This window comes from Microbulbifer sp. TB1203 (genome assembly GCF_030997045.1).
Classification (GTDB): domain Bacteria; phylum Pseudomonadota; class Gammaproteobacteria; order Pseudomonadales; family Cellvibrionaceae; genus Microbulbifer.
This window is the reverse complement of record NZ_CP116899.1, coordinates 4,265,089-4,380,431: the sequence shown is the minus strand read 5'-3', so window position 1 is coordinate 4,380,431 and position 115,343 is coordinate 4,265,089. Positions and strand designations below refer to the sequence as shown.

Sequence of the window (115,343 nt, the reverse complement as noted above, 5' to 3'; positions counted from 1 at the left end):
GAATTCATTGCCATCCACCGCCAGCGGCGAATGGCGTTGGCTTTCCGGGGTGTAGAAGCTCACACCGCCGGCCACCAGCGCGGCCAGGGACTCCATGTTCACCGTCACCCCGCTGATATCTCCCTCTATGGACAGCCCGGAACTGTTCCAGAAGCGGCTGCCGCGGTGTACCAGATGAGCGTATTCGCGGCGGATAAAAAGGTCGATCTCCACCCGGGTGTCATCCTTGCTCAGATGGTAATTCTCCACCTGACCCACCTGCAGCTGGCGGTAGTAGACCGGCGAACCCCGATTCAGGGACCCCAGTCGCGGCGCTTTGACCACCACGCGCAGGCCCTCGCCGCGCACGTGGGCGGGGGGTTCCGCCAAGGCCACGAATTCCCGTTGGCGCTCGCCGCTGCCCGGCTCCACGGCGATGTAGTTGCCGGACACCAGTGCTTCCAAACCGCTCACCCCGGTGATCGAGAATTCCGGCTTGACCAGCCAGAATCTGCTGCCTTCCACCAGCAGGTACTCAGCACTGCGATTGAAATCCACCTCGGCGAGCACCCCGTCGGCACCGCCCAGTTCCTCGGCGTTGGGCACCAGGCGGAAATCCCGCACCACGCCGATATCCACTCCGGAGTATTTCACCGGGGTTTTGCCCTTTACCAGGCCCTCGCCGGAGGGAAAGAGGATAGTGACGCGGATATCGCCCTGGGTGAATTCCCGGTACAACAGCCACACCGCGATCAGCGCCGCGGTCAGCGGCAGCAGCCATACCAGGGGCAGGCCGCGGCTGCGCCGGAGCACGCCCTCGCGGGCAAACTCTTCAGCCATTCCGCACCGCTCCCTCCACGGCGTCCTCCCGCTCCCGGCGCGCGTCGTAGGCGTCCCAGATCAGGCGCGGATCGAAGAAGCGGGCCGCCAGCATGGTCACCACCACCACGGTGGCAAAGGCGGTACTGCCGGGGCCGGCGGCCACTTCGGCGATGGCCCCCATGTCCACCAGCGCCACCAGGATGGAGATCATGAACAGGTCCAGCAGCGACCAGCGGCCGATCGCCGACACCACCCGGTACACCTGCATCGCCTGCAGAGGAATCAGCGGCAGGCGGAACTGTATCTGCACCAGCAGCAGCACCAGCCCCACCAGTTTCATCACCGGCACCGCGATACTGGCCACGAACACGATCAGGGCGATCCCCCAGAGGCCGGAGTCATACAACTGCATCACCCCGCTGATAATGGTGCTGGGCTCGCCGGCCCCCAGGTAGATGACGGTCATCACCGGCAGGATATTGGCCGGCACCAGCAGAAAGGCGCCAGTAATGACAAAGGCCCAGGTGAGGGTGAGACTACCCACCTGGCGGGTATGCACCCGCCCGCCGCACCGGGGGCAGCGGCAGGACTCCTCCCCCTCGGGCATGCGCACCAGCTGGTGGCAGCAGAGGCAACTGGTGAGCCCGGATTCCCGTGCTTTTGGCGGCCCGGTCACGACCCGCCTCCCGCGGCTTCGCCGGCCGGCGGTCGCTCCCGGCGCCGGGCCATGCGCGCCCAGACCGCGTATGGGTCGAAACTCAGGGTGGTCAGGTTGGAAACCAGCATCATGGCGGCAAAGCAATAGAGCCCTGGCTCCACCGCCATCTTGCCAAGGTCGCTCATTTTGACCAGCGCCACCAGTATACCCAGCATATATACGTCCAGCATGGCCCAGTCCCGCAGGTGGTGGTACCAGCGAACCGCGTTGGCCACCGGGCGGTCCAGCGCCTCCCAGCCGCAGCCCCAACTGATAAAGGCCAGCAGGGTGAATTTGCCCAGCGGCGCCAGCACGCTGCAGAAGAGTACCAGGGAGGAAAGCCAGATATAGCCGGCGCCAAACAGCGACTGCACCCCGTTGAACAGCGTGTTTTCAGCACCGAAGGTAAAAATGGAAAAGTGCAGCAGCGGCAGGGCGGCGGAGGGAATGAACAACAACAGGCCGGTGAGGCTCAGTGCCGCGGTATAACGAATGCTGTGCGCGCCGTTGCGATGCAGAGTGGCATTGCAACGGGGGCACACCAATTTCTGCCCCAGGGGGGCCACCGCGCGCTCCAGCAGCAGATCGCATTGATGACAGGCGCGCCGCCAGGGCTCGGGCTTTTTCTGTACTGCCTGCTCCATCGCGATTCTTGCCCTTTTCTGCAAGATGTTTGCCGCATCCAAAATAAATCCGGCTGCGTCTATTGCATCGATGAGTTTCGCCCGGATATCGGTAACACCGGTTTTTACCGCTTAATCACCGGTAGCCGCACATTCGCGTCGGTTTAACGAAGATATACCAAAATGCCGCTACCGTCGCCTCGACTGCCCCCCAGGCCGCGGGTACACTTTCGCGACTGCTTTCGCCAGGGGGGAGACTGGCAGCGCTTTGAGACCGCACCCACCACAGGAAGTTTAAACAGATGAAAAGAAGTGATGTCACTCCGGGCCATTCCCCGCGCCCGTTGAAAACTCATATCGCCGCCGCGCTGAAAACGCATTTCGCGGCCGCGCTGAAGGCTCCGCTCGCCGCCGCCGTGCTGGGCTTCGGCGCAATGCAGGCTCAGGCTGACACCCTGTGGGAGGTCTACCTGCAGGCCCTGGACAACGATCCGCAGCTGGCCGCCGACCGCGCCGCTTATCACGCCGGATTGGAGGCGAAAAATCTTGGCCGCTCGGCGCTGCTGCCACAGATCCAGGGCACCGCCGAGGCCAGTAAAGTCCGCTCCGATACCGACAGGGTCCAGAGCCAATTCAACGACGACGGCACTATCTTGGTGATTCCGACCACCACTAAGAGCGACACCGACGATCGGACTTACAGCGTCAGGCTGGACCAGGCGATATTCGATCTGCCGGCTTGGTTCGGCTACAAGCAGGGCAAGAAGATCAGCGAACAGGCCGCCGCCGAGTTCAGCGCCAACCAGCAGGAGATGATGCTGCGGGTGTCAGTCGCCTACTTCGACGTGCTGCGCGCCCACGACGTGCTGGAAGCCGCGATCGCCGAAGAGGAGGCCCTGGCCAAGCAGTTGGAACAAACCCAGCAGCGCTTCGAGGTAGGCCTCACCGCGATCACCGACGTCTACGATTCCCGGGCCGCCTACGAGAACGCGGTAGCACGGCGGCTCACCGCCCAGGACGACTTGCTCAGCAATTTCGACGCCCTATCGGTGCTCACCGGCGGCCACCACGATTCGGTGGCCCCCCTGGGCGGGGATTTCGCGGTGGTCGCACCGGACCCCATAGAGCGCAGCGCCTGGGTGGACTTCGCCCTGGCCAACAACTTCGACCTGAAAGCCTCCCGCCTGGCCGCGGATGCCGCCGGCTATAGCGCCCGCGCCGCCGCGGCCGAGCATCTGCCGACCCTGACCGGTTCTTTGAACTACCAGAAGTACCACAGCGACGGCGATCTGGAAATCGACTCGCAAACGATTCCAATCGATACCACTCAGGAAACCAAAATCGCAGCAATCACCTTGCAAGTACCCATCTACACCGGCGGCCGCCTCAGCGCCAGCCGCCGCGAGGCGCGCAACCTCGCCTTCCAGGCGGAGGACCTGAGCAATCTGGTGGAACGTGACACAGTGCAGAACACCCGCACCCTGCACCGGGCGGTGGTCACCGACGTGTCCCGGGTGGAGGCGCGCCAGCAGGCGGTGATCGCGGCCAGAAGCGCCTTGGAGGCCACCCAGGCGGGCTACGAAGTGGGCACCCGCAACATCGTGGACGTACTGCTGGCCCAGCGCACCCTCGCCCAGTCGCGCACCGACTACGCCAATGCCCTCTACGACTATATCCAGAACACCCTGGACCTGAAGCGGACGGCAGGACTGCTGGCACCGGACGACCTGCAGAGCCTGGAGAACGAGCTGAATCCCGCCAGTCCAATTTTACGTGTGGCGGAAACGGCGCCGACCGCACCGACCCTAGCCCCTCCAGCCCCACCGATCAGGAAAGATCCACCAGCCTCACCGACCAAGTGAGCGCCCCAATCGGGGCGCTGACAGGGCGAACCTGCGTTCGCCCTAGCCCTTCATTAAACTATCAATTTCCTCTACCAGCCGTTCCAGCGCACCGCTGTTCTCCGCCGCCACTTCCCGCCCGCGCTCGCCAGCGCTGCGGCGCCCGCAGTCATCCCGCAGCCAGTCCATCAACTGGTCGGCGAGCTGTTCCGCATCCTCCACCACGCGCATGCCCCCGGCGTCGATCAACAGCTGGGCGACGGTGGAGAAGTTGTGCAGGTGCGGGCCGCATACCACCGGCACGCCCCAGGCCGCGGGCTCGATCATATTGTGCCCGCCCACCGGCACCAGGCTGCCACCCACAAATGCCAGGTCACAGGCCCCATAGAAACGCAGCAATTCGCCCATGGTATCCCCCAACAGCACCTGGTGGGTTGGACCGGGCAGCCCGTCATCGCTGCGCCGCAGCAGGGTCAGGTTGCGGCTCCGGCACAGGCGCGCCACGCTGTCGAAGCGCTGGGGGTGCCGCGGCACCAGCACCAGCAACAAATCCGGGAAGTCCTCCAGCATCCGTTCGAAGGCGTCGAGCACTATCTCCTCTTCGCCGGCGTGGGTGCTGGCGGCCAACCATACCGGGCGGCCTCTGCGGCCGCGCCACTGGTGTGCCAGTACCTGGGCCTCGCTCTCCAAGCCAAGGCCAATCTGCAGGTCGAACTTGATATTGCCGCTGGCCACCACCCGCTCCGCCGGCAGACCCAGTTCGACGAAGCGTTGCGCATCGGCGGGGTACTGGGCCACCACGCGGTCCAGTTTTCGCAGCATGGGCCGCGCGAGGCGGCCGAAGCGGGCGTAGCCGGCAGCGGATTTTTCACTCAGGCGGGCGTTGGCCAGCAGCGTGGGAATTCCGCGCTGCGCACAGTGGGCGAGCAGGTTGGGCCAGAGTTCGGTTTCCATGATCACCAGCGTGTCGGGACGCAGGGCGCCGACAAACGGCGCTATGCACTCTGGCAGGTCGTAGGGCGCGTAGTAGTGCAGCAGGCGCCCGCCGATCATCGGTTGCAACACCGCGCGCGCGCGCTCGGAGCCGGTGGGAGTGCTGGTGGTAACCAGCCACTGCCAGTGCGGGTGACGCACCGCCAATTTTTCGATCATGGGCACCGCCGCCAGCGTCTCGCCCACAGAAACCGCGTGCACCCACACCAGGGGCGCACGGCTCGCGCGCTCCGGCACCCGGCCGAAACGCTCGCGCCAGCGCTTCCGGTACTCCGGCTGTGCGCGGCCGCGCCACCAGAGGCGCAGGAGAATAAGGGGAACTGCGGCCCGAAATAACCAAGTATAGAGTGTGCGCATCAAATCCTTCGCCAAAAACAGAAACTCGATCGGCGCTATTCTACCAAGTGCGTATAATGGCGCCGCAGAATAATCCCGAGGTTCTATGTCTTCCGCTACTCCCTCCACAAAAACGGTTTTTCTCGATATCGCCGTGATCGGCGGCGGTATCGCCGGCCTCTGGCTGATGCAGCGGCTGCGGTCCTCCGGCCTTTCCTGCGCCCTGTTCGAGCAGGAGGCCTTGGGCAGCGGGCAGACGGTGGCCTCCCAGGGCATGATTCACGGCGGAATCAAATACACCCTCGGCGGCACTCTCACCGGGGCTTCGGAGGCGATAAAGGATATGCCGCAGGTGTGGCGCGACTGCCTCGAGGGCAGCGGGCAAGTAGACCTCTCCGCGGCGAGAATTCTCTCCGATCACTTCTACCTGTTTTCCAGCGGTGGCAGCGCATCAAAAGTCGGCACTTTTTTCGCCAGCAAACTGGCCCGCGGCCGCGTGCACCCCGTGTCCGGGGATGAGCGCCCGGAAATTTTCCGCCACGCGGATTTTCGCGGCAGCGTCTACCAGTTGGTGGATCTGGTATTGGATGTGCCCAGCGTGCTCGAGGCACTGAGCGCACCGCTGCGCGACCAGCTGAAAAAGATCCGGCCCACCGCACGCTGGCAGCGCGATGCCGAGGGCAACGCTGTTTTGTGCGCCGACGCCGACGGCGAAACCCTGGAAGTGCACGCGCAGAAATTTATTCTCACTGCGGGCCTCGGCAACGAAAAGATCCTCGAGCAACTCGGCTGTCGCACACCGCAGACCCAGCGCCGCCCGCTGCAGCAGGTAATGGTCCGCCACCACCTGCCCCATCGCTTTTACGGCCACTGCCTGGGCGCGGAAAAAACTCCGCGGCTCACTATCTCCAGCCACCCGCTGGGCGACGGCACCTGGGTCTGGTACCTGGGCGGCTCGCTGGCCGAACGGGGGGCGTCTCTTTCGCCGGAAAAACTGATTACCGAAGCCCAACGGGAACTGCGCGAACTGATGCCCTGGGTCGACCTGGGCCATTGCCAGTGGGCCACCCTGCCGGTGGACCGCGCCGAACCCCGCCAGCGCAATTTCGCCCGCCCGGACAAGGCAGCTGCGCTGCGCACCGACAACTGCGCCAATGTGATCGCCGCCTGGCCCACCAAGCTGACCCTGGCCCCCAACCTGGCGGACGAGGTACTGGCGCTGCTACGCGAGGACGATATCCAACCGGCGGGCGGCGATATTGCCGCGCTGCAAGCGCTGCCCGCCCCGCGGGTGGCACCGACGCCCTGGGAGAAAGCCTTTGCCTGAAATCACTCCATCCCCGCTACCCCTGAAGCCCCTGGGCGACACCGGCATGCAGGTGAGCGCCCTGGGGCTGGGCACCGTCAAACTCGGCCGCGACAAAGGCGTGAAGTACCCCGGCAGCTTTACCATTCCCGACGACCGGCAGGCGGCGGACCTGATCGCGCGCGCGCGGGCCTGGGGCATCAACCTGATAGACACGGCGCCCGCCTACGGCAACAGTGAGGAGCGGCTGGGCAAGCTGCTGCGCGGCCAGCGCGACCAGTGGCTGATCTGCTCCAAGGTGGGAGAGGAATTTGTCGGTGGGCAATCGAGTTTTGATTTTTCCGCGCGCCACACCCGTATAAGCGTGGAGCGCAGCCTGCGCCGGCTACACACCGAGGTACTCGACATGGTGCTGGTGCATTCGAACGGCGACGACGAGCGCATAGTCCGCGAAGAAGAAGTGCTGGATACCCTACGGCAACTGAAGTGCGACGGACTGATCCGCGCCATCGGCATGTCCGGCAAAACCGTCGCCGGCGCCCTGCTGGCGGCACAGTACAGCGATGTGATGATGGTGACCTACAACCTGCGCGAGCGGGGGGAGGAGGCGGTGCTGGACTACTGTCGTAAAAACAACAAGGGCGTGCTGGTAAAGAAGGCCCTGGCCAGCGGCCATATCGCAGGAGAGGGAGGCGACCCGGTACAGGCGGGGATGGATTTTGTCTTCGCTCACCCCGCCGTGACCAGCGCGATTGTGGGCACCATCAACCCGGCGCACCTGGATCACAACTGCAGCTGTGTGCTGCGCGCGCTCTCGCGCTCGAATCCAACCCGGACGTAAATACTCTCAAATCAAGCTCTGATCAGAATAGCACTGAGATAAGCAGCTTCCCTTTGTAGGATGGGCAAAGGAGCGCAGCGACGTGCCCACCTTCCGGGCCTTGATGGGCACGCTGCGCTTTGCCCATCCTACAAAAAATTGCCCTGCCGGCCCTTAACCTCAGGTTTCCGCCGCGGTCCAGTCCTGCAGATAGCGGTATAGGCGCGCGCAGCTACCGAAGTCCGGATACTGGTGAAACAGCCCCTTGACCCATTGCTGCCGCGCCGGCACCGGCGCATCTTCCCGCAGTGCCTCTTCCAGCGCTCCCTGCAGCTGTTCCGTGGTTTCGGAAAAGTCCGACGGCAGTACCCGGTCGAAGGGCACGGCAAACCCGCGGCTTTCCATATAGCGCTGCAGGTCCCAGGCGTAGAAGACTATGGGCCGGTCCAGCAACAGGTAGTCCACCCAGATCGATGAGAAGTCGGAAATCAGCAGGTCCACTTCGCGCATCAGGCAGGACACGTCGTCGTACGCCGCCTGGGAGCAGTCGACGATGTGCTCCGAGCTATCGATCAGCTCCCGGTAGAGGTCCAGGTCCCGCGGGTGCGGGCGGATACCCAGCAGTGCGTTGTGTCGCTGCAGCAGCGGTTCCAGCCAGTGCAGGTCGTCCTTGCCCAGCCCCACACTGCTGCGATCGTAGTCGCGGAAAGTCGGTGCGTAGAGCAGGAAGCGGCGCCCGGCCTTGGCACTGCGCGCGCGCATTACCAACTGCTGGCTGGCGCCGGGCAATTCGGTGTAGGGCATACCGAGAAAATCGTTGCGCGGCAGTCCGAACACCTTGATTTTTTTTGCTTCACTGACGAAAGCCCCGGCGATAATCGAGCGCTCCAATACCGAAGCTACTGAAAACAACTTGATACGCCGGCTCTTGCGGAACTCGCGGTGGAACTGGTGATTGGTGAAGCGCTCGTCCAGATTGCCGATCGCCTTGATCGGAATACCGTGCCACAGGTTCACCAGCCGGCTGGAGCGCACCAGGGAAAATTTGCCCAGCGCCAGCCGCTGGCTGTGGCTGATAAAGCAGTAGCGGCAGCGCAGGCGCAGGTAGATCTCGCGGCGGGAGCCGCCGGGAATATATTGGGCCTCGCTGACATCCGCCGGGCGCCCCTCGCCGCGGTAGTCGATCAGGTAGGTCTGCACCTCGCCGCGGGCATTGCAGTAATTCCACAACGCACGGATATTGCCCTCAAAAGTCTGGTGACGATTGATATAGAAGAGCCATATATCCGGGCGCGAGCGCACCACCAGGGAACGGAAGTAATACTTCACCGCCAGCAGGCGTTGCATGACCGCCTTCACTCCTCCACCCCCCTGATGACTTCGATCAACTGGGTGGTGGAGATGGAGGGCGTGCGCGGCAGGTAGACTACGCGGCAGATATCGCTGCAGAAGTCGAAACGCCCCGCCCAGTCGTCACCCATCACCAGGATATCGGCTTCATAAGCGAGGATATATTCGCGTTTTCTTTCTAGGGATTCCTCCAGGAACACATCGTCCACGCAGCGCAACGCAGCGACGATGGCCATGCGCGACGCCTGGTCGTACACCGGGTAGCGCTGCTTCTTGGTGTAGTTCAACTGGTCTGAGGACACACCCACCACAAGGGAATCGCCCAGCGCCGCGGCCCGCTCGAGCAGGCGCAGGTGTCCCAGGTGAAACACGTCGTAGGTGCCAAAAGTTATTACCCGCATAGGCAGGCCGGTTCTCGCTCTGTAAAAGTGTTCGCTAATGCTCTATCAGTGGAATTTTTTATTTTTTAATTTTTTCCACTATCGCGGTGGTAGAACAGTTGTCGAGAAAATCCAGCGAACGCACTTCACCGCCGTAGCTTTCCACAATCTGCCAGCCCACCACCTGCTCCTTGCTGTAGTCACCACCCTTCACCAGTACATCCGGTTTAAGCAGTTCCAGCAAGCGCTCCGGCGTATCGTCGTCGAAACTGGCCACCCAGTCCACCGCTTCCAGCCCCGCGAGCACCGCCATTCGACGCTCCACCGGGTTGATCGGCCGGCCCTCACCCTTGAGCCGTGTCACCGAGGCGTCGCCGTTGACCGCCACGATCAGGCGATCCCCCAGGCGGCGCGCCTGTTCCAGGTAGCCCACGTGGCCCGCGTGCAATATATCGAAACAACCGTTTGTAAACACGATTTTTTCACCGCGGGCGCGGGCGTCGGCCAGGGCGTAGACCAACTGCTCTCCGGTCATTACACCGCGACCGCTGTGGCTTTCCGCCGCCAGGGCGCCGCGCAGCTCCGGTCCGGAAACCGTCGCCGTGCCCAGTTTGCCCACAGCGATACCCGCGGCGATATTGGCCATCTCTACGCTGCGTGGCAGGCTTTCGCCAGCGGCGATGCCCGCGGCCAGGGTGGCGATCACCGTGTCGCCGGCGCCGGTTACGTCATAGACCTCCCGCGCCCGGGCCGGCAGGTGCAGCTCCTGCAGACCGCGCTGCAGCAGGGTCATGCCGTGCTCGCCGCGGGTGATCAGCAGCGCCTGCAGGTCCAGTTCCTCCATCAGCTTTCCGCCCTTTTCCACCAGTTCTTTTTCGCTGGCGCAGGAACCCACCACCAATTCAAATTCGTGTAGATTGGGTGTAAGCAAGGTGGCGCCGCGGTAGCGGGAAAAGTCCGCTCCCTTGGGGTCCACCAGCACCGGCAACTGCCGCTCCCGCGCCAGGCGAATCAGTTCCTGGCACCGGGCCAGGGTGCCCTTGGCGTAATCAGACAATACCAGCGCGCCCACTCCCTCTGCGCGGCGCGCGAGCAGCGCCGGCAGCCCGGCGCAGTCGGATTCGGCAAAGGGCTGCTCGAAGTCCAGGCGCAGCAGCTGCTGGTGCCGGCTCATCACCCGCAATTTGGTAATGGTGGGAGAGATCTCAGAGGCAATGAAATCACAGTGCACGCCGGCGGCGCTCAGTGTTCGCTCCAGCGCTGCCGCGGCATCGTCCCGCCCCACCAGGCTGATCACGCAGGCGCCCGCGCCGAGGGAGGCCAGGTTGAGGGCCACGTTGCCAGCACCGCCGGGCCTGTCCTCGGTATCCCCCACCAGCACCACCGGCACCGGAGCTTCCGGGGAAATACGGCCTGTATCGCCGGTCCAGTAGCGGTCCAGCATCAGGTCGCCGATCACCAGAACCTGGGCGCGGTTGAAAACGGGCAGGGGTGCGGTCATAGATACCACCGGGCAAACAAAATATGTGGTCGGGGGAACCGGAAATCCGTCCCGAATATCAAAGCCGGGGAGTTTAACACAAGCAAAATGTGCCAGAGGTGATGCGCTTGGAAGTGCGAGAACCAACGAGTTCCTAGATAGCGCTGTCCCGTGCGGTTAGAATGCCGCACTATTGCCGCCCCGACTGGCGGGCAGCCGAGTACTGAGACACCCTATGCCTGTTACCGTCCTGCAACTCTGCCACTGCTATACCATGCCCTTTGTGGATATCAGTCAGCAGTACGCCGAACTGATGCAGCGGCAGGGCGCGCGGGTGGTCACCGTTTTCCTCACCCGCCCCCGGGACGAGGCACTGGCGCAGTCGCATAATTCCGACAAGACCGTTTTCCTGGAACTGCGCTCCCAGGATGTGCGCGGCCTCAAGCTGGGCCTGCTGCTGCGCCTGCGCCGCCTGTGCCGCGAGGAGGGCGTCAGCCTGGTGGTGGCACACCGCTGGAAACCCATCTATCTGGCCACCCTGCTGCAACTGACCATGCCGTCGCTCAGGGTGAGCGGGGTGGCCCACGCCCTGGGACAACTGCAGCGCCGCGGCCGCCGCCTGCTGTTTCAGCTGTTCGGGCGCCGGGTGCATCTGCTGGGAGTCTCCGACGCCACCCGCGACGACCTGCGCCGCTGCCTACCGGCTGCGGCGCACTCCCGCGTGCAGACGCTGTACAACTACGTCGATTTCGATACCCTGCGCGACCGGCAGTTGGACAAGGCCGCCGCGCGCAAGGCCCTGGGTCTGCCCGACGACGCCTGGGTGTTCGGCAATGTGGGCCGCCTGCACCCGCACAAGGACCAGGCCACTCTGCTGCGCGCTTTCGCACGGATCGCCGGGGAGCTGCCGTCTGCACGGCTGTGCATCCTCGGCCAGGGCGAACTGGAAACACATCTGAGACGACTCGCCGCGGAGCTCGGCGTGGCCACCCGGGTCGACTTTCTCGGTGTGGTACACAATGCCGCGCGCTACTTTCGCGCCTTCGATTGTTTCGTGCTCAGCTCCGAGCGCGAACCCTTCGGCATGGTGCTGCTGGAGGCGATGGCGGCGGAGGTACCGGTGATTGCCAGCGACGCCGGCGGCGCCCGCGAAGTGGTGAACTCCTGTGATTGGCGCCCACCCCCTGGGGATGTCGAAGCCTTCGCCGAACGTATGCGGGCGCTGGCGGCACTGGACGATTCCGGTCGCGACGTTGTCGCCGCCGGGCAGCTGGCCTATGCCCGCGGCCACTTCAGCCCCGCCGCCATCGAACAACAGCTCCGCCAACTGGAACTATACCAATGGCTACGGGAAGTCCCTCAGCTAGCAAATTCACAATCCCGATAAGAGCCCGCAGAGGCTCCACACAGAAGCCGATTTATGCAGTTTTCCTCTCCCTTCAAGCGCGACCGCGCCACCCATTTTCTCTTTTGTGGCTTTACACTTTTCCTCGCCGCTTTCCTGCTGCCCCTGAGTACCAAGGCGGTCAACAATATCTACTACGCGCTGGTGCTGCTACCGTTGCTGTTCGCACTGGACCGGGAGACACTGAGGGATTTCCACCGCAGCCCGCTGGTCAATCTCTGGTACGCGCTACTGGGCTACCAGTTGCTCAGCTACTCTTGGAGTATCGAGTACAGCGAAGAATTCGTCCCCAACCTGAAACGCTGGCTCTACCTATACGGACTTGGACTGGTAGTCTTCGTGCTGGTCCGCAACGACAAGCCGCTTTCCCGCTGGGTGATTCCCGCAGCGCCACTACTGATCGCATTGGCGGCGATAGGCAATATGCTCTGGTTCTACAGCACACATGACTTTCCCCAAGCGCGCCTGGTAGGTGCCAGCCGCATCTCCAACCCGATTTTCTTCGGCTCGATTGCCGCAGCCTTCTCCGCCGCCGCATTGGTGCAATGGCACGGCTGGAGTCGTCGCTACCGGTTGCTGTTGCTGCTGGCTGTAGCGGTCAACCTGGGCATTATCTACCTCAGCCAGTCGCGCACCGCACTGCTCGGAGTGGGAGTCTGTATCGGTAGCCTGCTGCTGGTATCGCCACGGCTGCGCTGGCTGGCGCTGGCCTGCGCCGCCGTGCTGGGCCTGGTGGCGCTGGTGGTGGACTGGCAGCCGCTGCTGGCCAGGGGCTTGTCCTACCGCCCGGATATCTGGCTGGCACAGTGGCAACGGGTAGTGGAGAGCTGCAGCGCGCTGTTTGGCTGCGGCCTGGGAATCAACCCGGATATAGCGCCGGAACCGGAACACAACTTCCACCCCCACTCCGTCTATATGGCCTGGGTGGTATACGGCGGCCTGCTGGGTCTGGCGGCCTATCTCGCGATACTAGGACTGATTTTGCGCGCCTCGCTGAAAGTGGAGCGGCTGCTGCCCTGGGTGGCGCTGCTACTGGTGGGACTGGGAGCCACTATGGTGGACGGCGACAAACTGCTGGAATCCCCCAAGGCACTGTGGCTGCTGGTGCACCTGCCGATAGCGGTGCTGTTGGCGGAGCACGCCCGGGCGCTGCGCAAAGACGCGCCCGCTACAGGCGGTGATCCGCTCCGTAGCGACGCCGGTGCCGCTCAGTGATCTTGCGGTAGTCCGCGGCGATCCAGTGCCGCACCCGCGCCGGGCCCCAGCCCCGATGCTCGCCGTAAACCGCCTGTACCCGATGGGCGAAGTCCGCGCTGCAGCCGGCCTCCGCGCAATCCACCAGGAAACGCGCCAGATCCCGGGCGCCGCTGCGACCCGGGCGCGCGCGGGATACCGAATCCAGGTCCACCAGCCAGGTCTCGTCTCCGCGCAGCAGTATATTGCCCCACTTGAGATCCCCGTGGACCAGGCCCGCCGCGTGCATCGCCGCCACCTGCGCCAGCAATCCTTCAATCGCCGATGCCAGCTTTTCCTCGGTACCCGCCGTGCCGGCGCAGGATAGCAGCGGCGCTGCGCCTTCCAGCCATTGCGCCACCTGTATCGAATGTCCACCGCCGCGGGCATAGCCCAGGCTCAGCGGTACGGATACGCCCAGCTGTTGCAAACGCAAAGTGGTGCGGTGCACAGCGGCGGCCCGTGCAGGCAGCAGCGGACGGTCCCGGTATTGCTTGACCAGCAGCAGTTGGCCGTCGACTTCCACACGGCGGGTAGCGCGACGCGCTTCCGACTTCAACAACTCGCAGGCCGACGGCCAGCGATCATGCAGCCAGTCCACCAACAGATTTTCATCCAGGTACCCGGCGCGCAGCACACCGCGACAACCGTCGCGGCGCCAATATCTGTATTGGGAAAGTTCAGTGGTCACATATTATCCCGGGAGATATTCCAATATCTCAGTGGACAGGGCGCTGTTGCCGATGATCTTGCCGGCGGGGCGCCCGGCCATGCGGGCCGCCAAGCGCCTGCCAACCAGCGCGCGCAGGCGCCGCTCGGCACGCGCAGAGAGGCCGGCGGCGGCGCAGTAGGCACGCCAGAAACGCAGGCGGTCGGTACGCTGTATCTGGGGCGCCTGCAGCATATTGATCTGCACCAGATTGCGCACCCGCTCGCGCTCGCGCAGGTAGGGCATGCGGCGGCTGCGCTCGTTGTCGATAAAGTGAAAATGCGGCTGCCGAGCGACACTGTCCACCAGCACGTTAAACGGGCGCAGGTCGCCGTGGGCAAAACCCAGTCTGTGCAGCCGCCCCACTTGCGACCCCAGGGCGGTGATCAACCGGCGTTTCCAGTGCAGTCGCTCCCTGCTCTCGGGCCGGGTCAGGTAGCTGGCCAGATAATCCGCCCAGGCCACGCCGCGCATGCTCTCCATCACGATCCAGGGGACGGCCCCAGCGGTTTGTGCGGCGACGATCCGCGGCGCGGAAAAACCCGCATCGAGCAATTTGCGGGTATTTTTACAGCAGCGCGCCGCGCGACTGCCGCGCAGGGCGGTCTTGAGCGGCTCCAGCCCTGTTCGTGACAGAAAAGCCTTGAAATAAAACTCCCGCCCGTCCAGGCAGATGCGCGCCACCCGGGCGTAGGGCGAACTCTGCACCCAGTGCCAGCTGCCGTCATCGGGCAATTGCCAGTCCCGCGCCACCACTTGCGCGGCCATCTGCTGCAGCTGTTGCGCAATGGGGTTGATCATAAATCTGTCTCTTTCAAGCGGTTCAGTACTTAGTCAAGCGATAGCCGTGACGCGAAGGCCCTGTTGCCGGGTACTCCCTTGCGAGACTGTCGGCGAGAGGGACCTCGCCGACAAGCCTACAGGGATGTATTCACGGCGTGTCTCGCAAGGGAGTACCCGGTAGCAGGGCCGCCCCTTCTCTAGCCAAGTGACTTCATCAACTTATCTTTTGACGCCCGCTGCGCGCTTGCGCGCCTCGCGCTCACGCACCCGGGCCATCTTCTGTGCAACGCTGCTCCAGAAGCGCCGCCGCTGGCGCAGCGCGTCCGCCGGACTTTCGCCCTCGTCCAAACCTTCGTAGCCACGCACAAAACGGAGCAGATCCGTGCGGCTGAGACCGATATCCACCGCGGAGAACCACAGCCCGGCGATATCCTTGATCCGCCAGCGCTGTGGCGTGCGCCCGCGCACCTGCGCCCGGTGCAGGTCGATCAGAGATAGCCGGATATCGCCGTCGCGCTCAAGCCGCTCACTGTCGAGCAGAAAGTGACACAGGTAGAAATCCCGGTGGTTGACCCCGCCGCAGTGCATGCGCCGCGCGATGCGCGCCACCTCCGCAATCAATTGCCATTTCAACGCCCGCGGCGGCGGGCTCCGGGGCCAGTCGCCGCAGAAGTCTTCCAGGCTGATGGAGGGCTCGATCGCCTCGGTGACGATAAACGAGCGCTTTTGCGCGGGGCTCCACCCCCGCTCGCCGAAGGCGGCCACTTTCATGGTGGCCAGATCCAGTTGCTCCAGCCGGCGGATAGCGCGCAGCTCAGTGGCCGCACCCACCACCGGACGGCGCAGGCGCAGCCACTGGCCGAGGATATGCCGCCAGCCCACGCCACTGTGCAGCTTGGCGAAATAGGCCTTGCCATTGAACTCGAAGCGGAAGGTGCGCCGCCCGGGCATTGTGCGGAAATCCCGCCCCGGCGTGGTCCAGAGTTCCTCGAAGGGGTCCCGGTCGCGCCACAGGCCCGCGAAGGGCCCAGTCAGTTCAATCACTCCGTCGCGCCTCCAGCTCGGAGCGGATTTTCTCCAGCACCACCGGACCGAGATTATATAGATCGGCCTCCCCACTGTATGTGAGCGCAAACTTATGCCAGCTGTTGCGCACGTCATCGTCCAGCGCTTCCATCAGTACTTCGCCGAACTGCTCCTGCGAGAAGGGCTCGGCCAGTACCCGGCCCGCGCCGGAGCGCTCGATATGGGTGGCGTAGCCGGCACAGCCGGAGACAATTGCCGGCAGCCCGGCGATCAGCGCTTCCACCAGCACCATGCCGGCCGCCTCCTCCCGCGCCGGGTGCAGCAGCATATCCGCACCCATCATCCACTGGCGCACCTTTTCGGAGGGGCCGGCAAAGTGAACCCGGTCGGCCACACCCAGTGCCTGAGCCTGGCGCAGGTACTTGTCGGCCCCGCCCTGGCCAACCACCGCCAGGCGCGCGCGGGGGCGTCCGGCCAGGGCCTCGATACAGCGGTCCACGCCCTTGCGCCGAAAGTCGCTGCCCACGTGCAGGAAGACCACATCGCACTCGCCGGCATTGACCCGCTCGCGCACGAACCGCCGTGCGCCCTCTGCGGCCTCGGGCTGGTAGGCAAAGTCCCGGCTGATTCCCGGCGGCACCGGGGTAAAGCGCTCCTCCTCGGTGCCGTAGCAGTCGCGGTACTCGCGCTTCTGTTTTTCCGTGAGATAGAAAATCTGCGTGCCGTGCCCGGGGGCGAATACCCCCCGCTCGAAATCGAGGAAATGCCGCGCGCGCGGGCTGAAACGGCTGCGCCAGCCCTGCGCGCGATTGGCCCGGTAACAGGGGTCGGCAGCGAAATAGAAATCCAGTCCCGGCATGCGGTTGAAACCCAGCAGCGCGTCCAGGGTGTAGTCGCCCCGCACCGACGCCAGCCAGCGGGCAAAATTGCGGTCTTTCACGTGATTCTGCCAGCCGCCTTTTTTCCAACCAGAGGGTGCCAACACCAGCTCCAGCCCCTCCGGCTTGTCGCCTCGCCACTGGCGGGTAAAGGCGGTGACTCTGTGCCCTTGCGCAAGCGCCTCCTCGGCAATACGCAGAAAGTCCTTTTGCAGTCCGCCGAAGGGAAAGTATTTGAATAGCGCCATTCCGAGGTGCATCAGCGGGCCTCCTGTATTGCGGCCTGGAGTTCGTCCCAGACCCTGGCCGGGGTCAGCCCGGAAAAAATGGCCGGTTTTACATCCGCATCGCCGGGAGGAAAATCCTCCGCGCAGAGGTAGCGCTGGTTGGCGCCGTAGGCACCCACCAGTTTCGGAGAGGTGGGGCCGTAGAGAGAGACCGCCGGGGTGCCCAGTGCTGCGCTCAAATGGCCGAGACCGGTGTCCACGGCCACCGCACCCTCGGCGCCGGCGATGGTGCCGGCGATTTCCGCCAGGTTCATCTTCGGCAGCACCGCGGCATTTTCCACGCCCTCTGCCAGGCGCAAAGCGCGCTCGCGCTCGATCTCATTTCCCCAGGGCAGCAGCACCCGGTAGCGCTCCGCGGCCTGTTCGACCAACTCGCGCCAGTAGGCTTCCGGGTAGTGCTTGTCTTCCCGGGTAGTGCCGTGCAGGAACACCACATAGGGCGAGTCGCCCACTGAGGCCGGCCGCGCAAAGGCGCTGCGCGTCAGGCCACAGTCCACGGCCTCTTCGGAGAGCCGATAGTCGAGAGCCCCGGCGAATAGCCGGCGCAGGCGCAGCACCGCGTGTTGGTCCTTGGTCACGGCGTATTTGCGTTGATAAAAGAGGCTCGCCAGGGGCTCCCGGGCGCTGGTCCAGTCGTAACCGGCCACGGGTGCGGCCACCTTGCGGGCAATAAAGGCGCTCTTCAGCAGGCCCTGGCCGTCGATCACCAGGTCGTACCGTTGCGCGGCCAGTTGTTCGCAGAAGTGCCGCCACTCGCCGGAGCGGCGCGCGGCCAGTGGCTGTCTGCGCCAGCGGCGCAGGGCCACCGGAATCACCCACTGCACGGCGGGATGCCAGGCGGGGATCTCGGTGAAAGCCTCTTCCGCCACCCAGTCGAAGCGCAGTTGCGGCAGGGCGCGCGCCGCCTCGGTCACCGCCGGCAGGGTATGCACTATGTCGCCGAGGGAGGAGGTTTTTACGATAAGTACGTGCACGGAATCAGGTGGCCAATTGGTCGAGGGCAGAGACAACGCGATCCGGCATCAGTTGGGTCATGCATTTGTGGTGCCCCAGGGGACATTCGCGTTGAAAACAGGGGCCACATTCTACCTCAATGGACACCACCCTGACCCGTTCCCCCAGCGGCGGGGTGAAACCCGGGGAGGTGGAACCGTACACCGCCACCAGCGGCCGGCCCAGGGCGGCGGCCACGTGCATCAGCCCGGAGTCGTTGCTCACCACTCCGTCGGCTTCGGCCAAAAGGTCGATTGCCTGGGCCAGGTTGGTTTCGCCGGCGAGGTTGAAGGCCCATTGCCGGGCCTCCTCGGGCAGCCGCTCGACGATCTGTTCGCAGACGGCGCGGTCGTTGGCGGAGCCCATCAGCCACACCTGCCAGCCGCGGCCGATCCGCTCTTCGGCCACGGCGGCGTAGTGCTGTTCCGGCCAGCGTTTGGAGGGACCAAATTCGGCGCCGGGGCAGAGGGCCAGCACCGGGCGCTGTGCATCCAGGGAGAGGCGGCCGCGCAGTTCGGCGGCATCGGTGCCCACTTCCAGTTTCGGGTAGGGCAGTTGCTGCGGCAGTGCTGCACTCTTTTCCAGCCCCAGGGCGGCGAAGCGCTGGATCATCAACGGGTAGCGGTCTTTGTCCAGCACGCGCAGGTCGTTGAGCAGACCGTAACGCATCTCGCCGCGCCAGCCGGTGCGCCGGGGAATGCCGGCGAACCAGGGCACCAGCGCGGATTTGAGTGAGTTGGGCAGCAGTATCGCCTGCCGATAACCCCGAGACCGCAGGGCTTTGCCCAGGCGCCGGCGCTCGCCCAGACCCAATTTACCGTGGCCCAGGGGCATGTCCACCGCGGCGCGCACTTCCGGCATCCGCTCCAGCAGCGGGCGACTCCAGGCCGGCGCCAGCACGTCGATGGCACAGCCCGGGCGCTCGCTCTTGAGCAGCTTGAACAGGGTTTGCGCCATCACCATATCGCCCACCCAGGAAGGGCCGACGACCAGTATCTGCTGGGGGAGTGTTTCCGGGGTGGGATTCAAATGCGGCTCCGGCGGGTGAAACCGGGGATTTTATGAGAAGAGGGAGGTAGGGGCAAAATTCTGAGGATCTGTGCTTTTAGTTGGAACGGTAGGGCCTTCGCTTTGCGTTCGCAGGCTCGCTCCGAGTCCCGCCCCGGGACCGCGGAGCTCCAGCTCCGCAACGGGCCGCAGGCCCGTCGGAGCACGATCATGGGGGCGGCCTTGCGGCCGCAAGCGGAGCTGGAGCTCCGCGTTCCCGGGGCGCCGTCAAATTTAAGAGTTGGCCGCCAGCTCCAGGTCCGGATCGGCCACATCGGTCAGCCAGCCCAAGTGCGACTGGCTCTTGCCCTGCACTACGTCGAAATACAGCTGCTGCAGCCGCTTGGTTATCGGGCCGCGGCGGCCCGCGCCGATAGAGCGGCCGTCGAGCATGCGGATGGGCAGCACTTCGGCGGCAGTGCCGGTGAAGAAGGCCTCATCGGCGATATAGACTTCGTCGCGGGTGATGCGTTTTTCCACCACCTGGTAGCCGCACTCCCTGGCCAGTTCGATCACCGAGTTGCGGGTGATTCCATCGAGGCAGGAGGTGAGTTCCGGGGTGTAGAGGACGCCGTCGCTGACGATAAAGATATTCTCACCGCTGCCCTCGGCCACATAGCCCTCTGGGTCCAGCAGCAGGGCCTCCTCGCAGCCGTTGCGGATCGCTTCCTGCAGCGCCAGCATGGAGTTGATGTAGTTGCCGTTGGCCTTGGCCTTGCACATGCTGATATTCACGTGGTGGCGGGTGTAGGAGGAGGTGTTCACCTTGATCCCCAGTTCCCGCGCTTCCGGACTCATGTAGCTGGGCCACTCCCAGGCGGCGATGATCACGTGAGCCTGCAGTTGATCGGCGCGCAGGCCCATGCCCTCGGAGCCGTAGAACACCATCGGTCGCAGGTAGGCCTCGTGCAGTTTGTTCTCGCGCACCACCAGGCGCTGGGCCTCGTTCAGCTGTTCCGCGTCGTAGGGCATGGGGATATTCATGATTTTGGCGGAGCGGAACAGTCGCCGGGTGTGATCCTGCAGGCGGAAGATACTGGTGGTACTTTCGGTCTGAGCGCCTGCGGCGGGTTTTGTTTGATAGGCCCGCACGCCTTCAAAGACTCCCATGCCATAGTGCAGTGTGTGAGTGAGCACGTGCACCCGGGCATCGCGCCAGGGGATCAATTCGCCATCGAACCAGATGGTGCCGTCGCGGTCGGCAAAAGACATGGGAAGCTCCTACAGATCTAGCTATCTAGTGCCTGTAGGAGCGGGCCATGCCCGCTCCTACAAGGGGAATTCCGGTAAAAACAGTTTAGGCGGGGCTCAACCGAGCAGCTGCCGCCAGCTTGTTTGCACGGTCTTTCTTTCCGCTTTGAAGTGGTCACCGGCAACAGCTCCCGGCAATTGTTGTAGCGCCAGGCGATGACCTTCGGATCGGTAGGCTTTGTAGGCGTCGATCAGATGCGCGGCTTGGTGGGCCGGCATCAGGCCCGCCTCGGTGAGGCTTTCGAGTATGCGGATATTGTCGGTGTACCGCACAATCGACGGCGCTTTCCGCGCCCAGGCCAGCGCTGCATATTGAACCATAAATTCGATGTCGACAATACCGCCGGGGCCCTGCTTGAGGTCGAAAGTTCCGCCGTTGCTCTTATCCAGGTGCGCGCGCATCTTATCGCGCATGGCGACCACTTCGCCGCGCAATTTCTTCTCGTCCCGGGGTTGGCACAGCAGATCCAGGCGCAGCTGTTCAAACCCGGCGCAGAGGCGCGGGCTGCCCGCCACCGGGCGGGCGCGCACCAGCGCCTGGTGCTCCCAGGTCCAGGCGCTCTCGCGCTGGTATTTTTCGAACGCGGCCAGGGAGGTCACCAGCAGGCCGGAGTTTCCGGAGGGGCGCAGGCGCGTATCCACCTCGTACAGGGGGCCACTGAGGGTGCGGGTCTGCAGGATGTGGATCAGCCGCTGGGCCAGCCGGGTGTAGAAGCTCAAGTTGTCGATGCTGACGGCGCCGTCGGTGCTCTTTTGCGGGTCGGCATCGTGCACGAAGACGATATCCAGGTCCGAGCCGTGGCCCAGCTCCAGGCCGCCCAGCTTGCCGTAGGCGACGATGGCGAAGCGCATATCCCCGTTGGAGCTGCCCGCAGGTGCGCCGTATTTTTCCAGCATCTGCCGCCAGGCCATCTGCAGTGATTGCTGCAGTATCGCTTCCGCCAACCAGGTGAGCGAGTCGCTCACTTTCATCAGCGGCAGTGTGCCGTTCACCTCCTGGGCGGCGATGCGCAGGCTCTGGCTCTGTTTGAAGTGGCGCAGGGCCTCCATCTGCACCTCCAGGTCGCCGGGGTCCAGGCGCAGCATTTCCCGGCGCAGTTCGTCGGCGATATCCTCCCGGGAGGCGGGTGCCAGCAGACGGCGGGAATCCAGCAGTTCGTCCAGCAGTATCGGGTGGCGGGCCAACTGCTCGGCGATGCGAGGGCTGGCGCAACACAGGCTCAGCAACTGGTTCAGTACCGGGGGATTTTCGTTGATCAGCACCAAATAGGCGCTGCGGCGCAGTACCGAGCGCACCAGCGGCAATACCCGTTCGAGGGCCAGCAGTGAATTTTCCTCCTGTGCGGCGGCCGCCAGTAAAAGGGGGATAAACTGGTCCAGGCGCGCGCGCGCGGTACTGGGCAAGGCGGAAACACTGCGCTCGCCGCGCAGTTCCGCCAGCAACTTCAATGCCACCGGTGCGGGGGCGAAGCCCGCTTCGCCCAGGGTGCGCAGGTTAACCGCTTCCAGGGTCTCACTGCCGCAGCCGGCCCACAGGCTCTCCCACTCCTCCGCCGCACTGGGTTCGGCGATCTCCTCCGGCGGCGCGATCACTGTGTCGAACTCCCGCTCGATCACCCCGCGCCGCTCGGCCAGTTCGCCGAGTAACTGCTCCCAGTTGTCGTAACCGAGGGCAAAAGCCAGCCGTTCGCGGCGCTCGCTCTCCGCCGGCAGGGCCTGGGTCTGCCGGTCGCGCTCCGCCTGCAGTGCGTGCTCGACCTTGCGCAGCAGCAGGTAGGCCACCGCCAGTTGGTCGGCGGCGCCCGGCTTCAGGTGGCCGTCGCTCTCCAGCAGCGGCAGCAGTTTGAGCAGGTTGCGCTCGCGCAGGGCCGGCTCGCGGCCGCCGCGGATCAGTTGAAAGGATTGGACGATAAATTCGACTTCGCGGATTCCCCCTCTGCCCAGCTTGATATTGTCACCGAGGCTGCGGGCGCGCACCTGGCGCTGGATCAGCGATTTCATTTCGCGCAGCGCATCTATTGCGCTGAAGTCGATATAGCGGCGGTAGGTGAAGGGGCGCAGCAGCTCCATCAGTTCGGCGGCGTCGGCCCCGCTGCCAGCCACCGGGCGCGCCTTGACCATGGCGTAGCGCTCCCATTCGCGCCCCTGGGTCTGGTAGTAGTCCTCCAGGGCGGCGAAGTGGCTCACCAGCGGGCCGCTGTCGCCGTAGGGGCGCAGGCGCATGTCCACGCGGAACACAAAACCGTCGGCGGTGATGGCGTCCAGGGATTTGATCAGCCGCTGGCCCAGGCGTTGGAAGAATTTCTGGTTTTCCAGGGATTGCTCGCCGTCGGTGTGGCCCGGCGAGCGGTAGGCGAAGATCAGGTCGATATCCGAAGACAGGTTCAACTCGCGGGCACCCAGTTTGCCCATGCCCAGCACCACCAGGGATTGGGGGTTGCCGCTGTCGTCCCGCGGCTCGCCGTAGCGGCCGGCCAGTTCGCGGTGATGCCAGTCCAGCGCGGTTTGAATACAGGTTTCCGCCAGATCGCTGAGGCGGGTGCAAACCCGGGGAATATCCCACTGGCCGGCGAAATCCCGCCAGATCACCTCGGCGATGGCGCGGTTGCGCAGGCGGCGCAGCTCGCGGTCGAGGGCTTCCTCGCTGTCGATATTTTCCAGCGCGGAGGTGTCCAGGCCCAGGTCTTCGCTCTGCAGCAAATCGGGCAGCAGTTCGGGAGTGCGGCAGCACTGCTGGAAAAAGAAGTCCGAGCCGATAAAGCTGCGCGCCAAATCCAGTTGCAGGGATTTGTCCTGCAACAGGGATTCGGCCTTTGCGGTGAGTTCTTCGCCCGCGGATTCTCGCCAGTGGTGCCACTGGTCATCGAGTTGCGGGCTGAATTGCGATGGGCAGGTTTCGAATAGTGGCATTGGCGGTGTCCTATCGCGGCCAGCGGCCGCTCCTACGGGCGGGCCTGCGGCCCGTACCCTCTCCCCCGGCCCCTCTCCCGCAAGCGGGAGAGGGGAGAGTGGCCTGTGGCCCACGTGCGGAGCCCGGGAAATTAAAACGCGATATCCGGCGGCGGCGCCACGCGCAGGACTTCCGCCACGGTGGTGAGACCTGCGGCAACCTTCTTGGCGCCGGACAGGCGCAGGCTGTTCATGCCCTCGCGCATACCCTGCCGGCGCAGCTGCTGCAGGTCGCAGTCGGGCGTGACCAGGGCCTGGATGGATTCGCTGAACGGCAGTATCTCGTAGATGCCCTGGCGCCCGCGGTAACCGGTATTGCGGCACTCCAGGCAGCCCTCGGGACGGTAGACCACCTCGGGCAGCGGCGCCTTCCAGGGGCGCACCAGCGCCTGCCAGTCCTCCTCGCTGACCTTGTCCTTGCGCTTGCATGCGGGACACAGGGTGCGCACCAGCCGCTGGGCCATCACCCCCAGCACCGTGGATTTCAGCAGGTAGTGCGGCAGCCCCAGGTCCAGCAAACGGGTGACCGCGGTGGGGGCGTCGTTGGTGTGCAGGGTGGAGATCACCAGGTGGCCGGTGAGCGCCGCCTGCACCGCCATCTGCGCGGTTTCCAGGTCGCGGATCTCGCCCACCATGATAATGTCCGGGTCCTGGCGCATCAGGGTGCGGATGCCGGCGGCGAAGTCGAGGCCGATGGCGTGGTGCACCTGGGTCTGGTTGAAGCTCTCCTCCACCATCTCGATAGGGTCCTCGATGGTGGAGACATTCACTTCGCTGGTGGCCAGCTGCTTGAGACCGGTGTACAGAGTGGTGGTCTTGCCGGAGCCGGTGGGGCCGGTGACCAGGACTATACCGTTGGGGCGGCCGAGCATGGTATGCCAGCGAGCCAGGTCGTCGCCGCCCAGGCCCAGGTCGCTGTAGGAGCGCGCCAGCACTTCCGGGTCGAAGATCCGCATCACCAGTTTTTCACCGAAAGCGGTGGGCAGGGTGGAGAGGCGCAGTTCCACTTCGCTGCCGTCGGGGCGTTTGGTCTTGATGCGGCCGTCCTGGGGCTTGCGCTTCTCCGCCACATTCATGCGCCCGAGAATTTTCAGGCGGCTGGTGACCGCGGCATTGACCTGGTCCGGCAGTTCGTGGATCGGGTGCAGCACGCCGTCGATGCGGAAGCGGATGCGCGCCATCTCCCGCCGGGGTTCGATATGGATATCACTGGCGCGCTGATCGAAGGCGTGCTGCAGCAGCCAGTCGACGATATTGACGATGTGCTGGTCGTCGGCGTCCGGGTCCTTGAGCTTGCCCAGCTCCAGCAGCTGCTCGAAATTGCCGGCACCGGAGCTGCCCTTGAGGCCGCTGGCCCCGGAGATGGAACTGGCCAGGGAGTAGAACTCCACACAGTAGCGCTGGATATCCGCCGGGCTGGCGACTACCCGCTGCACCGTCCGACCGCTGGTGTGTTCCAGTTGTTCTTCCCAACCGCTGGTATAGGGCTGCGCCGTGGCCACCAACAGCATGTCCTTGGTGGCCTCCACACAGAGGATCTGGTGGCGCTTGGCAAACTGGAAGCTCATCACCTCGGTGACTGCGGCCACATTCACCTTGAGCGGGTCGATATGGTAGAGGCCGTGGGAGGAGGAGTCCGCCAGCCACTGGGTGAGGGTCCCGTCGTCCAGTACCTTGCCCGGGCGCTTGCGGTTCTCCAGTTCACAGCTGGCGATATAGCTGAGCGGGTGCATTTGCGCCTGTTCAGCGGTGCGCGGGGTGCCGATCAGCCGGTTGGCATCCTGCCGGTTGATATAGCCCTGGGATACCAGGTCCTCCAGCAATCCCCGCAAATCCAGTAACCTGTCCGCAACTTTGCCTACCATAAGGAAACCCATTCTTCCATTGTCCGACCGCGCATTGTAGCTCTATCGGAACCCGGTGACAGTGCACCGTTAACGCGCATTGTGCACAAACTTTCGCCACCAGGTGGCTGCGGGATCACCCGCGCGTACGGGGGGAGATTTATGGGCAAATGCGGGTTATTAACCCCCTTCCGACAAGTTGCGGTACCATGCCGCCCATTTGCGCCAGAGAGCAAAGGAGCACCCCATGCCCCTGTCCAATATCGCCAGCCTGTTTGGCCGCTCGCCGATCAAGCCGATCAAGGAGCATATGGCCACGGCCCACGAGGCCTCGGCGGACCTGGTCCCCTTCTTCGAAGCCTTGATGCAGGGTGACCTGGCCACCGCCGAGCAGGTCCAGCGGCGTATCTCCGCCAGCGAGAACCGCGCTGACGACATCAAGAAAGACCTGCGCCTGCACCTGCCGGACAGCCTGTTTATGCCGGTTTCCCGCTCGGATCTGCTGGAGCTGCTGCACGCCCAGGATGAAGTGGCCAACACCGCCCAGGATATCGCCGGGCTGGCCACCGGCCGCAAGATGGAGATTCCGCAACAGTTGCAGCCGCTGATGAAGACCTTCGTCGACAGCGCCGTAGCCGCTTCCGCCCAGGCCCTGCTCGCCATCAACGAGCTGGACGAGTTATTGGAATCCGGCTTTGCCGGGCGCGAAGTGGATATCGCCCAGCGCATGACCGAGGAGTTGGACGAACTGGAGCGCAAGTCCGACAAACTGGAAGTGGAAGTGCGCGCGGCGCTGTTCAAAATCGAAAAAGAACTACCGCCGGTGGATGTAATCTTCCTCTACCGGGTGATCGATTGGATCGGCGACCTGGCCGACCGAGCCCACAGCGTGGGTAACCGTTTGCAGTTGTTATTGGCACGCTAGGGGGCTTACTGTGGAAATTCTTACTCAATACGGCACTGTGCTGTTGATCCTGGCCTGCGTATTCGGTTTCTTTATGGCCTGGGGGGTCGGCGCCAACGACGTGGCCAACGCCATGGGAACCTCGGTGGGTTCCCGCGCGCTGACCATCAAACAGGCGATCCTGATCGCCATGATCTTCGAGTTCGCCGGCGCCTACCTGGCCGGCGGCGAGGTCACCGCCACCATCCGCAAGGGCATCATCGCTCCGGATGTCTTCACCGATCAGCCCGAACTGCTGGTGTACGGCATGCTCTCGGCGTTGCTCGCCGCCGGTACCTGGCTGTTGATCGCCAGCATCCTCGGCTGGCCAGTGTCCACCACCCACTCCATCGTCGGCGCCATCGTCGGCTTCTCCGCGGTGGGCATCTCCGCGGACGCGGTGGCCTGGGGCAAGGTGGGCAGTATCGTGGCCAGTTGGGTGGTGTCGCCGCTGCTCGCCGGCACCATTGCGTTTTTGCTCTTCCGCAGTGTGCAGCGACTGATCCTCAATACCGAGGACCCCTTCGCCAACGCCAAGCGCTATATCCCCTTCTACATGTTCGCGGTGGGCTGGATGATCGCCATGGTGACTTTGACCAAGGGGTTGAAGCACGTATTGAAAGACGCCCAAATCGAGTTGTCTTTTTTGCAGGATGCCGGCATTGCCGCGCTGGTGGGTCTGCTGGTGATGGGTATCGGTGTGGCCATGCTGAAGCGCATCAAGCGCGATCCGGCCCGCGAGCGGGAGAACCGCTTTGCCAATGTGGAGCGGGTCTTCGCCATCCTGATGATCTTTACCGCCTGTGCCATGGCCTTCGCCCACGGCTCCAACGATGTGGCCAACGCCGTGGGCCCGTTGGCTGCAGTGGTCAATACGGTGCAGAGTGGCGCGGTGGTGGCCAAGGCCACCATGCCCTCGTGGATACTGCTGCTGGGGGGCGCCGGTATCGTGGTGGGCCTGGCCACCTACGGCTTCAAGGTGATGGCCACCATCGGCCGCAAGATCACCGAGCTGACGCCGAGCCGCGGCTTTGCCGCCGAGTTGGGCGCCGCCTCCACCGTGGTGCTGGCCTCCGGTACCGGTCTGCCCATCTCCACCACCCACACCCTGGTGGGCGCGGTGCTGGGCGTGGGGCTGGCCCGCGGTATCGGCGCACTGAACCTGCGCATGATCAGCACCATCGCCGTCTCCTGGGTGGTCACCCTGCCCGCTGGTGCCGGTATCGCAATTCTGTTTTTCTTCTTCTTCAAGGGCGTGTTCGGCTAGCAGTCGGATATATATAACTGCTAAAAAGGGGAGGCGTCCTGACGCCTCCCCTTTTTATTTCCATAAGGAAATTCCCTTGCAATTGCCCATTTACCAGGCCGATGCCTTCGCTTCGCAACTGTTCGGCGGCAATCCCGCCGCGCTGCCGTATCAGGGCGTCATCTGTACCGCCCGGGGAGACGGCTTCGACTGCGACTTTGTCAGCCGCTTCTTTCCCCGCGATCGGTATCGACGAGGACCCCGTCACCGGCTCCGCGCATACACTGCTTACACCCTATTGGGCGGCAAAGCTGGACAGGATGCGATTCACTGCGCGGCAAATTTCCCCGCGCGGCGGTGAACTGGAATGTGAGCTTGTCGGGGACCGGGTGTTGATGCGCGGCAGGGCATTGACCTATCTGCGCGGTCAGATAACTCTGTAAGGATCTGTTTATAATCTCGCGAAGAACTCTCCAGGGCGGGAGGGGTGTCTCCGGCCGTTCTGATAAAAAGGGGAAGCGTTTTGTGCTTCCTTTTTTATTGGCTACCGAGATTGTATACAACCGTCACGAAGAATCTGGCACCTAATTCTACAGTGCTGCCACTCATAACCAATTAGAATTTGTGGCCATGTCGACATTTAGGGAGAAATAACGTGGCCGCACATTTGAAACCAACCTACAAGGAAGTCAAGAGCAAATATGAGGGTTTGCGCTTTCTATCGAGGAAGCTCGCGTATGAGACTTTACCTCCGGTAATGAGAAATCGGTTAGGCGAGGCCATTCTCAGGGACAACGTTTCCCTTGATGGCTTTACGCTTGAGGCACAAAGGAAACTCAAGAGCTGGGAAACAGCCGGGTTGCGACGTGTGGCTTGGGATTGGGAGGAGGTGACAAAGAAATACAGAGCGCACCCGAAGAGGTTTGAGCTGTCGATCTGGTTTCGGGAGCTGAACTTGAGCGGTGCGAGTATTGGACGCCCTACTTGGAGCGGGGATAAGCTCAGGCTGGATTATATCGAGTCGCATCCTTTGGGAACCCCTCTTGACGGCCTGATTACTGATATCTGTATTAACGCGGGTATCAACTATGCTCAATCTATCGGGGCAGCTCAGATACGGATTGTGAATCCTGTAAATGAGGCGGTGAGAAATCACTACCTGAGTAAGCCGGGTTTCTCGTTTGATGAGCGCGGCAATTTTTGCTTTATGGATTTCTGAAATGAAAGACAATGACCGCCCACCAATAGATTCGCCAGAGTTTGAGGAGTGGCTCAGAAAAAAGAGCGCGGAAACCTCAAGAAAGTTATTTGGCGAGAATTACAAGCCCGCCGACTTTGAGACCGGTGGCGTAATTTGTGGTGATGCAGATAGCCTGTACAAAACCGATGCCGAGCAATTCCCGCACGAGCTGGAAGAGTACACGCCGGAGGAACGCCGCAAGAACTTCAAGGTTCATAAGGGCGGCCCAGAAGAGGGTTCCGAAGATTAGAGCTATGGGTAATTCCGCGGTACCGGACCTGAAACAACAGTTGCAGCAGCTGGTGGCCTGCCCCAGTGTCAGCGCCACCGACCCCAAACTGGACATGGGTAACCGCGGGGTGGTGGAGCTGCTCGCGGCCTGGCTGGAAACCCTGGGCTTTTCGGTGGAACTGATGCCGCTCCCGGGCCAGGCGGACAAGGTCAATATGATCGCCACGCTGGGGAAGGGTGACGGCGGCCTGGTACTGGCTGGCCACACCGATACGGTTCCCTATGACGAGGGCCGCTGGCAGACGGACCCCTTCGAACTCCGGGAAAAGGACAACCGCTTCTACGGCCTGGGCAGCACCGATATGAAGGGCTTCTTTCCCATCGCCATCGAAGCGGCCAAATCCTTTATCGGCAAACCGCTGCAGCAACCGCTGATTATTCTCGCCACCGCCGATGAGGAAACCTCCATGGCCGGTGCCCGCGCCCTGGTAAAGGCTAGTCGGCCGCGGGCCCGCTACGCGGTGGTGGGCGAGCCCACCGGACTGAAGCCCATCCGCATGCACAAGGGCGTGATGATGGAAGCGGTGCGTATCACCGGCCGCTCCGGCCACTCCTCCGATCCGTCGCTGGGCGCCAGCGCTCTGGAGGCCATGCACAGGGCCATCAGTGAGCTGTTGACACTGCGCAGCGAGTGGCAGCAGCGCTACCGCAACCCCGGTTTTGCAGTGCCGGTGCCGACGATGAACCTGGGTTGCATCCACGGCGGCGACAATCCCAACCGCATCTGCGGCTACACCGAATTGCAGTTCGACGTGCGCCCGTTGCCGGGTATGCCACTGGCGGACTTGCGCGCAGAACTGGACAAGCGACTGCACGGATGTATCCACGACGAAAAAATCCAGTTGGAGTACGCGCCGCTGTTTCTGGGCACCGAGGCTTTCGAGCAGGATCCCGGCTCGCAGCTGGTGAAGGTAGCGGAGACGCTCACCGGCCACAGCGCGGAAAGCGTGGCCTTTGGCACCGAGGCACCCTATTTCAAAAGCATGGGGATCGAAACCATCGTGCTGGGCCCGGGGGATATCGACCAGGCGCACCAGCCGGACGAGTACCTGGGGCAGGAGCGGATCGCACCGATGGTGGAGATACTGCGCGGGTTGATTGCGAAGTTCTGCCTGTAGGAGCGGGCCATGCCCGCGATCGGCCTCAGCTATTGTTCGGCGCCGATCGCGGGCATGGCCCGCTCCTACAGGGAAAAACTGCGCGGTCCCAAAATACGGTATATTCCCACAATATTTCTTTAACACACGGAATACGCATTCGTGAGCGACAACAGCGCCTCCCTGAACTGGTTCCGCCACGCCGCGCCCTATATCAATGACCTGCGCGGCCGCACCCTGGTGGTTGCCATTCCCGGCGATGCACTGGAACACGCCAATTTTCGCGATCTGGTGCACGACCTGACATTGCTGGTCAGTCTCGGTGTGCGCCTGGTGGTAGTGCACGGCGCGCGCGTCCAGGTCAATCGCGCCCTGGCCGAACACGGGATCGAGAACCGGTTTTACGGCAACACCCGGATCACCGACCGGGAGACGCTGGAGGTGATCAAGGCCGCGGTGGGCAGGCTGCGGTTCGATATCGAGGCGGCTTTTTCCCAGGGGCTGCCGGATTCCCCCATGGCGCGCTCTGCACTCAAGGTGATTTCCGGCAATTTCGTCACCGCGCGCCCCATCGGCGTGCTGGACGGCACCGACCTGCGCTGGACTGGCCAGGTGCGGCGCATGGAAGTGAATACCATCGATCGCGCCCTGGAGCAGGGGGCACTGGTGCTGCTCTCGCCGCTCGGCACTTCGCTGACCGGCGAGTTGTTCAACCTGAACTACCTCGACCTGGCCGCCGAGGCCGCCAAGGCACTGCGGGCGGAAAAGCTCATCCTGTACCGCGACGCACCCCAACTGCTGGTCAACGGCGAGGCGGTGTACGAACTCAGCATCGTGCAGGCCGAACAACTGGCCGATCAGGTGGATAGCGAAACCCTGCATTGCGCCATCCGCGCCTGCAACGCGGGGACACCGCGGACCCACCTGCTGAGCTATGCGGACAACGGGGCACTGCTGCAGGAACTCTTCCGCCGCGAGGGTGCCGGCACCATGATCTACCGCGATACCTATGAGGTGGTACGCCGCGCGCGCATCACCGACGTGGGTGGCATTCTCGGTCTTATCCGCCCGCTGGAGAAACAGGGCATCCTGGTGCGCCGCTCGCGGGAAAAACTCGAGGCGGAAATCGACCACTTCACGCTGGTGGAAGTGGACGGCACCCCCGTGGCCTGTGCGGCGCTCTACCCGATACAGGATGAATCGGGCGAGACAGTGGCCGCGGAGATCGCCTGTGTGGCCATCCACCCGGACTTTCGCGGTGGTGGCCGCGGCGCCAAGCTGCTGCACCACCTGGAACGGCAGGCGGGGGTGCTGGGGCTGGAGGAACTCTATGTGCTGACCACCCAGGCGGAGCACTGGTTTATCGAACAGGGCTTCTTCCAGGTGGCGGTGCAGGACCTGCCCGCGGCGCGCCAGTCGCTCTACAACATACAGCGCAACTCCCGTGTTCTGCGGAAACGGCTTTCCGCGCAACAATCTCTCTCTCAGCCGGAAAAGAAAGGACAAGCGTCCTAGTCAAAAGGAGTACCGGTTGGACTTCCGCCAAGTTATCCTAAAAGCTGTCTTTTTTTGCTAAGCTGTCGCCCCATTTCGTACAGCCGGACACAGACTCTATGCCCCAGTACCGCTCCCGCACCTCCACTTTCGGCCGCAATATGGCCGGCGCCCGTGCCCTGTGGCGCGCCACCGGTATGAAGGACGACGACTTCAACAACAAGCCGATTATTGCGGTGGCCAACTCCTTCACGCAGTTCGTGCCCGGTCACGTGCACCTGAAGGATATGGGCCAGTTGGTGGCGCGGGAGATCGAGAAAGCCGGTGGAGTGGCCAAGGAGTTCAACACCATCGCGGTGGACGACGGTATCGCCATGGGTCACGACGGCATGCTCTACAGCCTGCCCAGCCGCGAGATTATCGCCGACTCGGTGGAATATATGGTGAATGCCCACTGCGCCGACGCGCTGGTGTGCATCTCCAACTGCGACAAGATCACCCCGGGAATGTTGATGGCCGCGCTGCGGCTGAATATTCCCGTCATCTTCGTCTCCGGTGGTCCCATGGAGGCGGGCAAGACCAAGCTGGCGGAGCACAAGCTGGACCTGGTGGACGCCATGGTGATCGCCGCCACCGACTCCGCCTCCGACGAGACAGTGGCGGAGTACGAGCGCTCCGCCTGCCCCACCTGCGGCTCCTGCTCCGGCATGTTCACCGCCAACTCCATGAACTGCCTGACTGAGGCCCTGGGCCTGTCGCTGCCGGGCAACGGCACCCTGCTGGCCACTCACGCGGACCGCCGGGAACTGTTCCTGCGCGCGGGGCGGGAAATCGTCGCCCTGGCCAAACGCTACTACGAAGGGGACGACGACAGCGCGCTGCCGCGCAACATCGCCAATCGCGGCGCCTTCGCCAACGCCATGGCCCTGGATATCGCCATGGGGGGCTCCACCAATACCATCCTGCACCTCCTCGCCGCGGCGCAGGAGGGCGAGGTGGACTTCACGCTCGCGGATATCGACCGGCTGTCGCGCAAGATTCCTCAGCTGTGCAAGGTGGCGCCGAACACGCAGAAATACCATATCGAGGATGTGCACCGGGCCGGCGGGGTTATGTCGATTCTCGGCGAACTGGAGGCGGCCGGGCTTCTGGATGCGACCCTGCCCACGGTGTACTGCAGTTCTTTTACCGAAGCGCTGGCGCAATGGGATATCCGCCGCACCGACGATAAGGCGGTACACGACTTCTTCCGCGCCGGCCCCGCGGGCATCCCCACCCAAACCGCCTTCAGCCAGGATTGCCGCTGGTCGAGCCTGGACGGCGACCGCGAGAACGGCTGCATCCGCTCCGTAGAACACGCCTATTCCGCAGAGGGCGGCCTGGCGGTACTGTTCGGCAACCTGGCGCCGGACGGCTGCGTGGTAAAGACCTCCGGCGTGGAGGAGGAGCTGTGGCAGTTCCAGGGCCCGGCGCATATCGTCGAGAGCCAGGAAGCCGCCGTGCAGAATATTCTCGACGGCAAGGTGAAACCCGGCGAAGCGGTGATTGTGCGCTATGAGGGGCCCAAGGGTGGACCTGGTATGCAGGAGATGCTCTATCCGACCAGCTACCTGAAATCCAAAGGGCTGGGCAAGTCCTGCGCGCTGATTACCGACGGCCGCTTTTCCGGCGGCACTTCCGGCCTGTCCATCGGCCACGTGTCTCCGGAAGCGGCAGGCGGCGGTGCCATCGGTCTGGTGGAGGACGGCGATACCATTCGTATTGATATCCCCGCGCGCACCATCGAAGTGGATATTCCGGAGGCGGAGTTGCAGCGGCGCCGCGAGGCAATGACCGCCAAAGGAGATTCGGCCTGGAAACCGGTTGAACAGCGCCCACGCAAGGTGAGCAAGGCATTGAAAGCCTACGCCCTACTGGCCACCAGTGCCGACAAGGGTGCGGTGCGCGAGATCGATTAACTCCAATAGACGCGGTGCGCGCGGCGCACCCTACGGCAACTCTGTAGGGTGCGCCGTGCGCACCGCGTGACCCATTCAGTCCGCTATCCGATACCGAATCCGGTTGCGCACGCCGTGGCGCTCCACCGGCACACCGTCCTCCAATTGCGGCTGGTACTTGAACCTGGCCGCCGCGGCGACGGCGGAGCGGTTGAAGACATCTGTCAACCTCCCCTCGCTGTCGTAACCAGCCACTGCCCGTGGGTCCCGCACACTGCCGCTTTTGGTTATGGTGAATTCCACCACTACATAGCCTTCGATTCCGCGGCGTAGCGCCACTGAAGGGTATCGGGCTGCCGGCTTGAATATCGGTACAGGATCCCGGGAGACGATTACCTCCGTTCCTTCACCCTGCGGCCTCGGCGGCGCAATTACTGGCGGTACTAAAACCGGATTGACCTTGGTTTCAATGGTGGTGGTCACCGGGTGGGGTGGCACCGCCTGGGGCGGCTGCGGCGGTTCCGCTTTGATAACCGTCGGCTCTGGCTCAACAAGATGGACAGGTTTAATTGAAGGGAGATCGTCTTCCACCGGCTCCTTATATTCGGTCGCGATCAGGTGGCTCATAATAAATAGCAGCGCCAGGGTACTGATCGCGGCCAAACCGAGGCTGCGGCTGTAAGTCGAGGCAACGACAAAAAAAGCGAAGGGATTTTGTTGAGGATAAGCTCTATCCATAACACCTCTCCTGATTATTCTTAGGGTGTTGGAATCGACGGCCGAAGCCGCCGGCGTTGGAAAAAGCTGATCAGCTGTCTCTATTAATAGCAGAATTAAATAGAGTTGCAAACTATTCTCAGTCGCAAGCTCAATAATTAATCAGTCTGGATTGGTCATCGGCGGGCCTTTCGGCCCGTTATGGAGCTGGAGCTCCGTGTTTCCGGGTACCGCACACAAAAAAGGCCGCACATCACTGTGCGGCCTTTGAGAAGGAAAGTGGCAATTATTAAATGGCCAGCCGCTCCTCGCGCTCCTTCTCGGCCTCGACATAGGAAATCCACTGCTCGGCGAACCTCTTTGAGTGGTCGTCTTTCAGGGCCTTCTTGAGGTTGCTGAGCGCATCGTCGTACTTCTTCAGGTTGGCATTAGCCATACCCAGCACGATGTACAATTGGCCCGGGCGCTTGACGCCACCCTTCTTCAGCGCCTGATCGCCCATCCTGACAGCCTGCTCGTTCTTGTCCAGGTCCAGGTAAATACCGGCCAGACGGGAATAGAGCTCGCCTTTGTCGGACAACTTGGCCGCGGCTTCCATATTCGGGATCGACTTCTGCAACTCCTGGGCCATCTGGTACGCCTGGGCCAGGACTTCCAGATTCTTGGAGGTGCGCTCGATCTTCTTCTCCTTGATCCCCTTGTCGATCACCTTGGCGCCCTTGTAGGGCATATCGTGCCCCATAAAGAGATAGGCCATGTTCAACAGCTCCTTCTCTTTTTGCAGGGCGCCGGCGATATAAGCCGCCTCCATCATGTGCAGCTGATCTTTCTCGCGCTTCAGCTCACCGTACATACCCGCCAGTTGCTTGTAATACTCGCCTTTGGGGTAGTGCTTGACCAGCTTCTCGAGAATACCGGCAACTTTCTTGTAGTCGTTCTTCTCGTAGTAAAGGTAGCGCTGCAGGCCGAACCAGTTCTCCTTGGGTACCTTGCCCTCTTTCTCGTACATCGACACGGCGGTGTTGACGTCCGATAGCGCATTATCCTCATCGCCTTTCTGGTAATAGACTTGGGAGCGCTGGGCGTAGGAATCCGCGGTGATCTGCTCCGGACTAGCGACGGCGAACCACTTGTTGTAATAAACCAGTGCCTGATCGTAGTTCTCTGTGACGAAATTCAGCTGCGCAATGGTCAGCAGCGTACCCACTTCCAGCGCCACTGGCAGGTTTTCGGCCCCCTGCTGCAGCACCTTCTTGTAGTAGCTGATCGCCTGCGGATAGCGTTCCATGCTGTAGTAGACAAAACCGTAGAAGTAGTACATCTGCGCTATTTCATAGCCGTTGTACTTGTCCTTGCCGGCCTCCATCTCTTTCAGCGCCGCCAGAGCTCCATTCCAGTTCTGCGCATCGGCGGCTTCCTGCACCTTGCCCAGTTTTTTGAACACGTTTTCCCGCATCGCCGGGACCTTGCGCGTTTTCTGTTCGCTCTGCGCCTCAACCTGGGCGAAAGAGGCGGAGAGGCCCGCCGCTTCCAACACCGTGACGCTCACCGCCGGTGCAAGTACCAGGGGCAGCGCCACGGACGTGCGCAGGACGAATTTGGACAGCCCTTTCGTCATGGTCGTCATATTCATATGCGTCCCCTATTAGTTCTTGGCCATGTTGAAGCTGATCTTGGTCTTCACACCGGGCACTTCCACCGCCTGGCCGTCCACGACCCGCGGCTTGTACTTGTACTTCAGCGCCGATTTCATCGCCGCGCGGTTGAAGATGGTGGTGGGGTTACCATCGGCGGTAAAGGCTTCCACCACCTTCGGATCGCGCACGGAGCCATTGGTGGTTACCGTGTATTCGACGATCACGTAGCCCTCGATACCCCGCTGCAGGGCGCGACGCGGATACTGCGGCTGAACCTTTACGATGGGCAGGTAGTCGCCCTCGCTAAAGGCGCCACCGAGACCGCCGATCTTAAGGTCCGCACTCGCACGGGGCGCAGACATGTTGATGCTGTCGTCCATGTTCGGCTCATCGTACTCCGGTTCCGGCATTTCCGGCGGCGGCTGCTCCGGCTCGTCGGGCTTGTCCGGTTTACGGGTGTCGTACTGGGTTTCGATCTTCTGTTCAGGCATCACGACATCGGCAACCTTGAGCAGTTCCTCCTCCTCGGGAGTACCCATATTTGCCTGAATCAACTGATGCATGGTGAAGATCAGGGCGAAAGTCGTGACTATTGCCAACGTACCCGCCCCTGCTAGTCTTGCCGGATTCATAGCTGTTAACTCTTTTCTGTCGCGACCGATACTTTCTCGATACCGATTTCCCTGGCGGCATTCGCAATCAGGGCAACCTTCTCGATATCCGCTTTCTTATCGGGTTGAATTACCAACCACCCCTTGGGGTTTTGTGCGTAGAGACGCTCCAGGGTGATTTTCACCAGGCGGTCGTCCACGTGTTCCTTGGCAATCCAGATTTCGTTGCTTTCGTTAATCGCTACCAGAATAGAGGCGGCCTTGAGGTCAGCGGTTGTCGCTTCCGGCTTCACCACATCGACACCGGGAACCTTGATAAAGGTGGCGGTGACGATAAAGAAGATCAGCATGATAAACACCACGTCCAGCATGGGCGTGAGGTCGATCGCTCCCGCTTCTTCTTCTGCCGTTTTTTGATTTCTGCTCATAGCAACTCTCTTAGCGAACTTTCCCGGTGGGGCACGCCCGAGGGAGTACCCCGGGAAAAGTTTCTGGCTTGGCTAAACCTTCACGGCAAATAGGCGCGCACTTTCGGCGGGCCACTTGCCCTATGTGTGCCTTAGTGATCCATCGTCAGATGGTCTTCCAGCAGTTGGGTCTCACGCTCCGCCTTGCGGCTGATATAGGTGTTGGCAAATACCCCGGACAGTGCCGCAACCATGCCCGCCATTGTCGGGATAGTCGCCATGGAGACACCGCTGGCCATCTGCTTGGCATCACCGCCGCCGGTTATCGCGAGGACCTCGAACACATTGATCATGCCCCACACCGTGCCCAGCAGCCCGAACAGGGGCGCCAGGGCCACACAGGCCTGAATCATGTCCAGATTGTCCCCGATCTTCTCGGATACCCGGGAAATCAGCGCGTGGCGGATCTGGTGGGCGCCCCAGGATTTGCGCTCAGAGCGCCCTTCCCACTGGTCCACCGCACCCTGAACGTCACCTTTCAACCCCTTGTTGAAGTAGAAGACCCGCTCGAAGATCAGCGTCCACATAAAGAAGGTCAGGCCGGCGATCAAAAACAGTACTGGCCCGCCCGACGCCATAAAGGCGTTGACGGCGGCCCATGCGTCAGTCAATGCGTGCATGTTGCCGCCTCCTCTTATTTGCGCTCAGCGCTTTCCGCCACGATACCGGTGCTCTGCTCATCCAGGATATGCAGGATGCGCTTGGCGCGGCCGTTGACGATGGTGTGCATCAGCACGGTAGGGATCGCCACGCACAGACCCAACACGGTGGTCATCAATGCGGAGGAGATACCATCTGCCATGGCTCTCGGGTCGCCGGCACCGAAGATGGTGATCGCCTGGAAAGTCACGATCATACCGGTCACGGTACCCAGCAGACCCAGCAGCGGAGCCACCATGGCGATAATCTTCAGCAGGTTGAGGCCGGACTCGATGGCCGGGCGCTCTTTCAGCACCGCCTCTTCCATCTTCAGCTCCAGGGTCTCGCCATCGACACCGCGGTTCTCTTCCGCCACCGCCAACACACGGCCCAGCGGGTTGTTGGTATTAGCAGAGGAAGAGCGCAACTGAGCGTTTACCTTGGAACTCATGCCGGACAGCACGATCAGGCGCCAGATGGCCAACAGGATCGCAAAGGCACCCACCGCGGTGATGATGTAGCCCACGATACCGCCCTGATGCCAGCGCTCGACGTTGCTCGGGCTGTTGATCATGGCCTTCAGGTAGGAGCCGCCGGTGGGGCCGGTGGGGTCGACACCGAAGGCATTAAAGCCGGAAGTGGCAGCCTGCAGGTTGGCAGCTTCGCTCTGGAATTTGCTGCTGGGCTGGCGTACCAGCTCGGCCATTTTGCTTCCGTCGATCAGTTCCAGGTACTTGCCGTTGGAAACCAGGTTGAAGTTACCCACGCGCACGACTTCCTGCTCGACCTGTTCGCCGTCGGGCTTGATCACGGTGCCGGTGAACTTGACCACCTTGCCGGACTCGACAGTCTCGCGCTGCAGTTCGTACCACAGGCGCTCGATCTCCTCGATGGTCGGCAGCTTGGTGGCGGAATCCATCTTGCCGATCAACTGGTCCAGAAACTCGGTGCGACCGGGGTACTGGGCGGATACCAGGGAGGTGCTCAGGTTGGCGCGCAGGTCGCCGGCGGTGGAGGTCAGGTGGCCGAACAGCTCTTTCAGGGAGCCCATGCGCTCTTCCAGTTGCTGACGCTTCTGCTGAACCAGCAGTTCCTGCTCTTCGTACTTCTTCTCCAACTGAGCGGAGCGGGCCTCTTCGGCCGCGCGGGTGTTTTTCGCCTGAGTCAGCAGGGCCTGCTGGTTGGCCTTCTGGCGACGGAATTCCGCTTCGCGCTGCTGGTGCTCTTTGGATTCGGCGACCTTGGAGTTCCGCACCATCTGCAACAGCTGGTCCAGGGATTGGGCCTTTTCCTGGGCAACGACGGAAGCGCTGATCAGGCCAGCCGCTGTGAATACGGCTGTTAATGAAAGGACGCGTTTGGCGATAGAGGTTCTCATTGCGCTGCCTCCGGAGCCGGAATCGGCATGTTCATGATATCGATAGTGGCCTGCTGCTTGGCGATTTTCAGGCCCTGCATAACGGCGCGGCGGTATTCACCGGAATCCACTTCCACCCAGCCCTTCTGCTCTTTGTCGTAGGCCATGGTGATCTTGGAGTCCTTGGTCTGCGCCAGCAGGGCGATACGGCCGATCTGCAGCACGTTCACTTCGCGCTGCTGGCCGTTCACGTTCAGGGTATCGCCGTAGCTGCTGAGCTTGCGACCGTACTCGGCTTCAAAGTTGTACAGCTCCAGCACCTGGCGGAATTTCTCCGCGGCGGTGATATCGGAGCGGTCCATATTCCTCTTGACGCCTTCGAGGTTGGCCAGACGCTCTTCCAGCATGAAGGGCGCGTCCAGTTCGATAAACTGTTCCAGGCCGTCCAGCATACGCAGGATCAGCGGCTGAATTTGACGTTCGATAACGGTGACGTTGTCGATGGACTCTTCCAGGTCCTTGATCACTGACAACTGGTTGGCCAGTTGCTTCTCCAGCTGGCGGTTGTAAACGCGCAAGCCGTCGATTTCCTTGTTCACCACCTTGAAGTCCTGCAGCAGGCTGGTGGTTTCCTCAGCGATCTTGTCGATGCGCTTTTGCGAAGCCTGGGCCGCAGAGGTCTTCTGCTGGCCTACGGCGAGGACGTTGTCGAGTGTATCCGCAGTGGCTACGCTGCCGTAGAGTGCGCCGGCAGACAGCGCAGTGGTCAGCGCCACAGCCATGAATCGCTTGGTTTTCATTAGACCCCCCAGTGGGTTCAATATTTCACAACATGGTCGCGATGAGTTAGCTGCCACAACGCGGTGTCCTTTTGTTCTAAAAACATTGGTTTGAAGACAGCTAAGAGCCGCACATTGTAAACAGCCGATTTGATTATTCAAATGTCGATTGACAGTATCGACCCGCATGTGTAGCGAAGTAACAACCGGGTAACACTCCCGGGTTTCCTGCACACATTTGCGGCGACGTTCGCTGCGCGAGCAGGGATGGAATTTAACAGAATGATCACAAAATAATCAAACTGTTTTTATTTCAACCTGTCGTACTGGACTAAGCAGTAGTTATATTCATCCCTTTCCGAGGCCGGGTAACACGCCCGACTGGATTCCCGCCACTGGTCACCTAAAGGGGGGAAGAAGGCGTCTCCTTCCACCTCCGCATCCACTTCTGTGAGATAGACGCGTTTCGCCTGTGCCAGGGTCTGGCGATAAATCTGCGCGCCACCGATCACCATTACCTCTTCGGCATCACTGGCAACGGCGGACTGCCGCGCCAGCTGCAGCGCTTCGTCCAAGGAGGCCGCAGACTGTACCCCTGGGGCATTCCACTCGGGGTTGCGACTGACCACGATATTGTCCCGTCCAGGCAGCGGCCGCCCGATGGATTCGAAAGTCACGCGCCCCATCACCACAGGTTTGCCCAGGGTGGTGCGCTTGAAAAATTGCAGGTCGCCGGACAGGCGCCAGGGCAGGCCGTTATCGCGACCGATCGCGCCGTTACGCGCCACCGCGGCGATCAGGGCTATGGGGATTTCCGCCATTACACCGCCACCGGTGCCGGGATGTGCGGATAGGCCTGGTAGCCGCGCAGTTCGAAGTCCTCAAAACGAAACGCGAACAGGTCGGTCACTGCGGGATTGAGATGCATCTGCGGCAACGGCAGCGGCTCGCGGCTCAGTTGCTCCTCCACCTGTTCCTGGTGGTTCATGTAGAGATGGGCATCGCCAAGCGTGTGGATAAACTCGCCCGGCTTGAGGCCGCACACCTGTGCCAGCATCAGGGTAAGCAGGCTGTAGGAGGCGATATTGAAGGGCACCCCCAGGAAAATATCCGCGCTGCGCTGGTACAGCTGGCAGGACAGCCGACCATCCGCCACATAGAACTGGAACAGGGCGTGACAGGGCGCCAGGGCCATGCGCCCGGCGGCGGCGTTGTCCCGAGGAGATACTCCCTCGTCCGGGAGATCGGCGGGATTCCAAGCGCTCACCAGCAGGCGGCGGGAGTCCGGGCGGCTCTTCAACTGCTCCAGCAACTGCGCGATCTGATCGATGCGGCGCCCGTCCGGCGTGGGCCAGGAGCGCCACTGGCAACCGTATACCGGCCCCAGGTCTCCCTCCTCGGTGGCCCATTCGTCCCAGATACGCACACCGTTCTCTTGCAGATAGTCGATATTGGTATCACCGCGCAGGAACCACAGCAGCTCGTGAATAATCGAGCGCAGATGGCACTTCTTGGTGGTGATCAGTGGGAAGCCCTCAGACAAGTCGAAACGCATCTGGTAGCCAAACACGCTGAGGGTTCCGGTGCCGGTGCGATCGCTCTTGCGGGTGCCGCTGTCACGCACATGGCGCATCAGGTCCAGGTACTGTTTCATTACTGTGTGCCCCCTTTCGCCTGGCCCCGACCTTCGGGAAGCGGCTGGGTGCGGTAGCTCCATACCATCAGCGCGATGCCCGCGGCGATCATCGGCAAGCTGAGCAATTGGCCGCGGGTCATCCAACCGAACAGGTCGAAACCGATATGAGCATCCGGCTCACGCACGAATTCCATCGCGAAACGGAAGATGCCGTAGAGAGTCACGAACAGGCCGCCCACCGCCAGGCGCGGGCGCGGTTTGCTGGAGTAGATCCACAGCACCACAAACAGCACCAGACCCTCCAGGAATGCCTGGTACAGTTGCGACGGGTGGCGCACCAGCAACTCCGGGTCCCGCGGGAAGACCATACCCCAGGGCACGTCCGTGGGCCGGCCCCACAGCTCCTGACCGATAAAATTTCCGAGTCGGCCGAGGCCCAGGCCGATGGGCACCAGTGGCGCCACGAAGTCGATCAATGCGGGGAAAGTGGTGCCGATCTTGCGCGCGTAGAGAGTGGCGGCCAGCATCACCCCGATCAGGCCGCCGTGGAAACTCATGCCCCCCTCCCATACGCGGAACAGGGACAGGGGATCGGAGGCCAGTTCACCGAAATTGTAAAAGAGCATATAGCCGATCCGGCCACCCACCACGACGCCGATGGCGCAGTAGAGAATCAGGTCCTCCACTTCCGACTTGATTACTGGCGACCAGGGCTTGCGGCTGCGCCGCAGTGCCAGCCACCAGGCGGTGGCAAAGCCGGCCAGATACATCAGCCCGTACCAGTGCACTTTCAGCGGGCCTATGGCCACGGCTACCGGGTCGATTTGGGGATAGGGGATCATTGGGACTTCACAGTTGTTCGCGAGCTCATTGAGATGAGCGAAATCTTACCAGTTAAAGCGGGGGAGAGTAATGTGGAATGCGGAATGCGGAATAATGAATGCGGAATGCGGCAACTCACCGCGTTAGCCGCTACTATTCCGCACTAACTACTCACTCATAGGGAACCTGCATTGGCTTAAGGGAACCACTATGTGGGAGCGGGCCATGCCCGCGATTGGCTCTGTTCGCGGGCATGGCCCGCCCCTACAGGGATGAGTAGTTACATTCATCATTCCGCATTCCGCATTCAACCCATGTGCCTGTTACTGTTCGCCTACCGCTGTCACCCCGAATACCCGCTGCTGATGCTCGCCAACCGGGACGAGTTCCACGATCGCCCCAATGCGCCGGCAGCGCCCTGGGAAGGTGGAGAGCTGGTGGCCGGCCGCGATCTGCAGGCCGGCGGCACCTGGCTGGGTGTCGCCGGGGGCGGTCGCGCGGCGGCAGTGACCAATGTGCGCGAACCCGGCCGGGCCCCGCCCGCCGATACGCTCTCGCGGGGAGATATCCCGCGGGATTTCCTGCGCGGGCAGCAGCCGCCCTGGGATTGCGCCGCCGGGCTGGAGGCGGCGCGCTATCGCGGCTTCAATGCGGTGTTCTTTCAACTGGGTGCGGAGCCGGAGCTTGTCTGCGCCGGCAACCGCCACCGGGCCTTCGCCTTCTCCCCGGGAGTCCACGGCATTTCCAACGGCGCGCCGGACGCGCCCTGGCCCAAGGTGTTGAAAGGGAAGGCCGGTACAGAGCGGCTGTTGGCGGGTATCCACGGCGAAGTCGATGAGGACAACTTCGTGCGCCCGGCCCTGGCCCTGCTGCGGGACAGCGCGCTGGCGGCGGTGGCGGAGCTGCCCAGCACCGGCGTGGATCCGGCACTGGAATTGGCGCTCTCTTCCATTTTTGTCCAGATAGACACCCGTGATTCTCCCTCCCGTGGCTCCTATGGCACCCGCGCCAGCAGCCTGGTGGCGGTCGACCACCGGGGGCGGACGCAATTGTGGGAACAGAACTACCGCGACGGAGAGAGGGAGGGGCCGTTGCGCCATTTCCGCCTCGATTGATGGTCGGCCGGTCGGCTGTCCCCTCTCCCCCAACCCCTCTCCCGCAAGCGGGAGAGGGGAGCTCCGGGTTCCATAGAGTCAAATGAATCAAACGCCAAGCAAACTCCGGATTTATTGCCATACTTACTTTCACAGGCAGCCGGATGTTGACTTACGCGCAACTCAGCGCAGTTTGCTGCCTCTTTTCATAAAGGAAGGTCGCGCGGGACGCATGACACAGGCGGGCCGTCGATACTATCGACGAACAACAGGATCGGTTCGCCGCAGGTTGGGAAGGTATAAACGATCTGGCGCCCGGCCACCCCAAAAACTGGCAACCCGGGCCCTGCAGTATCGCTGAGGTACCATGTCGTATTTCAACCCCGAGCGCCGCACACACAAGTCACCGCTGCCGCTGATGATCCTCGGCAGCCTGTGCGTTTTCGCCCTTTATTTCGCCTTCGCCGCCAATCAGCAAACGGTGCCGGTGTTGCCGGAGAATGCCGTGCGCCCCCATTTGGTGCGCTGGTTGGAAGAGAACCCGGACTCCTGGCCCGCCCAGGACCCGATCTTCAACCCGGCGGCGGTGCGGCGCATCTACCAGCGTACGGATTACCGCCTGCTGTGGTTCGACAACTACAGCCTCAGCGAGACCGCCAACGACCTGTTAAAGCAGCTCACCGCCTCCAGTTCCGGCAACCCCAGCAGCATGGTGGATTACCGCTATCACCTGGGCTACTTCGACCGCACCCTGCGCGACACACCCCAGCGCCTGCAGATGGCCGCAGTGCTCGACGTGCTGCTCACCGACGCTTTCGTTTCCTATGCCCAGGATACCCAGTTGGACCGGCTCAAGCCCAAGAGCCGCCGGCAGCTGAACATTACCCCGGTGCATCATGCGGAGGGCGAATTCCGCCTGGTTGGCATGCAGATGCCGCGGCAGGCCACAGCCAGCCCCAGCGGGCGCAAGTACTTTCGCGGCTATACCCGCGGAATCCGCGGAGATCGCAGCCGCAACTACAACATCGACCGCTCCCGCCACTACTCCACCTACTCCGCCCGCCGGCCGTCGCCCTCGCGCTTCTCCCCTGGCGGCCTGCCCCCGCGCAACGGCTACCGCAGCTATCGCAGGGAGGACGGGCTGCCGCAGGTGGGGCGGGTTCCGGACCACAGCGAAGGTCCCTATATAGAAGACAACATACCCTACGGCGGAGATGCTGCGGCCCTGCGTAACGAACTGGCGCGTCTCCGCAACCTGGCGGACAGCGGCCGCTGGCGACCTCTGCCCGCGGGCCCGGCCATGACAATCGGCGCGCGCCACCCCCATGTGGCCCAACTGCGCAACATGCTGTCCCTCTACGGCGACTATCGCAGCTACGGTGGCGAACCCAACAGCGACAAATTCGACCGGCGGCTGCACGAAGCGGTGCTGCGCTTCCAGACACGTCACGGCCTCAAGCCCGACGGTATCGTCGGCCGCCTGACCCGCCAGCGGTTGAACCTCTCCCCCACCGCTCGCGCGCATGTCATCGAGACCAATATCCGACGCCGCCAGCAACTGCCGGCAGATCTGGGCAGCCGCTTCGTGCAGGTCAATATTCCCGAGTACAAATTGCACTATGTGGAGAACGACCGGGTCAGGCTGTCGATGAACGTGGTGGTAGGCAAGAAGGAACACGCCACGCCGGAAATCAATACCCGGGTGAGCAAGGTGATATTCAACCCCACCTGGACGGTGCCGCGCAGCATCCTGGTGAATGAAATACTGCCCAAGGCCCGCGCCAACCCCAGCGGCATGGAGAACATGGGCTACCGGGTGGTGAGCGGCAGCGGCGAACATCTGCCGTTGACCCCCAAAAACCTCTCCGCCGCCGGCCGGGGCTCCTACCTGATGCGCCAGCTGGGCGGCGAGGACAATATCCTCGGGCGGGTCAAGTTCGAGATTCCCAACAAGTACGATGTGTACCTGCACGACACCCGCGCCAGGAGTCTGTTCACCCTCACAGACCGGGACTACAGTCACGGCTGCGTGCGCCTGGCAAAACCCCGCCATCTGGCCCAGGCGCTGCTGCGGGATCAGGGCGACTGGGACCAGTGGCGCATCGACCAGCTCACCACCGGTGACGAGACCACCGAGGTGAAGCTGGAACAGCGTGTGCCGGTGTACATCACCTATTGGACCGCCTGGGTGGACGGCGAGGGGCGCCTGAACTTCCGCCCGGATATCTACGACAAGGACGGCCTGGCGGCCAATCAATTCTAGTAATGGCGAGTGGCGGGAGTGGTCTGGCGGCCTTCCCGCCGCCGGCCACTCTCATATATTCCAATTCCACCCTTAGGCCTGCCGGCGCATTCCCCAAAGGTATTGGGGCACCCCCTCCCTGCAAGTTACCAATGTGAACACGGCGATCTGTCCGCCGACTCACTCCGGGCTTGCAGGGAGTAGACCATGGGTCTCCAAACCAGCCAGTACATCCGCAATCCTCTCAGCTGCAGCGCCCTGGCGCTCGCCATGGCGCTCGCGGTGGGCGCCACCCCGCCCGTCACCGCCCAGGCACCGGCGGTCGAGCCATACCTGGAGGCGCTGGACAGCTTCGCCCCCTACGGCCGCCAGTACGCGCTGATGCGCGAGGAACTGGCGCGCTATAGCGCCCTCGCCGAGGGAGACCAGTGGCAGCCTCTTCCGGAGGGACAAACCCTGTCACCGGGGATGCGCGATCCACGCGTCGCCCGCCTGCGCAGCCTGCTGATGCAGTACGGTGACTACCCGCTCGACGACCACACGGACACCGCCGCACCCGTGGATGAATACGACGCCCGACTACAGGAGGCGGTAAAGCGCTTCCAACGGCGTCACGGCCTGAAAGAGGACGGCCTGGTGGATCAGCGCACCCGCGAGCGCCTGAACGTCGACCCGGCCCGGCACGCCCGGACCCTGGCCGCCAACCTGAAGCGCTGGGAGGAAATGCCCAAAGACCTGGGCCCCCGCTATATCCTGGTGAACATTCCCGATTTCAGCCTGCGCCTGATGGACCGCGGACGCGAGCAGTTCCGCATGCGCGTGGTGGTGGGCAAGACCCGCAACAAGCACCAGACCCCGCAACTGGCCACGCGCATGACCCGGCTGGTGTTCAATCCGGTGTGGCGGGTACCCCCCAGCATCGCCGTGCACGAATTGCTGCCCAAGGGCGGCGGCGCCCTCTCCGCCCGCGGCTTCCGGCTGGTCAACCATCGGGGTCACTCGGTGCCCTTCAGTGCGCGCAACATCGCCGCCACCCGCCGCGGCACCGTCAGCCTGCAGCAGAAGGGCGGCCCTAAAAATGCCCTGGGGCGGGTCAAGTTCGTGATCCCCAACAGCCACGCCATCTTCCTGCACGACACCCAAAGCAAACACCTGTTCAAGAAGGCACAACGCGCATTCAGCCACGGCTGCATACGCCTGGAAAAGCCCATCGAGTTCGCCCGCAGGATGCTGGCGGAACAGAACGGCTGGGGAGAGGAGCGTATCGACCGCATGGTGCACAGCGGGCGCACCCGCGCCGTGGAGCTGGAGCAGCCGATACCGGTGTACATCGCCTACTGGAGCGCCTGGGTGGACGAGGAGGGGTTGCTGCAGTTCAGACCGGACATCTACAACCGCGACAACCCAGGGGACACCAGCGGAAAAGAAACCGATAACGACTGACCGGGGTGAAACATGGCACTTGTCAGAAAACGCTGGCGGCTGCTGGCGGCCATCGCCTGTCTGAGCGCGGCGGCGGCAGTGCCCGCGGCCGGCGAGCGGCCGCAGATCAATCCCACACAGGCCGGCGAGCAACTGCGTACGCAGGCCGCCCACTACCGGCAGCTCACCGGGCGCTGGGAACCCATCGCCCCCGGCGGCCCCCTCCGCCCCGGCGACCGGGGAGCCCGCGTGGCCCAGTTGCGCCGTCTGTTGCAGCTCTACGGCGACTATCACGGCCCCCCGGGACCGGTCCGCACCGCCAGCCGTGACAGCGCGCGCTTCGACAGCAGCCTGCAGCGGGCACTGGAAAACTACCAACGCCGTCACGGCCTGGAGGCCAGCGGCGTCGCCGGGGCGGAAACCCTGGCCGAACTGGCGGTCCCCCCGGGCCAGCGCGCGCGCCAGTTGGAATTGAATGCAGAGCGGGGGGATCAGTTGCGGATCCCCAGGAAGGGGCACTATGTGCTGATCAATGTGCCCGATTACCACCTGCAACTGGTGCAGAACGGCACGGTCACTCTGTCCATGAAGACAGTGGTGGGTAAAACCAGCAGTCGCACCCCCACACTCAACAGCCGGATCACCGGGATAGTGTTCAATCCCACCTGGACAGTGCCGCGCAGTATCCTCCTCACCGAACTGCTGCCCAAGGCCCGCAACAACCCGCGGGCCATGCACGAGCGGGGCTACCGGGTGGTCAGCTACCGCAATGGCGACACCTCCCCCATCTCAGAGGACAGCCTGGCCCGCGCCGCGAGCGGCAACGCCACGCTGCGCCAGGTAAGCGGCGCCGGCAACACCCTCGGACGAGTCAAATTCATACTGCCCAACCGCAAGTCGATCTTCCTGCACGATACCCAGGCACACAGCCTGTTTGACCGCCGTGAACGCGCCTTCAGCCACGGTTGCATACGCCTTGAGCGGCCTCAGGAACTCGCCTACGCCCTGCTCGAGGAGCAGGGATGGGACAGGGTTCGTATCGCCCAGGCCACCAGTGGGGACGAGACAGTTAGGGTCAAAGTGAGCCAGCCGCCGCGGCTGTTCATTACCTATATGACCGCGTGGGTCGATCCCAGGGGCCGTCCCCAGTTTCGCCGCGACATCTACCGCAAAGACGACGGCTAGTCGGATATCCAATACTGAACAGTCATAAAAAAATAATTTTTTACGAAAACCCCTGAGATGACAACGCTATCTCATATCCCCCCTGCCTGCATCCCTGCCTTTCCCCAGTTCCAGGCTTCGCCACATAGTGTGTGGAGAAAAAAATACCAGGGGTCCCTTTCGATTGTTTCTTCATTAGCAGTGTACAGTTTGTAACCGCAGGTTATTTTTTGTACATTCTTTTCCGTGCCCTTTGGCATCAAAAGCAACACCCAGGCAAATTGACACACAGAGATAACGAGGCGGAAACAGGATATGAATAATCCCTCCAGACGCCGGTTCTTGGCCGTAACCTGCGCAACAGCGGCGGCGGTCAGCGCTGGACCGACACTCGCAAGAGCGGGCAGCTCCCGCACCCTGAAAATGCGCAACCTGCATACCGGGGAAAGGCTGAGCACCGCCTATTGGGCCAACGGCAGCTACAACAGCAGCGGTCTGAAGCAATTCAACCGCCTGCTGCGCGACCACCGCGCCAACGAGGTGACGCGCATGGACCCGAAGCTGTTCGACATCGTGTACAAGCTGAAGCAGAAGCTGAACTTCAACGGCGAGGTCGAGATCATCTCCGGCTACCGTTCAGCCAAGACCAACGCCAAGCTGCGCGCAGCGGGCCGCGGCGTGGCACGCCGAAGTTACCACACCCGCGGTATGGCCCTGGACATCCGCATGCCCGGTATCAGCACCTCCAGGCTGCGCCGCGCGGCCCTGGACCTGAGGGCGGGCGGTGTCGGCTACTACCCGAAGAGCGGCTTTGTGCACGTGGATACCGGACCGGTCCGCCGCTGGTAATCCAACCATTGCGAGAGGCTCACTGCAGGGAAAACCCCTGTATTGATCAAAAAAGGCCGCCGGAGCGATCCGGCGGCCTTTTTTGTACCTGCTTTTATACCTGCCTCGAAAATCCCCGGATACTGCAGACTCCCGGAGCCTGGACAGTCACCGGCCAGGGGAAGTGCATCTGAGCCGAGAGCAAAGCCCTCTCCCACCCCGTGGCGCAACCCGGGTTAGCCTGCAGGGTCCAGCTTCACCGGCGTCAGCTCCTCCTCGGACGCCGGCACCTGGGTAACCCCGGACATCAACCCCGCGAGCCCCTCCAGCAGGTCTCGCGCCCGGGCCAGTTGGCTGAGTTCCGCCAGCTCTATGGGATCCTCCATCTTCAACAACAGTTCCTCCAGCGCGGCGAAGGTCTGCGCCAGGGCCGCCGCCTGGTGCCGGTCCAGCAGCAGTTCGGCCAGCCCGGCGCCCTGGGCCGGCAGCCAGTTCGCCTGCAACTCGCGCAGCGGAGCCAGCAGCGCCTGCTTGGAATCCGCCGCGCGGCTGCTCTCCACATCGCTCTCGGAACTCTCCGGCAGACGGCGCAGCAGTTCCTCGTCCACCAGCCGTGTGTGCGCCGCGCGTATCTGCTGAAGCCGCTCGACGGGGGCCAGGGCCAGGAAATGGCGGGAGAGGTCGTTGGCGGCAAAGGGCCAGCGGTCCACCAGGCCGTCGATGTCCTCCCCCATTCCCACGCCGATCAAGCGGGTGAGTTCACGGCGCCGGTTGGTGGCCTGGGCCTCCGGTTTTTCGCCGGCGCCGACTGCGACAAACTGCTCCGCGGTGCGCTCGCTGGTGGGCCCCCAAAGCATGACCTCCATGGCGTGAAAACCGGTGCTGGCCTCCTCGTGCGCGGTGAGCCGGTGCTGCTTGCGCAGGTTGGACAGGGTCAGTTCGATGGCGGTGTCGTTGACGATGCCGCTCTCCGAGTAGCCGGGTACCGTGTCCAGGTAGCCGGGCTGCGCCGGCCAGCTGTCCAAAGCCAGCAGCAACGCCTGCCCCTGTTTGCGCAGTTCCGCGGGAGCAAAAGCCACCTGGATATAGGGCAGCGCGGCGGTGAACTCCCTGTGGGCGTCGAGCCAGGCGAGTTTGGCCGCCTCCAGGTGATCCTCGCTGGGCTTGTCCAGCAGCGTGGCGACAGCGCGGTTGAGCGCCTCGACCGCTGCCCGGGCATCGGCCAACTGGACCTGTCCCGCCTGCCACACACCGCGGGACAGCTCTTCCGCCGCCGCCGGGTCCACGGTCTCCACTACCGGCCGCTCCGGCACCGGCTGCTCCGCGCCTTTGCGTTCACAGGCCGGCAGCACCGACAGGGCGACCAGCAACAGCGCCGGGCACAGTCGCCGAACCAACTCTTCGATCACAATTCTTCCCCACAGGCAAAATAAGACTAAAACCACCCCGGAAACCCGTCAGTCGCGCAGGCTGATAACCGGCCAGCCGCGCGCCTCGGCCTCCGCGCGTAAACGCGCGTCGGGATCCACTGCCACCGGGTACTGCACCTGCTGCAGCAGCGGCAGGTCATTGATGGAATCGCTGTAGAACCACTTCTCTCCGTCGCGGTACTCAGGATTGTGCGCCAGCCACTGCTGCAGGCGCACAACCTTGCCACCCTGGTAACAGGGCTCGCCTACCACCCGGCCGGTAAAGCTGCCTTCCAGCTCCTCCGGCTCGGTGGCCAGCAGGGTGTCCACCCCCAGGAGTTCGACGATAGGCTCCACCACGAAACGGTTGGTGGCAGTGATGATCATAATATGGTGACCGTCGCGGCGATGCCGACCGATTAACGCTTCTGCCTTCGGCAGCCAGATTTCGCTGATCACCTCCTGCATGAACTCCCGCTGCAGGTTGTTGAGCTGCCCCCGGGAGAGCTGGGCCAGCGGCTCCAGGGCAAACTCCAGGTAGGCGAAGATATCCAGTTCGCCTCGCTGGTAGTCGCGGTAGAAGCGATCGTTGGCGGAGCGGTAGCGCTCACCGTCGACATGCTCGCGCTCCACCAGAAACTCCCCCCAGGCGTGGTCGCTGTCGCCACCGATAAGGGTGTTGTCCAGGTCAAAGATTGCCAACTGCACCGTTTTCTCCCCATCATAACTATAGGCGCGACGGGCAATTTTACTCCGCCATCGCGCTGCGCACACCGCCTTCTGCGCCTAATTGCCGTAACCCCCCCCGCTGTGGAACAATGCTGGGCAACACTGCGCGGCGACAGAACCGCGCGAAACAGATTCGAGGACGGTATTTTGAGCGACGGCAAGGCAGTGCAAGCCGGGCGAAAAAGCCGCCGCAGATCCAACGGACAGTCCAACTCCGGCGACAGCGGGAAGAACCGGGGGCGCGGAGGCGATAGCAGCAACAATATCGACGCCGAGGGCTTTCGCCCCAATGTCGGGATTATCGTGCTGAACGCCCGCGGCCAGGTGCTGTGGGCGCGGCGGGTGGGCGGCAAGGACGCCTGGCAGTTCCCCCAGGGGGGTATCAACCCCGGGGAGACCCCGGAACAGGCCCTGTACCGGGAGCTTTATGAAGAGGTGGGGCTGACCCGGGACCAGGTCAGTCTCATCGCCTGCACCCGCGGCTGGTTGCGCTACCGGCTGCCGCAACGGCTGATCCGGCGGCGGGCGGAGCCCCTGTGTATCGGCCAGAAGCAGAAGTGGTACCTGTTGCGCCTGGAGGCTCCCGACAGCGCTATCAGCTTCGATAACGGCTACAAACCGGAATTCGACCACTGGCGCTGGGTGACCTACTGGCACCCGCTGAGCAAGGTGGTGACCTTCAAGCGCGAAGTATATCGGCGCGCGCTGACCGAATTGGCTCCGCAGCAAATACAATTGGAGAAGCGCTTTTCAGAAGATGGGAACCAGAAACCGGGGGAGTGACCCCCTACCGCTGGCTTCCCGTCTTTTGTCATCAGGAAAGGAGGACAGGCCTTTGCTCGGATCCCTGCGCAGTATCGTCCAGGAAGTCAACGCGGCCCGGGACCTGCACGCGGTATTGGATATCATCGTACGCCGCGTGCGCGAGGTGATGCACACCCGCGTCTGCTCGGTCTACCTGCGGGACAAAAAGTCCGGCAACTACGTGCTGATGGCCACCCAGGGTCTCAACCCGGATGCGGTGGGCAAGGTGCGCCTCGCCCCCGGCGAGGGCCTGGTAGGCAATGTGGTCACCCGCGAGGAACCGATCAACCTGGAGCGGGCGGAGGCCCATCCCGCCTACCAGTACTTTCCCACCACCGGTGAGGAGCGCTTTTTCGCCTTTCTCGGCACCCCCATTATCCACCATCGCACCGTACTCGGCGTATTGGTGGTGCAGCAGGCGGAGAAGCGCCGCTTCGACGAGGGCGAGGAAGCCTTCCTGGTCACCTTGTCCGCACAGCTGGCCGGGGTCATTGCCCACGCCGAGGCCACCGGGGCACTGGCGACCATCGGCAAGCAGCGGCACGAAGCCAAGTTCAGCGGGCTTGCCGCCTCCCCCGGAGTGGCCATCGGCCGCGCGCATATCGTCGCCCCGCCGGCCAACCTGGCCACAGTACCCTATTCCTCCTGTATGGATGTGGAGGCCGAACTTGAGCTGTTCCAACAGGCCCTGACCAGCGCCCGAAGCGAGATCCGGGAGGTAGGCGAACGCCTTAAAAGTGAGCTGAACCGGGAGGAACGCGCGCTGTTCGACGCCTATATCAGCATGCTGGACGACAACTCCCTGGCGGTGGAAGTGTGCGACCGCATCCGCCAGCAGCTCAGCGCCCCCAGAGCCTGGGCCGAGGTAATGCTGGAACACGTGCGCCGCTTCGAGGCCATGTCCGACTCCTATTTTCGAGATCGCGCCGCAGACGTGCGCGACCTGGGTGCGCGGGTGCTGATGCACCTGCGCCAGCAGCAGCAGAGCCAGCGGGACTACTCGGAAAACACCATACTGGTCGGCGAGGAGTTGACCGCCGCGGTACTCGCGGAGGTGCCGCGGGAAAAGCTTATCGGCCTGGTGTCGGTAAAGGGCTCCGCCAACAGCCATGTGGCGATTATCGCCCGCGCCATGGGCCTGCCGGCGGTGATGGGGGTACAGGACCTGCCCTATGAACAGATAGACGGCGCCGAACTGGTGGTGGATGGCTACCGCGGCGAACTGCACGTGCACCCGGGCCGGGAACTCCGGCGCCGCTACGACAGCATCGTGGAGGAAGAGCGCGAGCTGGCGCGCAACCTCGACCACCTGGCGGGCCTGCCCGCGGAAACCTCCGACGGCCACCGGGTGCGCCTGTGGGTCAACACCGGGCTGATGGCGGACGTGGTGCGCTCCCTGGAGCGCGGCGCCGAGGGTGTGGGGCTCTACCGCACCGAGGTCCCCTTCCTGCTGCGCGACCGCTTCCCCTCAGAGGAGGAGCAGCGGGAGATCTATCGCGAACAGCTGCAGGCCTTTGCCCCGCGCCCGGTGACCATGCGCACCCTGGACATCGGCGGCGACAAGGCCCTGGCCTACTTTCCCATCGAGGAAACCAACCCCTTCCTCGGTTGGCGCGGCATTCGCGTCACCCTGGACCACCCGGAAATCTTCCTCGGCCAGGTGCGCGCGATGATGAAGGCCAGCCTGGGGCTGGATAACCTGCGCATCATGCTGCCGATGATCAGTGGCGTGGGAGAAGTGGACGCGGCGCGGGTACTGGTGGAGCGCGCGCACCGGGAACTCCTGGACGAGGGCTATGAAGTCGCGCTGCCGCCGCTGGGCATCATGATCGAGGTGCCCTCGGCGGTTTACCAGGCGCGCGAACTGGCTGAGCGGGTGGACTTCATCTCCGTGGGCAGCAATGACCTCACCCAGTACCTGCTGGCAGTGGACCGCAACAACAGCCGAGTGGCCAATATCTACCACGCCCTGCACCCGGCGGTTCTGCGCGCACTGCAGGAAGTGGTCACCGCCGGGCGCGAGGCGAACACCAAGGTGGGAATCTGCGGCGAGCTGGCCGGCGACCCCGGCGGCGCCCTGCTGCTGATGGCCATGGGTTACGACGTGCTCTCCATGAACGCCACCAACCTGCCCCGGGTCAAGGCCGCGCTGCGCGCGGTGCGCAAAGCGGATGCGGACCAGTTGCTGCAGCAGGTGCTGGCCATGGACAATGCAGAGGATATAGAGGCGACGGTGGAGGAATACCTGAAAGGGCTGGGGCTGAAGGCGCTGCTGCAGCCGGCGGGGGATAACGAAGTGGCCAGCGGTTAGTGGTCGGTGATCAATGATCAGTGACAAAAAAGCCGCTGCCAACTACAGCGGCTTTTTTGTCACGGTTACTCCTCTGCCTCAGCCCGGTAGGCCTCCGCATCCAGCAGCTTGTCCAGTTCGCTCGTGTCGCTGGGCTTGACGCGGAAGAACCAGCCGTCATCGTAGGGGGAGGCATTGACGGTTTCCGGGGCGTCTTCCAGCGCCTCGTTGACCGCGACCACTTCGCCGGAAACGGGGGCGTAAATATCGCTGGCGGCCTTTACCGACTCCACCACACCCGCCTCGTCACCGGCGGCCAGGTTGGTGCCCACTTCCGGGGTTTCCACATAGACCACATCCCCCAGCGCATCCTGGGCGTGGTCGCTGATACCAATGGTCACCGTGCCGTCCTCCTCCAACCGCGCCCACTCGTGGCTGGACAGATATTTCAGTTCACTGCGAATTTCGCTCATGCTGTGATCCCTCTAATAATTATCAAATTACGGATTTTCCGTTGCGCACAAAACAGGGTTTTACCACCTTTACCGGCACCAGTTTGTTGCGGATTTCCACCTCAGCGGTTCCGCCCACGGTTACCGGCACCCGCGCCAGTGCGATGGAGTGGCCCAGGGTGGGGGAGAAGGTGCCGCTGGTGATGATACCGCGGCCGCCGTCGCCGTTCACCACCACTGGCTGGCCGGCGCGCAGCACGCCGCGCTCCTTCAGCACCAGTCCCACCAGTTTTTCCTTTATGCCCTCGGCTTTTTCCTTTTCCAGCGGTGCGCGGCCGATAAAGTCGCGCTCTTCCGGCAGCCAGGCGATGGTCCAGGCCATGTTGGCGACCAGCGGCGAGGTGCCCTCGTCCATCTCGTGACCGTAGAGGTTCATGCCCGCCTCCAGGCGCAGGGTGTCCCGCGCCCCGAGGCCGCAGGGAGCCACACCGGCATCCGCCAGCGCGCGCCAGAAGCCGGGGGCATCCTCTCCCGGCAGCATGATCTCCAGGCCGTCCTCGCCGGTGTAACCGGTGCGCGCCACGAACCAGTCGCCGCGGGCCACACCCTGGAAGATATCCAGGTCGTCGATGGCCGCAATCCACTCGATACCCAGCGCTTCCTTGGCTTTGTCGAGCGCCTCGGGGCCCTGGATTGCCACCATGGCGAGTTCCGGGCGCTCGCTCAGGGTCACGTTGAAGGACTCCGCCTGGCGGTTCATCCAGGCCAGGTCTTTTTCGCGGGTCGCACAATTGACCACCAGGCGGTAACTGGATTCCTCGAGGTAGACGATCAGGTCGTCGATCACCCCCCCGCGCTCGTTGAGCATACCGCTGTAGAGGGCCTTGCCCGGGTTGCCGTCCAGCTTGGCCACGTCGTTGGCCAGCAGACGGCGCAGGTAATCGCGGGCACCGTCGCCAGCGATATCCACCACGGTCATATGGGAGACGTCGAACATGCCCGCGTCACCGCGCACCCGGTTGTGTTCATCCAGCTGCGAGCCGTAGTGCAGCGGCATATCCCACCCGCCAAAATCCACCATCTTGCCGCCCATGGCGACATGCGTGTCATACAGAGGCGTTCTGTTTCCCATCTTTGTTCTCAATCCAGTGCGAGTGAAAGCCGCGTATTCTAGGGCCTGTTCACACTAAATTCGATAGCCGCGTCCGCCGGCAAAGATGCCGCAAAGAGGCAACATCGATAGAAAGCTATATAAATATGCAAAAAAATAACTTTTGGCGATAACACCTATACGGTAGTTTTAGCCGACACTTCCCGGACACACAATGACTATGGATTGGACTGGCTGGTTTTCCCTGGCGCTGGTATTCGCGTCCTTGGCAACGTTGATCTTTACCCGACTGCAGCCGCATCTGGTGATGATGGCGGCGCTGACCCTGCTCAGCGCCAGCGGCATTCTCACCGCCGAGGAGGCGCTGTCCGGCTTCAGCAACAGCGGCCTGATCACAGTCGCCGCCATGTTCGTGGTGGCCGCTGGCATCCACGCCTCCGGCGGCATCGACCTGTTGGTCAAACACCTGCTGGGCAGGCCCGGCTCGGTGCGCGCGGCGATGTTGCGGGTGTTCACTCCGGTGGTGGCACTGTCCGGCTACCTGAACAACACCCCGGTGGTGGCCACCATGATTCCCGCGATCAACGCCTGGGCCAAGCGCATCGATATAGCGCCGTCCAAGCTGATGATTCCGCTCAGCTACGCCGCGATTCTCGGCGGCACCCTGACCCTGATCGGCACCAGCACCAACCTGGTGGTCAACGGCCAGTATCAGGCGCTCACCGGGCGCGAGGGTTTTTCCCTGTTCTCCATCGCCGCCGTGGGACTGCCCGTCGCCCTCGCCGGCGGCCTGTTCATGCTGTTGTTCTTCCCCCGCTGGCTGCCGGACCGCCGCGAGAAGAAGCCGTTTGGCAACCTGCGCGAGTTCACCCTGGAAGTCGCTGTCGCCCACGGCGGCCCGCTGGCGGGGCAGACGGTGGAAGAGGCCGGCCTGCGCGGACTGCGGCGCGTCTACCTGGCGGAGATAGAGCGCAACGGCACCGCAATCACCCCGGTGCGCTCGGAGGAGGTGTTGCGCGGTGGCGACCGGCTGGTGTTCGCCGGGGATACCCAGGCCATTTCCGATCTCCTGCGCATGCGCGGCATAGTGCCCTCGGAGGAGGACGTCAGCGAGACCCTAGCCACCGAGCGCGGCGAGCGGAAGCTGGTGGAAGTGGTGGTCTCCCCCCGCTGCGACGCCATCGGCAGCAGCATCCGCGATGCCCAGTTCCGCAGCCGCTACGGCGCCGTGGTGCTGGCAGTGGCGCGCAACGGCGAACGGGTGGCCGGCAACCTTTCCAGCATCAGGCTGCAGGGCGGAGACACCCTGCTGCTGGAGACGCGCCCGGCGTTCGTCAGCCGCCAGCGCTTCAACCGCGACTTCCTGCTGGTCAACGAACTGGAGGAGGAGTCCCCGCGCCACGAGAAAGGCTATATCGCCTGGGGCATCATGATCGCCATCGTGCTGGCCGCCGCCAGCGGCCTCACCAGTATGCTCAACGCCGCCCTGCTGGGCGCCGGCGCCATGCTCGCCAGCGGCTGCTGCTCGGTGAACCAGGCGCAAAAGAGCCTGGACCTCACGGTGATTCTCACCATCGCCGCCTCCTTTGCACTCGGCGTCGCCCTGCAGAAGACCGGCGTGGCCGCTGTGCTGGCGGAGGCCGCCATCAGCCTCTCCGGCGGCCGCCCCTGGCTGATGCTGGTGGTGGTCTACCTGTGCGTTTCCCTGCTCACCGAGATGGTCACCAACAACGCCGCGGCGATTATCATGGTGCCCATAGTGTTGCAGATCACCGGCAATGCCGGGCTGAACCCCGAACCCTTCATGTTTGCGGTGATGATGGCCGCCTCCGCCAGTTTCGCCACACCGCTCGGCTACCAGACCAACCTGATGGTCTACGGCCCGGGTGGCTACCGCTTCAGCGACTACCTGCGGGTGGGCATTCCGATGAACCTGCTGGTGGGGCTGGTGAGCATCGCCGTGCTGTTGAGCGGCTGGGACCTGACCGCGGCGTGAATTCTTCTTTGCGCCGCCCCACTCCGGGTGTATAAGGACTTCCCTGCGCCCTCCCCGGAGTACCCTGTTGAACCCACCCCCTTCCTCCGCCGCCGAGGCCCGCGAGTTCGGTCCCGGCGGCGGCGACTCCCTGGACCCAATCGCCGCCGCACTGCGCGAGCACGGCTATATCGTCCTGCCCGCACCGCTGCCACCGGCCCTGTTGGGCGCGCTGCTGCGTCACTTCAAATCCATCGACCGCGAGCGTTTCAGGCGCGCGGGCATTGGCCGAGACGAGGACCACCAGCTCAACCGCTTTGTGCGCACCGACGAAATCTTCTGGCTGGACAAGTCCAACCCGGCGGTCTCCGCCTACCTGGGCTGGGCGGAGGCCCTGCGCCTGGGGCTGAACCGGAGGCTATTCCTGGGGCTGTTCGACTACGAGTGCCACTACGCCTACTACGATCGGGGCACCTACTACAAAAAGCACCTGGACGCCTTCAAGGGCGGCACCAACCGGGTGGTCAGCACCGTGCTCTACCTGACTCCCAACTGGCAACCGCAGGACGGCGGTGAGCTGGTGATCTACCCGCCGGAAGGCTCGGGGGAAGAGCCCCTTATCAGGGTGGCGCCGCGCTTTGGGCAGATGGCGATCTTTCTCAGCGAGGAGTTCCCCCACGAAGTGCTGACGGTGCACCGGCCCCGCTACAGCGTTACCGGCTGGTTCCGTGTCAACAATTCCCTGGGGGAAACTATTGATCCGGCACGCTGACGGGTGTGTTCTCACCCCATCATGTAGGAGCGGCCCATGGCCGCGATCGGACTTGCTGCCAACCGAGAGTTCGATCGCGGGCATGGCCCGCTCCTACAGCGCCTTTTCAGTGCATCGGCGCAAGCTCGCGCAGGATACCGGCGACGGTGGGCGCCTCATCGATACGGATCTCCGCGTGCAGTCGCTGCCCCACCTCGGCGGCACTGATCAGCCCGCGCACATGGTGCAAGCCGGTGTCCACTACCAGGCAATCCCTCTGCCCGTGCCGGCGCATAGCCTGCAACACCTCGCGGATACTGCTTTTCTCCACCTGCTGATAGCTGAGCATTTTCAGCTGGTTGCGCGGGCGCATCAGGTCGCCCACGGTGAGTTCCTGGCGGTTGAGTCCGGCGGCTACGCACTGCATCACGCGCTGGTAGGAAATGTCCTCCGCAGTTAACAGACCGGTAAACCGGCCTCCGCTATCGATCACCAGCACCGCATTCAGGTGTCCCGCGCGCATCACCTGAAGCGCATCGATGGCCGCCACCGATGGAGTGAGCAGCGACGGGTGGTGGTCCTTGAAATCGGAGACAAAACTGAGTGCGGGGGAATCCAGGGACAGCTCGTTGAACTCTTCTGGAAATACCAGCTTATCCAGGTCCTGCAATTGCAAAAAATTCAGCTCTTTCATGGCAATAACTCGCATTCTCCGGCGGGCGACGCCGCGCCGGCAGGAAAAATCGGGATCGGGACACGCGGGAAAAGCAGAGTTATTAATCCGCTATAAAACGTTTTAATAATCGGCGCGGGCCCATGGGTTCTCTGGATATCGGGTTATGCTGAAGGAGGGGCTCGTATGGAGTTGCCGCTGCGGGCTATCTGAAAAGGAGTCTGACTGCACAGGTCGGGAGTTCGAAGACGGCCGAACGGTTCCCCCGCAGTTGCGGGAGCGAGTTGAAAATCTCCATCGCCGTCTTCATCAGCGGGAGGAAGGCCCTGGTCATCGCCACCGGTTTGCAGGAAGCTGGCGGCACTCCCCATCTTTTGGGTTTCAACCGGGCCTGTCTCCGCCTGCACCACATTGCACAGCAGCAGCGACTGGAGAACAAGAAATAAAAGCCCGGTTCGCACGAAAAAAATCCTACATGAAAATCACGAATACCTGAATTGATAGACCGCGGCGGTGGAGCGGGGTTTCATCACTTGTCGCTGTCCGGCCGGTCGACGGTATCGTTTTCGGTTTCCCGCCCATCCTGCGCCTCCTGGACCTCTTCGTCCACCTTTAATCCGTATCTTTTCGAGCGCCAGCGCCACAGGCGCTTGGCGACTTCCTGGCGATCCGGGGTCTTATCCGCCTCATCGACGATCTCTTCCCCCAGCAGGGTTTCCAGCAGGTCTTCCAGGGTCACCAGCCCCTCCAGGCCCCCGTACTCGTCCACCACCGCGCTGATCTGCACCCGCCGCGCGAGCATTTTCTGGAACGCCTGGTAGATGTTGGCGGTCTCCGGCAGCATCAGCATATCCCGCCGGTATTCCGCCAGTTTTTCCGCCGAGTTGCCGCGGGCGTAAGCCAGCAGCAGGTCCTGCTTGAGCACGAAGCCCACTACGCAGTCCGGGTCCTGGCGCTCGTAGACCGGGATGCGCGAAAATCGGCTTTTTTCCACCTCTTCATAGGACTCTTCCACAGTCGCGTCCTGGGACAGGGAGAAAACCACGGTGCGCGGTGTCATCACCTCGCGCACGGAGTGGTCGCGCAGGGTGAAGAACAGGTTGTGCAGGATATTCGATTCGCGCTGTTCCAGCTGTCCTTCCGCCTCGCCCAACTCCGCCATCACCGCAAACTCCGCGCGGCTGAAACCGGTGAGTGTAGGTTCGTGGGAGAGCCCCCGGGTCAGCCACTCGGACAGTTTCACGAACGGATACAGCACCCACACCAGGAATCGCAATATATAGCCGGTCACCGGCGCCAGCTGGCGCCAGTAAAAGGCACCCAGGGTCTTGGGAATAATTTCCGAGAAAATCAGGATCAACAGGGTGAGGATCGCGGAGGCCAGGCCCAGAAACTGGCTGCCGAAAACCGCCGCCGCCTGGGCGCCCGCACCGGCGGCGCCGACGGTGTGCGCCACGGTGTTGAGCGTGAGGATCGCCGCCAGCGGCGCGTTGATATTCTCCTTAAGCTTGCGCAGCACTCCTCCCGCCCTGTGCCCCTCCCGCTCCAGCAGGCTGATGTACGCTGTGGAAACACTGAGGATCACGGATTCGGCGATCGAGCAGAGAAAGGAAAAACCCAGCGCAATCAGAACGTAGGCGATCAGTAGAATCATAAATCGTTAGAGCCTGTCTGGACTCGTGCAGGAAACTTTCCGGAGCCAGGCTTTGCAAACTTCACACAGACTCCCCCGATTTTATCTAGCAAAATTTTTCGCGCCACCGGCGAGACAGTAGCAGAACGCCAGCAGCAAACCGCAGAAAAATCCCCCCAGGTGCGCAGCATTGGCGATACCGACGCCGATAACATACTCCACCAACCCGCTGGCGCACAACAGCAGCCAGGCCACCGCCAGCCCCACGATACCGGGGGGCACATCCCGCCAACCGGGCTGCCAGCGCTGCAGTACGAATACGCTGCCCACCAGCGCGTAAACCACGCCGGACATACCGCCGAAAAGAATTTGCGGCGACCAGTAGTACTGAATCAGATTGGCCGCAGGAGCGGAGACAAAAACCAGTATTGCAAAGGGTAGGGTGCCGGCGCGCGCCTCCAGCGGCCGGCCCAGAATCCAGACGCCCAGGGCGTTGAACAGCGCGTGGGGCAGCGAGAAATGCACTATCGCCGGCGTCCACAGCCTCCAGTAATTTCCCTCAGCCCAGTGCCGCGCAAGGGTGGACAGGCCGGAACTTCCGGTTCGCTCCGGGTAGATGATCAATCCCCCCGCCAGATCTTCCCGCAGCAGAAACCAGCCGGCAAAGCACAATGCTATGAGAATCAGGCTGAGAGGCGTACGCCGCCAGGGCCAGGTTGGCAGGAATACGGCGGCGGCCGCCTCCTCCGCTTCACTTTCCCCGGCGGCCTCCACCGGCTCCACGCGGATATCCGCGAGATAGATTTCCCCCGCGCGCCACCGTTCCAGCAGCGGGCGAAGTATTTCCGCCAGCTGCGGATCGGGGGTGGAGACCACTTGGCGGTTTCCCTCTTCGGCAATGCGCAAGGGGAGGTGGTAGCGCCGGGCAAATTGCGCCAGTTCGGTGAGATCTCTGTCGAGGGGGAATTCGCAGACGTTAATCCAGTGGCTCAAGAGACAGCGCCTGTATTAGCAATCATGCATCACTGTGGCGGGCCTGCGGCCCGCTTGCGGAGCTGGCGGCGGGCGCTCCCGAGCTCCGCGGTCCCGGGTCACCGAAAAGATTACACCGCCATGGCGCGCAGAATGATGCGCTTTTTCAACAGCGGGCTGGCGTCCACCACACTCAGGCCGGTGTTGCGCAGCCAGCGCCAGTGCAGGTCGCCGGCGCCGAACAGGGATTTGAAGGTACTCATGGCCTTGAGGGTGGCGGCGTTGTCGCCGCGGCGGCGGCGCTGGTAGCGGGACAGCGCCGAGGGGTCCGCGGGCTCCAGGCCGCGGTTGAGGGCGCGACCTATCTCCTCACTGAGCGCGCGCACGTCCTGCAACCCCAGGTTGGCCCCCTGGCCGGCGAGGGGGTGAATATTGTGGGCAGCGTCGCCAATCAATACTGCGCCGGGGCCATAGTAGGATTCCGCGTGGCGCGCCCGCAGCGGAAAGGAGAAGCGCTCGCTCACCGATTCGACACACCCCAGGCGGCTCTCGAAAGCCTTTTCCAGGTTCAGTGCGAAGGCACTGTCGTCCAGCATCATCAGCTCCCGCGCCAGGGCCTCGTCCGCCGACCAGACCACCGCACAGTGATTGTCGTCCCCCAGTCCGGCCAGGGGCAGGAAGGCCAGCGGCCCGCTTTTCAGAAAGCGCTGCCAGGCGGTGTGTTGGTGCGAGGCTTCGCAGCGGGCCACGCACACCAGGGCCGTCTGTTGGTACAGGGTGTCGCGAGTACGGATTCGCAGCAGTTCGCGCACCTTGGAGCGGACGCCATCGGCCCCCACCAGCAGGCGGGTGCGCAGAATTGCCCCGTTCTCCTCCAGCCCTTCGATAACGTTCAGACGGTCGCTGCGCGCCTGCAGGTGCCACAGGCCGCAGTCGCGCCACCAGCTCTCCAGGCGAAAGCCGGTGATCACTTCCACATTGGGCAGGCTTTCGATGCGCTCGCGCAGCGCCGATATCACAACGCTGTTTTCCACGATGTGCCCCAGATTGGGCAGTTGCACATCGCGGCTGTTGAAACGCACCGAGCCGGTGCCCTCCGCATCCCACACGCGCATTTCCGTGTAGGGGCAGGCGCGTCCGGCAATCGACGGCCAGGCGCCCACCTCGTCGAGCAGATCCTGGGAGGCCTGGGTGAGCGCCACCACCCGTGGGTCGTAGGTAGCGGCGGAAATCTCCGGCAGTTCCCCCGCCTCCAGCAGAGCGACCTGCAGCTGTGGGTGGCGTACCGCCAACAGGGCGGCCTGGGCCATGCCCACCATGCCGCCGCCAACGATCGTGATATCCATGCGTTCTCTGTTCATCCGGCGTCTACCACCTGCTGCTGTATCCCGCCACTACAATCCGAACCCCGCCGCCTGGCCGACAAAGCCGGCGCGCAATGGCGGCGCCAGGGTTAATCCCAGCAGTCCCGCCTGGCGCAGGCCCCGGGCCCACAGGCTCCCGGAAGCGAATAGCGACGGCACCCGATCGCTGAAACCGATGGTCAGCTGTTGATCCAGCCGCCGCTCGCGGCCGTACTCCTGTAACAAGTCTAGCTCTCCCGGCGGCGCGCCGGCGGCGCAGCCGCGGGCCAGGGTCAGGGCCAGGGCATGGCAGTCGCGCAGGGTGAGGTTGAAGCCCTGCCCGGCCACCGGGTGCAGAAAATGGGCGCAGTTGCCCACCAGCACCAGACCGCGGCGCCATTGCTCTTCCGCCAGGGACAGGCTCAGGGGATAACTATGCACTTTCCCGGCGCGCAGTATGCGCCCGGCGCGCCAGCCGAAGGCCCGTTGCAGGCGCTCGACAAAGGCACCGGCCTCCAGGGACGCGATTTGCTCCGCCTCCTCGTCGGCGCAGGTCCACACCAGTGCCATGCGATGCTGGCCATCTCTCCGGGGCAATGGCAGCAGGGCCATGGGCCCCCTCTCGGTAAAGCGCTCGTAGGCCACACCGCCGTGGTCCCTCTGCAGGCCGACGGTGGTGATCAGCGCCCGCTGGCGGTATTCCACCCGCTGCACGCCGATATTCAATTGCCGGCAGAGCGGCGAATCCACACCGTCTGCCACCACCAACAGGCCCGCCTGCAATGTCCGCTCCGGGCCGCTTTCCTCCGCGCTCCAGCTCAACTGGGCGCCCCCGCTCCCCATAGCCACCCCGCGCACCTGCGCCGGCGCGAGCAGCTGCGCATCGGTTTGCGCCAGGGCGTCGTAGAGCACGGGGCCCAGGGCGGCATTCTCGATCACTGCGCCGAGCATGCCGGCAAAACTGGCGCGCTTCCGCGGGTCCGCCTCCAGGATCGCGCCCAGGCCCCGACCACGGTCCGATACCTGAACCCGTTCGATCGGCGCACAGTAGTCTCGCAGCCGCGGCCAGAGCCCCAGCTCCGAGAAAATCTGCAGGCTGCCGGCGGCCACCGCTGTGGCGCGAGTATCGAAACTGGGCAGCTGCGGGGCGGTGCCGGCGGTCGGCAGCGGCTGCCGCTCCAGCAGCGCCACCGACAGCAGCGGGCAGAATTTTTGCAGCAGCAGCGCGAGGCTGGCGCCGGCCATGCCGCCGCCGACGATGGCTATGTCCACAGTCTTCACCACAGCTCCTCCAAGTGTACTGTCTCATACTAAATGGTCCTATCAGAGCCCCCCAAAATGCCCACAGTTAGGCGCAGCTCGCAGGGAATGGTCATTCCATTTTCAAGAGCTGCAACGCAGCTGTGGGTATTTTGGGGGGCTCCCTCCGGGCGGGCCGCTAAGCAGCCATCTGCGGCGTTGCACTTGCTTGACGTAGAATGACTACGCCGGCGCAAGTGCGCCTTGCATCTGGCCGCTTAGCGGCCCGCTGATAGGACCATTTAGTATGAGACAGTACACTAGCCCTCGCGCATGGTGTACTCGATATCCGCCACCGTTTTGGGTGCAGCGGCGGAAAGCACCTCCGGGCCATCTTTGAGCAGCGCCACATCGTCCTCGATGCGGATGCCGATACCGCGAAAACGCTCGGGCACTTGATCGTCGTCCGAGGCGATATAGACCCCCGGCTCCACGGTCATCGCCATTCCCGCCTCCAGCTGCCGCCACTGGCCGTGCACCCGGTAGTCGCCGGCGTCATGCACGTCCATACCCAACCAGTGGCCGGCGCGGTGCATGTAAAAGCGGCGGTAAGCGCCGGTTTCGATCAGGCCGCTCACCTCGCCACGCAGCAGGCCCAGGTCCACCAGCCCGCGAGTGATGACTTCCACACTAGCCAGGTGGGGCTGGTCCCAGTGATTGCCGGTGCGGATCTCGTCGATCGCCGCCAGTTGCCCGGCGAGCACGATTTCGTACAGCGCCTTCTGCTCACCGCTGAAGCGGCCGTTCACCGGGTAGGTGCGGGTGACGTCGGCGGCGTAGCCGCGGTACTCACAGCCGGCGTCCACCAGCACCAGGTCACCGTTTTTGAGCGGCGCGCTGTTGGCGCTGTAGTGCATCACCAGCGCGTTGCGCCCGCCGCCGACGATGGTGGGGTAAGCCGGTTCGCGCGCACCGGCGGCGACGAAGGTATGCAGTATCTCGGCCTCCAACTGGTATTCATAGAGGCCTGGGCGGCAGTGCGTCATGGCCCGCGTGTGTGCTTGGGCGGTGATCTGCGCCGCGCAGCGGAGCAGGCGCAGTTCCTGGGCGCTCTTGAACAGGCGCAGGTCGTGCAACTGGTGATCCAGGTCCACCAGTTCCGGCGCCCCGGCGCTGCCGCGGGCGCGATCGATTTCACGCAGGTAATTCTGCAGGCGCCGATCCAGTTGCGGAAAGCGCCCCAGGGTGTAGTAGATGCACTCGCGCCCCTCCAGCAGGCCGGGCAGGATATCGTCCAGGTCGCCGATCGGAAAAGCGTCGCACAGGCCGCAGTGTTCCGCGGCGCGTTCCGGGCCCAATCGCGGGCCCTCCCAGGTTTCCTTTTCCGCATCGCGCTCGCGGCAGAACAACAGCGCCTCTCCCTGGGCCCGCCCGGGCACCAGTACCAACAGCGCCTCCGGCTCCTCGAAACCGGTGAGGTAGAGAAAATCGCTGTCCTGGCGAAAGGGAAAATAGGTATCGCGGGAGCGCAGCTGTTCGCGCGCGGCGGGCACTATCGCCAGGCTGCCGGGGACCAGTCCGGCAATCAGCCGCGCGCGGCGGCGGGCGAATTCCGCCTTGCCGATGCTTATAGCTGCGCTTCTGGAGATGCCCATAGCTGCGCTTCTATAGTCGGTCATCAGTGAACGGTGGGGCCGCGGCTCCCGGCTGCTGTGTCAGTGAAAATATTCAGCACCGCCACCCGCACATACTCCTGCACCTGCACAAGCTGGTTCTCCGCCTCTTCGGATTCGCCCGCGGCCTGCTCGTCCACCTGCGCAATGACACTGATATCCTGCAGCGCCTCACTGCTGGTAGGCGGCAATTCGCCGCTGTGGCCACCGATGCCGAAACCGTGCAGGAACCCCTCGCACCAGTGCCCCAGGGTGAGGGTGCGCTCGGCCAGGTCTTCACTTTCGCTGAGCAGCAACTGGAATCCGAAGTCGCTGTCGCGCAGCTGCCGCAGGCTGTCCTCCGCCAGTTGCAGAAACTCCCGGTTCAGGTCCGCGGGCACGGCTTCCAGCTGCAAAAACTCCCCCAGCTCCCTCTGCCAGCGACTTTTATCCGGTCGCGCACCGGCGGCCAGTACGCCGCACGCGAATCCGTGCAGTTCGCTGGGGTCCACTTCGCCACCGGCGGACAAAATGGTGTTGGCCAGGGAATCGAAATCTTCGGCTGCGCGAGTCATAACTACGCTCATTCAAAATGATCAGGATTTGTGCAATTCACCGCTTTCGGCCAAAGTGGCCGCAGGGCAAGGTGCAAAATTGTGATTGCCTGCGCGGGCGGGCAATTGACCCCCCAATACGCCGGCAATATAGTAGCGGAATAACCCGGTCTACGCAGGAATTATGGACAAGTTGCAAGCGCTAGAAAGCACAGTGGACTCGCTGATCGCCCGCTGCCAGCAGTTGGCCGAGGACAATCGCGAGTTGCGCCGGCAGGAGGCCGAGTGGCTGCGTGAGCGCCAGCGCCTGGTAAAAAATAACGAGGCCGCCCGCTCGCGGGTCGAGGCCATGATCAACCGCCTGAAAGGGCTAGCGCAAGAATCCTGATGGGTGAGCCAACTCTGACCTCAGAGACCGTCACAGTCTCCATACTCGACAAAGAGTACCGTGTGGCCTGCCCGAAAGACGAGCAGGCCGAGCTGCAGGCGTCCGCGCGGCTGCTGCACGAGCGAATGTCGCGCATTCGCGCCAGCGGTTCGGTGATCGGCCTGGAGCGCATCGCGGTGATGGCGGCGCTGAATATCGCCCACGAACTGATTCAGGCCAAGGCGGAACTCACTCGTGCACCACTGGAGCAGGAGATGCTCGAACGTCTGCAGGAGAAGGTACAGTCCGCACTGGGTGAGATCGACTCTTGACTTTGGCGTTTGCACGGCATTTCCGGCACAGAGCCGTTTAGCCTTTTCCCCCCGCGCGCGTTATACTTCTTCTGCCCTGAGGTGTTGGCCAGTTGACTATGTCCTCGAGCCGATAACGTCACCCTGGCGGCTTCCAGCGGGTACTGGTGCGCAAGTCCGCCAAGCAGCGGAAAGCCTAATGTATCCCGGAGGCCTCCACCTTGAACCCTACGGTTCAAGGCTACGTCTTCAGCCGCACGCTCGGGGCTCCTTTTTCAACTCCGGATGATTCATCTTAATTTGAATTATCGGGAGCACGCCGATCGCGGCACGTGTCCGTAATCGGCTCCCGCCAGATCGGCAATCCGGGTTGCCGATTTGCGTGCGGTACACATCCCTGCCGCATAGAGCCTCTTCCAAGTAAACTTCGACAATGCAAGAAACCAAAGCGCAGCTGCGCCGCAGAATGCGCGCGGCGAGGCGCGGCCTGAGTCCATACCGGCAACGCCGCGCCGCTACCGCGGTCGCCTCCCGATTGAGCCGCAGCTCCCCGTTTCGGCGCGCCCGGCATATCGGCATCTACTGGCCGATGGACGGAGAGGTGGATGTCCGCGGGCTGGTGCGGCAATTTCCCGACAAGCATTTCTACCTGCCGGTGCTGCCGGCGGCGCCGCGGCCGCAGCTGAGTTTCCGCCACTGGAGCGGCGGGGCGCTCAACTACCGCAACCGCTATCGCATTCCGGAGCCCCTGCGCGGCCCCGTCCAGTCGCCGTGGCGGCTGGATCTGGTACTGGTACCGCTGGTGGCCTTCGACCCCGCCGGCGGGCGCCTGGGCATGGGAGCCGGCTTCTACGACCGCACCTTCGCCTTCAAACGGCGACTGCCGGGCGCCGGCCCGCAGATGATCGGCGTGGCGCACCAGTTACAGTGTGTGGAGCAACTGCCGGTGGACGGCTGGGATATTCCGTTGAGCGCGGTGGTAACGGAACAGCAGTTGTACCGGTGTGGCTGATGGTCGGCCGGGCTGCGCAAACGAAAAAGCCGGACGCGCGAGCGTCCGGCTTTTTCGTTTGCGGGCTGAGGGGTGCGCTTAGCGCGTCACCACTCCCTGCTGCAGGGCTGCCGGCGGCTCCGGGTCGTCAGAAGCGAAGACCTCGGTGAGACCGGCACTGCTTAGCAGCACTCCCGCAACAAAGACAACCACGGCGATTGTCAGTGCATCGGGTTTCATGGGGACCATCCTGTACGATCGAACGTTCTTGTTATGGAGCGTTTCACCTTACGTTTGACTCACGTCAACGCAAAAGTTCCGCAACAGGCAAGATACTCGACTACCGGTGGAAAAGTAACCGGCCAGGCAGCGTTTTTTGCGACAAATGTCGCAAATTTGAGCTAAAAGTTCGACAAATCCGTCTGCCTGATCTACGGAGGCCTCTGAATAAGTCAAATTCGTCACTCCGGCGACTCCCTAGCTGGCCAGGAAAAACCGGTAGGCGGGATTGTCGCTTTCGTCCCAGAAGGGGTAGTGCAGTTGCTCCAGCAGGGTGCGCAGCTGCCCCCGCTCTCCTTCCGCCACCTGCATACCCACCAGCACCCGGCCGTAGGCGGCACCGTGGTTGCGGTAGTGGAACAGGGTGATATTCCAGCGCCCGGCCAGCTGTTCCAGAAACTTGCGCAGCGCCCCCGGACGCTCGGGAAATTCAAAGCGGTAGACCACCTCGTCTTCCAGCCCCGGCGCGCGCCCGCCCACAAGGTGACGGATATGCAGCTTGGCCATCTCGTTGTCGGTGAGGTCGGTGACTTTGTAGCCGCCGTCCGCCAGTTGCTGCACCAGCTGCGCCCGGTCCGCACCCGTGGTCACCTGCAGGCCGACAAAGATGTGCGCCTCGCCGCTGTTGGCATAGCGGTAGTTGAACTCGGTGATGGCCCGGTCGCCGAGGCTGCGGCAGAAGTCCAGGTAGCTGCCGGGGCGCTCGGGGATAGTCACCGCCAGCACCGCCTCGCGCTTCTCGCCGATCTCGGTGCGCTCGCTGATATAGCGCAGGCGGTCGAAGTTGATGTTGGCCCCGCTGCACACAGTGGCCAGAGTGGCATTGCGGCTGTCGCTCTGCTCCATGTATTTCTTCATGCCGGCAAGACCCACGGCGCCCGCGGGCTCGGCGATGGAGCGGGTGTCCTCGAAGATATCCTTGATCGCCGCACAGATCTCGTCGGTGGTCACGGTGATGACCCCGTCCACCGTCTCCCGCAGTACGCGGAAGGTCTCAGCGCCGATCTGCGCCACCGCCACGCCATCGGCGAATAGCCCCACCTGGGGCAGACGCACGCGCTGGCCCGCGTCCATCGCTGCCTTGAGACAGGCGGCGTCTTCCGGCTCCACCGCGAAAACTTTCACTTCCGGGCGCACATATTTGATATAGCTGGCCATGCCCGCGGCCAGGCCGCCACCGCCCACGGGAATAAACACCGCATCCAGGTTGCCGGGATGCTGGCGCAGCAGTTCCATGGCCACGGTGCCCTGGCCGGCGATGACATCCGGATCGTCGTAGGGGTGCACGAACACCAGTCCGCGCTCCTCTACCAATTCCTGCGCATGCGCCGCCGCTTCGTCGAAGGTATCCCCGTGCAGTACTACCTCGGCGCCGCGCATGCGCACCGCGTTCACCTTGATCTGCGGGGTGGTGGTGGGCATCACGATGGTGGCGCGCACCCCCAGCTGCGCCGCACCCAGCGCCAAACCCTGGGCGTGGTTGCCGGCGGAGGCGGCGATGACACCGCGGGCGCGCTGCTCCGCGGGCAGTTGCAACAGCTTGTTGTAGGCCCCGCGCACCTTGAAGGAGAACACCGGCTGCAGATCCTCCCGCTTGAGCAGGATGCGGTTGTTGAAGCGGTGCGACAACTGGCGCATGGGCTCCAGCGGGGTCTCCGAGGCGACATCGTAGATGCGCGCGTCTAGAATGCGCTTGATATAGGACTTGGGCATGGTGGGGCAACAACAGCCATTGCGGTGAATTCAGCCCGCCAGTCTAATCTTCCGGCAGCATCATTGCCACCCAGATACGGCTTTAACGCGAGATTTTTTCTCTGCACAGGCCTTTATCCAATAAAAATTGCACAGGGGAAGCCTTTTGACCAGCACAACCCAGGATCAGCTGAAGCGCGCCACCGCCCGCGCCGCCGTGGAGACCATCGCCCCCAAACTGGAGGCAGATTCCATTGTCGGCGTGGGTACCGGCTCCACCGCCAATTTCTTTATCGACTACCTGGCGGAGATCAAGGGCCGGTTCGACGGCACCGTGGCCAGCTCCGAGGCCTCCGCCGAGCGCCTCAAATCCCACGGCATTCCGGTATACGACCTTAACAGTGTGGACGGCATCCGGGTCTATGTGGACGGTGCCGACGAAACCAACCCGGCGCTGCAACTGATCAAGGGCGGTGGCGCCGCGCTCACCCGGGAGAAGATTGTCGCCGCCTGCGCGGAAGAATTCGTGTGCATCGCCGACGAGAGCAAGTGGGTGCCGGTGTTGGGCAACTTTCCGCTGCCGGTGGAGGTAATCCCCATGGCCCGCTCGCTGGTGGCGCGGGAGCTGGTCAAGCTGGGGGGCGACCCGGTGTACCGCCAGGGGGTGGTCACCGACAACGGCAATGTCATACTGGACGTGCACAACCTGGAGATCAGGGAGCCGGTCGCCCTGGAAAAGGCGATCAACAATATCACCGGCGTGGTGACCAACGGCATCTTCGCTCTCCGCCCGGCGGACCTGCTACTGCTGGGCACCGCGGCCGGGGTCAAAGCCTTTAGCGCCCAATAGAGAGCCTTTAGCGCCCAATAGAGAGCCTTTAGCGCCCAATAGAAAGCCTTTAGCGCGCAATAGAAAACCTTTACCCCCAAATAGAATCATGCTGAACAATAAGAAGCCCCTCGTCCTGTTCCTGCTGCTGTGCACCGGCCTGACCGCCGGCTGCGCCACCAGCCCGCCCAGTAATCCCGGTGATATCTGCTCGATTTTCCGCGAGAAAAAGGGCTGGTACGGCAAGGCCAAGGACGCCGAGGAGAAGTGGGGCTCCCCCATTCCCACCATGATGGCGGTGCTGCACCAGGAATCCCGTTTCGTGCACGATGCGCGACCGCAGCGCACCAAGATCCTCGGTTTTATTCCCGGCCCGCGCCCCTCGGATGCCTACGGCTATCCCCAGGCGCTGGACAGCACCTGGCGCAGCTACCAGCGCGCGGCATCCCGTTATGGCGCTGATCGCGATGATTTTGGCGATGCCATCGATTTCGTCGGCTGGTACAACAACACCAGCCAGCGCCAGTGCCGCATCCGGCCCGACGACACCTATCACCTCTATCTGGCCTACCACGAGGGCCACGGCGGCTTTAACCGGCGCACTTTCCGCAGCAAGTCCTGGCTGAAGAAGGTGTCCCACAAGGTGTCCGCCCAGGCGCAGACTTACCAGAGGCAGCTCGCCAGCTGCGAGAGTTCGCTGAAGCGGCGCAAGAAGTTCCTCGGGATTTTTTGAGCCGTGACCAAGCAGTTCTCAGATCCGGTGGGGCGCAATTCTCTCCGATGAGTTTTAGGCGGCAAATGGCGCGATAACCTCGCGGGAAGCGTCTAAGCTGAGCAGAACAACGCCTTTTCCGCGCCCCCGCGGCGGGGCGCTTGTCGCCTTACCGAGACGCTGGGCCACATTCCCTGTGTAAAAGCGTCCGCCACCTGTCTCTGTCGAGGTATCCAATGAAAGTACCAGCTATCGCACTCGCGCTTTTGTTTGTCGCCCCTATGGTTATCGCCCAGGCTGGCGGCGGAGAGGTCGCTGTCCAGCAGGTCCAGAAAGTCACCTTCAGCGATGCGAAACTGGAGAAATTTGCCAACGCCTATCGTTCTATTGTCGACCTGAGCCGCGAATATGCGCCGAAGATCAAGGCATCGAAAAACATCGAGGAGACGGAAGCGCTGAACCAGGAAGCACAGGGCAAGATGCTCTCGGCGGTCAAGGCAGCGGGGCTGAGCAAAGAGGAATACCAGGAAATCGCCAACCGGTTGAAAACCGACCAGACACTGGTCAAGAAGATCAACAAATTGCTGCAAAAACAGCAATAGTCGATAAACAGTCTCCAATGATCACTTACCGGCTCGCTGGTAAGTGATCATTGGGGCACTTCCAAAAATCGCGAACCTGCTTTTGGACGTAGGGTGCGCCGGGACAGAAAATTGCTCCTGCATTTTCTGTCACGGCGCACCCTACAGCATTAATTTTTAGAGGCGGCGTTGCCGATCAACTGTGCGGCGGGACGCAAGAGCGTTGTATGCGCCAAATCATTCGGGGGCCGGCGAAGACACACCGAGCACCCTGCAGATAACCGGTAACTGTTCCCGCACCCACTGCCGATCGAAGGAACCCCAGTCTTTCAGCACATAGTAACCATCGTTGTTGCGCACACCCTGCTGAACAAATTCCACCCGGGTGCCGTGCCCCGGCAGGCCCTTGGCGATAATGTCCTGCACTGTGCGGCGCGGCCAGCCTGTGGCCTCCTCCAGTGCCGGGTTGTTGGGCTTGGGCAGGGTTTCGATCAGATGGGCGATCAGCATGCGCCGGCAGATGGTGGGATTGAGCTGCTTTTCCAGTTCCGGATTCATAGTGCTGTCCTGTTGTACATAGGCTGTTTGTAGCACAGCTTCACCCCTGCCCCAAACCTGAATGCAGTACCGGTGACATCCAACCCGTGCCCGGCCGGTCACTTATCGCCATTCACCCAAACCTGACTTTCCCCGCCGCATTGCGCATAATCCCGAGTCCAATCCACATCGACTGGGGACAGGACAGTGGAGACAGAAACGCAAATCGAGCGCGAGGCACATCCGGGTATCCTCGCCGCCGCGGTACAGGCGCAGCTGGCCGGGGCCCGGGCGGCGGGGCTGGACTGTCGGCAGCTGCTGCTGGATGCGGAGATAGATCCAACCCTGCTGGAGGAACCCGACAACCGCATCCCCCGCGAGCGTGTGGCACTTCTGCTGCGCCGGGAATGGGACCTGCTGGCGGACGAGTCCGGCGGCTTCCTGGCCCGCCCCTGGCTCCCCGGCACCTTCGCGATGATGGGCCACGCCTGTATCAGCTGCCCCAACCTGCGCCGAGCGCTGCTGCGCTCCGGACGCTTTGTGTCCATGGTCAGCGACGACTTGCAGATCAAGCTGGTGGAGGATGGCGAAGAGGCCCGCCTGCTGATCCACCACGGCAATGACCGGCGCCTGCCCAACCAGATTTTCGTGGAATCCCTGGCGCTGATCTGGCTGCGCTTTTTCAGCTGGCTGATCGACCGCACCATTCTGCTGGAACGGGTGCACCTGGCCTTCCCGCCGCCGGACTACAACGAAGACTACAGTGATATGTTCCCGTGCCGGCACTACTTCCACCAGGGGGAGACCTGCCTGGTGTTCAGCACCCGCTATCTGCAGATGCCGTTGGTACGCGATGAACAGCAGCTCGCCGAATTTCTCGGCCGCGCTCCCGAATGCCTGCTGGCCCAATACAAATCCGACAACAGCTACACCGGACGCGTCCGCCGCATGCTGCAAAACCAGGGCGGGATCGAAAACCTCTCCCTGGACGACGTGGCCGCGCGTCTCTACACCTCGCCGCAGACCCTGCGCCGTCGGCTGAAGGAGGAGGGCAACAGCTGGCAGGACATCAAGGACTCGGTGCGCCGGGACATGGCCGTGTACCAGTTGAAAAAACAGGAGACCGCGGTGGCGGAGATCGCCGAGCGCCTGGGTTTTTCCGAGCCCAGCGCGTTCAACCGCGCGTTCAAGAAGTGGACCGGGCTGGCGCCGGGGGCCTATCGGGAGAAATTCCGCGGCCCGTAGATACCCAGTCTCGAATTGAGCTCACGACTCGTCATACCGGCGCAGGAACGTCATGCCGGACTGGATCCGGTACCGGTATCCAGTCTGGTGGCCCCTGGGTTCCGGCCTGCGCCGGAACGACCAAAGCGTGTGCTCACCCCCTCTGTACCGCCGAACCTACTACCCAAAGGTCACCACCCGCACACTGATGCGGCGGTTTTTCTCCTTGCCCCCTTCGGTGCTGTCGTCGGCGATCGGTTTGGCCGAGCCCATACCTGTCGCGGTTATCCGGTTGCCATCGATACCCTTGTCCACCAGCATCTGGCGCACAGCCTCGGCGCGCTCCTCGGAGAGCTGCTGGTTCGTCGCCTCGTCGCCCTCGCCGGAAGTGTGGCCCTCGATGGCAATGGTGACCCCAGGTTTCTCCTGCAGAATTTTTACCAATGCCTCCACATCCGGCACCGACGGGCTGGTGACCGTGGCGCTGTCCGGAGCGAACTGAATGCCCAGGGGAAATTCGCGGTTGGGGTCCCGGGCGGGGTTGTTCAGGTACTCGCGAAAACTGCTGGAAAAATTGCCGCCCGTCACCCCCTCCATAGTGGTATCCCGGGAAGTTGTTTCCGGTACGGCCGGCGCAGAAGGAGTCGCCGGTTCGCCGGTAATCACTGTTTCATCCTCCAGGATCACCGCGCTGGGCCTGTCCTCCACGCGATCTTTCCTGGCACACATATTCAGCGCGTAGAGTGCCGCCAGGGCGATCAACAGCGGCCAAAACCACTTGCCGAAGCTGCCGCCACGCCTGCGCTCCTCCGGAGTCCGCGCCGCTTGGGGTTCCGCGTGCCCGCGAGAAAAAGCCCGCGCCCCTTCACCGAGGCTCTCAAAGCTGGTGACCCCCAACTCCTGCAGCATGTCGCCCGGCAACTTATCCTCGATATAAGGTTTCTGCTCCAACAGCAGCGTGGCCAGCCCACCCATATCCAGGTTCTGGCTTCTCGCCTTTTGGCCCAGGACCGACATGGTTATCGGGGCAATCACCCTCAGCAGATTGCCGCCGGTCTCGACATTCAAACCCAGCGACGAGGAAAAAGCCCGGATGATGTTGCCCCGTTTGTTTCCGAAAATGGTATCGAGCATGTCGTCACCATTTTCCTGCAGGCCGCTCATCCGCTCCGAATCCCTGGAAATATGGCTAAGCGAGGATAAATCCAGCTCGCTGTGGCCGGTGACCATATTGAGCATGCTGCCCAGGCCGCTGCGGTCGGTGCCCCTGTGCAACATACCCGCGATGGTGGTGGCCATCCCCGCCTTCAGAGCAGACTCCCCCTTCCCCGCCGGAATGCCCAGGGCGCTGTCCATAGCACTGATGCCGGTAGGGCCCAGCTGCCGCTCAGCCACCTCCAGTAAATTCTCCGCCATAGCGAATCCTCGTCGTTTAAAACAACAAAAACGTCTCTCCTGAGTGTATGGCAGCGTTATCTTCGGGTTAGTCCGATTCCGAATAGTTGGCGGCCCGGACCCCCGGGTGAATCTATGGTCATCCCGCCAGCGGGCGTCACTACTGCTGACGCCTTTTATCATTTGCACCATCCCGGAGCGCGACTAACTTATAGAGATTCAAACAATAACCAGCGAGGCAACCATGCCCAGCGAAGCCTATATCTACGACGCCATCCGCACGCCCCGGGGCAAAGGCAAGCCCGGCGGCGCTCTCTACGAAGTCAAACCCGTCACCCTGCTCGCCGACCTGTTGCGCGAACTGCAGCGCCGCAGCGGTCTCGATACCGCGCAGGTGGACGATATCGTGATGGGCTGCGTCACCCCGGTCGGCGACCAGGGCGCGGACATCGCCAAGGTCGCCGCGCTGGTGGCGGGCTGGGACGAGAATATCGGCGGTGTCACCCTGAACCGCTTCTGCGCCTCCGGCGCGGAGGCGGTGAACCTGGCGGCGGCCAAGGTGCGCTCCGGGTGGGAAACCTTGGTAGTGGCCGGCGGGGTGGAATCCATGTCCCGGGTGCCCATGGGCAGCGACGGCGGAGCCTGGGCGGAGGACCCGCACACCTCGATGGAGATCGGCTTCGCGCCGCAAGGCATCGGCGCCGACCTGATCGCCACTCTGGGCGGCTTCAGCCGCGAAGAGGTGGACCGCTTCGCGCTGCAGTCGCAGCAAAAGGCCACCGCCGCCTGGGAGAGAAACGCCTTCGGCAATTCCATCGTGCCGGTGCGCGACCGCAACGGCCTGTTGATCCTGGACCGGGACCAACTGGTGCGCCCGGACACCTCCATGGAGGGGCTGGCGCAGTTGAAACCCTCCTTCGCCACGCTGGGGGACCTGGGCTTCGACAGCGTCCCCCGCGCCCGCTACCCCCAGGTGGAAAGCATCCGGCACGTACACACCGCCGGCAACTCCTCCGGTATCGTCGACGGCGCCGCGGCGCTGCTGATCGGCAGCGAAGCCGCGGGGCGCGACCTGAACCTCACTCCCCGCGCGCGTATCGTCTCCGCCGCAGTCGTGGGCACGGACCCCACCATCATGCTCACCGGCCCGGCGCCGGCCACACGCAAGGCGCTGGCGGTCGCCGGCTTGCAGACCGAAGACATCGACCTGTTCGAAGTGAACGAAGCCTTCGCCGCGGTGGTGCTGCGCTTCCAGCGCGAACTGGATATCGACCCCGAAAAGATCAACGTCAACGGCGGCGCCATCGCCATGGGCCACCCCCTGGGCGCCACCGGCGCCATGCTGATCGGCACGCTGCTGGACGAACTGGAGGCGCGGCAACTGCGCTACGGGCTGGTCACCCTCTGCGTGGGCGGCGGCATGGGTGTGGCAACCATTATCGAGAGGCTCTAAAAATGGAAATTGGCAAGATGAAATCCATTCGCCTGGAAAAAGACAGCGACAATATCGCCCACCTGATCCTGGACAACCCCAACGCCTCCGCCAATGTGATGGATCGGGATTTTACCGAGTCCCTGCGCGAAGCTGTCCAACAGCTGCAAAACAGCGATTTCACCGGCATCGTCATCCGCTCCGCCAAAAAAACCTTCTTTGCCGGCGGCGATCTCAAGGCGCTCTATGCGGCCAAACGGGAAGACGCGGGGGGGTTCTTCGACAGCTGCGAGGCGCTCAAGGCGGATCTGCGCTGGCTGGAAACCCAGGGCAAACCGGTGGTGGCCGCGATCAACGGCGCCGCTTTGGGAGGAGGCTGGGAAATCTGTCTCGCCTGTCACCAGCGCATTGCACTGGACAGTGGCGCGGTCAAAATCGGCCTGCCGGAAGTCACCCTGGGGCTGCTGCCCGGCGGCGGTGGCTGCACGCGTATGCCGCGCCTGCTCGGCCTGCAAAATTCCCTTCCCTACCTGTTGGAAGGCAAACAGTTGAATGCCCGGCGCGCGCGGGAAGCCGGCCTGATACACCAACTGGCGCAAACCCCGGAGCAACTGCTGGAACTGGCGCGCGCATTTATTCTCGCCAACCCGCAGAGTCAGCAGCCCTGGGACAGCCCCGATTACCGCATGCCCGGCGGCGATGCCAACAACCGCAAAAACACCCAGCTGCGGATCATTGCCCCGGCGATGCTCAGGCAGAAGACCAAAGGCTGCCTGCCGGCACCGGAGGCGATCCTCGCCACTGTGGTCGAAGGCGCCCAGGTGGATTTCGATACCGCCAGCCGTATCGAATCCCGCCATTTTGTCGAACTCGCCTGCGGCCCGGTGGCAAAAAATATGATCGGCACCTTCTGGTTCGGCAAAAACGCCGTCGAGGCCGGCGACTGCCTGCCGGAGGCGGTGCGCAAAGAAATGCGAGCGGAAAAAATCCAACCGCTGCGCAAAATCGGCATCCTCGGCGCCGGCATGATGGGCGCGGCCATCGCCTATGCCTGTGCCGGAAAGGGCGTGCAGGTTGTACTTAAAGATATTTCCGCGGAGGCCGCGCAAAAGGGCAAGGGTTACGCCGACAAGTCACTGCAAAAACGCCTGCAACAGGGAAAGACCGACGAGAACTCCGTGCGGGAAATCCTCGACCGCATCCAACCCACCGCAGACCCACAGGACCTTCAGGGCTGTGAACTGGTGATCGAGGCGGTTTTCGAGGACCGAAAACTCAAAGCCGAAGTCACCGTCGAGGCGGAGGCGCAATTGGCCGAGAGCGCAGTCTTCGCCTCCAACACCTCCACCCTGCCCATTACCGGCCTGGCCCGCGCCAGTACGCGGCCAATGAATTTTATCGGCCTGCATTTCTTCTCCCCCGCGGACAGGATGCCGCTGGTGGAAATCATCCGCGGCGAACAGACCTCCGACGACACCCTGGCCCGGGCCTTCGCCTTTGTGCGGCAGATCGGTAAGACACCGATCGTGGTCAACGACAGCCGCGGTTTTTTCACCTCGCGGGTGTTCGGCTGCTACACCAACGAAGGTATTGCCATGCTGGGAGAGGGCGTCTGCCCGGCGAGCATCGAAAACGCCGCCGCACTGGCGGGTTTCCCGGTGGGACCGCTGGCGGTCAGCGACGAAGTGTCGCTCACACTGATGGGCAAGATTCGCCAGCAGACTGTTGCCGATCTGGAGTCGGAGGGGAAAACCCCGGCCGCCCATCCCGCGGATTCAGTGGTGGACCGCATGCTGGAACTGGGCCGCACCGGAAAAGCCTCCGGCGGCGGCTTTTACAGCTACCCGGAAGGCGGGAAAAAACATCTGTGGCGCGGACTGGAGGAAGAATTTCCCGAAGCCGAACAGCCGCCGCTGGTGGATATCGAGGAGCGGCTGCTGTTTATCATGGCCCTGGAGACCCTGCGCTGTTATAACGAGAAAATCCTGCGCAGTGTGCGCGAAGCCAATATCGGCTCCATCTTCGGTATAGGCTTTCCGCCCTGGACCGGCGGCGCCCTGCAAACTATCAACCAGTACGGCCCGGCGGAATTCGCCCGCCGCGCCCGGGAACTGGCGGAGCGCTACGGCGAGCGTTTTGAACCACCGGAAATGCTGTTCGACAACCGCCCCCTGGCCGATCAATAACAACTTTGTGGGAACGGCCCCTGGGAACGCCGAGCTCCAGCTCGGCTTGCGGGCCGCAGGCCCGCTATCGCGGCCAACGGCCGCTCCTACAGTGAAAAATAACGCAGGAGAAAAACCATGATCCCGAGAACCGTCTTCACCGAGGAACACGAACAGTTCCGCGACACCGTGCGCAAATTCCTGGAAAAAGAAGCCGCGCCCTTCCACAGCCAGTGGGAAAAAGACGGCCAGGTGGACCGCGCGCTCTGGACCAAAGCCGGGGAAATGGGTTTTCTCTGCCCCCAGGCGCCGGAGGCCTACGGCGGCCTGGAAGTGGATTTCGGCTACAACGCCATCATCGACGAGGAAATAGCCCGCGCCGGCCTCACCGGCATCGGCTGGGGACTGCACTCGGATATCGCCGTGCCCTATATCGTCAACTACGGCAGCGAAGAGCAGAAACAGAAATACCTGCCCAAGTGCATCAGCGGGGAAATCGTCACCGCCATCGCCATGACCGAGCCCGGCGCCGGCTCCGATCTCCAGGGCGTGCGCACCACAGCGATCAAAAAGGACGATCACTATCTCCTCAACGGCTCCAAGACCTTTATCACCAACGGCCAGCACGCCGACCTGGTAATCGTGGTGGCCAAGACCAATCCCGAAGCGGGTGCCGCGGGCACCAGCCTGCTGCTGGTGGAAGCGGACAGCCCGGGATTCAAAAAGGGCACCAACCTGGAAAAAATCGGCATGAAAGCCCAGGACACCTCGGAGCTGTTTTTCGACGACGTCAAAGTGCCGGCGGAAAACCTGCTCGGCGCCGAGGGCCAGGGTTTTATCTACCTGATGCAGGAGCTGCCCCAAGAGCGGCTGAGTGTGGCTCTCGGCGCAGTCGCCAATGCCGAGGCAGCGCTGGGCTGGACACTGGACTATGTGCGCGAGCGCAAAGCCTTCGGCCGCGCCATCGCCGGTTTCCAGAACACCCAGTTCAAACTGGCGGAGATGGACGCGGAACTCACCGCCATGCGCGTATTCGTCGACCGCTGCCTGGAACTGCACTACGACAAAAAACTCGACGTAGCCACCGCGGCCAAGGCCAAACTGCTCACCACCGACTTCCAGTGCAAACTGCTCGACGAATGCGTGCAACTGCACGGCGGCTTCGGCTACATGTGGGAATACCCCATCGCCCGCGCCTGGGCGGACGCGCGGGTACAGCGCATATACGCCGGCACCAACGAGATTATGAAGCTGATTATTTCCCGTGAACTGTTGAAGGAATAAAAATGGGCCGGGACTGGCGAGAACCGTAGGATGGGCAAAGCGCAGCGTGCCCATCAACTCCGGGTGATGGGCACGCTGCGCTTTGCCCATCCTACAGCCCCCATGTAGGAGCCTGCTTGCAGGCGAAAAAGCTACGAAGCCCTGATCCGTTCGCCTGCAAGCAGGCTCCTACAGCGAAATCGCGAACTCCACCTATCGGCAAACAGTCATGTCCAACAACAAAGCCCCACTCAACGGCCTGAAAATTCTCGACTTCACCACCCTCCTCCCCGGCCCCTACGCCACCATGCTACTGGCGGACATGGGCGCCGACGTACTGCGCATCGAATCTCCCACGCGGCCGGACATGTTGCGCGGCCTGCCCCCGATGGTCGGCGCGAACAAGAACATCTCCGCCGCCCACGCCACCATCAACCGCAACAAAAAATCCCTGGCCCTGGATTTAAAAAACCCCAAGGCGGTGGAAATCGTGCGGCGACTGCTGGTGGAATACGACGTGGTGCTGGAACAGTTCCGCCCCGGGGTAATGGACAACCTCGGCCTCGGCTATGAAAACCTACGCGAAACCCGCGAAGACCTGATCTACTGCTCCATCACCGGTTACGGTCAAACGGGGCCCCTCAACGACCGCGCCGGGCACGATATCAACTACCTGGCCCTGTCCGGCTTGGCCAGCTATTCCGGGCGCAGAGAAGGGGGGCCCAGCCTCGCCGGCACCCAGGTCGCGGATATCGCCGGTGGTTCTCACCACGCGGTAATGTCGATTCTCGCCGCCGTTTACAAGCGCAGCCAAAGCGGCGAGGGCAGCCGTATCGATATCGCCATGACCGACTGCGCCTTCGCCATGAACGCCATATCCGGCGCCTGCGCCCTGGCCGGCGGCGGCGACCCGGAAATCGAGAGCGAACTGCTCAACGGCGGCAGCTACTACGACTACTACCGCACCGCTGACAACCGCTATCTCTCCGTGGGCAGTCTGGAACCGCAGTTTGCCGAACGTTTCTTTACCGCGCTCGGCAAACCCCAGTGGCTCTCAAGGATAGTGCAGGAGGACCAGCAGGAATCCCTCAAGGGGGACATCGCCGAACTCATTGTCCAGCAACCACTGGACCAATGGATGCGACTGTTCGCGCATATCGACGCCTGCGTGGAACCGGTACTGGATTTTCTCGAGGCGGCGCAGAGCCAGCAGATGCAGCAGAGGCGAATGATTTGCGAGGCGACGGACAGTGGTGGCGAAGCGATCGCACAGATCAACACCCCCTTCCTGTTCGACGGCGAAAAGCCGCAACGGCACAGCGCCGGCGCCCCGCTCGGCGCCCATTCGCGGGAAGTGCTGGCTTTACTAGGGTACATCGCCAAGGAGATCGAACAGTTGCACGAGCAGGGGGTTATTGCCTGAATCGCGCGCTACTGTTTCGATCCGCACAGCGCTTGCCAATTGAAGCCGGATAGCAGAAACGGGCAACTTGGCTGAAAACCCTTCTCCATCCGGCCCGCATTGCGCTAAAGTCGCCGAATGTGCGCTCCAGACATCAACCATACGGAAAGAGAGACCATTATGGCTAAAAAGGAAATCAGTGAGATCAAGCGGATTTTCACCTCGAGACTCGACGTGCTCGATCAGATCCTGTCGGTCGGTGAAGAGCATTTTTCGGATATGGACGCGATTATGCAGGAGCGCCTCGCCGAGGACATGTTCCCGTTTGGCACCCAGATCGCATTCGCCTGTAACCAGCCCAGGGGATTTTCCCAGTGGTGTGCCGGCCAGCCCATAGAGAACCTCAGTGCGGAAGTGGACTCCCTGGCCACCGCGCGTGCGCATATCGCGCAAACCAGGGAGCTGGTTACCGGCATTGACGTGGATGACAGCAAGCTCGATGAAATCAAGCGCGTTGGCCTCGGGCCCGGCAGATACTGTGAACTACCGGCCCGGCAGTATTTGAACGACTTCCTGATGCCCAACCTGTATTTTCATATCACCACTGCCTATGCGATTCTGCGCAAGCTCGGCGCCCCGCTCGGCAAGACGGATTTTATGACCTATCTCAAGCCCTACATCATGGAAGAAGCCTGACGGTTTCTATTTACTGGATGGAACCTGGATAAGACCAGGTCCCGGACTGAAAGACAGAAATACAACGATTTCGTAGGATGAGCAAAGCGCAGCGTGCCCATCGCAGATCCGGCTGATGGGCACGTCGCTACGCTCCTTTGCCCATCCTACGGTCAGCGGCAATTTGGCCCGGAACTTTCCGGGCCCGCGCCTCGCTCAGTCCGCTACAGATAGCTCCGCCATCTGCGTCAGCTTCTCGCTATCCAATAATGTCAGCTCACCCAACCCCAGCTTCTCCAGCCGGCTGAACTGCGTCTCACGATCGCCGACCACTACCCAAATCATCGAATCCGGCTGCATGTAAGTGCCGGCAATCTTGCGCACCGTGTCCACGGTCATGGCCTTGCTGATAGCCTCCCGCTCCCGCACATAGTCGGCGGGCCAGTCGTAGCGGCTCATGCTTTCCAGCAGGCCGAGCTTGGCGCTCGCGGTTTCGAAGGCGCGGGCGTTGCTGCGGATGAGATAGGAGCGCGAGGTTTCCAGGTCCTGCTCGGTATAGGTGAGCGCATAACCCTGGAGGATGTCGTGGATCAGCTGCACCGATTCCGCGGTGACATTGGCGCGCACGCCGGTGCCGATCATAAACTCGCCCTGGGTTTTGCCGGCGGAAATTCCGGAGCGGATACCGTAGGTGTAACCCTTGCCCTCGCGCAACTGCTGGGTGAAGCGCGAGGCGAAGCCGCCACCGCCGAGGATGTAGTTGCTGAATACCGCCGGATAGTAATCCGCAGACAGCGCGGACATGGCCGGGCGGCCGATGCGCAGTACCGACTGCTTCGCGCCCGGCACGTCGACGAAGTAGATACCCGGCGCGGCAGCCACGGATTCGGGATCGGGAATTTTCACTTCCTGGGCCGGCCAGCGTTTGGCCAGGGAACTCGCCGCCTTCAGGAAATCCTCGCGGGCGATATCGCCCACCACATGGGCGCGGCTCACCAACGGCGACAGGTAATCGCGGTGGAAGGCCCGCAAGTCGTCCATGGTGATGGCGGCCACGGACGCCTCGGTGCCGAGCCGGCTGTAGCCGCGAATGCTGTCCGCGCCGTGCAGCAGGCGCACAAAGGTCTTGCCGGCGATGGCATTTGGTTCGGCAGCGGCGCGCTTGATGCGGCTGATGACGCTCTTCTTCGCCAGCACCAGTTCGCCCGCATCCCAACGCGGCTCCAACAGCATTTCCTCCACCAGCGCGAACACCGGCTCGAAGTTGCGCGCCAGTGTGGTGACGTCGAAGCGGAGCGCTTCTTCACCGGCGGAGATGCTGATGCTGGCCCCTAGTTTCTGGATCGCCGTTTCCAGTTCTTCCGGCGTGCGCCTGGCGGTGCCACGCTCCATCAGCATCGCGGTGAGGTTGGCGACGCCGATCTTGTCGAGCTGCTCATGCAGCTGGCCGCCGTCGATCACCAGGCTGAAGTTGACCGTGGGCACCTCGCCGTTTTCGATACCGGAGACCTGCAGGCCGTTGGCCAGCTTCTCCTGCCACACCTGCGGCACCGCAGTTTGGGCCGGCTCGCCGTAGGAAGGCTCTTTCGTGCGGTCGAAGCTGGACGGGGTCCGTTCATAGTCCGCCTGCACCGAGGCATCGAACTGCTCCTCGGCGCCGGTGACTATCTGCTCTTCCACCACCTGCGCCGCGGTGGAATCCGCCAGCGCCAGTGCCTTCTCCCCGCGCGGCACGAAGCTCGCCGCCACAAACGGCTTGTCCTTGAGGTACTTGCGGTACACCCGCTGCACGTCTTCCGCGGTCACCGCCAGCAGGCGCTGGATATCCTCGCTCACATAGCCGGCGTCGCCGGTGTACACCTGGTACTGGGCCAGCTGGAAGCCCTTGCCCAGCACGCTGGAAAGGCCGTTGTAGAAGCCGATCTCCTGCCCGGCCTTGATGCGCTCCAGGTCCTCCGCGGCGATGCCCTCCTGCTCGAACAACGCAAAGGCCTCTTCGATCGCCGCGTAGACGGCGTCCAGGTCGCGGCCCTCGAAGGCGTTGACCCGCAGCTGCACCTGCCCGGCCAGCTCGGAATCGTAACTACCCATGGACACACCCGCGGTCAGCTGCTGGTCTTCCACCAGCACCCGGTACAGGGGCGCGCGCTTGCCGTCCGACAGGTATTCCAGCAGCACCGCCAGTGGGTAGCTATCCGGGTGGTAGCGCTCCACCCCCGGCCAGGCGAGCGTCAGCGCCGGCTCGCGGGCGAAGTTGTCCTCAAAGTAGCGGCGCACCGTCTCCTTCAAGACCGCCGGCTGCCTGGGCGCGCGCGCGATGGGCTCGCCCGCCGGCACCTCGTCGAAGTACCTGTGCACCCAGGCGCGGGCCTGCTCGGGATCGAAATCCCCGGCCACCACCAAGGTCACGTTGTTGGGCACATACCAGCGGCGGAAGAACGCCTTCACATCGCCGAGGGTTGCGTTCTGCAGATCCTCCAGCGAGCCAATCACCTGCCAGTGGTAGGGGTGGCCCTCCGGGTAGAGATTGCGGTCGATCACGTACTGGGTGTGGCCGTAGGGGCGGTTGTCGACGCTCTGCCGCTTCTCGTTCTTCACCACCTGCTTTTCCTTGGCCAGCACCGGCTCGGTCACCGTATTGATAAACCAGCCCAGCTTGTCCGCCTCAGCCCAGAGCATCTTCTCCAACGCATCCCTGGGCACCGTCTGGTAGTAGTTGGTGACATCGCGGGAAGTGGAACCGTTGGCCCCGGAACCGCCGATACGCGCACTCATCGCATCCAGCCCGCCCTTGCCCAGGTTCTCCGACTCCAGGAACAGCAGGTGCTCGAACAGATGGGCAAACCCCGTGCGCCCCACCTTCTCCCGCGCCGAACCCACATGGGCCGTCAGCGACACCGCCACCACGGGATCGGAGCGGTCGATATGGAAGAGGACGTTGAGGCCGTTCTCCAGCTGGAATTGCTGGTAGTCGATGGCGAATTGGGACGAATGTTCTGATTGCGACTTGGACTCGGGCTTGGAGCGGTCGCAGCCCAGCAGGCCGAGGGCCGGGGTGGAGGCGGCTGCCAGCAGGGCCATGGAGGCCGTGAGGTTCCTGAGCATGGGGGTTCCTGTGCTTTGTTATGGGTGGGAAGATAGCAGGAGTGGTGGGGTTGAGCGACTGAACAGGATGACGCAGGGGATGCTTGGGGATCGGCACGGATCGTGTGAAAGCTCTCGAAGATCGTATAACTAATCGTAGCGAACGCCACCAGGTATGTGACCACTCACATACAAAGTTATAACCAATTGCAGGGCCTCCCTCCGCTCCAAACCTGTGTGATATAACTCACGACAGCGTAAAATGAAACGGAAGTCACAAGTTACGAGTACGTAAACGCAAGTGCATTAAAGAGATTAGAAAAGGGTAGAAATGTATACGGTGTCCAAGCTTTACTATGACCCTATATATTCCTATACGATGCGAACTCGCACAGCAAGAACTGACTCATAAAAAACAGGGAAAGATTGCAAATGGGATCAGATCAATTGGAAGAACAACAGGCGTGTGCACAAGCTTATTCGCAGTCAGCACAAGATTGGCGCAATCACTGGCAAAAAATATGCGCAATTTTCAAACGGATAGTATTAATGAAAAATTTGACAGGACAAAAACATCAAAATAGTCACGTCCCGCTAGTAATACTCTCGGTTGCTTGTGTTGTTGTTTTCATCCTATGGCTGTTATACCCCACTACGATAATCGATCACTTAATAGTGGCGCCTTCTGACGAACAAAGTTCGTACGGAGATCGTGGCTTATTCGGCGACCAATTTGGCGCACTCTCCTCATTATTTTCTGGACTCGCATTTGCCGGAATTATTTGCACAATCCTCCTCCAACGCGAAGACCTAAACTCCACTAAAAATGAGGTCGCTCGCCAAAATAATATTTCAGAAAGGCAAACTTTTGAATCGACATTTTTCCAGATGCTAATTTCAAGACAAGAAATTCTAAAAAGCATAGAAATACTAGGGAAAAGCGGCCGAAAAGCCCTGCATGTATTTTACGTTAGCATTACCCAAAATGATAAAGACTTTCCCATCTTCATTGCACTAAAACATTTATCTAAAGATGATGTACGCGATATTCAAAACGAACAAGATGTAGAAGGATTTAGAAACAAGGGACTCTCCGAAGCTGACATTTCCACTATCTCTCAAGCTCTGACCGAACGGCCCACTGCCTTCGATGCATTTCTAGATTCGGACGAAGGACACCATATCTCCAAATTACGAGCGGCCTGCGAAAAAGCAATAGACAAATCATTAGACGAAATAGCTCACTACGTACGATACACAATTTGGATATATCAATACATAGACAGCAATACATTTTTGAGCGATGAAGAAAAGAAAAGTTATTCTGATATCTTTAAATCTCAACTTGCGGGCGTAGAAATAGCAACAATATTCTATTTCGCAATAGTTCCTGAAAGCCTTACTGAATGGGGTGAAGACCCACTTCCATACGCACAAATGAAGAAACTCGTTAAAGAATACAAAATAGCAGAATCACTAAACGACAGATTCATAATCCATAACATACACAGAAAGCTTTTCGAGAAATAATAAATTCATGAAGAAGCGAGATCCCAAGCCCCAAATCAGCCGTCTTGAAGAGCTAGTTATTCAGGTTCGCTCAGGCGACATCAAACTTCCAAAATTTCAGCGCCAATTTGTTTGGAGGGAAAGCGACATACTTAAACTATTCGACAGCATATACAAAGGCTACCCGATCGGAAGCTTGCTCCTGTGGCATTCCTCACAGAAGCTTACGAGTGAAAGGGAAATTCTTGGAGTAAGTTTAAATACAAACGAAGCAATTCTATTCCCAACAAATTACCTACTAGATGGCCAACAGCGACTAACCTCTCTTTGCGGAGCCCTATACTGGGACGGTAAAGATGAAGGGAGCAAATGGAACATTGGGTTTAATCTGGAGACAGAAACATTTCACCACATGAAGTCCGCTCCGGATGGAAATTACTTCCCGCTAAATAAACTTATGCGGACAAGCGAATTCCTCAGTCAATGCACTCAATACTCCAACAATAAAAATTACTCAAGCTTCGTTGCAAGTGCTGAAAATCTTCTACGAGCAATCAAAGACTACAAGCTAGCGGTAGTTATCATTGGAGATATGACGGTCGAAGAAGTCGCCCCAATATTTGAAAGGATAAATAGCACAGGTCGCAAACTAACAATTGTTGATCTCATGATGGCAGCCACTTGGAGAAGTGATTTTGACCTTAACGCTGAAATATTAAAAATCCAAGAAAATTGCGAAAATCTTGGATATCCAGGGATTCCATCAAAAATAATTTTGCGATCCATAGCTACAGCAGCTGACCTGGGCATTAATAAGGATGACATTCAAAAGCTACGAAAACTTGACTCCACCAAACTTAAAGAGATCTCAAATAAAACGCGTGTTTCTACCGAAAAGTCTGTTGAATTTTTCATAAATCAAATTGAAGCATATGACTACTCATACATCCCATATGCACTTCAATTTAACTACGTCGTAGAGTTTTTTAACACAAACACCAACCCCCGCAAAGAAGATATCGAAGAGCTAAAATCTTGGATTTGGTTTACGAGCGCAACCCGGCACTTCGGGACATCCAATTCAGGACAAAACAAAGAAGATCTTGATAACATAAGAAAGTATGGTCTTGGAATTAGTAACTCGCTATTTACTAGAGGAACCATCGATATTTCCAGGCTACTTTTCGATAAATTCAATTTACGAAATGCAACTAGCACATCAATTGCCCTTATTCTCGGAACTGCTCAGCCGAAAACCTCGGCAGACGGTAGGAATATCGATGAAAGCTATAAATACATAAAGAATAGTAAATTCTATGCATCACTAATACCCAAAGATATTCACTACTCGAAATTAAATATTTCACAGGCAATCCACACATTCCCGCAAAGAGCGATTGAAAATTTCAACCTCACCGATCTATCACACCTATTTATAGATAACTCAGCACGAAATCTTTTACTGAATGAAAAGTTCGAAGAATTTATCGCCAAGAGATCTGAGCACATTGCGCATTTTATTCGAGAAATGACAGACTGTGACCCAATATTTTCTCTACCTACTCTACCAGATCTCGACCCCGTAGGAGATCCCGAAAAATTACTAGACGAAGAGAATTTCGACCTACAGGATGAAGATGATTAAAGAGCTAGGGCCAGCTAGGGGTCAAGGGCCAGCTAGGGGTCAGCAGCTAGGGGGCAAATCTTGACATAACAGTATTAATTCAATGAACTTAGATCCACTTACCAATCAAGTATTATCAGTTGCATATTGGCTACTAGCAATCGCGCTGCTCGCCACCATTCTTAAATCTCCATGGTTCAAGGGGATCTTGGGAGAAGAGATCAAATTTTTTGGCAGACTGCGTCTTCCCACTGACATGTATCATCGCATCCACAACGTAACCCTGCAGACTCAGGACGGCACTACACAGATAGTCATATCTTCGTATCCCGTTTTGGCATCTTCGTAGTAGAAACCAAGAATATGCAGGGCTGGATATTTGGTGGGGAACACCAAGCACAATGGATGCAGCGGATCTACAAGAAGTCTTTCAAGTTCCAGAATCCCCTCAGACAGAATTACAAACATGTAAAGGCGCTTGAAGCGCTTCTGGATGTACCGGCAGATACCATTCACTCCGTAGTGGTATTTGCCGGCGGGAGGACAATATTGTGAATATTGGGGTCAGTGAATATTGGGGTCAGAGTAACATTTCGGCACGACAACCATCCAAAGCCTTACGGCCGAAAGGGGTACCCTTACGCGCTCTATATCGCCCGCTGCGTGCTCTGCCCCCGCCTTCGCAAGCTACCGCGTTTCCCGGCCACGGCGGTGGTCCGAGTTAGCCAAACAGTTAAATTCGTGTCAGAGTGACATTATTTTTTGCTCTAACAATAAGAGATCCATCAAAATTTTTTCTCTCTACTCTACACATTCTAAAATTCCCCGTGATATAACCTCCCAGCCCCAGGGTTCTGGAGCTGGTGAGGACTACTGCAACTAAGACTAACGTACCAGACTTCCCAATCAGAGATACAGTATTATTGCAAGCACTTAAAAGGCGGAGTGAGCCAAAACCAGACGCTTTCTCAGCCGTCCTTTTGATCAAAAAATTATTAATACGGAGAGCCGAATGAAACCCAAAGATATTTGGATAGTCTTTAGCAAAAGCCGCCCTCTACCTGGCTGCGACCTCGATTTCGACGGCTGTGAGTTCTATTTCTGCGAAGCCTATGTCCCTGTAGACACACCAAACGACCCACAGATCGCTTTTGAAGAAATCATCGGAAAAACTAGAAATGAACTCTTGAATAAAAGATTCGATCTTGTGGACATTTCCATGATCATTCGTTTTGATCCGTCGCAATGGGAAGTGATCGGAGACAGTGGCAATAACGTTCATAAATTCGCAAAGTCTGCAGAAGCCAGTCAAAACATCACGTTTAGTGGGTTTCGTTCTGAGGAGATCGAGGAAGAAACTCGATACAAGTACACCATCTCCAATCTGGATCAATAACACTACCAAAAGGATTTAAAAAATGGATTATCAGAGTGGAGCCACATCAATTGCAGAAGATAATTACGCATTTAAAACGGATGTAAATCTTATTTTCGGCAACCAGAGCGTCACACGAAGATATGTATTAAGAACAACACTACACAGTCTTCCTATTTGGAAGACTAGAAACTCCAATATTAGCGTTTCCCTTCACGAAGATCGTTCTGCGAGCGTAAGCAAGGAGGCGGCAATTATAGACAGAGAAATGTGGGCATTTGAGATTGATGTGACACGTTCAGATGACATAGTGTCGGCTGTTAAATTTGCATCCAATTACTATGACGTACCGTCTGACGTGCTACTGAAAAATGTCTATGCAAAAAACCTAAATGCAGAAAATATCGATAGCAAGCACGATGAGATCAAAATCAGGACAAACAAAAAATTATATACCAGCACCTGCAATGCGATTCGCCAAGCAGCGAAGATTCTGGGCGTTTCATGCCAACTGAATTTTTATGTATTCAGTAAAAACAACAATCAAAAAATTCCCCAAAATCAATTGAAGAACGCCCTAGTGGACGGCGGAGCAAATTCTGTGGCCACAGATGAACACAGACCAAAAGTTCAAGTCGGCAACAATTCTGGCAACGACTTCATAACGCAGAGAACAAACTTCCACTTGGCAACCTTTTCGCCGTAGTTTTCTGACAAGTTCCGGCGGCAAGTCGCGGAATATAGATATCCGCGCTACGCACTCTCCTCTCAGGAATCCTGAAACTGCAGCTCCGCCAAGCGTTTATAGAGGGGTGAGATATCTATAAGCTCTTGGTGGCTGCCCTGCGCCACCAACTGCCCCTGATCCAGCACGGCGATACTATCGGCATGCTGAATCGTCACCAGCCGGTGAGCGATGATGGTGGTTCGGTTCCGCATCAGTGCCTGCTATGCCTGCTGGAATATTGGGGTCAGAGTAAAATATTGGCGCATTAATCCGCCAAAATAGATAATCTTTTCGGGCGTAACAGAATGCTTGACTTCGAAAACAAAAGCCTTTTCAAACTTAAACAGAACCCTGACTACGCGGAGAGAGTAGCCCCACTGCTGCTCGACGGCGAGGAAGTACTGGACTCTTTCAAATCCATGCGCGACGGCGTGGTGTTTACCAGCAATCGCATTATCGCGGTCAATGTGCAGGGCATCACCGGCAGCAAGAAGGATTTCACTTCGCTGCCCTACAAGAATATCGTCGCCTACTCGGTGGAGACCTCGGGCACTTTCGATATCGACAGTGAGCTGGAGCTCTACTTCTCCTCCCTGGGCAAGGTGCGCTTCGAGTTCAGCGGTAGGTCGCGACTGATGGACATAGCGCACACTATCGCGCGTTATGCGCTGTAGTTGCAACAGCAGTATGCCTGGCTCCGGATTCCGTTTATTATCCTGTGCACCGGAATTTCGATGATAAGAAACCGGCAGTAACCACTCCCGCGCACGTTCAGGAGAGGCGCGTTTCTGGCGAGGGAGTGTCGCTTCCTGATCGCGCCGCGCTGCAGAGTCCCGCAAAACTATGAGTGAGAATGAAACCCTGACGGCACAAGAACCTGTCTCTACCGAGAGTCAGGAAGTGTATCCCGTGCAAACCGGCAGAAGCGATGCAGGTGACACGCCGAACGTCGCCGCCTGCCGCAACTGTGGCGAGCCGTTGCTCGGCTCGCACTGCTATGCCTGCGGCCAGCCGGCGAAGAGCCTGGTGCGGCAGTTCCCGGAAATGATCGGCGACTTCTTCAATTCCGTATTCGGGCTGGATTCCCGCATAACGCGCACCATAGTGCCGCTGTTGCTGAAGCCTGGATTCCTCACCAATGAGTACTTTGCCGGGCGCCAGGTGCGCTATGTGAGCCCGGTGCGGCTGTTTGTATTCCTGTGCCTGACAGCCTTCTTCGTCGCGCAGCTGAGCAGCGACTGGCGCTCCGACGATTCCGTCAATCGCCCCGCCGGCAACGCGCTCATTGGCGGTGTCGACCTGCCCTCGGTGGAGCACAACATCAGCGAGGCCACCAGCGTTGCCGAAGTCGTACGCTTGCGCGATCTGGCGCTGAAAGAGATCGACGGCATCGCCAAAGAGGACGCCGACATGCCCGGCGTCCGGGGCCTGCTGAACGGTGTGGAGCAGATAGTGCGCAGGCATGCGCAGCAACGGATCGCCGCACTCGATCCGGCCTCAGCCGCGGGCGACGATCCCCAGCAGCAAGTGGCCATCGATCCGCCCCGGATCGATGGCGCACCCACAGCCGTAAACACCTGGCTTGTGCGCCAGAGCACCCGCTTGGCGAGCAATATCGAACGTATCGAGCGCGATCCGAACCTGCTCAAGGATGCGCTGTTCGGTGCCATTCCCTCCACGCTGTTCGTTGCGCTGCCGTTCTTCGCACTGATGCTGAGCCTGCTGTACCTGTTCAAGCGTCGCCTGTATATGGAGCACCTGATCGTTGCCCTGCACAGCCATGCGTTTCTTTCCCTTGCGCTGCTGTTGATCGTGATCCTGTTTGACCTGCGCGCCTGGCTTACCGAACCGCATACCCTCCCCCAGGCACTGTTCAACCTGGCACTGCTCGCGCTGGCGATGTGGATGCCGCTCTATCTACTGCTGATGCAAAAACGTGTTTACCAGCAAGGTTGGCTGGCCACCTCGCTGAAGTTCACGGCGCTTGGCGTCGGCTACCTGATCCTGATTGGCGCCGCCGCAACCTTTACGGCACTGGCGAGCGTGGTCAGCCTCTAGCCCGGATATTGCACCACGCCGCTCAGTTTTTTGTATAACGCTATGATTTTCAGTAAATTTCCCGAGATATTCCCGGGTGACATTTTGCTGCCCACCACTGCTGGCCGCGCCGTCGCTTGATCTCTGCACGCTCAGCACATTTTTACGGCTAATACGTGCAATAAGCATGCATCTACGCCGCAAAAATGCACTGAGCGCGCAGATCTCGGCGCGATCATCACGGCCCGTGGCGCAATATCCGGGCTAGGCGGCAGATCGCGGATTTTGGATATTGCGCATTATATCGCGCGCTACGCACTCTGATCCCTGGGATCCTGAAACTGCAGCTCCGCCAGGCGCTGATACAGTGGCGAGATCCCTATAAGCTCCGAGTGTTTTCCCTGCGCGATCAGCTGCTCCTGATCCAATGCGGCAATGTTATCGGCATAAGGAATCGTCGCCAGCCGATGGGCGATAATGATGGTGGCGCGCCCTTTTACACGTACTGTCTAGTATCAAATGACGCTGAAACTGTACTCCGACCGTGATCATCTCTTGTATCATCGCACCTCCCCGCATCATGTTAGGATGAATCGACCGTGTCCAGATTGTTTGAAGAAATTGATAGCCAAGCCTCACCTCTGGGTGAAATCTCCCTGCGCAGACGGCGTATTCCCGCGCTTGGAGACAGAGATATCTACGAAGTTAAGCTGGGCGAAGAATTTTTAATGTCGAGCATGTTTGTGGAGGCGGAAGAGGCCCTGTCTACGCTTGGCCTGGCTCGGGTTCAGGGCGACAGGCTCGATGTTGTCGTAGGCGGATTGGGGCTGGGTTATACCGCCGTGGCGGCACTGAAGGATGAGCGGATTGCCGAGTTGCTTGTGGTCGAGGCCCTGGACACGGTCATCGGCTGGCACAGGGATGAACTTGTGCCTCTGGGGAAAACCCTCAACGCAGATCCACGCAATCGCTATGTGCACGGCAGCTTCTTCGATCTTGCCACGACCCCGGATACGGGCTTTGATCCTGAAAGCCCAGGCAAAAAGTTTGATGCCATTCTCCTGGATATCGACCATTCCCCGACCGAATTCCTGAACGCGGCCAACGCGGGTTTTTATACTAGCGAGAACCTGGCGCTGATGGCGGAGCAGCTCAAACCCGGAGGCGTATTTGCCATGTGGTCGCAGAACCTGCCGGAGGAAGGCTTTGAGGTTTTATTGAGAACGGTTTTTGAAACTGTCGAGTCTCATGTGATTTCTTTTTATAACCCGTTTCAAGATGGAGAATCTACAAATTCGGTATATGTTTGCGTAAAAGGAACGGCTTGAACAGCCACAGCCGCCCGCAGGCGGCTGTGGATAACGGCCAGGGACAGCTATTGGTGCTGGCAGTAGAGGCTCAGGTTGTCGCAGTAGCGACCACTGCAGCTGACGCCGGCCACATAGCTGCCTTTGCTGCACTGGCCGAGTCCCTGCTCCTCGGAGAAGGAGCCGGTCCAGCTGCCGGGGGCGGCGCTGTGGTTGCGCAGTATCAGCCTTAAGTTGTCGCAGTAACGGCCGCTGCATTTCGCACCAACCACAACGGCATCATCACTGGCCCAGCTGTTGGGCGACTCCTCCGAGATCCAGTGACCGGCCTCCCAGCGCTCGCCTTGCCGCGCTACCGCTGGCAGGTTGCAGCATTTCAGGCGTTTGTTGTCGCAGTAGCTGCCAGAACACTGAATGCCCACCACGACGCGATCATTAGCGCAATAGGCACCGGCACTGCCCTCCTCGGAAAACCAGCCGGAGTACTCGCAGTCTTCACCGTCAAAAAATTCCGGATAGCTGGCGGGCTTGAAGCGATTCAGGTTGCCTATAAAGTTGCTGTCTTTCAACGGAATGGTCGCCGAGCCATAGTCAAAACCATTTAGCAGTACGCGCATCTCGGCATTGGTCTTGCTGTCTCCGTGGATCTGATACCAGCTGGTAATCGGCGGCGTGACGAATTCGTAATAGAGGTTTTCCGCGGCTTCCGTCCAGCTCGCAAAGCGCATGGCATGGGTTGAAGCACCATCCTTGTGGTAGACCACGCGGATATGTGCACCGGTATGCGGTATGTCGGCCAGTGCGCGCGTTTCCATATCGCCATGGGCGCTGACACTGCCGTGGGTAACCGCACCATCTTTCGTCCAGACGGCGGCCTGTTCCCAATCGTGCCGGTGGCCAAATGGATCCCAGCCGGCGACCACCTGGTCTTTCTCAAAGTAGAGCGCATAAAAGTGGCCGCAGTATTCCGATCCATCCTTCTGCGCACACTGGGAACGGTGCAGGGTGTTGGAGTAATTCAGGAAGTCCGCCGTGCGGCAGCCTCCGCCCAGGCTGCCGGTGGTATCCAGGCCCGCATTTTGTTCCCCGTCGCGGCTTATACCGGCAGCGGGGAAGCAGCCATCGCCGTCGAAGTCAAAAATCGGTGCAATCTCGAGCACCTGGTTGTTATCCACCGCCTGTTCGAGATGGTAGAAATCGCTCGCCTGTACCTGGCCTGTGAATATCGCAGCGAATGCAATAGTTGCCATTGCCATAAACCGGCGTGCCAACTGGATTATAGGTTTTAGCAGCATGATTGTTCCCATGAATTATCGTTATTAACGTTCTCTGAAAGCCATCACCGAAACACTTCCCGGGCGACGGCTTTCGGGGTCCACATGGATCGTTGAATCCAACTTTACAGCTGTGCCACATTAAACGATGTTTGTGACGGTCATGCTTCCTGTTTATTTCTTTTTCCTCATAATCAAAGGGTTTCATTTAAGGAACCTCTGAATAAGTCCATTTCGTCACCCCGGCGAAGACCGGGGTCCAGAGAAATCAAGGGCTTCTGGATTCCGGCCTTCGCCGGAATGACGATGTTCAGAGGTTCCTTAAGCTTCTAGTGAATATATTCACGATCGATAATGATTGCTGCGCCATGGCAATAGCCATATTCCCAGCCAACGTGAGCGCGCTGGCGTGTCGTGCAGTAGCGGATTTGGCCTAAAGTTACTATAGAAAGTTACTATAGATCGATGTGCGGCTGCGCCCGTACAATCCCGCCACATCATTGGATATGTCGGCAAGCAGCCGACCAGCTAGGCAGACAAGATGCCCGATTCTCAACCCAACAACCCGCTCCACGGTATTACCCTGGCTACCATCGTCGAAGAGCTGGAGGCCCACTACGGTTGGGACGGCCTGGCGGAGCGGATCGATATCAACTGCTTCAAGAGCGATCCATCACTGAAGTCCAGCCTCAAGTTTTTGCGCAAGACGCCCTGGGCGCGCAGTAAAGTGGAGGCGCTATACATAGCGACTTTCAGCAAGCAAAACCCCTGGGGTGGCCGCTGATCTGATTTGTATGCGCCCAGTGGCTACATGCTTGCGTAGAGTCAGGGACGAATGGCACTAGGTTAAGCCTGTTCTGCCTTGTAGGATGGGCAAAGGAGCGTAGCGACATGCCCATCTTCCGCGGCACTGATGGGCACGCTGCGCTTTGCCCATCCTACGAAAATCGCTGTGCCCGGCTTAACTTAGCGCCATTCGAGTCAGAGGCCATCTTTATCGGCGCCATCCCCCTCTCAATCCCTAAGCACCGGCTTCCTGGAACTGCAACTCCGCCAAGCGTTTGTAGAGGGGTGAGATTTCTATAAGCTCCTGGTGGCCACCCTGCGCCACCAGCTGCCCCTGATCCAGCACCGCAATGCTATCGGCATGCAGAATCGTCGCCAGCCGATGGGCGATGATGATGGTGGTGCGGTTCCGCATCAGTGCCTGCAACGCCTGCTGTACGTGATATTCGCTCTCGGCATCCAGCGCACTGGTGGCTTCATCCAGCAGCAGAATCCTCGGGTCTTTCAGGATCGCGCGGGCAATGGCCAGGCGCTGTTTCTGCCCCCCGGACAGGCGCGTGCCCTGCTCGCCCAGGTGGCTGTTGTAGCCATCGGGCAATTGCTGGATAAACTCATGGGCATGGGCCGCCTTGGCTGCCGCGATTACCTCCTCATCGCTCGCGCCGGGTTTGCCGTAGCGGATGTTGTACCAGACATCCGCGGTGAACAGTGCCGGCTGTTGCGGCACCACCGCGATTTGCCTGCGCAGAGACCCTGTGTCCATCTCGCGAATGTCGACGCCATCCAGTGTGATGCGTCCGCCCAGCGGGTCGTAAAACCGTTGCAGCAGTTCCAACAGCGTGGATTTGCCCGCGCCCGAAGGGCCGACCAGCGCCAGACTCTTGCCGCCTTCAACATTCAGGCTTAATCCGAGTACGGCGGGCTGATCGGGCCGGGAGGGATAACTGAAATCGACGGCCTCGAAGGCTACTTGGGCGCAGGATAGGGCACTGGCTGCGCTTGCAGCACCCGTGCTGACCGGGATCTCCGACTCCACCTGCAACAAGTCCATAAGCCGCTCGGTGGCACCGGTGGCGCGCTGCAACTCGCCATAGACTTCGGAAATGGTCGCTACGGCGGAACCCATCATGACGGCGTAAAAGACGAATGCCGCCAGGTCGCCGCTGCTCATACGCCCGGCGATCATGTCGTTGCCGCCCACCCACAGCAAACCGCTTACGGCCCCAAACATCAGCAGTATCACCACCGCTATCAACAGTGCCCGCTGGCGTACACGGCGTTTGGCGATTTTAAACGCGGTTTCCACTTCCTCGGCAAACGCGTGCTTTTCGTCGCTTTCACGAGTGTAGCTTTGCACCGTTTTTATGTGCTGGATAATCTCACCGGCGTAACTGCCCACATCGGCGATGGAATCCTGGCTGGCCTTGGATAATTTTCTTACCCTGCGGCCATAGAGCACAATCGGCAGCAGCACCAGCGGCACGCCCACCAATACGATCAGGCTCAGTTTGAGGTCGGTGAACAACAAAAGGACCAATGCACCCACAAACATCAGCGCACTGCGCAGTGCCATCGAGAAGGATGTGCCGATGATATGTTGCAGTAACGTGGTGTCGGTGGTCAGGCGGGACATAATCTCGCCGCTGCGGTTGGTCTCAAAATAACTCGGATGCAGGGTAACGATATGATCAAACACCGCTTTACGCAGATCAGCCACCACCCGCTCGCCCAGCCATGACACCAGGTAGAAGCGCACGTAGGTTCCCATCGCCATCAGGCCTGCCAGGGCAAGAAGGACCAGTACGGCTTGGGCCAACGCCTGGCTGGAATCCCCTGTCAGCCCCTCATCGACGAGTAACCTGACACCCTGGCCGATGGACAAGGTGATCCCGGCCGTAAACACCAGTGCCACAACCGCCCCCACCAAAACCTTCTTGTAGGGCCGCACAAACTGCCAGAGTGTGGCTATCATCTCGTGCGCACTCATGCTTGAGGCGGTACTGGCAGGCCGGTTCGCCACCGGTGAGGTGACGGTGGGTTCAGCGGTACTCGGCATAAATTTCTACCGGCAGACAGGGATAGTCAGTATAGGGGGTCAGCGTCTAAAAAAGCAGAGGTAGAGTGGATGCTCTGCACCTGATTTTTGCTTTCCGTACTGCGGATTCACCATTGGCTTCATCTCCAAAACATTGCCATTTTTAGCGCCTTCCTCGCTGTTACCGGTTATACAGCCCAGTACTTCACAATAGAAGATCTTGAGTCTTCTCCAGACCCCCGGCGGGAACGCAAGGTGTAGGCTTGGACTTCATGAAGCCTCCAGTAATTTATAATTCTTGAAATAATTGAACTCATATTAAGTGCTTGGCGCAATAGTCACCCTCAAGTACTGAGTATCAACGTCAAATTCTTGCCAAAATTTGATTCTTATCCCAACTATTGTTTCTTCGGGAGATTCAAGTGCCCGAACCTACCGCCCTGAAACGATCGCTTTCCCTGTCCGTGACCAGTCTCTATGGTATTGGCACGATTATTGGCGCCGGCATTTACGTGCTGGTCGGCAAGGTGGGTGCAGTGGCGGGGCTATTTCTGCCCTATGCATTTTTGCTGGCGGGAATTATCGCCACGTTTACCGCGTTGTCCTACGCAGAGCTGTGTTCACGATTCCCCCACAGTGCGGGGGCTGCCGCATATATCCACAGAGCGTGGCATCGACGCTGGCTTTCCCAGCTTGTCGCTGTTCTGGTTGCGATCACCGGAATTGTATCGTCAGCCACGATGGCAAACGGCTTCATCGGCTACCTAGAACTCTTTTTCCAGATCCCGGACTATGTCGCCATCACCATTTTGGTTTCGATACTTACCCTGATCGCATTGTGGGGGATCAGTGAGTCTGCGCTTACAGTGACCCTTATAACGCTGATAGAAGTCGGGGGATTGCTGTTTGTCATCTACGTCAGTCGCGGTGCCCCTGCGGCACATGAATGGCCGCAGATTGTTTCCATGCCTGAACTGGAATCCTGGCCGGGTCTGCTGGTCGGCAGCTTTCTGGCGTTCTACGCGTTTATCGGTTTCGAGGATATGGCCAATATTGCCGAGGAGGTAAGGAATCCACGCAAGACGCTGCCACGGGCGATACTGATCGCGATTGCCGTGTCGACATTACTCTATATGGCCGTCGCAGCCCTGGCGGTGCGCACGACTTCCGTCGAGGCGATCGCACTGAGTGAAGCGCCGCTGGCAAGTATAGTCATCAATGCCGGCTACTCGCCCGCGCTTATTGGCGTTATCAGTATGTTTGCGGTGATGAACGGAGCGCTGGTGCAGATCATTATGGCGTCCAGGCTGCTGTATGGGATGGCAAAGAAAGGTATGGCTCCGCGGATTTTTTCCAGGGTCAGCGCCAAAACCCGAACCCCGGTGGCTTCCACGGTGTTGGTAGGGGCGACTATCCTGTTTTTTGCGCTGTGGCTGCCGCTCGTCGTTCTGGCAAAGATCACTGCCTTTATTATGCTGGTGATTTTCTCGCTGGTTAACATTTCCCTGGTTGCCATCAAGTTGCGCAGCGCAAAGGGAAATAAGGGTACGATCAACTATCCAATATGGGTACCGGCGGTGGGATTTCTATTGTGCTTTGCGCTGATTGCTTTTCAAATTTTTGCTTAGAAGTTGTTTCTGCCCCCTCCCTGTAGGAGCGGCCGTTGGCCGCGATCGACCTTGCTTCGTAGCACCGCCGATCGCGGCCAACGGCCGCTCCTACAAGGAGGCCCAGGAATAATTTCATGGAATCCTGACACCCCGATTTAAGTGCACTTCTCAATCACCTTCCGTAAAGATTGTTCAATCTGTCCGCCGCAATAGCCCCTTCCATTCTCCTGCCTTTGCTTGTCAAGAAAGCGGTGGATAGGTGGACGAGCCTCAACTCTCCTGCAAAGCGTTGCAATATGCGGGGCGCTTCCCTGGAGGTCTTCTTCCAGCTCTGGGAAGGAATGTATCATTGTTCCGAACAGGGCCGTGGTGGCGATATCGGCCACCGAGATGGTGGATCCAAGCAGAAACCCCTTATCGCCTTTAAGGCCGTGCTCGAGCCCCGTTTTTTCAAAGACCTTCATCCAGTCGGGCAGGCGACTGTACCGGAATTCATCCCAAGTGTTTTTATTCCACATCACCGACCCATTGTAATTGGTGATTTCGATCAGGACATCGTTGCAATCCAGAATCGTTTTCAGGGCCAGTGTGTGGGTTTCAGCTCTCTTGGGCAGATAGTCATACTCCCTTCCCAGATGCATCAGGATGGCTGGCATCTGTGCAAAATAGGTTTTGCTCTTGCACTCGTAAAGATACGGCGGCGCCATTCCTGGGTTCTTGATTTTCAGGCTCCGTTCCGGATAGATATCCGTGGCATCATGCCTTTCGTATTTGGCTTCAACCTCCTCCAGAAAGAGCTGGATAAAGTTCCCTCGAAACGGTAAATCCCAATAATAGAGTTTGTAATCCAACATAGCCTGCCAGGTGGACTTCTAAAAAGGCTATTCGTGGTGTTCAGCCATCGCTTCCGATTTGGTCTTGTGAAGGGTTCCGGCCTTGTGCTCGGGCGGACTGTATATGGTATAGAGTTTCAAATCCTGACTGGCGGATGTATTAATAACATTGTGCCGGACCCCAGCCGGTATCACCACGGCGTCATCAGCTTTGACGTGATGCTCTTTCCCATTGAGGACAACTTTCGCTTCGCCTTCTTCGAAACGAATGAATTGGTCTATACTATCGTGCATTTCTTCCCCGATCTCTTCACCCGGCTTCAGGGACATTACCACAAGCTGACTGCGGGGAACGGTGAACAGGACCTCTCGATAATTCGAATTTGAGACAGTCCTTTCGTCTATATTCACAATATAGCCATTTTTACTTTTCACTTCTTCCGCATACAGATTGGGAAAGGCAACCATCGCTACCAAGGCGGCCTGGCACCATTTGTTTGATCTCATATCATATCTCCAATTTGTTTCACGAATGGTTATCCGATTTCGGAAAACTTTCTCAATGGTCAACTTGTAGCAGTATTTCCGTCTGCTGATCCGCTCTAAGATAAAATTGTAGACCGATTCATGGTGAATGATGGGGATGATATGGCCGCCTTTTCCCCCAATCAGATGACCAATCTTGCGCCCTTTCGCCCAGGCGATTCTGTCCCTGGCGTCGGGAATGGATTAAGGGTGTGACCTGCGCCCCTGGTCGAAAGCTGTCCGCACCGATCGCGCAATACCCTCCTTTCGACAGAGACATCTTCAACTACAAATGACGATTTTTGTGGTCAAATATCTCGCATAACGATGTATAACCTGAATATCTTCTAGCCCGCGACAGTCCGCATACTGGGTACGACGAAGTGCCCGTCAAATCTTTTTCATCGTGTTATAAGAGCCGACTGTTTTTCCGACAATTCGTCCCGGCAGACCCGGGCTTATTAATGAAGAACCCACGGGGTAAAAAGATGACCAAAACCGGAAAATTCGCCGCGACACTGCTGTGCTCGGTGGTGCTGGCCGCCTGCAACCAGACCCAGAGCGGTATCGACCAGGGAGTCACCGCGCGAACTGCAACCGCGCAGCGGCAAGAGGGGCCCGGGCTCAGCGAAACCTACGCAAAGCAGCGCAAACAGCAGATCGCCGCGGTGGATTACCGCCTCTCGGTACAGATCGACAAAGAGGGTGAAAGTTTCGGTGGCCGGGTGGTCGCGGAAACCGAATTGGTGGAACCGGTCAAAGCACCGCTGACCATCGATTTCGCCGGCGGCAGCGTCGAGGCGGTGACCGTGGACGACAAGTCGGTACCCTTCGAGTACAACGACCACTTCATCACTATCGCCCCGGAGCATTTGCACGGAGGCAAAAATGCCATCGCGGTGGACTACCGCCATCCCTATTCCACCGACGGCTCCGGCCTGCACCGCTTCGAAGATCCGGAAGATGGCCGGGTGTATATGTACACCGACTTCGAGCCCTACGACGCCAACCGGCTGTTCCCGCATTTCGACCAGCCCAACCTCAAGGCTCACTACACCCTCGATGTAAAAGCGCCGAAAGACTGGCTGGTGATTTCCTCGGTGCGCGAGGAAAAAATCGAGCAACTGGAAAGCGGCTTCAATCACTGGTATTTCCCGCAGTCGAAGAAATTCTCCTCCTATATTTTCTCCCTGCACGCCGGCCCCTTCCATACCTGGGAGGACGACGCCGACGGCATCCCGCTGCGCCTGATGGCCCGCCAGAGTCTGGCGGAATACGTCAAACCCGAGGACTGGTTCACCTTCACAAAACAGTCCTTCGCCTTTTTCCAGGATTATTTCGAAGTGGATTATCCCTTCGTTAAATACGACCAGGTGATCGTGCCGGACTTCAACGCCGGCGCCATGGAAAACGTGGGCGCGGTGACTTTCAGTGAGCGGTTTGTTTCCCGCGGCGAAAAAACCCGGGCCCAGCGCTCCCGCCTGGCCAATGTGATCGCCCATGAAATGGCGCATATGTGGTTCGGCGACCTGGTGACCATGGACTGGTGGAACGGCCTGTGGCTGAACGAAAGCTTCGCCACCTATATGGCCAACCTGGCCCTGGCCGAAGCCAGCGAGTTCGACGACGCCTGGGAAAACTTCTACCTGGGCACCAAGCAGTGGGCCTACCACTCGGACCAGCTGGTAACCACCCACGCCATCGAACTGCCGGTGAACAACACCGCCGAGGCCTTTGCCAATTTCGACGGCATCACCTACGGCAAGGGCGGCTCGGTGCTCAAGCAATTGCCCTACTATCTGGGCAAGGAGGAATTCCGCAAAGGAGTGAGCAACTACCTGAAGGAACTCTCGTATAAAAACGCCGAACTGGACGACTTTATCGGCCACCTGGGCAAGGCCGCCGGCAAGGACCTGGGCCAGTGGCAGCAGCAGTGGCTCTACCAGCCGGGCCTGAACACCCTGACCGCGGACTTCCAGTGCAGCGACGGCAAGGTCACCAGCCTGAGCCTGAAACAGTCCGCGCCGACGGAATATCCCACCCTGCGCGAACAACGCACCCAGTTGGGCTTCTACCAAATGCAGGACGGCGCCATGGTGCGCACCGCCACCCTGCCGGTGCTCTATCGCGGGAAAGTCACCGAGGTGGCCGAGGCCAAAGGCATGGACTGCCCACAGATCCTCTACCCGAACGAGGGCGACTGGGCCTTCGTGAAAGTGAATCTGGACCCGGTATCCGTGGAGCAGGCATCGCAGCACATCAACGATATCGACAGCGCCTTTACCCGCCTGATGCTGTGGCAGAGCCTGTACGACAGCGTCTACGACGCCAAGCTGCCGCTGGACCAGTATCTGCGGTTCGCGCTCGACAACGCCGGCCCCGAGACCGACATCAACGTGGTGCGCCTGGTCTCCGGCCACCTGACCGCGGCCTACGCCTACCTGAACCAGGTCGCCATCGACGACGCCAAACGCGCTGAATTGCAACTCGCGATCGAGAGCTTCATCTGGCAACAGCTGCAACAGGCAAAGGCCGGCAGCGACGCGCAGAAAACCTGGTTCAGCGCCTTTACCGAAGCCGCGCACAGCGGCGAGGCCCTGGCCAATGCCGGGAAGCTGCTGAACGGCGAGCTGGCCATCGAGGGCCTGACCCTGGACCCGGACATGCGCTGGAGCCTGGTGGTGTTGCAGAACCAACACCTGTACGGCGACTACCAGAAGGCCATAGAGCGCGAGCTGGAGAAGGACAGCTCCGACCGCGCGCGCAACTTCGCGATTTCCGCCGAAGCCGTGCGCCCGCAGCCGGAAGCCAAGGCCAAGTGGCTGGACAACATCATCGACCACCGCGATGACTTCAAACTGAGCCAGCTCAAGGCCGCCGCCTACACCATGTTCCCCAGTGAGCAGTCCGAGTTGTTCCAGGCCAATCTGGAGCGCATCGTCAGCGCCATCGACGCCGCCAATGCCACCAATAGCCCGGAATATATCGGCACCTTCAAAAGCCTCTTCCCGCTGAGTTGCAGCGAGAAGGGCATAGAGCAGGTGAGCAAGATACTGGATGAGAAGAAAGACCTGAACCCGCTGCTGGAGAAGGGTATGAAGAACCGCCGTTTTGAAAACCAGCGCTGCGTGGCCATGAGCGAATTGCTGACGGGGAACTGATCCGCGTTAATAACCTGGCAGTCTATACTGCCGGGGTAACTACTCACCCCTGTAGGAGCGGGCCATGCCCGCGAACAGAGGCCGATCGCGGGCACGGCCCGCTCCTACAAAGTGGTTCCCTTAAGCCCATGCTCGTTCTTTATGCGTGAGCAATTACCTGCCGGGTTAATAAAAAGGCCCTCACAAGGGCCTTTTTATTAACTCAAGTTTCGGCGTTGCCCGCTGTGGGAGCCTGCCCTGCAGGCGAAAAGGCGGTGCTAAACGGCAACGCCGTTATTCGCCAGCAGGGCTGGCTCCCACAGGTTCCGGCCCTTCATTCGATAGCATCAGGGCTGGTTCCACGAACTTCGAAACTTAAGAGCATCTCTAAAAATCGTCATTCCCGCGAAAGCGGGAATCCAGAAACCCCATGGCTACTGGACCCCCGCCTTCGCGGGGGTGACGAGAAAAGAATTTTTAGAGGCGCCCTTAAGTTATTAACCGACTATTGCCGCCGACAACATCAGGCACACCTATCCTGACACAGGAGGGGCCTCCACTTCCGGTTGAGAACGCGGATTCGCGTACCACACCAGCAGCATGGCCACACCGATGGCCGGCAGCATCCACAAATTGAGCGCCTCCCAGCCCAGCCACGACTGCAGCTGCCCCGCCAGCAGGCTGCCGAAGGCGGCGCAGCCGAACACCAGAAAATCGTTGATGCCCTGCACCTTGGCCTTCTCAGCCGGGTGGTAACTGAGCGTGAGCAGCGAGGTGGCGCCGATAAAGGTGAAATTCCAGCCCATCCCCAGCGTCACCAGGGAAAACCAGTAGTACCAGTAAGCGGAACCCCACTGCGCCACCAGGCAGCAGAGCGCCAGCAGCACACAACCGCACTGGATGATGCGCGTCTCACCGAAGCGGCCAATCAGGCGCCCGGTAAAAAACGATGGCAGGAACATGCCCAGCACATGCCACTGGATCACGCTGGCGGTATCACCGAAAGAGTGGTGGTGCCCGTGCATGGCAATGGGCGTGGCCGTCATCACCAGCACCATCACCCCGTAGCCAATGGAGCCCGCCACTATGGCGGTAAACAGCACCGGCTGGCGCAACAGCGCCCGGTAGGAACGCGCAGGCCCCTGTTGCTCCGCGCTACCCGGCTTCGGCAGGGGCAGGCAGGATATCAGCACCAGCGTGAACAGATACAGGCCAATCAGCACGGCGAAGGCCCCGAGAAATTCCCGCTCGGGGGCAAACTGTCCGGACCATACCGCCAGGTATGGCCCCAGCACGGCCGCCACCACGCCACCCGCCATAACCAGGCTGATGGCCCGCGGCCGCGCCGCCGGCACACAGGCTTCAATGGCGGCAAAGCGGTATTGCTGGCTGACGCCGATGGAAACCCCGAGCAGAAAAGTGCCCGCGCAGAATAACGGGAAATGTTCCGCCCCCAACGCCAAATAGGCCAGCACCGCGCCGCCCACCCCGATCACATTCCCCAGCAGGAAGCCCACCTTGCGCCCCAGCCAGCGCATCAGATGCGCCGCCGGCAGCGTGGCCGCCATCACGCCGAGAAACTGTAGGGCCACCGGCAGAGTGACGTAGGTGGAAGAGGGGGCCAGTTGCTGGCCAATCAGCGCGGTTACCGATACCAGCAGGATATTGCCGGTGACCAACAGAGCGGTGCCGAGGGCCAGGCCCCAGACGGTGATGGGCAACATAATGGAGATCCTTGCACTGCACAGGGGGAGGAGCGTTACTATAACACCACAAATATTTACTATTGTCCGTACCCGCAAATGCCAGAAGAGAAATCGGCAGGCGAGGCAATCGCCACCCTGCCAACTCGACGCCATAAGAATGCCGGAGCGCCCATGCGTACCAATAGAAGAATCATGAAAAGAATCCTATTGCCTTTACTCGGCCTCGCCCTGTTGGCGGGCTGTGGTGAGGAAACCCGGAACACGGCAAAGCTTTCCGCCACCTCCCCCGCGGCCGCACCGGAAACCACACCCAAAATAGAGCGCCCCGAGGCCCCCAGCCTCACCGCCAAATACGCCGCGCTGCGTAAGCAGCAGATCGCCAATGTGGACTACGGCATCTCGGTCAAGCTGGATAGCGAATCCAAATCCTTCTCCGGCCGCGTCATCGCCGAAACCGAAATCGCCCGGCCGCTGCAGCGGCCACTCACGGTGGACTTCGCCGGTGGCGAGGTGCAGTCGGTCAGCGTGGGCGGCAAGGAAATCTCGTTCGACTACAACGGCTATTTCATCAGCATCGCCCCGGAGCAGCTGCAACAGGGCCAGAACAGCATCGCCATCGAATACACCCACCCTTACTCCACCGACGGCTCCGGCCTCCACCGCTTCGAAGACCCGGAGGACGGCAGCGTCTACCTCTACACCCACTTCGAACCCTACAAGGCCAACCGCTTCTTCCCCCATTTCGACCAGCCCGATCTGAAGGCCCGCTACACCCTGGACGTGGAGGCGCCGGGGGACTGGACCCTGGTCTCCGCCACGCGGGAAAACAAGGTGCAGCAGTTGGAGAACGGGCACAAACACTGGCGCTTCCCCGCCACCAGCAAGTTCTCCTCCTATATCTTTCCCCTGCACGCCGGCCCCTACGTAATCTGGGAAGACGATGCCGACGGCATCCCCCTGCGCCTGATGGCCCGCAAAACCCTGGCGGAAAACGTCAAACCCCAGGACTGGTTCACCTTCACCAAACAGTCCTTCGCCTTCTTCCAGGACTACTTCGGCATCGACTACCCCTTCGTGAAATACGACCAGGTGATCGTGCCGGACTTCACCATCGGCGCCATGGAAAACGTCGCCGCGGTCACCTTCAACGAGGCCTACGTCTCCCGCGGCGAAAAAACCCAGGCCGAGCGCCTGCGCCTGGCCAACGTGATCGCCCACGAGATGTCCCATATGTGGTTCGGCGACCTGGTCACCATGCAGTGGTGGAACGGCCTCTGGCTCAAGGAGAGCTTCGCCACTTATATGGCTAGCCTCGCGCTGGCGGAGAACAGCGAATTCGACGATGTGTGGGAAAACTTCTACCTGGGCACCAAGCAATGGGCCTACGGCGCCGACCAACTGGTTACCACCCACCCCATAGAAGTTTCAGTACCGGACACCGACCAGGCCTTCTCCAACTTCGACGGCATCACCTACGGCAAGGGCGGCTCGGCGCTCAAACAACTGCCCTATTACCTGGGCAAAGACACCTTCCGCGAAGGCGTGCACAACTACCTGAGCGAATACGCCTACCGCAATGCCGAACTGCGGGACTTTATGGGTCACCTCGGCAAGGCCGCCAACAAAGACCTGGACCAGTGGACCCAGGACTGGCTCTACCAGGCCGGGGTCAACACAATCTCCTCCAGCTACCAATGTAGCGACGACAAGATCACCCAGCTGACCATTGCGCAAACGGCACCGGACCTTGTAACCAAACAGCGCCCGGTACTGCGCGAACAGAAAATCCAGCTGGGCCTCTACCGCCTGCAGAACGACATCATGACCCGCGTGGCAGCGGTACCCGTCACCTACAGCGGTGCCACCACGAAAGTGAAAGCAGCCCAGGGCCTGCCCTGCCCGCAGATACTCAACCTCAACGACGAAGACTGGGCCTATGTAAAAACCAGCCTGGACGACAAATCCGTCGCCCAGGTATCCCAGCATATCAACGCCATCGAAAGCTCCTTCACCCGCCTGATGCTGTGGCAGAGCCTGTTCGACAGCGTCACCGACGCCAGGATGGCGCTGGCCGAATGGATCGACTTCGCCCTGAACAACGCCGGCGCCGAGAGCAATATCAACGTCATCCGCCTGATCAGCAACCACTTGGAAAAGGCAACGGCCTACCTGTATCGCATCGATATGCCGCAGGAACTGCGCGCGGAACAGCTACAGTCGATCGAAAACTTCACCTGGACCCAACTCAACACCGCCCCCGCCGGCAGCGACGCGCAGAAGACCTGGTTCGCAGCCTTCACCGAAATCGCCCACACCGATGAAGCGCTGGACCACGCAATACAGCTGCTGACCGGCGAACTGGAAATCGACGGCCTGCCCATCGACCAGGACAAACGCTGGCAACTGATCGTACTGCTGAACCGCCACCTGCAGGGCGACTACGAAAAGCTGGTTGCGGAAGAACTGAAAAAGGACAACACCGACCGCGCCCAGAACTACGCCATCAGCGCCCGCGCTATCAGGCCTAGCGCCCAAATGAAGAATGAATGGCTGGACAATATCCTGAACAAGCGCGACCAGTACAAACTCAGCCAGATCAAAGCCGCCGCCGGTGCGCTCTTCCCGGCGGAGCAGCTGAACCTCTACCGCGATACCAGCATACGGCTGTTCGGCGCCGTGCCGCAGGTGAGCGGCACCGCGGATACGCTGTACAACAAGGCCTATGCGATGCTGTTTCCGATTGTGTGCAGCAAAGGCGATATTGGTCAGTACAGCCAGGTACTGGACCAGAATCCGGAACTGATGCCGGCACTGGGACGGGTCCTTAAAAACCGCAAGCAGCAGAGTGAGTGGTGTATGGCGATGGCGGGACAACCCGGCGAAGCCAAGACTGACTAACCCCCACCTCGTCACCCCGGAATCGACCCGAAGCCCAGCTCTGATAAAGGCTGACTAACCCAATCCCCTCGTCACCTCCGGCTCGATCCGCAATTCCCTCGTCACCCCGGACTCGATCCGGGGTCCAGCTCTGATAGCGGGATAGAGAGCGATATCGAAATGGCAAAGATTGAAAACCAGGGCTGATCAGATAAACAAATGGCTGTCGAACCGAACCTCTGCCAGCCGCCGGGGAATCCCGCCTCAGTGCGGGGCTTGTTTTTGTGTTGGCGCAAAATTCTACCAAGATCAGCAGCATTTGCTTCTATCTGTCTGAAAGATTACGCAAGTGTTTGATTTATATGGGGATGCCGATATGATCAATAGCCCTAGTCTTGGGGAGATATAGAACAGCTGCTGTCTATTTCTGGCTTGCCAAATCCGAATGATCTTGTAACCAATTGATTTTTATGAAAATTGTTAATAACTGGCACTTTAGTTCTCAAGTAAATAGTGAGCACATAGATATAAAGCAGCGTCTTTTGAATTAACTGTGATGTTTTGGCTCCCTATGAGATGAAGCTTATATAGATGACCGTTTTATTTTTCGCAATATGTACGTTTAGCTTTCTATTCGGATTTTGGTGTTTCTACTGTTTCGATGAAGTGCTCAGACATCAATATATCCACCATCATGAAAGCTGGGTGGCAGACGGCAGACCCCACGGCTTCTTTTTCAAGCCACCTGATGCAGCGTCTCACCTTACTACCTTTTTCATGTTCAAATATGCTAAAACCCTGCGGGATATCCCCGCTTGGGCAGTAGAAGATGCGGCGGCGAAGAGACTAATCAAGCGTAACATGAAGTATGAAAGCCTTTGGAAGGCATACTGTTTGAAGGTCATTCCCGTTCTAGTGGTAGTAAGTATTGCAACATAACAAGCGGCTGTAGTACGGCCGAAAAATGCGCGGCCCGGACGCACTACGCTTTGCTCCGTGCGCCGCTAAACCGATCGTTAAGTAAAGGAAACATCAAACTATGAGAAAAGTACTTCTATCGACGCAAGCCATATTTATGGTGGTTTTCTTTATTGCATTTGTAGTCAGTTTTTTTGTGGTCGATAAAATTGAAGAAGAGTCTCGATTATTAGTAACAGAAAAGTTGGTCAAAGGTACTTCTTCTAAAGTTGACCTCGCTGAAGAAGTTCTCAACTCTAGGGCTGCAAACATGTACCTCAAAGATTATCAAATAGACGTGATACGCGAGGAAATTGATACGTTCAAAACCAATCCATACAAATACGTTGAGTCTTTAACTATTGACGCAGAAAACGTTGTCATAATCCCCCCTGAGTTTGAAACAAATAATCCATTGGAAGCAGCCTTGTTCGAAAAAATATTTTCCTGGAAGCAGGGCTTAAAATCTTATTTCAATAAAACATTTTCAGGGTTAATTACTGATATTCGTATTTTTCTTGGCACGAACTTTATCGCCCTGTTAATAGCCGCCTTTGTCTGCTTTAAAGCTACTTCACTTGGCAATAGAGCAATGGCATTATCTGCAATAATTACTATAGCCACAGCGCTTTCAGCATTTAGCTATATAAACGCAAACTGGTTATTAAATGTTCTTCTTAATAGTTATGCTGGTTATGGCTACGCAGGTGGTATTGCCATATTAACTGGGTGGTTATACCTGGAATACTCCGACAAGCTGGATAAAAATGCTTACCAAACGCATGCAACGGACAAATTTTAGCTGTCACCTTTTTCGCGCTGCGCAGCAAAAAAGCTGCCAGCTAAAATTTTCTCGTTATACGGGCGTAAAGCAATTCTGGGAAGGGGTCCATGAAAATAAAATGTTCTGGAATAAAGTATCGTCAAGGCTTTGTAGAGGTAGGCTCTGGAGTCCACGATGGGTTCGTCAACCTTGAAGTCTGGACTGTACAACCAGATAGCAGCAACTTCGAATCTGCTAGCGAGCTAGCCGAAGTTCCGGAGCATGAGATATCCAGCAATTCAGAAATTGAGCTAGATGTTGAGCAAGCAAAAAGCATGGTTGCTGAGATTCAAAAGGCTATTTTTTGCTATTGAGTCGGGCAATGCTTAAACAAATTGCACCAGTCGGAAAATTTGTTCCATGACTTTTTTGTGTTGCCGCTACTCTATAACACAAAAACCCACTCCACAAATTTCCGCTGTACAAGGCGTTACAAATCACTACACTAAGGAGAGTAAGCAATGAAAACTATTGAAAAATTGCTAATATCGAAAGGCCAACTGGATCGAATTTATGTTGGCAGTTTGAAATTGTATCTTTGGCGGTCTCTTCATAAGAGCTCGAAAAGCAGAAACCCTCTTTATCCAGATTTTGAAGAACGGGAAATAAGAGCTGGCGTGCTACGAGCTCCAGACGTTGAAATCATCAAATTAGAAAACGGGATCGAAATGGTGAAATCCGTTCTAGGTCAAGGAACATCATTGTTCCTAATTACCACCTAAGCTAAGCCGAGTTTAAGCAATCTTTCCGGCATTGGTGGAGTCCGGAGAGAGGCGTAGATAAGCCGGGGAATGAGCGCGCAAAGATCGAATCTGCGGTTGAATCGGTACTGGAATTCCGCCAGATAGCGCTGCGCATATTTAGGCCGGATTGCGTGGTAGGTACTGCGCAAAGCGCTCTTTAAATTGCCGAGTACAGTATTCACCCAATAGAACTCGGGCTCTTCAACGGAAGCGCGGCCACCACCACAGACAATCTTATCGTGTGCGCAACCTGCTTCAGTGACGGCATTGAAACACGCGAGGCCATCCGAGATGACAGTGCTGCCTTCACTCAGATGGCGCTTACTCCAGGCGGAAATCTCGGTGCTTCGGAAACCCTTGATGATGGAGAGCTTGATCCGGGATGGCTGGCCTTCCTTGGTGGTTTCAACAGCGGCAACAAAGGGTGTCTTGCCGTCAGCGCCGCGTCCTGGCTTGCATCCGGTACGCTCGCCGCCAAGATAGGCGTCATCCAGCTCGATGAAGCCGGACAGCTTGTAGTGCTGGTCCCGCTCCAGCATTACCTGCATGAGCTTCTGCTTCATGCGCCAGGCAGCGTTGTAGGAGATACCCAGGTGACGGGCCAGCTCCATGCAGGAGATGCCCTTCTTATCCTGGGTAATGAGGAAGATACCAAGAAACCAGGTGGTAAGGGGTAGCTTGGTGGAGTCGAAGATAGTGCGCGAGGTTATCGACGTCTGGCGGCGACATCGGTTGCACTGCTTCAGCTTGCGGTGAGACAAGTCGCAATACTTGTCATGCCCGCAGTGGGGACAGCGGAATCCGTCTGGCCATCGCCACCGGCAGAGCGCATCGAAGCACTGGTCCTCGGTTCCGTGCTCCTTGAGGAATTTGGTCAAACTGATGCCCTTCTGGAACTGTACCTTGTTGCGAGCCATGGCGGATTCCCTTGCAGATCAACGAGATAACTGTATTTATATACAGGTAATCGTTACTTAGCAAGAGTGGTAATTAGGTCATTGTTTGACCGTCCCGGTGCATTCAGGGAAGCCAACTGGACATACGGGTACGGAAATACCAAATGGCCTCATTATCACAAAAGATAGCTACAATAAACGGTTTAATGCTACCCACTACTCCATTAGTCCTAACTATGACATGCCTAAATTCCAGTTTATCCAGCTTCTGGATGCGCTGGCGAGAAATGCAGAATCTCACAAAAGGAAGTTGAGCAATGGCTGATTTAGAGTTATCAACTATTTTAATTAGTATACAATCTGTTCAAAAACAAATTGAGCACTTCGAAGGATTACTTGAATCAGAGACGGTTAGGGATAAGGCGGAAATTCAAGAGTTACTATTGTCCTACGATCAAGCAGCGGAAAATCTCAAAGAGATTTATATTTCTAGGCGCTCTTCGGGGAGTAATTACCCTGAGTATGAATCTTTGATCAAGAAGAATTTATAACATGCAAAGGCACGGAACGCCTACTATATGTACCCTTTTGTATGATCGCTACGTTCCCATTTTTGCACAAAATGGCGGATATAGTAGGCTTCCCATGAGCTTGACGCTAGTTGTTTATTAGTATGACTCAGATATTTAAAGCCGCATTGAATTCAGGAATCTCCGTAGGCGTTTTAGGTGGAGTTTTCTTGGGGGTTAACGAAATCTTATTTCACGACAGCGGTTTACTGTCGCTATTGGCCTTTCCCGTTGGAGGAGGATTATTTTTTATATTAGGGAGCATTCTTGCATTTTTATTGTTGCTGCCTCTAAAACCAATATTTATTTATTTCAAACCTTTCTTTTCATTTATTACGTTTGTAGCTGTGGGAGCCGGTATACCTTTTTGGATAGATCATTCAATAAATAAAATCCATGCCCACGGAATTGACCCATATTCTGAGGGTAACTTGTTACAAACAGTCATTATCGTGGCAATTCATTGCTTTTTAGGCGCTGTTGGGGCGGTTAGTGCATGGATAACATTGCGGAAAATTGATGCAAGAAGTGACAACTAACGTACATAAGCAGTTTACTCCGAGCCTTCGGTCCTCCGTGAGATGGCCTACGCTACGCTCTGCCCCCCCCTCTTGCGGGGTTAAATGCGCAAGGAAAGGAAATGCGACAATCACTGTTAGCTTTAACGCTGACCATTATGATAACAGGTGCAAGCGCCAGCTATCTGGCAGGTTCGGCGCTGTCAGCACCCGCCGTTCGCTCCATTGGGCCGGCGCCGGCCGATCTAAGAGCTGTTGATGTCGAATTCGCCGGGGTCAAAGGCTGGTTCGTGCCCGCAGGGGAAAACGCTCCGTGTCTTCTCCTCATGCATGGGGTCCGCTCAAATCGCCGGAGCATGATTGAGCGTGCGCGGTTGCTCCGACAGGCTGGCTACTCTGCGCTCCTGTTTGATTTCCAGGCCCACGGCGAGAGTTCGGGAGAGCACATCACCTTCGGCTATCGCGAGTCATCGAATGCGCGAGCGGCAGTCTCGCTCCTGCGCTCCCGCTTCAAGTGCTCAAAGGTAGGAGCCATCGGCCAGTCGCTGGGCGGCGCGGCGGCGCTTCTTGGGGAGAAGCCGATTGAAGTCGATGCACTCGTTTTGGAGTCGGTTTATCCCACGATTGATGAGGCGGTAGCTGCTCGGTTGAAACTCCGGCTGGGTGTAACCGTTCATTGTAGGGCGTCATTCACCACGGCAATCTGAAACACTATTCTGGCCACCGTCAACAACACGGAGGCCAACTATGAATTCTACAAATACCCACACCCCACGCCCGCGTCGATCCGCGGAGCAATGGCAATCACTCATCGACGAATGGCAAGTCAGCGGTATGCCCGCCACGCAGTTTTGCACCGAGCGTACGATCGGCTATGCCAGTTTCTGCCAGTGGCGCAAACGTCTGGCCACACCGGATCTGAATATTGTGCAAGACCGGAAAGCAGAACCTGACTTTATCGATCTCGCCACGCTGAACGTTGGTTCATCCTCAGGCTGGGAGATCGTACTGAGCCTCGGTAATGGCGTTGAGCTGAAGCTGAGTCAGAGCTAATGTTCTCGGTAGGAACCCGCGCGAGGATCCTGCTGTGCACCGAGCCCACGGATATGCGCAAATCCTTCGGTGGGCTATCGGCGCTGGCCAAAAACCAGCTCGATGAAAACCCGCTCGAAGGTCAGTACTTCGTCTTTATCAACCGCCGCAAAACCATGATGAAGGTGCTGTACTTCGAGCCCTCCGGCTACTGCCTGTGGAACAAGCGCCTGGAGCAGGGCCAGTTCCCTGTGCGCTCTTCAGCATCGGGGAGACGCTGGCTGAGCTGGTCCGACCTGCAGCTGATCCTCGACGGGATCGAGGTGCAAAAATCCCGGCAATTGAAGCGCTATAAACACAATCCATAGTGTCATCTTGGTACAATCCACGTCATGAAACGCGCTGACAAATCCGAAGACATCTTCTCCGAAGAGGCCCGCCAGGACCACGCACTCCTGTCTGCAGAGCAGCAGGAGAACGCGCGTCTGCGCGAAGAAAATGCGCAGCTGAAGAAGCGGCTCGACTGGTTCAATAAACAGCTCTTTGGCCAGAAGTCGGAAAGACGTCTGGCGGAAGCCAATCCTCATCAGCCCTCCCTGCTGGGCGCGGCTACTGAGTCCGCCCCCGTCGAAGGTGAGAAGATCACCATCACCTACCAGCGCGGCAAGGCGCCCAAGCAACGCGGTGAAGATTGCGTCAATGACAGCGGCCTGCGCTTCGGCCCGGACGTTCCGGTGCAGGTCATCGAACAGACACCGCCGGAGCTTATAGGCCCTGAAGCAGATCAATTTGAAGTGATCGGCACCAAAACCACCCACCGCCTGGCCCAGCAACCGGCCAGTTACGTGGTGCAGGAATATCGGCGCCCGATCTTGAAGCGCAAAGGCGAGGACAAGCCACTGCCCAGCCCGGCACCGGCCAATGTCCTTGAGAAGAGCATCGCCGACGTCAGCTTCCTGGTGGGCATGCTAGTGGACAAGTTCCAGTACCACCTGCCGCTGTACCGCCAGCACCAGCGCCTCACTCAGGCGGGTGTAACCCTGAGTCGCGCCACTCTCACCAACTTGTGCAGGCGTTCCATCGAGCTGCTACGCCCCATCGCGGCGGCACAGCTCCTCAGTATCCTGCAAAGCCGGGTGCTGGCTATGGATGAAACCCCGATCAAGGCCGGCAAGAGCGGCAAATCCAGTGCCGGCCCCGGAAAAATGAAACAGGGCTA

Annotated in this window: 106 protein-coding genes and 1 other RNA gene (2 of these 107 only partly in view); 58 read left to right on the top strand and 49 right to left on the bottom strand. The window is 60.4% G+C overall.

Annotated elements, in window-relative coordinates; all coding sequences use genetic code 11:
* The 3 genes in view from PP263_RS18865 to PP263_RS18855 are tightly spaced (each overlapping or abutting the next) and all read right to left on the bottom strand, a layout consistent with a single transcriptional unit that may run on beyond the window.
* Positions 1-819, bottom strand: partial view of an MlaD family protein gene (locus PP263_RS18865; protein WP_308365477.1) — the 5' portion only. 1,521 nt of this gene lie to the left of the window's left edge; only the first 819 of its 2,340 coding nucleotides appear in the window; it begins with the start codon at positions 817-819; its stop codon lies off the left edge, out of view.
* Complete coding sequence (locus PP263_RS18860; RefSeq protein WP_374693677.1) at positions 812-1,477, bottom strand: paraquat-inducible protein A; 666 nt, start codon at positions 1,475-1,477, stop codon at positions 812-814. Before PP263_RS18860 ends, PP263_RS18865 begins: the two co-directional genes overlap by 8 nt.
* Positions 1,474-2,142: a paraquat-inducible protein A gene (locus PP263_RS18855; RefSeq protein ID WP_308365475.1), complete on the bottom strand. Its 669-nt coding sequence runs from the start codon at positions 2,140-2,142 to the stop codon at positions 1,474-1,476. The genes PP263_RS18860 and PP263_RS18855 overlap by 4 nt, the downstream gene beginning before the upstream one ends.
* Positions 2,143-2,423: 281 nt before the next feature.
* Here PP263_RS18855 and PP263_RS18850 point away from each other — a divergent pair, with 281 nt between their 5' ends.
* Positions 2,424-3,983: a TolC family outer membrane protein gene (locus PP263_RS18850; protein WP_308365474.1), complete on the top strand. Its 1,560-nt coding sequence runs from the start codon at positions 2,424-2,426 to the stop codon at positions 3,981-3,983.
* Between the two features lie 42 nt (positions 3,984-4,025).
* On the opposite strand, the gene waaA is transcribed toward PP263_RS18850, so the two are convergent.
* Positions 4,026-5,312, bottom strand: coding sequence for a lipid IV(A) 3-deoxy-D-manno-octulosonic acid transferase (waaA, locus tag PP263_RS18845; RefSeq protein ID WP_308365473.1), 1,287 nt, complete (start codon positions 5,310-5,312; stop codon positions 4,026-4,028).
* An 85-nt stretch (positions 5,313-5,397) separates the two neighbouring features.
* Here waaA and PP263_RS18840 point away from each other — a divergent pair, with 85 nt between their 5' ends.
* Both PP263_RS18840 and PP263_RS18835 read left to right on the top strand, forming a co-directional pair.
* Positions 5,398-6,618 (top strand): FAD-dependent oxidoreductase, encoded by a 1,221-nt coding sequence (locus PP263_RS18840; RefSeq protein WP_308365472.1) that lies wholly within the window; start codon positions 5,398-5,400, stop codon positions 6,616-6,618.
* A complete protein-coding gene (locus tag PP263_RS18835) occupies positions 6,611-7,438 on the top strand; it encodes an aldo/keto reductase (RefSeq protein WP_308365471.1) in 828 nt (275 codons plus the stop codon). The genes PP263_RS18840 and PP263_RS18835 overlap by 8 nt, the downstream gene beginning before the upstream one ends.
* A 159-nt stretch (positions 7,439-7,597) precedes the next feature.
* Here the strand turns inward: PP263_RS18835 and PP263_RS18830 are convergent, their stop codons facing one another.
* The 3 genes from PP263_RS18830 to hldE are packed head-to-tail and all read right to left on the bottom strand — an operon-like array spanning position 7,598 to position 10,648.
* Positions 7,598-8,764, bottom strand: a complete 1,167-nt coding sequence (locus PP263_RS18830) for a CDP-glycerol glycerophosphotransferase family protein (RefSeq protein WP_308365470.1) — start codon at positions 8,762-8,764, stop codon at positions 7,598-7,600.
* Positions 8,765-8,772: 8 nt separating this feature from the next.
* Positions 8,773-9,168: an adenylyltransferase/cytidyltransferase family protein gene (locus PP263_RS18825; protein ID WP_308365467.1), complete on the bottom strand. Its 396-nt coding sequence runs from the start codon at positions 9,166-9,168 to the stop codon at positions 8,773-8,775.
* A gap of 58 nt (positions 9,169-9,226) precedes the next feature.
* Complete coding sequence (gene hldE, locus PP263_RS18820) at positions 9,227-10,648, bottom strand: bifunctional D-glycero-beta-D-manno-heptose-7-phosphate kinase/D-glycero-beta-D-manno-heptose 1-phosphate adenylyltransferase HldE (RefSeq protein ID WP_308365465.1); 1,422 nt, start codon at positions 10,646-10,648, stop codon at positions 9,227-9,229.
* 214 nt (positions 10,649-10,862) lie between these two features.
* Between hldE and PP263_RS18815 the strand changes: the two genes are divergently transcribed.
* Positions 10,863-12,014 (top strand): glycosyltransferase, encoded by a 1,152-nt coding sequence (locus PP263_RS18815; RefSeq protein WP_308365463.1) that lies wholly within the window; start codon positions 10,863-10,865, stop codon positions 12,012-12,014.
* Between the two features lie 33 nt (positions 12,015-12,047).
* Complete coding sequence (locus PP263_RS18810) at positions 12,048-13,247, top strand: O-antigen ligase family protein (protein ID WP_308365461.1); 1,200 nt, start codon at positions 12,048-12,050, stop codon at positions 13,245-13,247.
* On the opposite strand, the gene PP263_RS18805 is transcribed toward PP263_RS18810, so the two are convergent.
* The 9 genes from PP263_RS18805 to PP263_RS18765 form a co-directional block, all read right to left on the bottom strand.
* The gene (locus tag PP263_RS18805; protein ID WP_308365460.1) at positions 13,201-13,956 is read right to left on the bottom strand and encodes a lipopolysaccharide kinase InaA family protein; all 756 of its coding nucleotides are present in this window, start codon (positions 13,954-13,956) and stop codon (positions 13,201-13,203) included. The two genes, PP263_RS18810 and PP263_RS18805, sit on opposite strands and share 47 nt — an antisense overlap.
* A 3-nt stretch (positions 13,957-13,959) precedes the next feature.
* Positions 13,960-14,775, bottom strand: coding sequence for a lipopolysaccharide kinase InaA family protein (locus PP263_RS18800; RefSeq protein ID WP_308365459.1), 816 nt, complete (start codon positions 14,773-14,775; stop codon positions 13,960-13,962).
* Between the two features lie 201 nt (positions 14,776-14,976).
* Entirely contained in the window at positions 14,977-15,801 is an 825-nt protein-coding gene (gene rfaP / locus PP263_RS18795; RefSeq protein WP_308365458.1) for a lipopolysaccharide core heptose(I) kinase RfaP, read from the bottom strand.
* Positions 15,794-16,921, bottom strand: a complete 1,128-nt coding sequence (locus PP263_RS18790; RefSeq protein ID WP_308365457.1) for a glycosyltransferase family 4 protein — start codon at positions 16,919-16,921, stop codon at positions 15,794-15,796. Before PP263_RS18790 ends, rfaP begins: the two co-directional genes overlap by 8 nt.
* On the bottom strand, positions 16,921-17,922 hold the full coding sequence (waaC, locus tag PP263_RS18785) for a lipopolysaccharide heptosyltransferase I (protein WP_308365456.1): 1,002 nt from the start codon (positions 17,920-17,922) through the stop codon (positions 16,921-16,923). The genes PP263_RS18790 and waaC overlap by 1 nt, the downstream gene beginning before the upstream one ends.
* A 4-nt stretch (positions 17,923-17,926) precedes the next feature.
* Positions 17,927-18,970, bottom strand: coding sequence for a lipopolysaccharide heptosyltransferase II (gene waaF / locus PP263_RS18780; RefSeq protein ID WP_308365455.1), 1,044 nt, complete (start codon positions 18,968-18,970; stop codon positions 17,927-17,929).
* A gap of 252 nt (positions 18,971-19,222) precedes the next feature.
* A complete protein-coding gene (locus PP263_RS18775; protein ID WP_308365454.1) occupies positions 19,223-20,200 on the bottom strand; it encodes a branched-chain amino acid transaminase in 978 nt (325 codons plus the stop codon).
* Between the two features lie 96 nt (positions 20,201-20,296).
* Positions 20,297-23,149, bottom strand: a complete 2,853-nt coding sequence (glnE, locus tag PP263_RS18770) for a bifunctional [glutamate--ammonia ligase]-adenylyl-L-tyrosine phosphorylase/[glutamate--ammonia-ligase] adenylyltransferase (RefSeq protein ID WP_308365453.1) — start codon at positions 23,147-23,149, stop codon at positions 20,297-20,299.
* A 131-nt stretch (positions 23,150-23,280) separates the two neighbouring features.
* Positions 23,281-25,053 carry a GspE/PulE family protein gene (locus PP263_RS18765; RefSeq protein WP_308365452.1) on the bottom strand — a complete coding sequence of 591 codons (1,773 nt, stop codon included), beginning with the start codon at positions 25,051-25,053 and terminating at the stop codon, positions 23,281-23,283.
* Between the two features lie 226 nt (positions 25,054-25,279).
* Between PP263_RS18765 and PP263_RS18760 the strand changes: the two genes are divergently transcribed.
* From PP263_RS18760 to ilvD, 8 genes are all read left to right on the top strand, one after another.
* Positions 25,280-25,957 carry a TIGR00153 family protein gene (locus PP263_RS18760; protein WP_308365450.1) on the top strand — a complete coding sequence of 226 codons (678 nt, stop codon included), beginning with the start codon at positions 25,280-25,282 and terminating at the stop codon, positions 25,955-25,957.
* A gap of 10 nt (positions 25,958-25,967) precedes the next feature.
* Positions 25,968-27,242: an anion permease gene (locus PP263_RS18755; protein WP_308365448.1), complete on the top strand. Its 1,275-nt coding sequence runs from the start codon at positions 25,968-25,970 to the stop codon at positions 27,240-27,242.
* A 101-nt stretch (positions 27,243-27,343) separates the two neighbouring features.
* Positions 27,344-27,664: a PhzF family phenazine biosynthesis protein gene (locus tag PP263_RS18750; protein ID WP_308365446.1), complete on the top strand. Its 321-nt coding sequence runs from the start codon at positions 27,344-27,346 to the stop codon at positions 27,662-27,664.
* 212 nt (positions 27,665-27,876) lie between these two features.
* Positions 27,877-28,440, top strand: a complete 564-nt coding sequence (locus PP263_RS18745; RefSeq protein ID WP_308365444.1) for a hypothetical protein — start codon at positions 27,877-27,879, stop codon at positions 28,438-28,440.
* Position 28,441: 1 nt separating this feature from the next.
* Positions 28,442-28,711, top strand: a complete 270-nt coding sequence (locus PP263_RS18740) for a hypothetical protein (protein WP_308365441.1) — start codon at positions 28,442-28,444, stop codon at positions 28,709-28,711.
* Between the two features lie 4 nt (positions 28,712-28,715).
* Positions 28,716-29,870, top strand: a complete 1,155-nt coding sequence (gene argE, locus PP263_RS18735) for an acetylornithine deacetylase (protein WP_308365439.1) — start codon at positions 28,716-28,718, stop codon at positions 29,868-29,870.
* Positions 29,871-30,011: 141 nt separating this feature from the next.
* On the top strand, positions 30,012-31,364 hold the full coding sequence (gene argA, locus PP263_RS18730; protein WP_308365437.1) for an amino-acid N-acetyltransferase: 1,353 nt from the start codon (positions 30,012-30,014) through the stop codon (positions 31,362-31,364).
* 98 nt (positions 31,365-31,462) lie between these two features.
* Positions 31,463-33,301 (top strand): dihydroxy-acid dehydratase, encoded by a 1,839-nt coding sequence (gene ilvD / locus PP263_RS18725; RefSeq protein WP_308365436.1) that lies wholly within the window; start codon positions 31,463-31,465, stop codon positions 33,299-33,301.
* Positions 33,302-33,376: 75 nt separating this feature from the next.
* Here ilvD and PP263_RS18720 read toward each other — a convergent pair whose 3' ends face one another.
* The 10 genes from PP263_RS18720 to lgt all read right to left on the bottom strand — a co-directional run bounded on the left by PP263_RS18720 (position 33,377) and on the right by lgt (position 41,965).
* Positions 33,377-34,018, bottom strand: coding sequence for a TonB family protein (locus PP263_RS18720; RefSeq protein ID WP_308365435.1), 642 nt, complete (start codon positions 34,016-34,018; stop codon positions 33,377-33,379).
* Positions 34,019-34,286: 268 nt separating this feature from the next.
* Complete coding sequence (locus PP263_RS18715; RefSeq protein ID WP_308365434.1) at positions 34,287-35,630, bottom strand: tetratricopeptide repeat protein; 1,344 nt, start codon at positions 35,628-35,630, stop codon at positions 34,287-34,289.
* Positions 35,631-35,642: 12 nt separating this feature from the next.
* The gene (locus PP263_RS18710; RefSeq protein WP_308365433.1) at positions 35,643-36,233 is read right to left on the bottom strand and encodes an energy transducer TonB; all 591 of its coding nucleotides are present in this window, start codon (positions 36,231-36,233) and stop codon (positions 35,643-35,645) included.
* A gap of 38 nt (positions 36,234-36,271) precedes the next feature.
* The gene (locus tag PP263_RS18705) at positions 36,272-36,673 is read right to left on the bottom strand and encodes a biopolymer transporter ExbD (protein ID WP_308365432.1); all 402 of its coding nucleotides are present in this window, start codon (positions 36,671-36,673) and stop codon (positions 36,272-36,274) included.
* 131 nt (positions 36,674-36,804) lie between these two features.
* Positions 36,805-37,332 carry a MotA/TolQ/ExbB proton channel family protein gene (locus PP263_RS18700; RefSeq protein WP_308365431.1) on the bottom strand — a complete coding sequence of 176 codons (528 nt, stop codon included), beginning with the start codon at positions 37,330-37,332 and terminating at the stop codon, positions 36,805-36,807.
* 14 nt (positions 37,333-37,346) lie between these two features.
* Positions 37,347-38,729, bottom strand: a complete 1,383-nt coding sequence (locus PP263_RS18695; protein ID WP_308365430.1) for a MotA/TolQ/ExbB proton channel family protein — start codon at positions 38,727-38,729, stop codon at positions 37,347-37,349.
* Complete coding sequence (locus tag PP263_RS18690; RefSeq protein ID WP_308365429.1) at positions 38,726-39,508, bottom strand: DUF3450 domain-containing protein; 783 nt, start codon at positions 39,506-39,508, stop codon at positions 38,726-38,728. Before PP263_RS18690 ends, PP263_RS18695 begins: the two co-directional genes overlap by 4 nt.
* Before the next feature lie 287 nt (positions 39,509-39,795).
* Complete coding sequence (locus PP263_RS18685) at positions 39,796-40,308, bottom strand: dihydrofolate reductase (protein ID WP_308365428.1); 513 nt, start codon at positions 40,306-40,308, stop codon at positions 39,796-39,798.
* The gene (locus PP263_RS18680) at positions 40,308-41,141 is read right to left on the bottom strand and encodes a thymidylate synthase (RefSeq protein ID WP_308365427.1); all 834 of its coding nucleotides are present in this window, start codon (positions 41,139-41,141) and stop codon (positions 40,308-40,310) included. The genes PP263_RS18685 and PP263_RS18680 overlap by 1 nt, the downstream gene beginning before the upstream one ends.
* The gene (lgt, locus tag PP263_RS18675; protein ID WP_308365425.1) at positions 41,141-41,965 is read right to left on the bottom strand and encodes a prolipoprotein diacylglyceryl transferase; all 825 of its coding nucleotides are present in this window, start codon (positions 41,963-41,965) and stop codon (positions 41,141-41,143) included. Before lgt ends, PP263_RS18680 begins: the two co-directional genes overlap by 1 nt.
* Positions 41,966-42,259: 294 nt before the next feature.
* On the opposite strand from lgt, the gene PP263_RS18670 reads away from it, so the two are divergent.
* The 5 genes from PP263_RS18670 to PP263_RS18650 all read left to right on the top strand — a co-directional run bounded on the left by PP263_RS18670 (position 42,260) and on the right by PP263_RS18650 (position 48,716).
* Positions 42,260-43,060: an NRDE family protein gene (locus tag PP263_RS18670; protein ID WP_308365424.1), complete on the top strand. Its 801-nt coding sequence runs from the start codon at positions 42,260-42,262 to the stop codon at positions 43,058-43,060.
* A 346-nt stretch (positions 43,061-43,406) separates the two neighbouring features.
* The gene (locus PP263_RS18665) at positions 43,407-45,302 is read left to right on the top strand and encodes a L,D-transpeptidase family protein (RefSeq protein WP_308365423.1); all 1,896 of its coding nucleotides are present in this window, start codon (positions 43,407-43,409) and stop codon (positions 45,300-45,302) included.
* Positions 45,303-45,488: 186 nt separating this feature from the next.
* Positions 45,489-46,724: a L,D-transpeptidase family protein gene (locus PP263_RS18660; RefSeq protein WP_308365421.1), complete on the top strand. Its 1,236-nt coding sequence runs from the start codon at positions 45,489-45,491 to the stop codon at positions 46,722-46,724.
* 12 nt (positions 46,725-46,736) lie between these two features.
* Complete coding sequence (locus tag PP263_RS18655; protein WP_308365419.1) at positions 46,737-47,888, top strand: L,D-transpeptidase family protein; 1,152 nt, start codon at positions 46,737-46,739, stop codon at positions 47,886-47,888.
* A 294-nt stretch (positions 47,889-48,182) separates the two neighbouring features.
* A complete protein-coding gene (locus PP263_RS18650; RefSeq protein ID WP_308365418.1) occupies positions 48,183-48,716 on the top strand; it encodes a DUF882 domain-containing protein in 534 nt (177 codons plus the stop codon).
* Between the two features lie 215 nt (positions 48,717-48,931).
* Here the strand turns inward: PP263_RS18650 and PP263_RS18645 are convergent, their stop codons facing one another.
* Positions 48,932-50,104: an imelysin family protein gene (locus PP263_RS18645; RefSeq protein WP_308365416.1), complete on the bottom strand. Its 1,173-nt coding sequence runs from the start codon at positions 50,102-50,104 to the stop codon at positions 48,932-48,934.
* Positions 50,105-50,152: 48 nt separating this feature from the next.
* A complete protein-coding gene (locus PP263_RS18640; RefSeq protein WP_183461096.1) occupies positions 50,153-50,812 on the bottom strand; it encodes an HAD family phosphatase in 660 nt (219 codons plus the stop codon).
* Between the two features lie 285 nt (positions 50,813-51,097).
* Between PP263_RS18640 and PP263_RS18635 the strand changes: the two genes are divergently transcribed.
* Both PP263_RS18635 and ptsP read left to right on the top strand, forming a co-directional pair.
* Positions 51,098-51,616 carry an RNA pyrophosphohydrolase gene (locus tag PP263_RS18635; protein ID WP_308368635.1) on the top strand — a complete coding sequence of 173 codons (519 nt, stop codon included), beginning with the start codon at positions 51,098-51,100 and terminating at the stop codon, positions 51,614-51,616.
* A gap of 52 nt (positions 51,617-51,668) precedes the next feature.
* Entirely contained in the window at positions 51,669-53,948 is a 2,280-nt protein-coding gene (gene ptsP, locus PP263_RS18630; protein WP_308365414.1) for a phosphoenolpyruvate--protein phosphotransferase, read from the top strand.
* 65 nt (positions 53,949-54,013) lie between these two features.
* Here the strand turns inward: ptsP and gcvH are convergent, their stop codons facing one another.
* Entirely contained in the window at positions 54,014-54,400 is a 387-nt protein-coding gene (gcvH, locus tag PP263_RS18625) for a glycine cleavage system protein GcvH (RefSeq protein ID WP_308365413.1), read from the bottom strand.
* A 22-nt stretch (positions 54,401-54,422) separates the two neighbouring features.
* Positions 54,423-55,511 carry a glycine cleavage system aminomethyltransferase GcvT gene (gene gcvT / locus PP263_RS18620; RefSeq protein WP_308365411.1) on the bottom strand — a complete coding sequence of 363 codons (1,089 nt, stop codon included), beginning with the start codon at positions 55,509-55,511 and terminating at the stop codon, positions 54,423-54,425.
* 193 nt (positions 55,512-55,704) lie between these two features.
* Here gcvT and PP263_RS18615 point away from each other — a divergent pair, with 193 nt between their 5' ends.
* Together PP263_RS18615 and PP263_RS18610 are read left to right on the top strand one after the other, a co-directional pair.
* Positions 55,705-57,486 carry an SLC13 family permease gene (locus tag PP263_RS18615; RefSeq protein WP_308365410.1) on the top strand — a complete coding sequence of 594 codons (1,782 nt, stop codon included), beginning with the start codon at positions 55,705-55,707 and terminating at the stop codon, positions 57,484-57,486.
* Positions 57,487-57,553: 67 nt separating this feature from the next.
* On the top strand, positions 57,554-58,237 hold the full coding sequence (locus PP263_RS18610) for a 2OG-Fe(II) oxygenase (RefSeq protein ID WP_308365409.1): 684 nt from the start codon (positions 57,554-57,556) through the stop codon (positions 58,235-58,237).
* 106 nt (positions 58,238-58,343) lie between these two features.
* On the opposite strand, the gene PP263_RS18605 is transcribed toward PP263_RS18610, so the two are convergent.
* Positions 58,344-58,910 carry a CBS domain-containing protein gene (locus PP263_RS18605; RefSeq protein WP_308365408.1) on the bottom strand — a complete coding sequence of 189 codons (567 nt, stop codon included), beginning with the start codon at positions 58,908-58,910 and terminating at the stop codon, positions 58,344-58,346.
* A 263-nt stretch (positions 58,911-59,173) separates the two neighbouring features.
* Between PP263_RS18605 and PP263_RS18600 the strand changes: the two genes are divergently transcribed.
* Positions 59,174-59,335, top strand: coding sequence for a hypothetical protein (locus tag PP263_RS18600; RefSeq protein ID WP_308365407.1), 162 nt, complete (start codon positions 59,174-59,176; stop codon positions 59,333-59,335).
* A gap of 83 nt (positions 59,336-59,418) precedes the next feature.
* Here the strand turns inward: PP263_RS18600 and PP263_RS18595 are convergent, their stop codons facing one another.
* The 6 genes from PP263_RS18595 to PP263_RS18570 form a co-directional block, all read right to left on the bottom strand.
* Complete coding sequence (locus PP263_RS18595) at positions 59,419-60,543, bottom strand: hemolysin family protein (protein ID WP_308365406.1); 1,125 nt, start codon at positions 60,541-60,543, stop codon at positions 59,419-59,421.
* An 81-nt stretch (positions 60,544-60,624) separates the two neighbouring features.
* Complete coding sequence (locus PP263_RS18590; protein ID WP_308365405.1) at positions 60,625-61,515, bottom strand: rhomboid family intramembrane serine protease; 891 nt, start codon at positions 61,513-61,515, stop codon at positions 60,625-60,627.
* A gap of 110 nt (positions 61,516-61,625) precedes the next feature.
* The gene (locus PP263_RS18585; RefSeq protein ID WP_308365404.1) at positions 61,626-62,840 is read right to left on the bottom strand and encodes a UbiH/UbiF/VisC/COQ6 family ubiquinone biosynthesis hydroxylase; all 1,215 of its coding nucleotides are present in this window, start codon (positions 62,838-62,840) and stop codon (positions 61,626-61,628) included.
* 48 nt (positions 62,841-62,888) lie between these two features.
* Positions 62,889-64,118 (bottom strand): FAD-dependent monooxygenase, encoded by a 1,230-nt coding sequence (locus tag PP263_RS18580; RefSeq protein ID WP_308365403.1) that lies wholly within the window; start codon positions 64,116-64,118, stop codon positions 62,889-62,891.
* 278 nt (positions 64,119-64,396) lie between these two features.
* Positions 64,397-65,707: a Xaa-Pro aminopeptidase gene (pepP, locus tag PP263_RS18575; protein ID WP_308368634.1), complete on the bottom strand. Its 1,311-nt coding sequence runs from the start codon at positions 65,705-65,707 to the stop codon at positions 64,397-64,399.
* A gap of 47 nt (positions 65,708-65,754) precedes the next feature.
* Positions 65,755-66,303 carry a UPF0149 family protein gene (locus PP263_RS18570; protein ID WP_308365402.1) on the bottom strand — a complete coding sequence of 183 codons (549 nt, stop codon included), beginning with the start codon at positions 66,301-66,303 and terminating at the stop codon, positions 65,755-65,757.
* 163 nt (positions 66,304-66,466) lie between these two features.
* Here PP263_RS18570 and PP263_RS18565 point away from each other — a divergent pair, with 163 nt between their 5' ends.
* From PP263_RS18565 to PP263_RS18550, 4 genes are all read left to right on the top strand, one after another.
* Positions 66,467-66,670, top strand: a complete 204-nt coding sequence (locus PP263_RS18565; protein WP_308365401.1) for a TIGR02449 family protein — start codon at positions 66,467-66,469, stop codon at positions 66,668-66,670.
* Complete coding sequence (locus PP263_RS18560; protein ID WP_308365399.1) at positions 66,670-66,981, top strand: cell division protein ZapA; 312 nt, start codon at positions 66,670-66,672, stop codon at positions 66,979-66,981. Before PP263_RS18565 ends, PP263_RS18560 begins: the two co-directional genes overlap by 1 nt.
* A 70-nt stretch (positions 66,982-67,051) precedes the next feature.
* A non-coding RNA gene (gene ssrS, locus PP263_RS18555) (6S RNA) lies at positions 67,052-67,232 on the top strand.
* Between the two features lie 161 nt (positions 67,233-67,393).
* The gene (locus PP263_RS18550; protein WP_308365398.1) at positions 67,394-67,972 is read left to right on the top strand and encodes a 5-formyltetrahydrofolate cyclo-ligase; all 579 of its coding nucleotides are present in this window, start codon (positions 67,394-67,396) and stop codon (positions 67,970-67,972) included.
* Between the two features lie 78 nt (positions 67,973-68,050).
* Here the strand turns inward: PP263_RS18550 and PP263_RS18545 are convergent, their stop codons facing one another.
* Both PP263_RS18545 and ilvA read right to left on the bottom strand, forming a co-directional pair.
* Positions 68,051-68,191: a hypothetical protein gene (locus PP263_RS18545; protein ID WP_183461199.1), complete on the bottom strand. Its 141-nt coding sequence runs from the start codon at positions 68,189-68,191 to the stop codon at positions 68,051-68,053.
* Positions 68,192-68,428: 237 nt separating this feature from the next.
* Positions 68,429-69,943 carry a threonine ammonia-lyase, biosynthetic gene (gene ilvA, locus PP263_RS18540; RefSeq protein WP_308365397.1) on the bottom strand — a complete coding sequence of 505 codons (1,515 nt, stop codon included), beginning with the start codon at positions 69,941-69,943 and terminating at the stop codon, positions 68,429-68,431.
* Between the two features lie 145 nt (positions 69,944-70,088).
* On the opposite strand from ilvA, the gene rpiA reads away from it, so the two are divergent.
* The 3 genes from rpiA to PP263_RS18525 all read left to right on the top strand — a co-directional run bounded on the left by rpiA (position 70,089) and on the right by PP263_RS18525 (position 72,065).
* The gene (gene rpiA / locus PP263_RS18535; protein ID WP_308365396.1) at positions 70,089-70,772 is read left to right on the top strand and encodes a ribose-5-phosphate isomerase RpiA; all 684 of its coding nucleotides are present in this window, start codon (positions 70,089-70,091) and stop codon (positions 70,770-70,772) included.
* A gap of 88 nt (positions 70,773-70,860) precedes the next feature.
* Entirely contained in the window at positions 70,861-71,484 is a 624-nt protein-coding gene (locus PP263_RS18530; RefSeq protein ID WP_308365395.1) for a transglycosylase SLT domain-containing protein, read from the top strand.
* A gap of 215 nt (positions 71,485-71,699) precedes the next feature.
* Positions 71,700-72,065, top strand: a complete 366-nt coding sequence (locus tag PP263_RS18525; protein WP_308365394.1) for a DUF4168 domain-containing protein — start codon at positions 71,700-71,702, stop codon at positions 72,063-72,065.
* Positions 72,066-72,281: 216 nt separating this feature from the next.
* Here PP263_RS18525 and PP263_RS18520 read toward each other — a convergent pair whose 3' ends face one another.
* A complete protein-coding gene (locus PP263_RS18520; protein WP_308365393.1) occupies positions 72,282-72,602 on the bottom strand; it encodes a helix-turn-helix domain-containing protein in 321 nt (106 codons plus the stop codon).
* A gap of 186 nt (positions 72,603-72,788) precedes the next feature.
* On the opposite strand from PP263_RS18520, the gene PP263_RS18515 reads away from it, so the two are divergent.
* Positions 72,789-73,826 carry an AraC family transcriptional regulator gene (locus PP263_RS18515; RefSeq protein ID WP_308365391.1) on the top strand — a complete coding sequence of 346 codons (1,038 nt, stop codon included), beginning with the start codon at positions 72,789-72,791 and terminating at the stop codon, positions 73,824-73,826.
* Positions 73,827-73,985: 159 nt separating this feature from the next.
* On the opposite strand, the gene PP263_RS18510 is transcribed toward PP263_RS18515, so the two are convergent.
* On the bottom strand, positions 73,986-75,221 hold the full coding sequence (locus tag PP263_RS18510) for an OmpA family protein (RefSeq protein WP_308365389.1): 1,236 nt from the start codon (positions 75,219-75,221) through the stop codon (positions 73,986-73,988).
* A 223-nt stretch (positions 75,222-75,444) separates the two neighbouring features.
* Here PP263_RS18510 and PP263_RS18505 point away from each other — a divergent pair, with 223 nt between their 5' ends.
* The 5 genes from PP263_RS18505 (at position 75,445) to PP263_RS18485 (ending at position 82,158) form a co-directional block, all read left to right on the top strand.
* Positions 75,445-76,653 (top strand): acetyl-CoA C-acetyltransferase, encoded by a 1,209-nt coding sequence (locus tag PP263_RS18505; RefSeq protein ID WP_308365388.1) that lies wholly within the window; start codon positions 75,445-75,447, stop codon positions 76,651-76,653.
* A 17-nt stretch (positions 76,654-76,670) separates the two neighbouring features.
* Positions 76,671-78,818 (top strand): 3-hydroxyacyl-CoA dehydrogenase NAD-binding domain-containing protein, encoded by a 2,148-nt coding sequence (locus PP263_RS18500; protein ID WP_308365386.1) that lies wholly within the window; start codon positions 76,671-76,673, stop codon positions 78,816-78,818.
* 117 nt (positions 78,819-78,935) lie between these two features.
* Positions 78,936-80,081, top strand: a complete 1,146-nt coding sequence (locus PP263_RS18495; RefSeq protein ID WP_308365384.1) for an acyl-CoA dehydrogenase family protein — start codon at positions 78,936-78,938, stop codon at positions 80,079-80,081.
* A gap of 208 nt (positions 80,082-80,289) precedes the next feature.
* On the top strand, positions 80,290-81,483 hold the full coding sequence (locus tag PP263_RS18490) for a CaiB/BaiF CoA-transferase family protein (RefSeq protein ID WP_308365382.1): 1,194 nt from the start codon (positions 80,290-80,292) through the stop codon (positions 81,481-81,483).
* Between the two features lie 159 nt (positions 81,484-81,642).
* A complete protein-coding gene (locus PP263_RS18485) occupies positions 81,643-82,158 on the top strand; it encodes a DUF1993 domain-containing protein (RefSeq protein ID WP_308365380.1) in 516 nt (171 codons plus the stop codon).
* A 195-nt stretch (positions 82,159-82,353) separates the two neighbouring features.
* Here the strand turns inward: PP263_RS18485 and PP263_RS18480 are convergent, their stop codons facing one another.
* Positions 82,354-85,242, bottom strand: a complete 2,889-nt coding sequence (locus PP263_RS18480; RefSeq protein ID WP_308365377.1) for a pitrilysin family protein — start codon at positions 85,240-85,242, stop codon at positions 82,354-82,356.
* Between the two features lie 411 nt (positions 85,243-85,653).
* On the opposite strand from PP263_RS18480, the gene PP263_RS18475 reads away from it, so the two are divergent.
* The 5 genes from PP263_RS18475 to PP263_RS18460 all read left to right on the top strand — a co-directional run bounded on the left by PP263_RS18475 (position 85,654) and on the right by PP263_RS18460 (position 90,435).
* On the top strand, positions 85,654-86,751 hold the full coding sequence (locus PP263_RS18475; RefSeq protein WP_308365375.1) for a putative phage abortive infection protein: 1,098 nt from the start codon (positions 85,654-85,656) through the stop codon (positions 86,749-86,751).
* Between the two features lie 7 nt (positions 86,752-86,758).
* Complete coding sequence (locus tag PP263_RS18470) at positions 86,759-88,375, top strand: DUF262 domain-containing protein (protein ID WP_308365373.1); 1,617 nt, start codon at positions 86,759-86,761, stop codon at positions 88,373-88,375.
* 342 nt (positions 88,376-88,717) lie between these two features.
* Positions 88,718-88,909, top strand: coding sequence for a nuclease-related domain-containing protein (locus PP263_RS22760; RefSeq protein WP_374693676.1), 192 nt, complete (start codon positions 88,718-88,720; stop codon positions 88,907-88,909).
* A 457-nt stretch (positions 88,910-89,366) separates the two neighbouring features.
* Positions 89,367-89,750 carry a hypothetical protein gene (locus PP263_RS18465; protein WP_308365372.1) on the top strand — a complete coding sequence of 128 codons (384 nt, stop codon included), beginning with the start codon at positions 89,367-89,369 and terminating at the stop codon, positions 89,748-89,750.
* 22 nt (positions 89,751-89,772) lie between these two features.
* The gene (locus PP263_RS18460) at positions 89,773-90,435 is read left to right on the top strand and encodes a hypothetical protein (RefSeq protein WP_308365371.1); all 663 of its coding nucleotides are present in this window, start codon (positions 89,773-89,775) and stop codon (positions 90,433-90,435) included.
* A gap of 62 nt (positions 90,436-90,497) precedes the next feature.
* On the opposite strand, the gene PP263_RS18455 is transcribed toward PP263_RS18460, so the two are convergent.
* Positions 90,498-90,668, bottom strand: a complete 171-nt coding sequence (locus PP263_RS18455; protein WP_308365370.1) for a hypothetical protein — start codon at positions 90,666-90,668, stop codon at positions 90,498-90,500.
* A 93-nt stretch (positions 90,669-90,761) separates the two neighbouring features.
* Between PP263_RS18455 and PP263_RS18450 the strand changes: the two genes are divergently transcribed.
* The 3 genes from PP263_RS18450 to PP263_RS18440 all read left to right on the top strand — a co-directional run bounded on the left by PP263_RS18450 (position 90,762) and on the right by PP263_RS18440 (position 93,821).
* Complete coding sequence (locus tag PP263_RS18450; protein ID WP_308365368.1) at positions 90,762-91,130, top strand: PH domain-containing protein; 369 nt, start codon at positions 90,762-90,764, stop codon at positions 91,128-91,130.
* 235 nt (positions 91,131-91,365) lie between these two features.
* Entirely contained in the window at positions 91,366-92,514 is a 1,149-nt protein-coding gene (locus PP263_RS18445; RefSeq protein ID WP_308365366.1) for a DUF3667 domain-containing protein, read from the top strand.
* Between the two features lie 578 nt (positions 92,515-93,092).
* Positions 93,093-93,821 carry a spermidine synthase gene (locus tag PP263_RS18440; RefSeq protein WP_308365364.1) on the top strand — a complete coding sequence of 243 codons (729 nt, stop codon included), beginning with the start codon at positions 93,093-93,095 and terminating at the stop codon, positions 93,819-93,821.
* 47 nt (positions 93,822-93,868) lie between these two features.
* On the opposite strand, the gene PP263_RS18435 is transcribed toward PP263_RS18440, so the two are convergent.
* Positions 93,869-95,050, bottom strand: a complete 1,182-nt coding sequence (locus PP263_RS18435; protein ID WP_308365363.1) for an NPP1 family protein — start codon at positions 95,048-95,050, stop codon at positions 93,869-93,871.
* Between the two features lie 565 nt (positions 95,051-95,615).
* Between PP263_RS18435 and PP263_RS18430 the strand changes: the two genes are divergently transcribed.
* The gene (locus tag PP263_RS18430; protein WP_308365361.1) at positions 95,616-95,858 is read left to right on the top strand and encodes a VF530 family protein; all 243 of its coding nucleotides are present in this window, start codon (positions 95,616-95,618) and stop codon (positions 95,856-95,858) included.
* Positions 95,859-96,095: 237 nt separating this feature from the next.
* Here the strand turns inward: PP263_RS18430 and PP263_RS18425 are convergent, their stop codons facing one another.
* Positions 96,096-97,916 carry an ABC transporter transmembrane domain-containing protein gene (locus PP263_RS18425; protein ID WP_374693675.1) on the bottom strand — a complete coding sequence of 607 codons (1,821 nt, stop codon included), beginning with the start codon at positions 97,914-97,916 and terminating at the stop codon, positions 96,096-96,098.
* 401 nt (positions 97,917-98,317) lie between these two features.
* Between PP263_RS18425 and PP263_RS18420 the strand changes: the two genes are divergently transcribed.
* Positions 98,318-99,523 (top strand): APC family permease, encoded by a 1,206-nt coding sequence (locus PP263_RS18420; protein WP_308365360.1) that lies wholly within the window; start codon positions 98,318-98,320, stop codon positions 99,521-99,523.
* 137 nt (positions 99,524-99,660) lie between these two features.
* Here PP263_RS18420 and PP263_RS18415 read toward each other — a convergent pair whose 3' ends face one another.
* The gene (locus PP263_RS18415) at positions 99,661-100,359 is read right to left on the bottom strand and encodes a glutathione S-transferase family protein (protein ID WP_308365358.1); all 699 of its coding nucleotides are present in this window, start codon (positions 100,357-100,359) and stop codon (positions 99,661-99,663) included.
* Positions 100,360-100,386: 27 nt separating this feature from the next.
* Positions 100,387-100,845, bottom strand: coding sequence for a cupin domain-containing protein (locus tag PP263_RS18410; RefSeq protein ID WP_308365356.1), 459 nt, complete (start codon positions 100,843-100,845; stop codon positions 100,387-100,389).
* Positions 100,846-101,351: 506 nt separating this feature from the next.
* On the opposite strand from PP263_RS18410, the gene pepN (PP263_RS18405) reads away from it, so the two are divergent.
* Positions 101,352-104,024, top strand: coding sequence for an aminopeptidase N (gene pepN, locus PP263_RS18405; protein WP_308365355.1), 2,673 nt, complete (start codon positions 101,352-101,354; stop codon positions 104,022-104,024).
* 512 nt (positions 104,025-104,536) lie between these two features.
* Here the strand turns inward: pepN (PP263_RS18405) and PP263_RS18400 are convergent.
* Positions 104,537-105,727, bottom strand: coding sequence for an MFS transporter (locus PP263_RS18400; protein WP_308365354.1), 1,191 nt, complete (start codon positions 105,725-105,727; stop codon positions 104,537-104,539).
* Between the two features lie 174 nt (positions 105,728-105,901).
* On the opposite strand from PP263_RS18400, the gene pepN (PP263_RS18395) reads away from it, so the two are divergent.
* The 4 genes from pepN (PP263_RS18395) to PP263_RS18380 all read left to right on the top strand — a co-directional run bounded on the left by pepN (PP263_RS18395) (position 105,902) and on the right by PP263_RS18380 (position 111,088).
* A complete protein-coding gene (gene pepN, locus PP263_RS18395) occupies positions 105,902-108,607 on the top strand; it encodes an aminopeptidase N (RefSeq protein WP_308365353.1) in 2,706 nt (901 codons plus the stop codon).
* A gap of 1,018 nt (positions 108,608-109,625) precedes the next feature.
* On the top strand, positions 109,626-110,345 hold the full coding sequence (locus PP263_RS18390) for a hypothetical protein (protein ID WP_308365352.1): 720 nt from the start codon (positions 109,626-109,628) through the stop codon (positions 110,343-110,345).
* A gap of 89 nt (positions 110,346-110,434) precedes the next feature.
* Complete coding sequence (locus tag PP263_RS18385) at positions 110,435-110,680, top strand: hypothetical protein (protein WP_308365350.1); 246 nt, start codon at positions 110,435-110,437, stop codon at positions 110,678-110,680.
* 147 nt (positions 110,681-110,827) lie between these two features.
* Positions 110,828-111,088 (top strand): hypothetical protein, encoded by a 261-nt coding sequence (locus tag PP263_RS18380; RefSeq protein WP_308365349.1) that lies wholly within the window; start codon positions 110,828-110,830, stop codon positions 111,086-111,088.
* Here PP263_RS18380 and PP263_RS18375 read toward each other — a convergent pair.
* Positions 111,085-112,026: an IS1595 family transposase gene (locus PP263_RS18375; protein ID WP_308365347.1), complete on the bottom strand. Its 942-nt coding sequence runs from the start codon at positions 112,024-112,026 to the stop codon at positions 111,085-111,087. The two genes, PP263_RS18380 and PP263_RS18375, sit on opposite strands and share 4 nt — an antisense overlap.
* A 97-nt stretch (positions 112,027-112,123) precedes the next feature.
* Between PP263_RS18375 and PP263_RS22755 the strand changes: the two genes are divergently transcribed.
* The 7 genes from PP263_RS22755 to PP263_RS18345 all read left to right on the top strand — a co-directional run.
* A complete protein-coding gene (locus PP263_RS22755; RefSeq protein ID WP_374693727.1) occupies positions 112,124-112,330 on the top strand; it encodes a hypothetical protein in 207 nt (68 codons plus the stop codon).
* Positions 112,323-112,556, top strand: a complete 234-nt coding sequence (locus tag PP263_RS18370; RefSeq protein ID WP_308365346.1) for a hypothetical protein — start codon at positions 112,323-112,325, stop codon at positions 112,554-112,556. Before PP263_RS22755 ends, PP263_RS18370 begins: the two co-directional genes overlap by 8 nt.
* Positions 112,557-112,678: 122 nt before the next feature.
* A complete protein-coding gene (locus PP263_RS18365; protein ID WP_308365345.1) occupies positions 112,679-113,113 on the top strand; it encodes a hypothetical protein in 435 nt (144 codons plus the stop codon).
* A gap of 101 nt (positions 113,114-113,214) precedes the next feature.
* Positions 113,215-113,799 carry an alpha/beta fold hydrolase gene (locus tag PP263_RS18360; RefSeq protein WP_308365344.1) on the top strand — a complete coding sequence of 195 codons (585 nt, stop codon included), beginning with the start codon at positions 113,215-113,217 and terminating at the stop codon, positions 113,797-113,799.
* A gap of 40 nt (positions 113,800-113,839) precedes the next feature.
* Entirely contained in the window at positions 113,840-114,145 is a 306-nt protein-coding gene (locus tag PP263_RS18355) for an IS66 family insertion sequence element accessory protein TnpB (RefSeq protein ID WP_308365343.1), read from the top strand.
* Positions 114,145-114,492, top strand: a complete 348-nt coding sequence (tnpB, locus tag PP263_RS18350) for an IS66 family insertion sequence element accessory protein TnpB (RefSeq protein ID WP_308365342.1) — start codon at positions 114,145-114,147, stop codon at positions 114,490-114,492. Before PP263_RS18355 ends, tnpB begins: the two co-directional genes overlap by 1 nt.
* 24 nt (positions 114,493-114,516) lie before the next feature.
* On the top strand, positions 114,517-115,343 hold the 5' portion of the coding sequence (locus tag PP263_RS18345) for an IS66 family transposase (protein WP_308365341.1). It continues 787 nt past the right edge of the window; only the first 827 of its 1,614 coding nucleotides appear in the window; it begins with the start codon at positions 114,517-114,519; its stop codon lies off the right edge, out of view.

Excerpts from the sequence above, each read along its gene's own strand:
- PP263_RS18740 (WP_308365441.1), top strand. The coding sequence starts at position 28,442 with ATGAAAGACAATGACCGCCCACCAATAGATTCGCCAGAGTTTGAGGAG.
- PP263_RS18525 (WP_308365394.1), top strand. The coding sequence starts at position 71,700 with ATGAAAGTACCAGCTATCGCACTCGCGCTTTTGTTTGTCGCCCCTATG.
- lgt (WP_308365425.1), bottom strand. The coding sequence starts at position 41,965 with ATGATCCCCTATCCCCAAATCGACCCGGTAGCCGTGGCCATAGGCCCG.
- PP263_RS18450 (WP_308365368.1), top strand. The coding sequence starts at position 90,762 with ATGCTTGACTTCGAAAACAAAAGCCTTTTCAAACTTAAACAGAACCCT.
- PP263_RS18595 (WP_308365406.1), bottom strand. The coding sequence starts at position 60,543 with ATGATTCTACTGATCGCCTACGTTCTGATTGCGCTGGGTTTTTCCTTT.
- PP263_RS18430 (WP_308365361.1), top strand. The coding sequence starts at position 95,616 with ATGCCCGATTCTCAACCCAACAACCCGCTCCACGGTATTACCCTGGCT.
- PP263_RS18425 (WP_374693675.1), bottom strand. The coding sequence starts at position 97,916 with ATGCCGAGTACCGCTGAACCCACCGTCACCTCACCGGTGGCGAACCGG.
- PP263_RS18480 (WP_308365377.1), bottom strand. The coding sequence starts at position 85,242 with ATGCTCAGGAACCTCACGGCCTCCATGGCCCTGCTGGCAGCCGCCTCC.
- PP263_RS18465 (WP_308365372.1), top strand. The coding sequence starts at position 89,367 with ATGAAACCCAAAGATATTTGGATAGTCTTTAGCAAAAGCCGCCCTCTA.
- tnpB (WP_308365342.1), top strand. The coding sequence starts at position 114,145 with ATGTTCTCGGTAGGAACCCGCGCGAGGATCCTGCTGTGCACCGAGCCC.
- PP263_RS18720 (WP_308365435.1), bottom strand. The coding sequence starts at position 34,018 with ATGGATAGAGCTTATCCTCAACAAAATCCCTTCGCTTTTTTTGTCGTT.
- PP263_RS18495 (WP_308365384.1), top strand. The coding sequence starts at position 78,936 with ATGATCCCGAGAACCGTCTTCACCGAGGAACACGAACAGTTCCGCGAC.
- PP263_RS18390 (WP_308365352.1), top strand. The coding sequence starts at position 109,626 with ATGAGAAAAGTACTTCTATCGACGCAAGCCATATTTATGGTGGTTTTC.
- PP263_RS18855 (WP_308365475.1), bottom strand. The coding sequence starts at position 2,142 with ATGGAGCAGGCAGTACAGAAAAAGCCCGAGCCCTGGCGGCGCGCCTGT.
- PP263_RS18850 (WP_308365474.1), top strand. The coding sequence starts at position 2,424 with ATGAAAAGAAGTGATGTCACTCCGGGCCATTCCCCGCGCCCGTTGAAA.
- PP263_RS18750 (WP_308365446.1), top strand. The coding sequence starts at position 27,344 with ATGCCTTCGCTTCGCAACTGTTCGGCGGCAATCCCGCCGCGCTGCCGT.
- gcvH (WP_308365413.1), bottom strand. The coding sequence starts at position 54,400 with ATGAGCGAAATTCGCAGTGAACTGAAATATCTGTCCAGCCACGAGTGG.
- PP263_RS18585 (WP_308365404.1), bottom strand. The coding sequence starts at position 62,840 with ATGGATATCACGATCGTTGGCGGCGGCATGGTGGGCATGGCCCAGGCC.
- PP263_RS18460 (WP_308365371.1), top strand. The coding sequence starts at position 89,773 with ATGGATTATCAGAGTGGAGCCACATCAATTGCAGAAGATAATTACGCA.
- PP263_RS18815 (WP_308365463.1), top strand. The coding sequence starts at position 10,863 with ATGCCTGTTACCGTCCTGCAACTCTGCCACTGCTATACCATGCCCTTT.
- pepN (WP_308365355.1), top strand. The coding sequence starts at position 101,352 with ATGACCAAAACCGGAAAATTCGCCGCGACACTGCTGTGCTCGGTGGTG.
- PP263_RS18545 (WP_183461199.1), bottom strand. The coding sequence starts at position 68,191 with ATGAAACCCGATGCACTGACAATCGCCGTGGTTGTCTTTGTTGCGGGA.
- PP263_RS18500 (WP_308365386.1), top strand. The coding sequence starts at position 76,671 with ATGAAATCCATTCGCCTGGAAAAAGACAGCGACAATATCGCCCACCTG.
- PP263_RS18665 (WP_308365423.1), top strand. The coding sequence starts at position 43,407 with ATGTCGTATTTCAACCCCGAGCGCCGCACACACAAGTCACCGCTGCCG.
- PP263_RS18375 (WP_308365347.1), bottom strand. The coding sequence starts at position 112,026 with ATGGCTCGCAACAAGGTACAGTTCCAGAAGGGCATCAGTTTGACCAAA.
- PP263_RS18475 (WP_308365375.1), top strand. The coding sequence starts at position 85,654 with ATGGGATCAGATCAATTGGAAGAACAACAGGCGTGTGCACAAGCTTAT.
- ilvD (WP_308365436.1), top strand. The coding sequence starts at position 31,463 with ATGCCCCAGTACCGCTCCCGCACCTCCACTTTCGGCCGCAATATGGCC.
- PP263_RS18705 (WP_308365432.1), bottom strand. The coding sequence starts at position 36,673 with ATGAGCAGAAATCAAAAAACGGCAGAAGAAGAAGCGGGAGCGATCGAC.
- PP263_RS18800 (WP_308365459.1), bottom strand. The coding sequence starts at position 14,775 with ATGATCAACCCCATTGCGCAACAGCTGCAGCAGATGGCCGCGCAAGTG.
- PP263_RS18370 (WP_308365346.1), top strand. The coding sequence starts at position 112,323 with ATGGCTGATTTAGAGTTATCAACTATTTTAATTAGTATACAATCTGTT.
- PP263_RS18510 (WP_308365389.1), bottom strand. The coding sequence starts at position 75,221 with ATGGCGGAGAATTTACTGGAGGTGGCTGAGCGGCAGCTGGGCCCTACC.
- PP263_RS18840 (WP_308365472.1), top strand. The coding sequence starts at position 5,398 with ATGTCTTCCGCTACTCCCTCCACAAAAACGGTTTTTCTCGATATCGCC.
- PP263_RS18435 (WP_308365363.1), bottom strand. The coding sequence starts at position 95,050 with ATGGCAACTATTGCATTCGCTGCGATATTCACAGGCCAGGTACAGGCG.
- PP263_RS18655 (WP_308365419.1), top strand. The coding sequence starts at position 46,737 with ATGGCACTTGTCAGAAAACGCTGGCGGCTGCTGGCGGCCATCGCCTGT.
- PP263_RS18685 (WP_308365428.1), bottom strand. The coding sequence starts at position 40,308 with ATGGCGGAAATCCCCATAGCCCTGATCGCCGCGGTGGCGCGTAACGGC.
- PP263_RS18570 (WP_308365402.1), bottom strand. The coding sequence starts at position 66,303 with ATGACTCGCGCAGCCGAAGATTTCGATTCCCTGGCCAACACCATTTTG.
- PP263_RS18775 (WP_308365454.1), bottom strand. The coding sequence starts at position 20,200 with ATGTCTTTTGCCGACCGCGACGGCACCATCTGGTTCGATGGCGAATTG.
- PP263_RS18695 (WP_308365430.1), bottom strand. The coding sequence starts at position 38,729 with ATGAGAACCTCTATCGCCAAACGCGTCCTTTCATTAACAGCCGTATTC.
- PP263_RS18790 (WP_308365457.1), bottom strand. The coding sequence starts at position 16,921 with ATGCACCTCGGAATGGCGCTATTCAAATACTTTCCCTTCGGCGGACTG.
- PP263_RS18670 (WP_308365424.1), top strand. The coding sequence starts at position 42,260 with ATGTGCCTGTTACTGTTCGCCTACCGCTGTCACCCCGAATACCCGCTG.
- PP263_RS18830 (WP_308365470.1), bottom strand. The coding sequence starts at position 8,764 with ATGCAACGCCTGCTGGCGGTGAAGTATTACTTCCGTTCCCTGGTGGTG.
- PP263_RS18765 (WP_308365452.1), bottom strand. The coding sequence starts at position 25,053 with ATGGTAGGCAAAGTTGCGGACAGGTTACTGGATTTGCGGGGATTGCTG.
- PP263_RS18810 (WP_308365461.1), top strand. The coding sequence starts at position 12,048 with ATGCAGTTTTCCTCTCCCTTCAAGCGCGACCGCGCCACCCATTTTCTC.
- PP263_RS18690 (WP_308365429.1), bottom strand. The coding sequence starts at position 39,508 with ATGAAAACCAAGCGATTCATGGCTGTGGCGCTGACCACTGCGCTGTCT.
- PP263_RS18760 (WP_308365450.1), top strand. The coding sequence starts at position 25,280 with ATGCCCCTGTCCAATATCGCCAGCCTGTTTGGCCGCTCGCCGATCAAG.
- pepN (WP_308365353.1), top strand. The coding sequence starts at position 105,902 with ATGAAAAGAATCCTATTGCCTTTACTCGGCCTCGCCCTGTTGGCGGGC.
- PP263_RS18490 (WP_308365382.1), top strand. The coding sequence starts at position 80,290 with ATGTCCAACAACAAAGCCCCACTCAACGGCCTGAAAATTCTCGACTTC.
- PP263_RS18360 (WP_308365344.1), top strand. The coding sequence starts at position 113,215 with ATGCGACAATCACTGTTAGCTTTAACGCTGACCATTATGATAACAGGT.
- PP263_RS18505 (WP_308365388.1), top strand. The coding sequence starts at position 75,445 with ATGCCCAGCGAAGCCTATATCTACGACGCCATCCGCACGCCCCGGGGC.
- hldE (WP_308365465.1), bottom strand. The coding sequence starts at position 10,648 with ATGACCGCACCCCTGCCCGTTTTCAACCGCGCCCAGGTTCTGGTGATC.
- PP263_RS22760 (WP_374693676.1), top strand. The coding sequence starts at position 88,718 with ATGCAGGGCTGGATATTTGGTGGGGAACACCAAGCACAATGGATGCAG.
- PP263_RS18520 (WP_308365393.1), bottom strand. The coding sequence starts at position 72,602 with ATGAATCCGGAACTGGAAAAGCAGCTCAATCCCACCATCTGCCGGCGC.
- PP263_RS18825 (WP_308365467.1), bottom strand. The coding sequence starts at position 9,168 with ATGCGGGTAATAACTTTTGGCACCTACGACGTGTTTCACCTGGGACAC.
- PP263_RS18410 (WP_308365356.1), bottom strand. The coding sequence starts at position 100,845 with ATGAGATCAAACAAATGGTGCCAGGCCGCCTTGGTAGCGATGGTTGCC.
- PP263_RS18605 (WP_308365408.1), bottom strand. The coding sequence starts at position 58,910 with ATGAAAGAGCTGAATTTTTTGCAATTGCAGGACCTGGATAAGCTGGTA.
- PP263_RS18485 (WP_308365380.1), top strand. The coding sequence starts at position 81,643 with ATGGCTAAAAAGGAAATCAGTGAGATCAAGCGGATTTTCACCTCGAGA.
- PP263_RS18650 (WP_308365418.1), top strand. The coding sequence starts at position 48,183 with ATGAATAATCCCTCCAGACGCCGGTTCTTGGCCGTAACCTGCGCAACA.
- PP263_RS18385 (WP_308365350.1), top strand. The coding sequence starts at position 110,435 with ATGAAAATAAAATGTTCTGGAATAAAGTATCGTCAAGGCTTTGTAGAG.
- ilvA (WP_308365397.1), bottom strand. The coding sequence starts at position 69,943 with ATGCCCAAGTCCTATATCAAGCGCATTCTAGACGCGCGCATCTACGAT.
- PP263_RS18470 (WP_308365373.1), top strand. The coding sequence starts at position 86,759 with ATGAAGAAGCGAGATCCCAAGCCCCAAATCAGCCGTCTTGAAGAGCTA.
- PP263_RS18680 (WP_308365427.1), bottom strand. The coding sequence starts at position 41,141 with ATGAAACAGTACCTGGACCTGATGCGCCATGTGCGTGACAGCGGCACC.
- waaA (WP_308365473.1), bottom strand. The coding sequence starts at position 5,312 with ATGCGCACACTCTATACTTGGTTATTTCGGGCCGCAGTTCCCCTTATT.
- PP263_RS18355 (WP_308365343.1), top strand. The coding sequence starts at position 113,840 with ATGAATTCTACAAATACCCACACCCCACGCCCGCGTCGATCCGCGGAG.
- PP263_RS18560 (WP_308365399.1), top strand. The coding sequence starts at position 66,670 with ATGGGTGAGCCAACTCTGACCTCAGAGACCGTCACAGTCTCCATACTC.
- PP263_RS18530 (WP_308365395.1), top strand. The coding sequence starts at position 70,861 with ATGCTGAACAATAAGAAGCCCCTCGTCCTGTTCCTGCTGCTGTGCACC.
- PP263_RS18615 (WP_308365410.1), top strand. The coding sequence starts at position 55,705 with ATGACTATGGATTGGACTGGCTGGTTTTCCCTGGCGCTGGTATTCGCG.
- PP263_RS18700 (WP_308365431.1), bottom strand. The coding sequence starts at position 37,332 with ATGCACGCATTGACTGACGCATGGGCCGCCGTCAACGCCTTTATGGCG.
- PP263_RS18660 (WP_308365421.1), top strand. The coding sequence starts at position 45,489 with ATGGGTCTCCAAACCAGCCAGTACATCCGCAATCCTCTCAGCTGCAGC.
- gcvT (WP_308365411.1), bottom strand. The coding sequence starts at position 55,511 with ATGGGAAACAGAACGCCTCTGTATGACACGCATGTCGCCATGGGCGGC.
- argE (WP_308365439.1), top strand. The coding sequence starts at position 28,716 with ATGGGTAATTCCGCGGTACCGGACCTGAAACAACAGTTGCAGCAGCTG.
- glnE (WP_308365453.1), bottom strand. The coding sequence starts at position 23,149 with ATGCCACTATTCGAAACCTGCCCATCGCAATTCAGCCCGCAACTCGAT.
- PP263_RS18550 (WP_308365398.1), top strand. The coding sequence starts at position 67,394 with ATGCAAGAAACCAAAGCGCAGCTGCGCCGCAGAATGCGCGCGGCGAGG.
- PP263_RS18455 (WP_308365370.1), bottom strand. The coding sequence starts at position 90,668 with ATGCGGAACCGAACCACCATCATCGCTCACCGGCTGGTGACGATTCAG.
- PP263_RS18380 (WP_308365349.1), top strand. The coding sequence starts at position 110,828 with ATGAAAACTATTGAAAAATTGCTAATATCGAAAGGCCAACTGGATCGA.
- PP263_RS18715 (WP_308365434.1), bottom strand. The coding sequence starts at position 35,630 with ATGAATATGACGACCATGACGAAAGGGCTGTCCAAATTCGTCCTGCGC.
- PP263_RS18415 (WP_308365358.1), bottom strand. The coding sequence starts at position 100,359 with ATGTTGGATTACAAACTCTATTATTGGGATTTACCGTTTCGAGGGAAC.
- PP263_RS18400 (WP_308365354.1), bottom strand. The coding sequence starts at position 105,727 with ATGTTGCCCATCACCGTCTGGGGCCTGGCCCTCGGCACCGCTCTGTTG.
- PP263_RS18565 (WP_308365401.1), top strand. The coding sequence starts at position 66,467 with ATGGACAAGTTGCAAGCGCTAGAAAGCACAGTGGACTCGCTGATCGCC.
- PP263_RS18365 (WP_308365345.1), top strand. The coding sequence starts at position 112,679 with ATGACTCAGATATTTAAAGCCGCATTGAATTCAGGAATCTCCGTAGGC.